Here is a 112,941-nt window from a genome sequence, read left to right as displayed (position 1 = left end):
TCAATGTCCGTTGGCGGCTGTAAAAACAAAAAGCCCGCACTTTCGTGCGGGCTTCTCGCTTTGAAACCTTGGTGCCCAGGAGAGGACTCGAACCTCCACAGTGTTGCCACCGCTAGGACCTGAACCTAGTGCGTCTACCAATTCCGCCACCTGGGCAATGTGAGCGGCGCATTTTACCGAAGGTTCACAAATTTGCAAGCACCTCCGGCGGGCACACGCGGCATCGCTGGCCGGACTGCGCTACGGCGATCCGGTGTGCCACGTGCAATCAGAACGACGGCACCATCGCGCCCTTGTACTGGGCCTTCATGAACTGGCGCACGTCTTCAGACTGGTACGCTGCCACCAGCTTCTTGACCCACGGCTTGTCCTTGTCCTGCGTGCGCACGACGATGATGTTGGCGTACGGGCTGTGGATGTCTTCCAGCGCGAGCGCGTCCTTGGTCGGCTGCAGGCCGGCGGCGAGCGCGTAGTTGGTGTTGATCACGGCGGCGCTGACATCGGGCAGGGCGCGGGCCAGCTGGGCGGCATCCAGTTCCACGAGCTTCAGCTTCTTCGGGTTCTCGGCCACGTCCAGCGGGGTGGCGTTGACACCGTTGGTGCCGGCGCCTGCCTTCAGCTTGATCACGCCTTGCGACTGGAGCAGCAGCAGCGCGCGGTTCTCATTGGACGGGTCGTTGGGCACGGCTACCTTGGCGCCTTGCGGCAGGTCCTTCGGCGACTTCAGGTTCTTCGCGTAGATACCCAGCGGCGAGATATAGGTGTAGCCCACGCTCTGCATCTTGTAGCCGCGCTGCTTCACCTGGCTGTCCAGGTAGGGCTGGTGCTGGAAGCTGTTGGCGTCCAGGTCGCCGGCATCCAGTGCGGCATTGGGCTGCACGTAGTCGTTGAACTCCACGACCTTGACGTTCAGGCCATTGCGCTTGGCCACTTTCTGGACGACTTGCCAGACCTCGGCGTCCGGGCCGCTGACGGTGCCAACGCGGATAGTCTGTTCCTGGGGCGACGCGCTGCCGGCGGCGATAAAACCAAGGGCGGACACTGCGACCGCCAGACGCTTGATGAGAGACGTGCTGCGCATAGGAGTTCTGGAGATATTCTGGTTATGTGGCGAGTGAGACTGTCGCCTGGGCAGGGATCGTCTGACCGGGGCGATGGCCACAGATTAACGCAATTGCGTCCAGATGGCGCAGCGGGAATGAATCTGGCGTCTATTTCTTTTTCATATGCTTATGAATCCAAATGACGCCAGATTGCCGGCATTAAATGCTTCTGCGTCACGGCTCAGTCTGCAAAGACTTCGCGCAATGTCCGCAAGGTGTCCTCCACAATCCTGTCACTCAGGCCGCCGGCCCGCCTGACCAGCCGGGACTTGTCCACGGTCCGGAGCTGGTCCAGCAGGATCAGGCCAGTCTTGCGCTGGAAGGTCACCGGGACGCGAAACGGTGCCGGCCTGCTGCCGGTGGTCATTGGCGCCACGGTGACGGTGCGCAGGTAGTCGTGCATTTCCGGCGGCGAGAGGATGACGCAGGGGCGTGTCTTCTCGATCTCGCTGCCGACGGTCGGGTCAAGCGCAACCAGCCAGACGTCGCCGCGCGCTACCACTTCAGCTCCGCGTCGTCGGTGTTGGGGAAGTCGCCCAATACCAGGGCGTCGTCACCGGCCGCGGCGATGGCCTGGCTGGCTTCCGCCCAGCCTTGCCGCGGTGCTTGCCTAGGGCGCCGGAGCACCAGCGCGTCATTCACGATTTCCATTTCCACTTCATTCTCCAGACCTAGCTGCGCCAGGATTGCCTTGGGGATCAGGACACCTTGTGAGTTGCCCATCTTGCGGATCGTCGCTTTCATTTCTTGCCCCTCATTGCGCGTCAGCACAATGTTATTACAACGCGAGCGTCAGGGAAACAGGCAAGCCCGATGCCGCATGGAAATGTGACATTTGGGCCAGGCCACGGATACGCGAATAGTCCGAAAACCGCTGGTGTCGCAGGTACGGCGGGCTCAGCCGGCTACGCCCCGTACCCCGCGCCCTTCCATTCGATAAAACACAAGCCATGCCCGAACGGGTCTGACAGCGTTGCCTGCCGCCCCCAGTCAAAGTCCTGCGGCCAGTCCTCGATCTCGGCGCCGGCTTCCAGCGCGCGTTCGATGGCCTGTTCCAGGTTGGCGACGACAAAGTCGAGGTGGACCGGGGTCCAGTGGCGGCGGTAGTCGCGCCGGGTGTCGGCGCGGGTGGTGGGGCGGGTGCCGGCGGGCTTGGCGAGCAGGTAGATCGGAGTATTGCCGCCCAGCATTTCGGCGACGGTGCCGTCGAACAGCTTGCGGTTCAGCGTCAGGCCAAGCCCCTGCGCGTAGAAGTCGATGCCGCGCGGCAGATCGTCGACATCGATATTGATCAGCAACTCCATGACAGCCTCCTGGCGGCGTTCCGTGTGAGAGCGGCCGCATTGTGCGCCGGGTCTCCTGACACCTGCTGTCAGGAGTGATGTTTCAGCCGGCCGCAGGCAGGTGTCAGGAACGGCGCGCTAGGCGCGCAGCATCTGCCGCACGACCGGGCGCAGCGCGTCGCCGAGTGCGAGGTGCGCGTCGGCATCCAGGTGCACGCCGTCGACCTCGCTGCTCTGGATCACGGTGCCGGCGTCGAACAGCGGACAGCCCAATTGCGTGCAGACCTCGGCCACGGCTTGCGGCAGGCCCGTCCACTTATGCTCGCCGCCGGCAAACTTGGGCGCCAGCGGGCCGCGCGGGGTGCGGATCGGGGGTGGGGTGACGACCAGCACCGGCGGCACCGGCATGCCAGGCTCGATCGGCGCGCTACGGATGGCCTGCACCAGAGTGGCGATGCCCTGGGCGGCGTGCCAGGCGTTGTGCGGGTGCATCGACTGGAAATCGTTGTTGCCCAGCATCAGGACCACCAGTGCCAGCGGCGAGTGGATTTCAATGCGCTGCGCCAGCCCCTGCAGGCCGTTGCGGCCGGGTTTGAAGGGATCGTCCCAGACCGTGCGGCGGCCGTTCAGGCAGTCTTCGATGATGCGCACCGGGGCGCCGCCTTCGGCGTTCAAGCCCAGCTCCAGCCGGCCGGGCCAGCGCACCGGGAACGGCAGGCGCCGGCGCGTGCCGGGCACGATGCCCCATGACAGCGAGTCGGCGTAGACAAGGATCTGCAGGGGATCGGTTTCGGCCAGCGGCGCAGCGCTCATGCGGGACTCCAGTTGGCGTGGATATTGGTCGATAAAGGGCAATGGCTCGTGTCAAGCCATGTTGCACCGCGCAGACAAAAAGGTCTCCCGAACACGCGGAGACTTCATAATATCGAATCATTGCAGACAGGGAGAATGAAGTTGCGTTTCGAGCACTTGGTTGAGATCAACGATCCGGGCAATCCTCAACTGGATCTGCTGACGCCTGACCAGCTGTGGCAAGGGCTGGTGCTGCGCGCCGAGTCGCCCGAACTCTTCGTGCTGGGGCTGGACCGCGCCGAGGTAGTCGGCCGCGGCGACAACTGGATCGATCGCGTGCTGCATTTTGGCGAGGCGTCGATCCAGGATCATGTGGTATTCGAGCCGCGCCGGCAGGTGCGCTATGAAACCGCGGCTACGGCCGAGCATGCCGGCGGCACGCTGACCATGGCGATCGAGACCCCGGGCCCGGGCGCGCTGCTGCTGCGCTTTGTCTACAACACCACCATGCCGGCGGTCGACGCCAGCGGCGATGACCGCTACGCCGAGATCGTCAAATCCGCCTACCACGAGGCCGATATCGACACCGTGCGCAAGATCCGCGAGATCGCTGACACCGGACGGCTGGGGTGAGCGAGGGCTCCGCCACGCCGGAGGGTTCCGGCCAGCGGCCGGGTCTGCCGACCCGGCTGGCGCTGCGTGAGCGCTACGGCGAGCGGCTGCGCTGGCTGGTGCTGGTGACGCTGATGCTGGGCACGATCTCGTCGATCGTCTCGTCCACCATCATCAACGTAGCGATTCCGGACCTGAGCCGGCACTTCGTGCTGGGGCAGGAGCGCGCGCAATGGGTGGCGGCCAGCTTCATGATCGCGATGACGTTGTCGATGCTGCTGACGCCCTGGCTGCTGAATCGCTACGGGCTGCGCCGCACCTTCCTGGGGGCCTCGCTGCTGCTGGGCGCGGGCGGGTTCTTCGGCGGCTTTTCACCGACCTACGGCGTGATGATCGCGATGCGCGTGGCCGAAGGCATCGCCGCGGGCATCATGCAGCCGCTGCCCAATATCCTGATCCTGCGCGTCTTCGAAGAGCGTGAGCAGGGCAAGGCGATCAGCATGTTCGGCTTTGGCGTGGTGCTGGCGCCGGCGCTGGGGCCCAGCCTGGGTGGTTTCCTGGTCGAGGCCTTCGGCTGGCGCTCGATCTTCTTCGTGGTGGTGCCGCTGACGCTGATTGGCGTGCTGATGGCGCGGCGCTTCATGGCGGTGGACTCGATCATGATGGGCGAGCGCCAGCCGCTGGACTGGCGCGGGCTGGGCCTGGCCGGCATTGCCACGGTCAGCCTGCTCAACGGCGTGGTCGAGATGCGCGACAGCGTGCCCGCAGGCCTGGCGCTGTCGGGCTTCGGCGTGCTGATGCTGGCGGCGTTCGTGCTATGGCAGCTGCGCGCGGCGCATCCGCTGATGAACCTGCGGCTCTACAGCTACCGGCAGTTCGCGGCCGGGGCGGTGGTGGCCTTTATCTACGGCGCGGGGCTGTTCGGCTCGACCTACCTGCTGCCGATCTATATGCAGATGGCGCTGGAATACACGCCGTCGCGCGCGGGCCTGGTGCTGTTCCCGGCGGGCGTGGTGCTGGCGCTGACGATTGCCGTATCGGGGCGCTTCACCCACAAGATCGCGCCGCATGTCCAGGTGTCGTTCGGGCTGGCGCTGCTGTCGCTGTCGTTCCTGCTGATGGCGCTGGGCTCGCGCGCCACGCCTTATCTGGTGCTGGTGGCACTGGCGGTGCTGGGGCGGATCGGGCTGGGCTGCATCCTGCCGTCGCTGACGCTGGGGGCAATGCGGGGGGTGGACTTCACGCTGATCGCGCAGGGCTCGAGCTGCATCAACTTCCTGCGCCAGCTGGGCGGCGCCATCGGCGTGAGCCTGGCCGGCGTGGGGCTGCAATGGCGGCTGGCGGAGCACGGCGCGGTGCTGGGCCAGGCCGGCGACGCCGCCGTGCAGGCGGCGCGCATCCGGGCCTTCGATGAAACCTTCCTGGCGGTGGGTGTCGTGATCGCCAGCGCGATGTTCGCGGCGTGGCGGATCCGGCCGCGGCCGGTGCCGGCGGCCTGAAGCCGCCGGGCCTGGCTGCGCCGGCTTAGCTGGCTGCGCCGCTGCGCAGTTCTTCCACCAGCGCGATGTACTGCTCCATCGCCTGTTCGCGCGCGGTGCCGCGCAGGGCTTCCCAGGCTTCAAACTTGTAGCGGCCGACAAAGTCGGTCATGCCGGGCTTGTCGCCGTGGGCATCGCCTTCGCTGCCTTGCTTGAACAGCGCGTACAGGCGCAGCAGGGACATGTTGCTGGGGCGCTCGCTCAATTGCTTGACGTCGATCTGGGCCTGGTCGAAGCGTGCCTGCAGGTCGCTCATGGGGTTCCTCCGTAGGTGCTGTCTGGATTGCGAAAGTTCAGGCCGATGATAGCCGCCCGGCGCCGCCGCGCCGTCCGTATAAAACCGAAGAAGCCCTCGATTCCGGGCGTCACCGGATACAATCGCGCCATGTCCTGGATTCTTGCTGTTGAAACTTCTACAGAGTGGTGCTCGGTCGCGCTCGGACGTGCGGTGCCGGGTGCCGGAGTCGAGTGCCTGGTGCGCCATGAGCACACTGGCGCACGCTCGTCGGCACGCGTGCTGCCGGCTGCCGGCGAACTGCTGGCCGAAGCCGGCATCGCGCTGGCGGACTGTGCTGCGATTGCCTTTGGCGCCGGCCCGGGCTCGTTCACCGGCCTGCGCACCGCCTGCGGCGTGGCACAGGGGCTGGCCTTCGGCGCCGGGCTGCCGGTGGTTCCGGTCAATACCCTGATGACCTGCGCCGAGCGCGCGCGGGCCGCCACCCCGGCGCTGCCGGACGATACCGCGGTGCTGGTGGCGCTGGACGCGCGCATGGATGAAGCCTATTCCGCTGCTTTCCGCTGGCATGCCAGCGCGCGGGAATGGGCGGAAGTTACGCCGATGCAGGTCAGCGCGCCGGAAACCGTGCCGCTGCCCGACGGCGAATTCTGGCTGGCCGGCAACGCAGCCACCGTCTTCGGCGAGCGGCTGGCGGGCCTGGCGCGCGCCGCGCGCGTGCTGCCGGAGGCGATGCCCCATGCGCAGCCGATGGTCGCGATTGCACTGCGCGCACTGGCGCGCGGCGAGGCCATCGACGCTGACCAGGCCATGCCGATCTACCTGCGCGACAAGGTCGCCCAGACCATCGCCGAACGCGAAGCCGTCGCTGCCGCCCGTGCCGCGGCCCAGGCCGGGAGCGCATCGTGAGTGCAGCCTATCCGCTCGATCACCGCAACGACTGGCCGGCCGTGCCCGCCATGCCGGCGCTGCCGGTCGGCTGGGCGCTGGGCCGCATGAGCGCGCTCGACCTGGAGGCCGTGGCAGGTATCGAGGCGCGTGCCTACAGCCATCCGTGGACCCGCGGCAATTTCGAGAACTCGGTCAAGTCCGGGCATCTCGGCCTGACGCTGCGCGACCCGGTGGGCTCGCTGGTGGCCTACGCCGTGCTGATGCCGGTGGTCGATGAAATGCACCTGCTCAATATCACCGTCGAGCCGCAGCGCCAGCGCCAGGGGCTGGGGCGGCTGATGCTGGCGGTGGTGCTGGCCACCGCGCACGCGCACCGCATCCATACCATGCTGCTGGAAGTGCGGCCGTCCAATACCGGGGCGATCGCGCTGTACCAGGCGGCGGGGTTTGCCGAGATCGGGCGCCGCAAGGGCTATTACCCGGCCCTGGGCAGCAAGCGCGAGGACGCGCTGGTGCTGCGCCGCAACTGGCCGGCGGAGGCCGCCGCCAATGAAGGCACGGAGGGCAGGGCATGAGCCGCCGCGCACAGTTCCTGGAAGTCCTGGGCATCCCGACCGAATGGGTGCCGCGCGAGCGCGCGGATGCGCAGGCAGACGCCGCGCCGGAGGCGGCCGTGGCGCAGGCAGCGATGGCTGTTGCCGAGGCGCCTGTGGCCGAGTTTGCCGCAGTGGTTGCGGAACCCGCCATGCCGGTGCCGGCGCCGGTGGCGCCGCCTGTCTCCCGGACACCGGTTGCGCCTGCCCTGGTCCCCGCCGGTCCGGAACCCGGCTCGGCGCAAGCGGGGCGCGAAGCTGCCATCGCCAGCATGGAATGGCCGGCGCTGGACGCCGCCGTGGCAAGCTGCACCGCCTGCGGCCTGTGCCAGAACCGCACCAATACCGTATTCGGGGTGGGCGACCGCCAGGCCGAATGGATGCTGGTGGGCGAAGCCCCCGGCGAGAACGAAGACCTGCAGGGCGAGCCCTTCGTCGGCCAGGCCGGCAAGCTGCTCGACAATATGCTCGGCTCGCTCGGGCTGGCGCGCGGGCACAATGTGTTTATCGCCAACGTGCTCAAGTGCCGCCCGCCCGGCAACCGCAACCCGGAGCCCGAAGAGGTGGCGCAGTGCGAGCCGTTCCTGCGCCGCCAGATCGCGCTGGTGAAGCCCAGGGTGATCGTCGTGCTGGGCCGCTTTGCGGCGCAGTCGCTGCTGCGCACTACCACGCCGATCGGCAAGCTGCGCGGCACCGTACATAGCTATGAAGGCATCCCCGTGGTGGTGACCTACCATCCGGCTTACCTGCTGCGCACCCTGACCGACAAGGCGCGCGCCTGGGAAGACCTGTGCCTGGCCAGGGAGGTTCATGACCGTGCGGGAGCTGGGGCCTGATCTCTCCCTGACCCGCGGCGGCGACGGCAACAGGCCGTCGGGCCCGCCGCTGTGGCGCCGCGCCGCGTCGGCGCGCACGCGCGACCTGGCCTGGACCACGCTCTCGCCGCCGTTGCTGGCGGCGGTGCCGGGCGCGGCCCCGGCACGCTGGCCTGCCGGCACACTGGCCGCCTGGCAGCACTGGCTGGAAGCCGCGGACCCCGCCACGCTGCCCGCCACCATCGACGAACTGGCCGACGGCCACGCCGCCCCCTCCGCCGACGACCCCGACCAGGACCCCGCCAGCCGCAGCCTGCGGCTGGGCCGCCATGCCGAGCGGCTGCTGCATTTCGCGCTGCGCCATATGCAGGGGCTGTCGCTGCTGGCTGCCAACGTGCCGGTGCGGCGCGCAGGGCGACAGGGTATCCGCACGCTGGGCGAGCTGGACTTTATCTGGCGCGAGCAGGCGTCGGGCGCGGTGGTCCACTGGGAGATGGCGGCCAAGTTCTACCTGATGGCGCCTGGCGTCAGCCAGGTGCCGCGGGCGCAGGATTTCGTCGGCCCGAACCTGGTCGACCGCCTTGGCGACAAGCTGGGCCACATCGTGCACCGCCAGCTCCCGCTGGGCTGCACCGCGGAGGCACAGGCCCTGCTGGGACATACGGTGGACCGCAGCGAGGTCTACCTGCTGGGGTGGCTGTTCTATCGCGATGGCCGGGTGCCGCCGGGGCTGGATGCGCTGGGCATCGCGCCAGACCATCTGCACGGCTGGTGGTCCACGCTCGACGGCTGGGCCGCCCGCGCAGCCGCGCGGCCTGGCTTGCGCTGGTGCCGCCTGCCGCGTACCGGGTGGTTATCGGGCGCGCTGGTGCCCGAAGCCGGCACGGAAGATGTCGGCGCACTGCATGCGATGCTGGCGCAGCGCTTTGCCGACCCGCGCCATGATCACGGCTGGCGGCGCGAATCGCCGGTGATGTTGTGTGAACTGGAGCCGGCCGGGCCAGAGGCGCCGGGCTGGTGGCGCGAATTCTCGCGCGGGTTCGTGGTGCCGCCGGGGTGGGAAGAGCGTGCGCTGGCACGGGCGGCGGAGCCGTCCAGGCCAGGGCAGCAGGCCGCGCCGGGCGACACGGCCTGAGCCACTCGCGCCGGCTGCAGGCAGATGGACGCGGGAGAGACCCTAGTGGTGCTTGTCCTCGCCGATCATCGCCAGCGAGTTGAAGGTGCGAACGTTGTACTTGTGCAGCTTGAGCACCAGCGCCATGGTCACGCAGATAAACAGGCCCAGCGCGATGATGACCACGCCGATCGGCACGTTCAGCTTGATCAGCAGCGCATACAGGCACAGCATCAGCAGCACCGAAACGTTCTCATTGAAGTTCTGCACCGCGATGGAGTGGCCGGCCGACAGCAGCACGTGCCCGCGGTGCTGCAGCAGCGCGTTCATCGGCACCACGAAGTAGCCCGACATGGCGCCCACCACCATCAGGAACACATAGGCGATGGCCATGTACAGCGGCATATGCATGCCCAGCACGTCCAGCGTGACATGGGGCATCGCATCCTTGGTGTAGAACGCCATGATCATCACGGTGGCGCCCATGGCCACGCCAAAGGGCAGCACCGACAGCGACTTGCGCAGCGGGATGCGCGCCGCGGCCAGGATCGCGCCCACGGCCACGCCCACGGCCACCACGGCCTGCAGCAGCGCGCCCTGGGACAGGTTCAGTCCCAGCGACTTCTCGGCCCACTTCAGCACGATGAACTGCAGCGTGGCGCCCACGCCCCAGAACAGCGTGGTCACCGCCAGCGAGATCTGGCCCAGCTTGTCGCGCCACAGCGCCACGAAGCAGTCGCCGAACTCTGCGATCAGCCTGATCGGGTTCTTTTCCTGCGCCGGATAGCGGGCGCCGGTATCGGGGATAAACAGGTTGAAGATCGAGGCGACCACGTAGAACAGCATGATCACCACCATCGCGGCTTCGGCCGGGGTGTCGATGCCGGTGTTGATGAGGGGGACGTCAAAGCGCAGCAGGAGGCTGGAGATATGCACCGAGATCAGCGCGCCACCCACCACGGTGCCCAGGATGATCGAACCCACCGTCAGCCCCTCGATCCAGCCATTGGCCATCACCAGTTTCTCTGGCGGCAGCAGTTCGGTCAGGATGCCGTACTTGGCCGGCGAGTACGCGGCCGCGCCGAATCCCACCACGCCATACGCCAGCAACGGGTGCAGCCCGAACATCATGATGGCGCAGCCGACCACCTTGATGGCGTTGGTGATGAGCATCACCCGCCCCTTGGGCATGGAGTCGGCAAAGGCGCCGACGAAGGCGGCGAGGACGACGTAGGAAAGGACGAAGAACAGCTTGAGCAGCGGGGTCATCCACTGCGGGGAATGCAATTCGGTGAGAAGGGCGATCGCGGCGATCAGTAAGGCGTTGTCGGCCAGCGAAGAAAAAAACTGCGCGGCCATGATGGTGTAAAAACCCTTCTTCATGCTGTCGACTTTTTCTCCATCGCGAACTCTGCTCAGGCTGGGCAGGCTAGCGCCCACCGGGGAGGCCATGGTTTGCAGGGAACCTTGTGCCGCGGCCGTGTCGAATTGTGTCTGAGGTGCTGCGCTGCGGCGTCTTGAGGCTTGCCTGACAGTCATTGACATAATGCTTCGCTTTTAGAACATGGCCGGAGCGTCCGGCTTTATATCACGAAAACATGACATTCCCGAACCCCGGCAAGGGCTCTTTTTGACAGCGGATTGCCGTGCCGATTCCCCAATGACCCCCGGCAACGGCATCCGAATGTGTTCAAATAACGACTGCGATCGCGACCAGCCGACCGGGTCTTCCCTGATCTGGTGCGTGGTCGAACCGATATGGTGACTGGGATACAAGGGCGTGCCAATTCCGCACATTCCCGCATGCCAGTCGCCGCAACATGCTGCTGTACACCGACAGGTGACGTTTGCGCCATCGATACTGAGACAGAGCCGTCCTTCCAGCGCCCGCGCCGGCCGCCCATCCCGCCGGCGCCGCCTGCTTGCTCGTCCGCTTCCTGAGATGTGACTCCCATGCCAAGACCCATCCACGCTGTCATCCATCAACCCGCCCTGGCCAACAATCTCGACATCATCCGCCGCAAGGCGCCGGATTCGCGCATCTGGGCGGTGGTCAAGGCCAATGCCTACGGCCACGGCATCCGCCGCGTCTTTGCTGCGCTGCGGGGTGCCGACGGCTTCGGCCTGCTGGACCTGAACGAGGCCGTGCTGCTGCGTGACCTTGGCTGGCAGGGCCCGATCCTGCTGCTGGAGGGCTTCTTCCAGCCGCAGGATGTTGCCGTCATCGAACAATACCGCCTGACCACCGCGATCCATTGCGACGAGCAGCTGCGCATGTTGGAAAGCGCACGCGCCAAGGGGCCGCTGGCCATCCAGCTCAAGCTCAACACCGGCATGAACCGGCTCGGCTTCCATCCGGCGGATTACCGTACCGCCTGGGAGCGCGCCCGTGCCATGCCCTGTGTAGGCAGTATCGTCCATATGACGCATTTTTCCGATGCGGATAGTGCCCGAGGCGTCGCCCACCAAATCGAGGCGTTCGATGCCGCCACGGCCAACCTGCCGGGCGAGGCCAGCCTGTCGAACTCGGCCGCGGTGCTGTGGCACCCGCAGGCGCACCGCGCCTGGGTGCGCCCCGGCATCATCCTGTACGGCGCCTCGCCGACCGGGCGCGATGCCGATATTGCCGGCACCGGCCTGCAGCCCGCCATGTCGCTGCACAGCGAACTGATCTCGGTGCAGGACCTGCAGCCGGGCGATACCGTCGGCTACGGCTCCTTGTTCACCGCCGAGCGGCCGATGCGCATCGGCGTGGTGGCGTGCGGCTATGCCGACGGCTACCCGCGCCACGCGTCGGGCTGGGGCGAGCAACGTGCGCCGGTGCTGGTCGATGGCGTGCGCACCGAACTGGTCGGGCGCGTGTCGATGGACATGCTGTGCGTGGACCTGACCCCGTGCCCGAAGGCCAAGGTCGGCAGCCCGGTCACGCTGTGGGGCCAGGGCCTGCCGATCGACGAGGTGGCGCAGGCCAGCGGCACGGTCGGCTACGAGCTGATGTGCGCGCTCGCGCCGCGCGTGCCGACCTCGGTGGCGACGATCACGGCTTCGGACAGCGCCGCGCCTGCCGTGGCCTGATCCGGGGCGTTGGTGCGGGCGCAGGCCCGCGCACTTACCATCTGCCGGCCGGGCCACTTGTGGGCCCGGCTCGTTTTTTCCTGCAAGGACATCCGTTGGCCAAGACCAAGACTGTCTATACGTGTACTGAATGCGGCGGCACCACGCCGCGCTGGGCCGGCCAGTGCCCGCATTGCCAGCAGTGGAACACGCTGGTTGAGACGGTGGCCGAGTCCGCCGCGAACAAGCGCTTCCAGCCGCTGGCCGCCTCGGCCACGGTGCGCAAGCTGTCGGAGATCGATGCCGCTGACGTGCCGCGCTTCTCCAGCGGCATCGATGAATTCGACCGCGTGCTGGGCGGCGGCCTGGTGTCGGGCGGGGTGGTGCTGATCGGCGGCGATCCCGGCATCGGCAAGTCCACGCTGCTGCTGCAGGCCCTGGCCAACCTTGCGGGCCAGCGCCGCGTGCTCTATGTCAGCGGCGAAGAATCCGGTGCGCAGATCGCGCTGCGCGCGCAGCGGCTGGGCGTGGAAAGCCCGTCGCTGGGGTTGCTTGCCGAAATCCAGCTGGAGAAGATCCAGGCCACGCTGGAAGTGGAAAAGCCCGAAGTCGCGGTAATCGACTCGATCCAGACGCTGTACTCCGAGGCGCTGACCTCCGCACCGGGCTCGGTCGCGCAGGTACGCGAATGCGCGGCGCAGCTGACGCGCATTGCCAAGAGCAGCGGCATCACCATCATCCTGGTCGGCCATGTGACCAAGGAAGGCAGCCTGGCGGGTCCGCGCGTGCTGGAGCATATCGTCGATACGGTGCTGTATTTCGAGGGCGATACCCACTCGTCGCACCGGCTGATCCGCGCCTTCAAGAACCGCTTCGGCGCGGTCAATGAGCTGGGCGTGTTTGCCATGACCGAGCGCGGCCTGCGCGGCATCAGCAATCCGTCGGCGCTGTTCCTGTCGCAGCACGAAGAGACCGTGCCGGGCTCGTGCGTGCTGGTGACGCAGGAGGGCACGCGTCCGCTGCTGGTTGAGATCCAGGCGCTGGTCGATACCGCCCATGTACCCAACCCGCGCCGGCTGGCGGTGGGCCTTGAGCAGAACCGGCTGGCGCTGCTGCTGGCGGTGCTGCACCGGCACGCGGGCATTGCCTGCTTTGACCAGGACGTGTTCCTGAACGCGGTGGGCGGGGTCAAGATCACCGAGCCCGCCGCCGACCTCGCGGTGCTGCTGTCGATCCATTCATCGATGCGCAACAAGCCGCTGCCGCGCGGCCTGGTGGTGTTCGGCGAAGTCGGCCTGGCCGGCGAGATCCGCCCCAGCCCGCGCGGGCAGGAGCGCCTGAAGGAAGCCGCCAAGCTGGGCTTTACGATCGCCGTGATTCCCAAGGCGAACGCGCCCAAACAGAAGATCGACGGGCTCGAAGTGATCGCGGTGGAACGCATCGAGCAGGCCATCGACCGCGTGCGCCATCTGGACTGAGTATGGACGACGGCATCGCCTTCGAGACCGAACGCCTGCGGCTGCGCCAGTGGCGCGAGGCGGACTATGCGCCGTTTGCCGCGCTCAATGCCGATGCGCAGGTGATGCGCTATTTCCCTGCGCCGCTGACGCGTGTTGAAAGCGATGCGATGGCCGACCACTGCCGCAGCCTGATCGCAGCGAAGGGATGGGGCGTCTGGGTAGCGGAGCGCAAGGCGGACGGTGTTTTCCTGGGGTTTGTCGGACTGCACGAGCCCACCGCGGCGCTGCCGTTCGCGCCTTGCGTGGAGATCGCCTGGCGCTTGGCGCGGCACGCTTGGGGCAGCGGCTACGCGACCGAGGCGGCACGCGGCGCGCTTGCCTGGGGCTTTGAGCGGCTGGGGCTGGATGAAATCGTGTCCTTCACGACACTCGCCAATTCACGCTCGCGGGCGGTCATGGAAAGGCTCGGCATGCGCGAGGATGCCGTGGGCTTTGAGCATCCCGCATTGCCGCCAGGGCATCCGTTGCGGCCCCATTGCCTGTACCGTTTGCCGCGCACGGCGTGGCAGGCAGCCGGCGGGTAGCACCCCTGCGTCAATCCGCCACAGGGCAGGGGGCTTGCGCTGCGTGTGACGCCAACTGCAGGCGCTGCAAAATAGGTAATAATGCGCAGCAATGCCGCGCCATCCACTGACGGCACCGATTATCGGAACACCTGATCGCCAACCATGCAAGCCAACTCCCGCGCCTACTTCCTGCTGATCGCCCTCGTTTCCTTCGGCCTGGTCGGCGTTGCGCTCTACCTGCAGTTTGAAAAGGGCTACCAGCCCTGTCCGCTCTGCGTGATGCAGCGCTTCGCCTTTATCGGCATCGGCATCTTCTCGCTGCTGGCCGCGGTGGCGCAGAACACGCGCTCGCTGTGGCAGGGCCTGGGCATGCTCTCCGGCATCGCCGGCATTGCGGTGGCGGTCTACCACGTGTCGCTGCTGCTCAATCCCAAGGCCAGTTGCGGCATCGACCCGCTGGAAAACTGGGTCAACGCGCTGCCGACTGCCAAGGCGCTGCCTCAGGTGTTCTACGCCGATGGCCTGTGCACCGCGCCGCTGCCGCCGGTGCTGGGGCTGTCGGTGCCGGCATGGTCGCTGATCTGGCTGTTTATCCTGACGCTGACACTGGCGGTGGGGTTGATCCGGCGCGAGAAGAATTTCCGCTGAGTCGGGAGCAAGCCATCGACATAAGAAACGGCGCCATTGGCGCCGTTTCTTGTTTGCGGTGGTGCGAGGGAGGGGACTCGAACCAGATTACGCAATCTGCTCGATCTGCTCCTGCAACTCCAGCCACTTCTCCTCAAGCGTCTCCAGCTCGCCATTGACCTCGCCCTGGCGCTTGAGCATCTCCATCAGCTTCGTCTTGTTGGCTTCGGCATAGCTGCTTTCATCGGCCATGAACTGGTCGATCTCCTCCTTGGCGGTTTGCAGCACCGCCATGCGCTTTTCCACCTTTTCCAGTTCCTTCGTCAACGGCTTGCGCAGTGCTGACAGCCGCTGGCGCTCGTCGGCCTCCGCGCGGCGCTGGTCCTTGCGGTTGACCGCCGCCGCGGCATCGCCGGCGTTCTCTGCCAGGTGCGCGGCGGTGGCGGCATTGCGCTTGGCCGCGGCCTGTTGCAGCAACCAGTCGCGGTAGTCGTCCAGGTCGCCGTCGAACGGCTTGATGGTGCCGTCGGCCACCAGCATGAACTGGTCGGCGGTGGCGCGCAGCAGGTGGCGGTCGTGCGAGACCAGGATCAGCGTGCCTTCGAACTGCGCCAGCGCCATGGTCAGCGCCTCGCGGGTATCGAGGTCCAGGTGGTTGGTCGGTTCGTCCAGCAGCAGCAGGTTGGGCTTCTGCCAGACGATCAGCGCCAGGGCCAGCCGCGCCTTCTCGCCGCCCGAGAAGGGCTCGATCGGCGCGGTGGCCATGTCGCCGCGGAAGTTGAAGCTGCCGAGGAAGTCGCGCAGCTCCTGCTCGCGGGTGTCGGGCGCCAGGCGTGCCAGGTGCTGCAGCGGCGAGTCGTGGTCGCGCAGTGTCTCCAGCTGGTGCTGGGCGAAGTAGCCGATCTGCAGGCCCTTGCCCAGGCGCAGCTTGCCCGTGAGCGGGTCCTGCGTGCCGGCCAGGGTCTTGACCAGCGTGGACTTGCCCTGGCCGTTGGCGCCCAAGAGGCCGATGCGCTGGCCGTTCTGGATCGACAGCGCCAGCTTGTGCAGGATGGTGACGGGCGGCTCGGCCTCGGCATATCCGCAGTCGACGCCGTCGAGCACCATCATCGGGTTGGGCGCGGCGTCGGGTTCGCGGAACTCGAAGGCGAAGCCGGCGGCCACGTGCACCGGCGCCAGCCGCTCCATCTTTTCCAGCGCCTTGACGCGGCTCTGTGCCTGGCGCGCCTTGGTCGCCTTGGCCTTGAAGCGCGTGATGAACGATTCCAGGTGCGCGATTTCCTTCTGCTGGCGCACGTAGGCGGACTGCTGCTGCGCCATCTGCTGCAGGCGCAGGGTCTCGAACAGCGTGTAGTTGCCGCCATAGCGGCGCAGTTGCTGGTTCTCGATATGCACGGTGACGTTGCAGATCGCGTCGAGGAATTCGCGGTCGTGCGAAATCATCACCAGCGTGCCGGGGTAGCGCGCCAGCCAGTCCTCCAGCCAGACGATGGCGTCCAGGTCCAGGTGGTTGGTCGGTTCGTCGAGCAGCAGCAGGTCGGACGGGCACATCAGCGCCTGCGCCAGGTTCAGGCGCATGCGCCATCCGCCGGAGAACGAGGCCACCGGCTGCGACACCTGCGCCAGCGTGAAGCCCAGGCCCAGCAGCAGGGCCTCGGCGCGCGCCGGGGCGGTGTAGCCGTCGGCGTCGGCAAAGGCGGCGTGGGCTTCGCCCTCGGCGCTGCCGTCGCCGCTGGCCTGTGCGGCGGCGATGGCGGCTTCGATCTCGCGCAAACGGGTGTCGCCATCGATCACGTAATCCACGGCGGTGCGGCTGACCGCAGGCGTTTCCTGCGCCACGTGCGCGACGCGCCACTGCGCCGGCACGATGACATCGCCCCCGTCCGGATGCAGTTCACCGCGCAGCAGCGCGAACAGCGTCGACTTGCCGCTGCCGTTGGCGCCGACAAGGCCCACGCGCTCGCCCGGGTTGAGCGTCACGCTGGTGTGGTCGAACAGCACCTTGGTGCCGCGCTGGAGGACTAGCTGGTCGATTCGGATCACGAGAGGGGGAAATGCCTGAGTGAAAAACAGAAAAAGCGCGGAGAAAGCGGGCAACCGCCGGGTCTGGTGCGCTGGCCGGCATTGTAGCGTTTCCGGTGCGCCGCACGCCGTGGCGGTGCAAAACAGCTCGGCAACGTGCACCGCCAATGTGCCTTCGTGCCTCGGCGATTCAGGGATTACCCTTGGTCTCGCAAAACTCTATTTTCTTGTTCGTGCGTTACGTGTAAATTCATTTTCACGAAAACGGCGCCCATCCGGTGACGTCCAGACCAACCGCTTCCACCATGCCAAAAGGCCATTCGATCTCAGACCGCATTGCGCGCAGCTTGCCGGCGCTGACGCCGGCGCACCGCCGCATGGCGGAATACGTGCTGGCCAATCTGTTCCGCGCGGCAACCATGCGCATCGACGAATTTGCCGCGGCGGTGGAGGTGTCGGTGGCCACGGCCAACCGCTTTGCGCGGGCGCTGGGGTTCGACGGTTATCCGCAGTTCCGGGCCGAGCTGGTGCGCGGCTTCGAAGCCACGCTGGCTCCGGTGGAGCGGCTGCGCAGCGAGCTGGAGCGGCCCGCGACCGCGGCCGAAGTCTTCGCCGCCTCGCTGGAAGATGCCGCGGCCAACGCGGAAGCCACGCGCCGCGGCATCGACCCGGAGGCCTGCGAGCGCGCGGTCTCGGCGATCCTGGCGGCGCAGCGTGTCTACGTGGCCGGTTTCGGCGCCAGCGGTTTCCTGGCGGGCCTGCTGCAGCACGGGCTGGAAATGCACTGCCGCATGGTGACCTCGGTGGCAGGCGCCGGCGGCGCCTCGCATGCGGCGCGGCAGTTGTTCAAGCAGCAGCCAAGCGACCTGCTGATCGTGATTGCCTTCCCGCGCTACGTCACGGACACCATCGAACTGGCCGAGCGGGCCAAGTCGCACGGCGGCCAGGTGCTGGCGCTGACCGACGGGCCGACCTCGCCGCTGGCGCCGCTGGCCGATATCGCGCTCTACGCGCAGGCCGGCAACCGGCTCTCGGCCAACTCCGATGCCACCGTGCTTGCGCTGATCGAGGCGCTGTGCGGCGCGGTGGCGCACCGGGCCGAGCGCCCGGTCAAGGCCGCTGCTGAAATGACTGAATTCCTGCTGCCGTGGCTGTACGGCGCGCCGGCCGCGGAGTCCGCCGGCCGTGCCGCGCCCGGCACCCCGCAGTCCACCGAACTCACGGCTGGCGCCAAGCGCGGCCGATCCTCCAACACCCGCAAGTCCTGAGCATCCACATGCAACCAGCAGTCATTGCCATCCACGGCGGCGCCGGCACCATCACCCGCGCGGCGATGGACGCCGCCCGCGAACGCGAATACATCGAAGCGCTGCAACACGTGCTGCAAGCCGGCCAGCGCGTCCTGGCCGAGGGCGGCAGCGCGCTCGATGCGGTCACCGAGGCGGTGCGCCTGCTGGAAGAATGCCCGCTGTTCAACGCCGGCAAGGGCGCCGTGCTGACCCATGCCGGCACCTATGAGCTTGATGCCGCGGTGATGGACGGTGCCACGCTGGAAGCCGGCGCCGTGGCCTGCGTCACGCGCCTGCGCAACCCGGTGCTGGCCGCGCGCGCCGTGCTGGACCACAGCGAGCACGTGCTCTTTGCCGGCGCCGGCGCCGAGGCATTTGCCGAAGCGCAGGGCCTGGAACTGGTGGCGCCGGACTATTACTTCACGCAGGCTCGCCACGATCAGTGGCAGCGCGCTCGCGGCACCGCAGGCATGGCGCTGCTGGACCACGACGCCGCCGCGCTGGCCGCGCAGGGCAAGGCCAGCGCGGCCGATCCGATCGATCCCGACAGCAAGTTCGGCACCGTCGGCGCGGTCGCATGCGACAGCCGCGGCAACCTGGCTGCTGCCACCTCCACCGGCGGCGTCACCAACAAGCGCGTGGGCCGCGTTGGCGATACGCCGGTGATCGGCGCGGGCTGCTATGCCGATGACGTCGCGGCCGTGTCGGCGACCGGCACCGGCGAAATGTTCATCCGCACCGTGGCCGCGTACGACGTGTCCGCGCAGATGCGCTACGCCGGCCTCTCGCTCGAGGATTCGGCCCGGCGCGTGGTGATGGAAAAACTGCGCGCCATCAACGGCCGCGGCGGCCTGATCGCGGTGGACCGCGCCGGCAACGTCACGCTGCCGTTCAACACCGAAGGCATGTATCGCGGTTTCGCCCGGGTGGGCGAGGCGGTGAACGTGTCGATCTACGGCTGACCTGCACCGCACCTGCAAGTCCGAGCATCAAGCAGCAATACAAGGAGTTCCAGTGGCCACTACCCCTGCGCAATCGCACGCTTCCGCATCCGGCACCGCTCTGCCGCCCGAGCGCGTCGTCTCGGTGAACGGGCTGACCGTGCGCTTTGCTACGTCCGAGCGCACCGTCGAGGCCGTGCGCAACCTGTCCTTCCATGTCGACCGCGGCGAGACGCTGGCGGTGGTGGGCGAGTCGGGCTCGGGCAAGTCGGTCACGTCGCTGGCGCTGATGCGCCTGGTCGAACATGGCGGCGGCAAGATCGTCTCTGGCAGCATGGCGCTGCGCCGGCGTGGCGGCGAGGTGCTCGACCTGGCGCGCGCGGATAACGCCACGCTGCGCAGCGTACGCGGTGCCGACGTGGCGATGATCTTCCAGGAGCCGATGACCTCGCTCAACCCGGTGTTCCCGGTGGGCGAGCAGATCGCCGAATCGATCCGGCTGCACCAGGGCAAGAGCCGCGCCGCGGCGCGCGCTGAAGCGCTGCGCATGCTGGAGCTGGTGCGCATCCCCGAGGCGCGCCGCGTGCTGGAGCGCTATCCGCACCAGCTCTCCGGCGGCATGCGCCAGCGCGTGATGATCGCCATGGCGCTGTCGTGCAAGCCGGCGCTGCTGATTGCCGACGAGCCCACCACGGCGCTGGACGTGACCATCCAGGCCGAGATCCTGCAGCTGATCCGCGGCCTGCAGGCCGAGATGCACATGGGCGTGGTCTTCATCACCCACGACATGGGTGTGGTGGCCGAGGTCGCCGACCGCGTGCTGGTGATGTACCGCGGCGAGAAGGTGGAAGAGGGCACTTCGGACGATGTGTTCCGTGCCCCCGCCCATCCGTACACGCGCGCGCTGCTGTCGGCGGTGCCGCGCCTTGGCGCCATGAGCGGCACCGACCTGCCGGCCAAGTTCCCGCTGCTGCAGCTGGACAGCGCCAACGCTGAGCCGGTCGCGCCGCAGGACACCGTTACCCCGGGCGTTGCTCCCATCCTGCGCGTGCAGGACCTGGTGACGCGCTTCGACGTGCCCGGCGGCCTGTTCGGCCGCGTTACGCGGCGCGTGCATGCGGTCGAGCAAGTCAGCTTCGACCTCTATCCCGGCGAGACGCTGGCGCTGGTGGGCGAGTCCGGCTGCGGCAAGTCCACCACGGGCCGCTCGCTGCTGCGCCTGGTGGAAAGCCAGAGCGGCACCATCGAGTTCGCCGGGCAGAACATCAGCAAGATGGAAGGGCCGGCGCTGCAGACCCTGCGCCGCAATATCCAGTTCATCTTCCAGGATCCGTTCGCCTCGCTCGATCCGCGCGTGCCGGTCGGCTATTCGATCATGGAGCCGCTGCTGGTGCACAAGGTGGCCAGCGGCAAGGAGGCCGAGCAGCGCGTGGCCTGGCTGCTCGACAAGGTGGGGCTGGACCCCTCGCACGCGGCGCGCTACCCGCACGAATTCTCCGGCGGCCAGCGCCAGCGCATCTGCATTGCGCGCGCGCTCGCGCTGAACCCCAAGGTGGTGGTGGCCGATGAATCGGTGTCCGCGCTGGACGTGTCGATCCAGGCGCAGATCGTCAACCTGATGCTGGACCTGCAGCGCGAGCTTGGCATCGCCTTCCTGTTTATCTCGCACGACATGGCGGTGGTGGAGCGCGTGAGCCATCGCGTGGCGGTGATGTACCTGGGCCAGATCGTCGAGATCGGGCCGCGCCGCGCGATCTTCGAAAACCCCCAGCACCCCTACACGAAGAAGCTGATGTCGGCGGTGCCGATTGCCGACCCGGCGCGGCGCCACCTGCGGCGCGAGCCGCTCAACGACGAGATCCCCAGCCCGATCCGCGTGGTCGGCGACGAACCGGTGGTGCAGCCGCTGGTCCAGGTCGCCGGCAGCGGGTCGCTCGGCCATTATGTCGCCCGGCATGCCGTCGGCGGCGCTTATTGAAGTCCTGGAAGTCAAGAAGTTACCAAGGAGATTCGACGATGTCTGCACGTATGGTTTCGCCCCGATGGATGGCCGGCGCCTTTGCCGCCGGCGCGCTGGGCATGCTGGCTTCGGCCCCTGTTTTCGCCGCCAAGGATGCCGTGATGGCGGTGAGTTCGACCTTCACCTCGCTGGATCCGTACGATTCGAACGACACGCTGTCGCAGGCGGTCGGGAAGAGCTTCTACCAGGGCCTGTTCGGCCTGGACAAGGACATGAAGCTGGTCAATGTGCTGGCAGACAGCTACGAGGTGAGCAAGGACGGCCTGACGTATACGATCAAGCTGAAGAAGGGCGTCAAGTTCCACGACGGCACCACCTTCGATGCCGCCGCCGTCAAGGCCAACCTGGACCGCGTCACCAACCCGGCCAACAAGCTCAAGCGCTACACGCTGTTCAACCGTGTCGCCAAGACCGACGTGGTCGATGCCAATACCGTCAAGGTCACGCTGAAGGAGCCGTTCTCGCCGTTCATCAACGTGCTGGCGCACCCGTCGGCGGTGATGATCTCGCCAGCCGCGCTGCAGAAGTACGGCAAGGACATTGCCTTCCACCCGGTGGGGACCGGCCCGTTCGAGTTCGTTGAATGGAAGCAGCCCGACCACCTGAAGGGCAAGAAGTTCGCCGGCTTCTGGAAGACCGGCTACCCGAAGATCGACACCATCACCTGGAAGCCGGTGGTGGACAACAACACGCGCGCCGCGATCATGCAGACCGGCGAGGCCGACTTCGCCTTCAGCATCCCGTTCGAGCAGGCCGCGGTGCTGAAGAACAGCCCCAAGGTGGATCTGATCGCGTCGCCGTCGATCATCCAGCGCTACCTGTCCATGAACACCATGGTCAAGCCGTTCAACGACCCCAAGGTGCGCCAGGCGATCAACTACGCCATCAACAAGGACGCGCTGGCCAAGGTCGCCTTTGCGGGCTACGCGGTGCCGGCCGAAGGCGTGGTGCCGCCGGGCGTGGACTACGCCGAGAAGCTGGGCCCGTGGCCGTATGACCCGGCCAAGGCGCGCGCGCTGCTGAAGGAAGCCGGCTACCCGAACGGCTTCGAGACCACTCTGTGGTCGGCCTACAACCACACCACCGCGCAGAAGGTGATCCAGTTCGTGCAGCAGCAGCTGCAGCAGGTCGGCATCAAGGCCTCGGTGCAGGCGCTCGAGGCCGGCCAGCGCGTGGAGAAGGTCGAGAGCGTGCCGAAGCCGGAAGATGCCGGCGTGCGCATCTACTACATCGGCTGGTCGTCGTCGACCGGTGAATCGGACTGGGCGCTGCGTCCGCTGCTGGCTTCCGAGTCGATGCCGCCCAAGCTGCTGAATACCGCGTACTACAAGAACGACCAGGTCGACGCCGATATCGCCGGCGCGCTGCGCACCACCGATCGTGGCGAAAAGGCGCGCCTGTACAAGGACGCCCAGGAACGCATCTGGAAGGATGCGCCGTGGGCCTTCCTGGTGACCGAGAAGGTGCTGTTCGCGCGGAGCAAGCGGCTGACCGGTGCCTATGTGATGCCGGACGGGTCGTTCAATTTCGACGAGATCGACATCAAGCAGTAATGGGTAGATGGTCGGGCGCCGGCAGTACCAAGGTGCCCGATCCACGCTATCCCATCCCAGAGCAGTAAGCAGTAAAGCAGTAAGCCGACAGACGGCCGCCTGCCCGCGACGCGGGGTTCGCAGGCGGGCGGCCCGCGGCCTTTCCTCTTGGTGTGTCATGCTGAATTACTTCCTAAAACGTGTGCTGGGCGTGATCCCCACGCTGCTGATCGTGGCAGTGCTGGTGTTCCTGTTCGTCCACCTGCTGCCGGGTGATCCGGCGCGGCTGGCGGCGGGCCCGGAGGCCGACTCGGCCACGGTCGAACTGGTGCGCAAGGACCTTGGGCTGGACCGGCCCATGCACGAGCAGTTCGTCAATTTCTTCTCCAACGCGGTCCGCGGCGAGTTCGGCCATTCGCTGCGTACCAAGCGCCCGGTAAGCGAGGAGATCGGCGACCGCTTCATGCCCACGCTGCTGCTGACGGTGACGTCGATGGCCTGGGCGGTGGTGTTCGGCATGGTGATCGGGATCGGCTCGGCCGTGTGGCGCAACCGCTGGCCGGACCGCTTCGGCATGACGCTGGCGGTGTCGGGGATTTCGTTTCCCGCCTTCGCGCTGGGCATGCTGCTGATGGAGGTGTTCTCGGTGCAACTGGGCTGGCTGCCATCGATCGGCGCCGACAGCTGGAAGCACTACGTGTTGCCGTCCATCACGCTGGGCGCGGCGGTGGCCGCGGTGATGGCGCGCTTTACCCGGGCCTCGTTCGTCGAGGTCTTGCAGGAAGACTTTATCCGCACCGCCCGTGCCAAGGGCGTGCGCGAGACGCTGGTGGTGACCAAGCACGGCCTGCGCAACGCTATGATCCCGGTGGTGACGATGATGGGCCTGCAGTTCGGCTTCCTGCTGGGCGGCTCGATCGTGGTCGAGAAGGTGTTCAACTGGCCGGGCCTGGGGCGCCTGCTGGTCGATGCCGTCGAGATGCGCGACTACCCGGTGATCCAGGCCGAGGTGCTGCTGTTCTCGCTCGAATTCATCCTGATCAACCTGGTGGTGGACATGCTCTACACCGTGATCAACCCAACCATCCGCTACAAGTGAGGCCGGCATGACTGAGCTTTCCACGCCCGCCGCAAGTGAAGCGGCACCCGCCACTGCCCCCGTGCCGGAGGCCGTGCGCACGCCCTGGACCGAGTTCTGGCGCAAATTCCGCAAGCAGCACCTGGCGCTGGGCGCCGGTGCCTTCGTGCTGGTGCTGGTGGTGATTGCCATCGTGGCGCCGCATATCGTGCCGTACGACCCGGAGAACTTCTTCGACTACGACGCGCTCAACGCCGGCCCGTCGGCCGCGCACTGGATGGGAGTCGATTCGCTCGGACGCGATATCTTCAGCCGCATCCTGGCCGGCGCGCGCATCTCGCTGGCGGCGGGCTTCCTGTCGGTGATCATCGGCGCGCTGATCGGCACCGTGCTGGGCCTGCTGGCGGGCTACTACGAAGGCTGGTGGGACCGCATCGTGATGCGCATTTCCGACGTGCTCTTCGCCTTCCCGGGCATCCTGCTGGCGATCGGCATCGTCGCGATCCTCGGCAACGGCATGACCAACGTGATCTTCGCCGTGGCCATCTTCAGCATCCCGGCGTTCGCGCGGCTGGTGCGCGGCAATACGCTGATGCTCAAGCGGCTGACCTACATCGAGGCTGCGCGCAGCATCGGCGCGTCGGACTGGACCATCCTGATGCGGCATATCCTGCCGGGCACGGTGTCGTCGATCGTGGTGTATTTCTCGATGCGCATCGGCACCTCGATCATCACCGCGGCCAGCCTGTCGTTCCTGGGGCTGGGCGCGCAGCCACCCACGCCCGAATGGGGTGCGATGCTCAACGAAGCCCGCGCCGACATGGTGACCGCGCCGCATGTGGCGATCTTCCCGAGCCTGGCGATCTTCCTGACCGTGCTGGCCTTCAACCTGCTGGGCGACGGCCTGCGCGACGCGCTCGACCCCAAGATCGACCGCCGTTGAACCTGAGCCGCTGAACATGACCGCATCGACAACGGGCGTGCCGCATGTCGGCAGCCTGCCGGCAGGTCCGCTGGACAGCATTGCCGACGTGGCCGGCGTGACCGTCGGCCATTGCACGCTGGCGGACGGCGCCGTGCAGACCGGCGTCACCGTGATCCGTCCGCATGGCGGCGATCCCTACCGCGACAAGGTGCCCGCAGCGGCTACCGTGCTCAACGGCTTTGGCAAGAGCATCGGGCTGGTGCAGGTGGACGAACTGGGCGTGCTGGAAACGCCGCTGGCGCTGACCAATACCTTTTCGGTCGGCGCGGTGGCGCAGGCGCAGATCCGTGCGGCGGTGGCGGCCAACCCGGAGATCGGCCGCGCGCTGCCGACCGTCAATCCACTGGTGTTCGAGTGCAATGACGGCTACCTGAACGATATCCAGCGCATGGCGGTGGAGGGCAGCCACTATGAGGCGGCCCTGGCCGGTGCCGGTGAGGACGTTGCGCAGGGCGCGGTCGGTGCCGGGCGCGGCATGTCGGCGTTCGGCGTCAAGGGCGGTATCGGCACCGCTTCACGCCTGGCCGGTGGCTATTGCGTGGGCGCGCTGGTGCTGGCCAATTTCGGCACGCCGGAATCGTTGACCGTGGCCGGCCGGCTGGCCGGTCCGGAACTGGTGCAGCGCCTGGCGCAGCCCGACACCGCGGCGCAACCGGAAAAAGGATCGATCATCATGATCCTCGCCACCGATGCCCCGCTGGACGCGCGCCAGTTGCGCCGGCTGTCGCTGCGCGCCGGCGCCGGGCTGGCGCGTACCGGCTCGGTGTTCGGGCATGGCTCAGGCGATATCGCACTCGCGTTTTCGACCGCGTATACCGTGCCCCATGACGCCGCGCGGCCGATGCCGGCCGTCGCCATGCTGCATGAAACCCTTCTCGACCCGCTGTTCCGCGCCGCGGCCGACAGCGTCGAGCAAGCCATCCTGCATGCCCTGTGGCATGCCGCACCGGTGCAGGGCCGCGACGGCCACGGCCGGCGCGCACTGCTGGACGTGATGCCCGAACTGGGCCGAACCGCCTGATGAAAATCCTAGTTTCCACTGATATCGAAGGCGTGGCTGGCGTCTTCCACGCCGAGCAGACGCGCCCCGGCAACGGCGAATACGAACGCGCCCGGGCCTGGATGACCGGCGAAGCCAATGCCGCGGTCGAAGGCGCCTTTGCCGGCGGGGCCACCGAGGTGCTGGTCAACGATTCGCACGGCGGCTTCCGCAACCTGCTGCCGGACCAGCTCGATCCGCGCGCGCGGGTGGTGCTGGGCAAGCCGCGCTACCTTGGCATGATGGCCGGCGTCGAGGCCGGTGTCGACGGCGTGCTGATGATCGGCTACCACGGCCGCGCCCAGAGCCGCGGCGTGCTGGCGCACACCATCAACAGCGGCGCCTTTGCGCGGGTCTGGCTCAATGGCAAGGAACTGGGCGAGGCGGGCCTCTACGCCGCGCTGGCCGGCGAGTTCGGCGCGCCGGTGCTGATGGCCAGCGGCGACGATGTCTTTGTGCAAGAAACCCATGCGCTGATGCCGTGGGTGCGCTACGTCGAGACCAAGTCCGCAGGCGGTTTCGGCAGCGGCACCTCGCTGTCGCCGGCGGCGGCGCGCGAGGCCATTGCCGCGGCGGCGGCAAGCGCGGTGCGCGAGCGCGCGCAGGCGCAATGCCTGCGTATCGCCGCACCGGTAACTTGCACCCTGCAGACCCTGACGCCCGCGCATGCAGACCTGTTCTGCCAGTGGCCGACGCTGGAGCGCCGCGACGGGGTGACGCTGTCCTTCCAGGCCGATTCGGTCCAGGCGGCGGTGCGCATGCTGAACTGCCTGTCGGCGATGTCGTTCATGCTGAAGTAGGGCAGGGCAGATTCGCCGGGGCGATCGCGCAGATCGGCGACAATGGCGGGTCTAGCAAACTAGGCATGACCCGCATCGCATGACCCAGGCACACGACGGGGGCTGGATCCCCGTACGCAAGGACTTCGTCGACCCCGCCACGCGCTGCCATGCGCGGGGCGCGAGCCGCCGCCACCATGGCTTTCCGGCCGGGCAGGCTTATATCCTGCGCGACGGCGCAGGGCATGAATATCCCTTTGGCGACGACTGCGCGCGTGCCGCGGTGCCGCATCCGGGCCTGCTGCGGCAGGTGCCGGACTACACCGAGCGCGATGTGGTGCCGCGCACGGCCTTGCCCGAGGTGGCGCCCCCGTCCCGCCGCCGTGACCCCGCCCAGGCGCAGGCCGCCGAGCGCGCCGCCGCGATCCGCTACCTGGTGCTGCGCATGGAGAAGGTGGCCGCGGTGCCGCGCGTGCAGCCGACAGTGCGCTTCCCGGCGCTCGAGGGCGTCTACGAGCAGTACCAGCGCACCGGCGACATCGGCATGGCGCAGGTGCGCCGCATCTTGGCGATCGAGCGCAGCCCGTCCACGCCGCCGCGGCTGCGCGCCACCAACCTGCTGGACGTCTATACCGCGCATATCAAGCTGGAATGGCTGATCGCGGGGTCCAACAGCGTCGACAACATCCGCTTCCTGCGCAGCCTGCACGACTGGCTGGCCCGTCACCTGGTGCTGACCACCGGCCAGCTGGCCGCGGCCGGGATCGAGATGCATCCGCAGGCGTTCACCGCGCCTGGCATCTGGGGTCCGGGGACGGAGCCCGCGCCGGCATCGCCCGGGTATGCATCCGGATCGCTGTTCTAGCGGCGGGTGGCAAGACCTGCGGATTTGGCGTCTAATGCCTGCATCGCATCCGCCGGTCACGCCATGAGCCATTTTTCTCGCAGCTACGCCGAAGCCCGCCAGAAGTTCCTTGACGCCGCGCGCGCGGCCGGGGCCGCGCTGGCGCAGTTCCCGCATCCCACCAAGCGCGGCAGTGCCGGCGAGGACCTCGCGATCGACGTGGCGCTGGCCGGCCCGGCCGACGCCAGCCGCTGCCTGATGGTGACCTCGGGCACGCATGGCGCCGAAGGCTTTGCCGGCTCCGGCGCACAGGTGACGATACTGCACGACGCCGCGCTGCTTGCCGATTGCGCCGCCGCCGACACCAGCCTGCTGCTGGTGCATGCGATCAATCCCTACGGTTTTTCCCACCTGCGCCGGGTCAACGAGGACAACGTCGACCTGAATCGCAATTTTATGGACTTCACGCAGCCGCTGCCGCACAACGAAGCCTACGCCGAGATCGCGCCGCTGCTGGTGCCAGCGCAATGGCCGCCGTCCGACACCGACCAGGCGCAGCTGATGAAGGCCGTGGCCGAGCGCGGCATGCCGTGGTACCAGGCCGCGGTCAGCCGCGGCCAGTACCAGGATCCGGGCGGCATGTTCTACGGCGGAGACAAGGCCACCTGGAGCAACTACACGCTGTGCCGCATCCTGGCGCGCTTCGGCGCCGGGCGCGAGGCACTGCGCTGGATCGACGTCCATACCGGGCTGGGCCCCTGGGGCTATGGCGAGCCCATCCACATGGGCCCGGACACGCCGCAATCGCTCACGCGCACGCGCGCGATCTGGGGCGAGCGGGTGACCTCGATCTACGATGGCTCGTCGACCTCGGCCAACCTCACCGGGCTGGCCTGGCACGCGGTGCTGCAGACCCTGCCCACGACGGACTATGCCGGCATCGCGCTTGAGTTCGGCACGCTGCCGGTGGGCGAGGTGCTGGAGGCGCTGCGCGGCGACCACTGGCTGCACCAGCACCCGGAAGCCGACGAAAACCAGCGCGCGCTGGTCCGCCAGGCGATGTGGCGTGCCTTCTATGGCGATGCCGACGACTGGCGCGAGGGCGTGGTGGCGCAGGTGACCGACGCAGTGCGGGACACCATTGCTTCCGTCTAGCCGGCAACGGCATCTGGCAGCAAGCGCCTTCTGGTAATGTCTCGATGTTGGCGGTAGAGTGCTGAGCCAGGCACTGCCGCCATGCCTTGGCCGGCACGTGCCGCAGCCGGGCCGCAGTCAGAAAATAACCAAGAACAAGACGGAAGAGGTCGGGGCGGGCCGGGGCGCATGATCCTGCGCGTCGCCGTGGCCTGGCGCACGGCGTCGCTTCCGGCATCAGCTCGGCAGGGAGGCCGGTGCGATGACCCTCTATGAACTGAAGCCCAGGTTCCAGGCCTGGTTGCGCCCCATGGTGCAAGACCTGGCGCAGCGCGGCGTGACTGCCAACCAGGTAACGCTGGCCGCCGCGGCCGGCTCCCTGGCGGTGGGCGTGCTGGCCACGCTGGGCATGCTGGTGGCCGAGTCCCCGGCGCTGTTCCTGCTGTTTCCCCTGTGGTTGTTCCTGCGCATGGCGCTCAACGCCGTCGACGGCATGCTTGCGCGCGAGCACGGCCAGCAGAGCGTATTGGGTGCCTACCTGAACGAGCTTGGCGACATTGCCTCGGACCTGGCGCTGATCCTGCCGCTGGCCGCGCTGCCGGGCTTCAGCCTGGGCCAGGTCGGCACCTTCGCGCTGCTGGCGGTGATCGTCGAGGCCGCCGGGCTGATCGGCCCGCTGGCCGGGGCCAGCCGGCGCTACGACGGCCCGCTGGGCAAGAGCGACCGCGCCTTCGCGGTCGGCGCGATCGCGCTGTGGGCCGGTGTTGGCCTGGGCTTTGGCGCGGCCGCCAGCTGGCTGTGGCTGGTACTGTCGCTGCTGTCGTTGTTCACGATTGCCAACCGGGTGCGCCGCGGTGTCGCCGAGGCCCAGTCCCGCACTGTGGAGTAGCGAGATGGACCGAGCGTCGCCCCGCCAGCCGCAAGAGCGGCAATTCGAGACCCACGACCGCCAGACGCTGTTCTATCGGCACTGGCCGGCCGTGGAGGGCCCGGCGCGCGGCGCCGTGGTGCTGTTCCATCGCGGCCATGAGCATTCCGGCCGGGTCGCCCACCTGGCCGACGAACTGAACCTGCCCGGCTACGAGATCTTTGCCTGGGATGCGCGCGGACACGGCCGTTCGCCCGGCGAGCGCGGCTACAGCCCCAGCCTGGCGGACTCGGTGCGCGATATCCAGACCTTCACCACCCATATCGCCGAGGTCCACGGCATCCCGCTGGAACGCACCGCGGTGATCGCGCAGAGCGTGGGCGCGGTGCTGGCCTCCACCTGGGTGCACGACTACGCGCCGCCGATCCGCGCGCTGGTGCTGGCCTCGCCGGCGTTTAAGGTCAAGCTCTACGTGCCCTTTGCGCGGCCGGGGCTGAAGCTGATGCAGCGCCTGCGCGGCAAGTTCTTCGTCAACAGCTACGTCAAGGCCAAATTCCTCACGCACGATCCCGAGCGGATCGCCAGCTACGACAGCGATCCGCTGATCACGCGCCCGATCGCGGTCAATATCCTGCTGGACCTGTACGAGACCGCGGAGCGCATCGTCGCCGATGCCGCGGCAATCACGGTGCCGACGCAGCTGCTGATCTCCGGCGCTGACTGGGTCGTGCATCGCGGGCCGCAGGACCGCTTCTATGAGCGCCTGGGTTCGCGCACCAAGGAGCGCATCGTGTTGGACGGCTTCTATCACGACACGCTCGGCGAGCGCGACCGCAAGCTGGCGGTCGATGCCGCGCGCCGCTTTATCCTGCGCGAATTCGACACGCCGTCGGCACCGCGCTCCTTGCTCGATGCCGACCAGATCGGCCCGTTCCGCGAGGAATCCGACCGCCTGGCGTCGGCGCCGGCCGGGTTGGCCGCCTGGTACTGGCGCGCGGCGCGGGCCAACCTGAAGCTGGGCGGGATGCTGTCGGACGGGGTGCGGCTGGGCCATGAGACCGGCTTCGACTCGGGCTCGACGCTCGACTATGTTTACCGCAACGCCCCCTCGGGCCGCGGCAAGCTGGGCCGGTTGGCCGACCAGCAGTACCTGGACGCGATAGGCTGGCGCGGCATCCGCCAGCGCAAGGTCCACGCCGAGGCCCTGATCGCCGACGCCGTGCGGCGGCTGCGGGCGGGCGGCATGCCGGTGCGGATCGTCGACATCGCCGCCGGGCACGGGCGCTATGTGCTTGAGGCCCTGGGCGCGCTGGATGGCGGCGGGGCCGCGGTCGAGTCGATCCTGTTGCGCGACTACAGCCCGCTGAACGTCGAGCAGGGCCGCGCCCTGATCGCCGCCAAGGGCCTGGCGGACGTGGCCCGCTTCGAGCAGGGCGATGCCTTCGACGGCGACAGCCTGGCGGCGCTGGCACCGGCGCCGACACTGGCGGTGGTTTCCGGCCTGTACGAACTGTTCCCCGACAACGCGATGGTGCGGCGCTCGCTCGATGGCCTGGCGCGCGCGGTGCCGCCCGGCGGCTACCTGGTCTACACCGGCCAGCCCTGGCATCCGCAGCTGGAATTCATCGCGCGCGCGCTCACCAGCCACCGCGCCGGCGCCGCCTGGGTGATGCGCCGCCGCTCGCAGGCCGAGATGGACGAACTGGTGCGGGCCGCGGGCTTCGACAAGGTGACCCAGCGCATCGACCCGTGGGGCATCTTCACCGTCAGCCTGGCGCGCAGGCGCGGCGCATGAGCACGGTGCCGACGGAGGCTGGCGCCGGGGCGCATCCGGAGCGGCCGGCGGGGCAGCGGCCTTGGGGACTGGCCTGCCTGTTGCTGGCGCTGGCCGGCGCGCTCTTTTTCTCCAGCTACGGCTTTGCCAACTGGCTGGCGAGCCAGCGTGCCAACGTGCCGGCGGTCTATTTCGAATGGGAGCGGGGGATCCCGTTCCTGCCGTGGACCATCCTGCCGTACTGGTCGATCGATTTGCTGTACGGCATCTCCTTCTTCCTGTGGCGCACGCGCGCGGCGCTGCTCACGCACGTCAAGCGGCTGGTGCTGGCGCAGCTGGTGTCGGTGGCATGCTTTATCGCCTTCCCGCTGCGCTTCAGCTTTGCCCGGCCCGAGGCCGACGGCCTGCCGGGCCAGCTGTTCACGCTGCTGGGCGGTTTCGACCTGCCGTTCAACCAGGCGCCGTCGCTGCATATCAGCCTGCTGGTGATCCTGTGGGTCGCTTTTGCGGCCCACCTGCGCGGCGGCTGGCGCTGGCTGCTGCACGGCTGGTTTGCGCTGATCGGGGTCTCGGTGCTGACCACCTGGCAGCACCACCTGATCGATGTGCCCGCCGGCGCGCTGGTGGGCTGGCTGTGCGTTTACCTGTTCCCGATGCAACTGCCCGCGGCCGCGGCCGGCGCGCCGGATGCGCGCACGCGCCAGCTGTCACGCCGCTACACCGTGTGCGCGCTGGTGGCGTTGCTGTGCGCGGTGCTGGCGGTGGGCGCGTCGGTGACGCTGGCGTTCCTGCTGCTGTGGGCCGCGCTGGCGCTGGCCTGCGTCGCCAGGATCTACGCGCTGGCCGCGCCGGCGTGGTTCCAGAAGGTCCGTGATGGGTCGATGGCGCCGGGCGCGCGCTGGGTGCTGGCGCCTTACCTGCTGGGCGCCTTCCTCAATTCGCGCTGGTGGACGCGGCGCGCGCCGCAGCCCAGTGCCATCGCAGACGGCATCTGGGTTGGCCGCTTCCCGACCCGCGCCGAACTGCGCGCGATCGGGGCGGATGCCGTGCTCGACCTGACGGCTGAACTGCCGCGCGCAGCCACCGGCCCGGCGCTTGCGTATTGTTGCGTGCCGGTGCTGGACCTGACCGTGCCGACGCCGGAGCAGTTGGACCAGGCCGTGGCTCAACTCGACGCCTGGCACCGGCAGGGCCGCCGCGTGCTGGTCAGCTGCGCGCTCGGCTATTCGCGCAGCGCGCTGGTCGCCGCCGCATGGCTGGCGCGCGGGCAGGGACTGCGCGACGCCGGCGCTGCGCTGGCGGCGTTGCGCCAGCATCGGCCGGCGGTGGTGCTCGGGCGCGAACATGCCGAGGCGCTGCAACGCTGCCTGGACCGTCCCGCCATGCCGGAGCCCGACGATGGACGCTGAGTTCACGCAACGCACGGATGCCTGGATCGCGCACGCCGTCACCGGCGCGCTGTCGGGCGCGGTGTGGATCGGCGGGGCCGGGCTGGCTTTCGCCGTCGCCACGGCATGGCTGGGGGTGGCCACGCCGGTCCCGCGCGCGCTGGCGGCCGCGTCGTTGCTGCTGGCGCTGCCCCAGCTCTGGCTGCTGCTGCGCGTTGCCATCGACCGCCGGCTGTTCGATGCGCTTGCGACCGCGCAGCAAGGCCAGCCCGACCTGGCCGGATTGGATGGCGCGCTGCTCGAACTGGGCTGGATGCCAGCGCAACGCGCCGGCCGCCCGTTGCCGGACCGCGCCCGCGGCGCGCTGCGGCTGGTGCGCGCGAGCGCCGCGCTGACGGTGTGCCAGCTGGCGCTGGCCTTGCTGACCCTGATCCTGAGGTAACCAACCATGTGGCTTGCCCGCGCGACCGCGCGCGCCATCATCGTCTTCGCCCGGCTGCTGACCGGGATGCGCGCCAACTGGCAGGGCTGCATCCCCGCCGCGCTGCAGCGCGTCTACTTTGCCAACCACAGCAGCCACGGCGACTTCGTACTGATCTGGGGCTGCCTGCCACCCGACCTGCGCACCGTCACGCGCCCGGTGGCCGGTGCCGATTACTGGGAGCGCTCGCCGCTGCGGCGCTTTATCGGCCGCGACGTATTCCACGCGCTGCTGATCGACCGCACCCGCAGCGAACTGGGCAGCGACCCGGTGGCGCTGATGCACGGCGCGCTGGCATCCGGCGACTCGCTGATCCTGTTTCCCGAAGGCACGCGCAATACCACCGACGCGCGCCTGCTGCCGTTCAAGAGCGGCATCTACCACCTCGCGCGGGCCTGCCCCGGGGTGGAGTTCGTGCCGGTGTGGATCGACAACCTCAACCGCGTGATGCCCAAGGGCGAAGTCGTGCCGGTGCCCCTGCTGTGCACCGTCACCTTTGGCCAGCCGGTGCTGCTGGCCGCCGAGGACAGCAAGGAAGCCTTCCTTGCGCGCTGCCGCGACGGCCTGCTCGCGCTTGCCCCGGAGCTGGAATGACCGCCATGCCCACTTTGCACTGGAGCCCCGAGACCTGGCTGCTGTTCGGCGGCCTGTTCGGCGTGCTGCTGCTGGCCTCCACGGTGACCGCGCTGCTGCGCTGGCGGGTGGCGGGCGGCGGCCAGCACGCGGTGATCGACAACCTGGCGCAGCGCGTCTGGGCCTGGTGGTGGATGATCGGCATCATGGGCGCGGCCTTTGCGCTGGGGCGCACCGCGGTGATCGTGCTGTTCTACCTGCTGTCGTTCTTCGCGCTGCGCGAGTTCGTCACCATCATCACCACGCGGCGCGGCGACCATCACGCCATCGTCGCCGCCTTCTTCGTGTTCCTGCCGCTGCAGTACGTGCTGGTCTATATCGGCTGGTACGGCATGTTCTCGATCCTGATCCCGGTCTATGCCTTCCTGATCCTGCCGATCCTTGCGGCGCTGTCGTCCGAGACCACGCGCTTCCTGGAGCGCTGCGCCGGGGTGCAGTGGGCGGTGATGGTGTGCGTGTTCTGCATCTCGCACGTGCCGGCGCTGCTGACGCTGCCGATCCCGGGCTTCGAAGGCCGCAACCTGCTGCTGATCGCCTTCCTGGTGATCGTGGTGCAGGGCAGCGACGTGCTGCAGTATGTGTGGGGCAAGCTGTGCGGCAGGCACAAGATCGCGCCGCTGCTGTCGCCATCCAAGACCGTCGAGGGGTTTGTCGGCGGCGTGGCCAGTGCCACCGCGCTGGGCGCGGCGCTGTGGTGGATCACGCCGTTCTCGCCGTGGCAGGCAGGCGCGATTGCGCTGGTGATTGCGCTGATGGGCTTCCTGGGCGGGCTGGTGATGTCGGCGATCAAGCGCGACCGCGGCATCAAGGACTGGGGCCATATGATCCAGGGCCACGGCGGCATGCTGGACCGGCTGGACTCGGTGGTGTTCGCCGCGCCGGTGTTCTTCCATATCACCCGCTACTGGTGGGTGCCCTGAGCACCCCGGCCCTTACAGCTCCATTTCCTCGCACCACGTCACCACCGCATCGCGGAAGTCTTGGCAGATCGGCGACAGGTAGCCATCGGCGCGCCACAGCACGGCCAGCTCATGCTGCCACGACATGCCCGGCGCCTCGATCGCGGCCAGCCCCTGGCCCTCGGCCTGGCGCAGCATGCGCGGCGGCATGATGCCGAGCAGATCCGAGTGCCGCAGCAGCTCGCCGAAGGCCACCGGCGACGCCGTGCTTTCCACTGCCACGCGCGGCGGCGGCAGCCCGACCGAGGTAAACCGTTCCTCCAGCCACTGGCGCAGGTAGAGCGAAGTGGCCGGCACCACCCAGCGCTCGCCGCTCAGGTCGGCCAGCGTGCGGAAGGCCTCGCGGCGCGGATGGCCGGTGCGGGACACGATCTGCATGGTCAGCGGACCGAGCGGCAGCCAGGCAATGTCCGGCGGCAGGCTGGTCGGGCGCGCGCCCAGGATCAGGTCGGCCTCGCCGTTCTGCAGCATCGCCATCAGGCGCGCGCTCAGGTGGGTCTCGATCGAAAATGTGGCCAGCGGCCGGCTCAGGAAGAAGCGGGCCAGCAGCGGCGACAGCAGCGACGGCAGCAGGTAGGGGATGGCGCCCAGGCGCACCGTGCCCGCGCGCGCCGCGCGCAGCTCGGCCAGTTCATTGCGCATGTCGCCCGCGGCCAGCGAGATCCGGCGCGCATGGGCGACCAGGGTGCGGCCCACGCTGGTCGGCACCAGCCCGCGCGGGGTGCGCTCGAACAAGGGCATGCCCGCTTCGCCTTCCAGCCGCGCCAGCGTCTTGGACAGGCCGGACTGGGTCATGCCGAGGGTGTCGGCGGCGCGGTGCAGGTTGCCTTGCTCGATGACAACCAGGAAAGCTTCAAGATCCTCGAATCGCATGGGGCGTGACGGCGCTGCAATGGCGCGGGGACGGTGCGAGCCATTGTAGCGCCGCCCATTGCCTTCGCCGTGTCAGCGGGGGAGGGGTAGGACAATGCGGCGCTGCGCCATGCCTGGCAGGACTTGACCCGCGCCGCGCGGGAATCACGCCGGGCGGGGTGCTGGCCTAGACTGCGTTGGCATCCCTCGCGCACCGCACTCCCGCGGGCACCACAGAAGGGAGCAAGGACAGGAGACACACCGATGCAACACCGTTCCGCACGGCTGCGCGCAGCCGTGGCCGCCATGCTGCTGGCGGCCATCCCGGCGGCAATCTGCGCCGCCGATCCCGCCTCTGCCGAGCCCTATCCTTCGCGCCCGCTGACCATCGTGGTGCCGTCGGTGGCGGGCAATGTGAACGATGCCGTGGCGCGGCTGATCGGGCAGGAGCTGACTAGGAGCTGGGGCCAGCCGGTCATTGTCGACAACAAGCCTGGCGCGGGCACCACCACGGGCACCAAGTACGTCGCCCGCGCGGCAAAGGATGGTTACACCGCGCTGTTGACCTTCACCGCGCACGTGCAGAATCCGTCGCTGTATCGGGGTATCGGCTATGACCCGATCGCGGACTTCACGCCGGTCAGCGAGGTGGCGATCTCGTCCACCATCCTGGCGGTGTCGCCGGACTTCCCGGCGCGCACGCTGCCGGAGGTGGTGGCATTGCTCAAGGCCAATCCCGGCAAGTATCCGTATGGGTCGTATGGCGCGGGCACGACGGGCCATATCCTGGGTGAGCTGCTCAAGCGCGAGGCCGGGCTGCAGATGGAACACGTCGCCTACAAGGGCGGCGCGCCGCTGGCCACCGACCTGGCGGCTGGCCATGTGAAGCTGGGCTTTATTGCCGTGGGCACGGCCATGCCGCTGCTGCAGGGCGGCAAGCTGGTGCCGGTGGCGATCGCCGGCGCGGAGCGTTCGGCGCTGTTGCCCAAGGTGGCGACCTTCCGGGAGGCCGGCTACAAGGGCTTCGAGCCCGATGCGTGGATGGGGCTGGTGTTCCCCGCCGGCGTGCCCAAGGCACGGGTCGATGCCTTGTCGCGCGAGGTCGCGCGCATCGTGCGCCTGCCGGAGATCGCGAAGAAGATGCAGGACCTGAACCTGGTGCCTGTCGGCGGCACGCCGGAAGCCTTCGCCACGGTGATGAAGAACGACCGCGACAAATGGAGCCGCATCATCAGCGATGTCGGCATCACGCTCGAATGACAGGAGTGCCGATGCAAGCAAACGATTACCTGGGGCTGGTCTGCTCCCGCTGGTGCCACTGGAGCGAGCTGGAACTGCAACGCATCCCGCGCCGCCCGCTGGCACCCGGCCAGGTGCGCATCCGCGTGCGGCATGCCGGGGTGGGCTTTGCGCTGAGCCTGTTTGTGTCTGGCAAGTACCAGCGCAAGCCGCCGCTGCCGTTCACGCCCGGCACCGAGGCCGCGGGCGAGATCATCGAGGTGGCGCCTGATGTCACGCGGCTGCACCCGGGCCAGCGCGTGGCCGCAGCGCTGGACTGGGGCGGCTTTGCCGAGGAAGTGGTGGCCATGGCCGACACGGTCTATCCGGTGCCTGACGGGCTGGAGCTGGCGCAGGCGGCCGCGCTGCCCGTCACCTATGGCACGGTCTGGGCGGCGCTGGCGTGGCGCGCCGCGCTGCATCCGGGAGAAACCATGCTGGTCCATGGCGCCAGCGGCGCGCTGGGCACGGCCGCGGTGCAGGTGGGCCGGCTGATGGGTGCGCGCGTGATCGCCACTGCCAGCACCGAGGCCAAGCGCGAGGCGGTGCTGCGCAACGGCGCCGCGCATGCGCTGCCGTCCGACGCGGCCACGCTGGCGGCAGCGGTCAAGGCGCTGTGCCCCGCGGGCGGGGCCGACGTGGTGTTCGATCCGGTCGGCGGCGATCTCTTCGACGCCTCGCTGCGCTGCGCGGAGCCGGGCGCGCGGTTGTTGTCGATCGGCTATGCCAGCGGGCGTATCCCGCAGGTGCCGGCCAACCTGCTGCTGGTGAAGAACCTGACCCTGATCGGCTTCAACTACGGCTACTACATCGGCTGGGGCCTGACCGACGAGCGCCGGCGCTTTGCGCAGAGGGTGCAGGCGATGGTGGCCGAGATCATGCAGGCGGCAGCCAGCGGCAAGCTGGCACCGCCCGTGCTGCAGCACTTCCCGCTGAGCGACTGGCTCAACGCCGTCGACACCACGATGTCGCGCCGCGCCATCGGCAAGGTCATGCTGGATATCTGAACGGAGAGCACGACATGCACCATGCACAAGCGGCAACGGAAGATGCCATGTTCGACGGCCTGACCGTGCTAGACCTGAGCCAGGGCATCGCCGGCCCGTACTGCGGCCTGATCCTGCGCCAGCAGGGTGCGCGCGTGATCAAGGTGGAGCCGCCTGGCGGCGACTGGTCGCGGCAGATGGGGCGCATCCGCGCCGGCCAGACCGCGATTGCGGTCGCCTGCAACGCGGGCAAGGAGAGCGTACTGCTGGACGCGCGCAGCGGCAGCGGCCGGGCCGCCATCGCCAGGCTGGCGCAGCAGGCCGACGTGGTGATCCAGAACTTCCGCCCCGGCGTGGCCGAGCGCATGGGCGTTGGCTACGAGGCACTGGCCGCGCGCAACCCGGCGCTGGTCTATGTCTCGATCTCGGGCTACGGCCATGCCGGCCCGATGGCGAACATGCCGGCGGTGGACACCACCATGCAGGCTTTCAGCGGCCTGATGCACCTGAACCGCGACAGCGCCGGCCAGCCGCGCCGCATTGCCTTCTACATGGTCGACCTGAGCACCGGGCTCTATGCGGCCCAGCATGCGTCGGCAGCGCTGTACAAGGCCGCCCGCAACGGCCGCGGCCGGCACGTGCGGCTGTCACTGCTGGAGACCAGTGCCGCGCTGCAGTCTTACCTGATGGTGGATGACGCCATGTTCCCCGATGCGGAGCTGGCCGTGGCCAATGCGCCCACCGGGCTGTTCGATGCGGCCGATGGCCGGCTGTACCTGAGCATGCTCAACGACGCAATGTTCGTGCGGCTGGCAACGCTGCTGGGTTTCGACGACTGGCTGGCCGATATCACGCTGCACACCAGCGCCGGCCGTTTGCCGCGCGCGGCGGAGCTGGTCCGGCGCGTGGCGCAGGCCATTGCGGCACAGCCGCTGGCGCACTGGGAGGCGCTGCTGACCGAGCACGATGTGCTGTTCGCGCGCGTGGGCCATGCACGGGACCTGCTGGAGAGCGCGCAATGCGCGCAGGCGGGCGTGTTCGGCCGGCTGCCGCTGGCAGGGATCGGCGAAGTGCCGTGGGCCAACCTGCCAGGCATGGCAGGATCGGAACGGCTGGCAGGCAATGCGCCGGCGCTGGGCCAGCATACCGAAGCGGTGCTGGCGGAGTTCGGCATCGGCAGCTGAAACCGGCGCCGGAAAAGAAAAACGGACGGTGCGCAATGCGTACCGTCCGTGTTCCGTTGTGCGTTGGTAGGCTCGATTGGACTCGAACCAACGACCCCCACCATGTCAAGGTGGTGCTCTAACCAGCTGAGCTACGAGCCTAGCGAAGGCGCGAATTATAGAGACGCCTTTTCGATTGCGCAAGCACCCCCGCGAACTTTTTGCGTGGATGCCTGCGCTTGTGCCGTGCGCGGCGCGTCAGGCGCCGGTGATGCGGTCGCGCAGTTCGCGCTTGAGCACCTTGCCGATGGCGCTGCGCGGCAGGCTCTCCACCTCATGTATCGCGGCCAGCCGCTGGGTCTTGCCCAGGTGCTGGTTGGCCCAGGCCAGCACGTCCTGCGCCGTGGCGCCGCCGCCGGCGCGCAGCGCGACGAAGGCCACCGGGGTCTCGCCCCAGCGCTCCGACGGCACGCCCACCACCGACACGTCTGCCACCGCCGGGTGTTCGCGCACCACCGCCTCGAGATCGCTCGGGTAGATGTTGAAGCCGCCCGAGATGATCATGTCCTTCTTGCGGTCCATCAGCACCAGGAAGCCGTCTTCGTCGAAGTGGCCGATATCGCCGGTGCGGATAAAGCGCTGGCCCTGCGCGTCATGCCATTCGGTCTCGGCCGTCTTCTCCGGCTGGTTGTGGTAGCCGTTCATCATCGCCGCCGAGCGGCCCACCACTTCGCCGGTGCTGCCGGGCGGCAGCTCGCGGCCCTCGTCGTCGATGATGCGCACATCGGCACCGGTGGCGGGGCGCCCCACGGTATGCAGCTTGTCGGGGAACTGGTCGGCGAACAGCAGGCAGCCGCCGCCGCCTTCGGTCATGCCGTACAGCTCGGTCAGCGCGCCCGGCCAGCGCCGCAGCACTTCGGCCTTCAGGGCGGGGCTGAACGGCGCGCTGGTGCAGAACTTCTGCTGGAAGGACGACAGGTCATGGCGGTCGAACTCCGGATGTGCCAGCAGCCGCTGGTACTGCACCGGCACCAGCATGGTGTGCGTGGCGCGATGCTGCTGTGCCAGCGCCAGGTACTGGCCCGCATCGAACTTGGTCATCAGGATCGCCGTGCCGCCCAGGCCGATGGTCGGGAAGAAGCTGGCCAGCGTGGTGTTGGAGTACAGCGGCGTCGACAGCAGCGTGATGGCATGCGTGCCGTAGCCGGTGGCGGCGCCGCGCGACACATGGGCCCAGCGCATGCCGTGCGACTGCACGATGCCCTTGGGGGTGCCGGTGGTGCCGGAGGAATAGATGATGTTGAGCGGCATCTCGGGGCGGATCCCGGGCTCGGTCACCGGCGTGCCGGCGGGTGCCAGCCAGGCCTGGTACGGCTGGCCTGCGTCGCTGCCGTCCAGCGTGACGATGGGCGTGGCGGCCAGCTGGCCGCGCACGGGCTGCAGCACGTCGGCCACGGTGGCATCCGCGAACAGGATGCGCGCGCCCGCGTCGGCAACCATGCCGGCCAGGCTGTCCGGCGTGGATGACGGCGCCAGCGGCGCCACGACCACGCCGGCGCGCACCGCGCCCAGGTACACCGCGGCGTATTCGATCGAGGACGACGCGCAGATGGCGATGGCTTCGCCGGGGCGCACGCCGTCGCGGGCCAGCGCCGCGGCGATGCGGTCCATGGCGGCATCTAGACCGGCATAGTCGAGCACGCGCTCGCCATGCATCAGGGCGCGCTGTGCGGGGCGCTGCGTGGCGTGCTCGCGCACGAGCACGGACATGGTGGTGAAGGGGCGTAGAAGCGGGGTCGGTTGGGTCATGTTCGGCAAGGAGATGCGGGTGCCAGCGTGGCGCACCCGAAGAGCGATGATGGATCGAAGCAGACTTACTGGATCTGTGCGCCGGACTCCTTCACCACCTTGCTCCAGCGGTTGATCTCGGCGTCGATATGGGTGCGCAGCGCGGCGGGCGTCGAGCCCACCGGCTCATAGCCGTTGGCGGCCAGCGTGGCCTTCAGTTCGGGCTGGCGCAGCACCGTGGCAATCTCGGTGCTGAGCCGGTCGATCACGGGCTGCGGCGTGCCGGCCGGTGCCAGCACCGCGTACCAGCCGGTGATGCTGATGCCCGGCACGCCGGCCTCGGCCAGCGTCGGCACCTCGGGCGCGACCGCGGCGCGCTGGCTGCCGGTCACGGCCAGTGCGCGCAGCTTGCCGCTCTTCACGTGCGGCAGGGTGGTGGAGATGCTGTCGAAGGTCAGCTGGACCTCGCCCGACAGCATTGCCGTCACCACCTGTGCGCTGCCCTTGTACGGAACGTGGGTCATCTTGATGCCCGCGACGGAATCGAACAGCTCCCCCGCCAGGTGGCCGGTATTGCCGTTGCCGGCCGAGGCGAAGGTCAGCTTGCCGGGCGCGGCCTTGGCCTCGGCAATCAGCTCCTTCACGTTGGTGGCCTGCAGCGAAGGGCTCCCAGCCAGGATCATCGGCAGGTTGGCCACTAGCGAGACCGGCGCGAAGTCCTTGCGTGTGTCATAGGGCAGCTTCGGGTACAGGCTGGCATTGATGGCATGGGCGGCCAGCACCATGATCAGGGTGTAGCCGTCGGGCTTGGCCCGCGCCAGCGCCTGGCTGGCGATGGTGCCGCCGGCGCCGGGCCGGTAGTCCAGCACCACGGGCTGGCCCAGGCGCTCCTGCAGTTTGGCGGCGACCGGGCGCGCCAGCAGGTCGGCGCTGCCGCCCGGCGGATAGGGAATCAGCAGCTGGATCGGGCGCGATGGCCAGGTTTCCGCGCTGGCGCCGGACGGCAAGGCGGCGGTGGTGACCATGGCGGCCGCGGCCAGCATGCCGGCCAGCCATGCGCGGCGCCCCCGAGCGGGGCGCCGGGATGCGATCAGGGATGCCATCAGTTGTCTCCTCGTTGTGTCGGCCGCGGGCGCAGCCGTTGTCCCTTGTCGCCAAGTCGGGCTGGGATGTTGGTGTCACAAACGGTAAAGGTGTAAGCCCGCCAGCGGAATTCTTAAATCGATAAGTCTGGCTTTTTGCTGGCGAAGCGGTACGGCGGCACCGGCGCGATTCGTTGTGTCTGTCCGGCTGCCCGCTACAGCAATAATCTTTGTGAATGAGGAGATTTTTGCGGTGGGTCGCGATCAGAGGCTTGAATCTTTGCAATCAGGGAGATTTCTTGATTTTCCCGCCTGAAGACACTAAAGTCTTTGCAATCAAGGAGATTTTTGTGCCAGTGACCCTCACCGAACCCGGCGATATCGGCGCCTTCGTGCGCGCTGCCCGCAAGGCGCAAGGCCTGCGCCAGGACGATGCCGCAGGCGCCATCGGCGTCAGCGAGAACTTCATGGTGCGCGTGGAGAACGGGGCCGAAGGCATCCAGTGGGGCAAGCTGTTCCAGGTGCTGGAAGGGCTTGGCCTGCGCGTGGTGGTCGACATGCCGGAGGCGGCGGCACCGCTGGTAGCGGCCGAGCTGGCCAAGCTCAGGCAGCGCCAGGCGCGTAGCCGCAACCGGCGCGCAGCGGTCAAGGGAGGCGACCAGCATGGCTGAGCGCGTACTGGTCGCCAGCATCAACGGCACGCCGGTGGGCGAGCTACATGAGGCCAGCGATGCCTGGTCGTTCCGCTATGACGCGGCGTGGCTGGGCAACCCGCACGCCTTCGCCCTGAGCCCGGCGCTGCCGCTGCAGCCGGAGGCGCTCGCCGATGGCAGCACGATGCGGCCGGTGCAGTGGTACTTCGACAACCTGCTGCCCGAGGACGGCCAGCGTGCGCTGCTGGCACGCGATGCCAGCATCCGCAACGAGGCCGATGCCTTTGCCCTGCTGGCGCACTATGGGGCGGAATCGGCGGGCTCGCTGACGCTGCTGCCGCCCGGCCGCGGGCCGGCCACCGCGCCGGCCCTGCGCCACTTGAGCGACGCCGCGCTTGACGCCCGCATCCACAGCCTGCCCAGCGTGCCGCTTACACATGGCGCGGTCAAGCGCATGTCGCTGGCCGGCGCCCAGCACAAGCTGGCGGTGGTGCTGCAGGACGGCGCGCTGTTCGAGCCCGGCGCGGATACGCCGTCCACGCATATCCTGAAGCCGACCCACCAGATGCAGGAGATCTATCCGCATTCGGTCATCAACGAGTGGTTCGTGATGTCGCTGGCCGTGCGGCTGAAGCTGGAGGTGCCGCCGGTGTACCGGCGCTATGTGCCGTCGCCGGTCTACCTGATCGACCGTTTCGATCGCCACCTCACGCAGCACGGGCAGTGGCAGCGGCTGCATGCGATCGATGCCTGCCAGCTGCTGAACCTGCCGCGCACCTTCAAGTACGACCAGGGCAGCGTCGAGCGGCTGGCGCAACTGGCAACGCTATGCCGCGCGCCAGCGGTGGCGCGTGCACGGCTGTTCGACTGGCTGGTGTTCAACATCCTGGTGGGCAATTCGGATGCGCACCTGAAGAACCTGAGCTTCCTGGTGTCCGATGCCGGCATCGCGTTGGCGCCGTTCTACGACCTGCTCAGCGAGGCGGCTTACGCCACCCGCACCTATGACAAGACCGGCTGGCCGCAGGCGCACCGCTTTGCCTGGCCGGTGCTGGGGGTGGAGTTCTACAGCGATTTCTCGCGCGCGCTGGTGTTGGAGGCAGGGCGCGCGCTGGGCCTAACCGGCGTGACCGCCGAGCGGCGGCTGGACGCCATGCTGCGCGGCATCGGGCTGGCCGCGCAGGCGCTCTATGAGCAGGCCGAGCAACAGAACGCGGCCATGGCGCGGGAGCGCCCGGCGCTCACCGGCGGGTTTGCCGGCGAACTGGCATGCCTGCGCGTGATCCGCTTCACCATCATCGCCGACATGGTGCGGGCGCTTTCCGCGGCCTGAGTCTGGCTAATGACTGGTGGGGTGCGGCTGGCTGAAGAAGTAGGGCACCAGTGCGGCGGCAATCAGCAGGCCCGCGGACAGGAAGATCGCCGCATAGGTGGAGGGCAGCGGCCAGCCACGCACATGGCCGGCATTGGCGATCAGCCCGTAGCCCCATGACGTCAGCGCCGATCCCAGGAACACAAAGGTGTTGAGCAGGCCCAGCCCGCGCCCGCGCCGCGACGGCGGGACCAGCCCGCGGCCCTGCGCCATCACCAGCGGGTGCAGCATGCCGATGGTCGACAGCAGCGCCATCATCGCCACGCCGTAGCCGATGCCGCTGTCCGGCCATAACGCCAGCAGGAACGAGCCCGACATGGCAAAGCACGACCAGCCGGCGATGGCGGTCTTGAGCGTGTTGCGGCGTACCAGCACCGGCAGCAGGAAGGCGGTCAGGAAGCCGGCCAGGCTCAGCAGCGCCAGCGCCACCCCGCGCGGCGCCGAGCCCAGGCCGAACACGTCGGCCAGGTAGGGGCCGCTCCAGGCATTGCGGAAGGCGGTGCCGGCGGACATTGCCACGCACAGCGGAATCAGCGTCCACAACGGCGCCAGCTTCAGCAGCTGCAGGCTTTCCGACAGCATCGCCGGCCACGACGCACTGCGGGCCTCGGCATGGCCCTGGTCGCGCACGAAGCGCCACACGCCATAGCAGGCCGCGACCATGCCCAGCGCCGATATCGCCATCGACGGGCGCCAGCCGATCAGCGAGATGGCCCAGCCCAGCGGCGCCGTGGCACACAGCGCGCCAATCATGCCCATGGCATTGGAGCGGCTGACCACGCGGGTGTAGTCGCGCTCGGACAGCTGCTCGGAGGCGAAATGCAGCAGGCCCATGAAGACCGGCGCGCACGCCAGCCCCAGCCCCACCTGCGCCAGCGTGGCCGCCGCGCCGTTGGGCGCCAGCACGAACAGGATCGACGACACGGCGCCCACCGCCAGCAGCAGCGCGGTCGGCCGCCCCACGCCGTAGCGGTCGAAGGCAACGCCCACGGGGATTTGCGCCACGGCAAAGGCCAGGAAGAACGACGAAGACAGTGCGCCAAAGCCCGCCGGCGACAGCCCGAAATCATGCTGCAGCTCGGGCGCCATCACCGCCAGGCAGGAGCGGAAGAACTGGCTGAGCGCAAAGGCGAACGTCAGCAGGGCGATACCGCGCGCGGCGTGCGCTGCCGGGGCATGGGCGGGCAGGGCGTCGGGCGAACCGGGGAGGCGGGCGTTGCTGGCGGTCACGGCTTCAGCGGCGGCCTGTTCGGGCCGCGTAGTCTCGGTACTGCGCGATCTCGGCCGCTACCAGCGGGCGCAGGGTTTGCCACTGCACCGGCTGCGGAGCGAGCACGCTGTTGTTGTTATCGGAGGAAATGCACAGGCGCACCTGCGCGAGTGGCCGGTTGCATCGGTGCGTACATGCAGGATGCGGGTCGACCGCAGCGGCTGCCAGGTGACAGGCGGCAGGAAGTCGGTCCTGCCGCTGCCACGCTCGGACGGTTCGGTGACAAGACCGAACGTGGTGCCTAGCAGTGAGTGTAGAGCGTGCGCGGTCAGCATGGTCGGCGCGTGGCCGGTGTTCGCCCAGATTGCACGGCAGGCGAGCAGGCCTGCCTGTCTACTCAGCCCGGCAGGGCGTCGTAGGTCAGCAGGAATACCTGCTCATCCCCCGCGCTGACCGGCAGCCAGACGATTTCCAGCTCGGGGAACGCAGCTTCCACGTTGGCGTGCTCGTTGCCGATCTCCACCACCAGCACGCCGCCCGGGTTCAGGCGCGCCTTGGCGCCGGCGATGATCCGCCGCACCACGTCCATGCCGTCGTCGCCGCCGGCCAGGGCGATGCGCGGCTCGGCCAGGTATTCCGGCGGCAGCGCCTGCATCGAGCCTTCGTTGACGTAGGGCGGGTTGGTCAGGATCACGTCGTAGGTGGCGCCATGCGGCAGCGGCGCGTACAGGTCGCCCTCATACAGCCGGATGCGGTCGTCCATCTTGTAGTCGGCCACGTTGCGGCGTGCCACGGCGAGCGCGTCGGGCGAGATGTCGACAGCGTCGACCTTCGCGTTCGGCCAGACGTGCGCGGCCACGATCGGCAGGCAGCCGGAACCGGTGCACAGCTCCAGCACCGGGCCGATGCTGTCGGTCTCGCCGACCCACGGCTCCAGCCCGTCCTGCAGCAGTTCGCCGATAAAGCTGCGCGGGACGATCACGCGTGAATCGACGTAGAAGCGCAGGCCGTGCATAAAGGCCTCGTGCGTGATGTAGGCGGCCGGCACGCGCTCATTGACGCGGCGGTCGATGACCTTGAGCACGGCATCGACTTCCTCGGGCAGCAGGCGCGCGTCCAGGAAGGGGTCGAGCGTGTCGAGCGGCAGGTTCAGCGTATGCAGCACCAGGTAGGCGGCTTCGTCATAGGCATTGGCGCTGCCGTGGCCGAAGGACAGGCGCGCGGCGGTAAAGCGCGAGACTGCGAGACGCAGCAGGTCGCGCACGGTGCGCAGGGGAGAGGGCGTTGCCATGTATGGGTGTCTTTCGGCGAAAAAAATCAGGCGACGAGACGTTCCAGCACGCCGCGGTAAACGTTCTTCAGCGGCTCGATGAAGCGCACTTCAACGTGCTCGTCGATCTTGTGGATGCTGGCGTTGGGCGGGCCGAACTCGATCACCTGCGGGCAGATCCTGGCGATAAAGCGCCCGTCCGAGGTGCCGCCGGTGGTCGACAGCTCGGTCTTGACGCCGGTCTCGGCCTCGATCGCCGACGACAGCGCGTCGGACAGCTCGCCGCGCGGGGTCAGGAAGGGCTCGCCGCCCAGGGTCCAGTCCAGCGCGTATTCGAGCTGGTGGCGGTCCAGGATCGCATGCACGCGCGCCTTCAGGCCTTCCGGCGTGCTGGCGGTCGAGAAGCGGAAATTGAAGTCGATGGTGACGTGGCCCGGGATCACGTTGGTGGCGCCGGTGCCGCCGTGGATGTTCGACATCTGCCAGCTGGTCGGCGGGAAGTACTCATTGCCCTGGTCCCAGACCTCGGCGGCCAGCTCGGCCAGCGCCGGCGCGGCTTCATGGATCGGGTTGCGGCCCAGGTGCGGGTAGGCGATATGGCACTGGATGCCCTTGACCGTGAGCTTGCCCGACAGCGAGCCGCGGCGGCCGTTCTTGACCATGTCGCCGAGCGTGTCGACCGAGGTCGGCTCGCCGATCACGCAGTAGTCCAGGCGCTCGCCGCGCGCGGACAGGGCCTCGACCACCTTGATGGTGCCGTCGTGCGCTGGGCCTTCCTCGTCGCTGGTGATCAGGAAGGCGATCGAGCCGGCATGCGCAGGGTGCGCCTTGACGAACTCTTCCACCGCCACCACGAATCCGGCGATCGAGGTCTTCATGTCGGCGGCACCGCGGCCGTACAGCTTGCCGTCGCGGTGCGTCGGTTCGAACGGGTCCGAATGCCACTGCTCCAGCGGGCCGGTCGGCACCACGTCGGTATGGCCGGCAAAGGCCAGCAGCTTGCCGTCCTTGCCCTGCGTGCCGCGCCTGACCGCCCACAGGTTGGTCACGCGGAAATCGTCGGGGCCGCTGACGAGCGCTTCGCAGTCAAAGCCGAGCGCCTTAAGGCGGGTTTCCAGGATGGCCTGGCAGCCTTCGTCGGCGGGCGTGACGGAGCGGCGGCGGATCAGGTCTTCGGTGAGGGCGAGGGTGGCGGCGAGGGTGGCGGTCATCGGACTACGGAAATGGAAATCAGAACTGGCCGGCGTACTGGTCGGCGGAGAAACCGACCATCACCTTGCCATCGTGGGCCAGCACCGGGCGCTTGATCAGCGACGGGCTTTGCTGCATCAGCGCGATCGCGCTGGCTTCCTGTTCGGCGCGGGCCTTGTCGGCGTCCGACAGCGCGCGCCAGGTGGTGCCCTTGCGGTTGAGCAGCGTCGCCAGCGGCACGTGCTTCAGCCAGCCGCGCAGCATGGCTTCATCCACGCCCTGCTTCTTGAAGTCGTGGAAGCTGTAGGCCACGCCGTTGTCATCCAGCCAGGTGCGGGCTTTCTTGACGGTATCGCAGTTGGGAATGCCGTAGAGCAGGACGGTCATGGCTAGTCTTGATGGATTGGATTCAGCGGAACAGCAGGTTCAGCGCGATCACCAGGCCGCCCAGGCCCAGCGCCACGCCGCCCATGGCCACCGCGGTCATCAGGCGCAGGCGGCGGTCCAGCCGGGCGGCTTCCTTGCGCAGTGCGTCGATGGTGATGGCATGTTGCTCGGCCAGCAGCTTGACGGCCTCGGCCTGCTGCACGGCAGCGGCTTCCAGCTCGGCGATACGGGCGGCGGGATCACGCGTGTCGGCCACTGCGCCTTCCGGCGTTCCATCCTTGCGCTTGTTCTTCTTCAGTTTCTCGATGGTCTTGTTGGCCTGCTCGAGAATGGTGGGCAGCAGGGAGAGCACGGTACTGACGGTGGTGGGATCCAGGGCCATGAGTCGCTTGCGGAGGGAAGGCATGTTCAGCCTGGCCAGGCGGGGTGACAACGGAAATACTGCCCCGGGGGGCGGGCCCCGGAGCGGCGCAGCCGTTGCGGGCTGCGCCAGGCGCGCTCAGTCGCCGCGCAGCAGGTCGTTCAGGCTGGTCTTGGCGCGGGTCTGCGCGTCGACCTTCTTCACGATCACGGCGCAGTACAGGCTGTACTTGCCATCCTTGGACGGCAGGTTGCCCGCCACCACCACCGAGCCCGCCGGCACGCGGCCATAGTGGATCTCGCCGGTTTCGCGGTCATAGATCTTGGTCGACTGGCCCAGGTACACGCCCATCGAGATCACCGAGTTCTCTTCGACGATCACGCCTTCAACCACTTCCGAGCGCGCACCGATAAAGCAGTTGTCTTCGATGATGACCGGGTTGGCCTGCAGCGGCTCCAGCACGCCGCCGATGCCCACGCCGCCCGACAGGTGGACGTTCTTGCCGATCTGCGCGCACGAACCGACGGTGGCCCAGGTGTCGACCATGGTGCCTTCATCGACGTAGGCGCCGATATTGACGTACGACGGCATCAGCACCGCGTTCTTGGCGATGAACGAACCGCGGCGGGCCACGGCAGGTGGCACCACGCGGAAGCCGGCCTTGGCGAAGTCGTCGGCGCTCCAGTTGGCGAACTTGGTCGGCACCTTGTCGTAGAACTGGGCAAAGCCGCCGGCGCTCATCGGCGCGTTGTCTTCCAGGCGGAACGACAGCAGCACGGCTTTCTTGACCCACTGGTTGACGATCCAGTCCTTGCCTTGCTTCTCGGCCACGCGCAGCGCGCCGGAATCCAGCTGGCTGATGACATTGGCGACGGCCTCGCGGATGTCGTTGGGGGCGGACTTGGGCGACAGGCTGGTGCGGTCTTCCCAGGCCTGGTCGATCAGGGCTTGCAGAGCTTGCGTCATATGCGTTTCTTCAGTGGTTATCGGATAAAGGCGCAGCGGTCAGGCTGCGCCGCGGTCATGGGTTGGCGCTCAGCCGAGCGCGCGGCAGAATTCCACGATCCGGCGCGCACCTTCCAGGCATTCCTCGGGCGTGGCCACCAGGGCCATGCGCACGCGGTTGGCGCCGGGGTTGATGCCGTCGGCTTCGCGCGCCAGGTAGCTGCCGGGCAGCACGGTCACGTTCTGCTCGGCCAGCAGGCGCGCGGCGAATTCGGTATCGGTGAGGCCGGTGCGCGAGACATCGGCCCACAGGTAGAAGCCGGCATCGGGCAGCGCCACGTCCAGCACCTCGGCCAGCATCGGCGTCACTTCGCTGAACTTGCGCACGTAGGCGGCGCGGTTCTCGCGCACATGCGATTCGTCGTTCCAGGCGGCGATGCTTGCGCTCTGCACCGCGGGGTTCATGGCGCCGCCGTGATAGGTACGGTATAGCAGGAATTTCTTCAGCAGCGCGGCATCGCCGGCGACGAAGCCCGAGCGCAGGCCCGGCACGTTGGAGCGCTTGGACAGGCTCGAGAACATCACCAGCCGGTCAAGGCCGCGGCCCAGCTTGTGCGCGGCTTCCAGCGCTCCCAGCGGGGCGCGGCCTTCGTCGAAATAGATCTCGGAGTAGCACTCGTCCGAGGCGATCACAAAGCCGTAGCGGTCCGACAGCGCAAACAGCTGCTTCCAGTCTTCCAGCGACAGCACCGCACCAGTCGGGTTGCCGGGCGTGCACACGAACAGCAGTTGCACCTTCTGCCAGACATCGTCGGCAATGCGGTCGAAGGCCGGGGCGAAGTTGCGCGCCGGGTCGCTGTTGGCGAACACTGGGGTGGCGCCGGCCAGCAGCGCCGCGCCTTCGTAGATCTGGTAGAACGGGTTGGGGCACAGCACCAGCGCGCCCGGACGGGTGCCGTCGACCACGGTCTGGGCAAAGGCGAACAGCGCCTCGCGCGAGCCGGTCACCGGCAGCACTTCAGTGGCGGCGTTGACCTTGGGCAGGCCGTAGCGGCGTTCCAGCCAGCTGGCGATGCACTGCCGTAGTGCATCGGAACCTGCCGTTGTGGGATAATTCGCCAGCCCCGCGAGCGACTCTGCCAGCGCTTGCTTGATGAACTCAGGCGTCGGATGCTTGGGTTCACCGATGCCAAAGCTGATGGCCGGCTTGTCGGCAGGCTTTACCTGCGCAAAGAGCACCCGCAGTTTCTCGAACGGGTAGGGCTGGAGCAGGTCGAGGCGCGGATTCACAGTGTCAGTCGGGGCCGGTTAAAACGACGCATTATAGAGGAACGGCGCGGGTTTCCGTGCGCCGGCCCGGCCCGCGCGGCCGGCCGCGAGCACGGATGGCGGGCATCACGCCCTGGTGATGCCGCCGGCGCCGTCCGGACGCTGCCTGCTGTCACCGGCCGGCGGCCCGGCTCGCCTCGCACGGATTCCCTTTATGAGCACAAATACTGTTGCGGCGCAGCATGCGCCGGCCGACCGCCATGCGGTCAAGGCATCGCTTTCCATCCTGATCGGCGCCTCGGTCTGGGGCATCGCCTGGTTCCCGTACCGCGTGCTGGCGGGCTGGGGCCTGGGCGGCATGCACGCCGCGGCGCTGGTCAGCTCGGTCGCGGCGGTGCTGTCGCTGCTGGCCTTCCGCCGGCACCTGGCCGGCCTGCGCCCGCACTGGCTGTTTGTCGCCATCGGGCTGGCGGCGGGCGTGACCAACGCCGGCTTCGTCTGGGGCAGCGTCAACGGCCATGTGATGCGTGTGCTGCTGCTGTTCTACCTGACCCCGGTCTGGACCGCGCTGTTTGCCCGGCTGTTCCTGGGCGAGCGGCTGTCGGCGGCAGGGCTGTCGCTGGTGGCGCTGGCCCTGTTCGGCGCCGGGCTGATGCTGTGGACGCCCGAGGTCGGCGTGCCGCTGCCAGGCTCCGCCGCGGAATGGTCGGGCCTGATCGGCGGCATGGGCTTTGCCGTCAACAATGTGCTGTCGCGCCGCGCCGGCCAGCGCTTCCCGGATATGGACGCACGCGTGCGCACGGTCGTGGTCTACCTGGGCTGCACGGTGGTGGGCGTGCCGGCCGCGCTGCTGCTGGATGGCCCGTCGGTGACCATCGTCCAGGGCGCGCAGGTGAGCGTGGGCATGCTGGTGCTGGGCCTGGCGGCGGTGCTGGTGGTCAGCAACTCGGTGGTGCAATACGGGCTGCAGCGGCTGCCGGCCAACCGCGTGTCGCTGCTGATGCTGTTCGAGATCGTGATCGCGGCGGTATCGGCGTGGTGGCTGGCGACCGAGGTGCTGAGCTGGAAGGAAGCGGCCGGCGGCCTGTGCATCGTGGCGGCCGGGGCCTTGTCGGGGCTGGTGCACCGCAGCCGCGCGCCGGCGCCGGCCGCAGCAGGTGCCGAGGCAGTGGCATGTAACTGAGCCCGGTGCGCGGGTCAGTGCAGCATGACCCGCGACACCACTGCCACCAGCGGCGCCCGCACTGCGCGCTCCACGCCGCGGTGCAGGTGCAGCGGCCGCAGCAGCATCTTCACGGTCATTTCGATGGGGATGTTGCGCCGGATCACGCCGGACACGCGCGCATTGAGCGCGCGCACCTCGGTTTCGGACACGGCCTCTACGCCGCGCTCCATGCGCAACACATTGCGCAACGCGATCGCGGCGTCCTCGTTCTTGATCTCCAGCAGCCGGCGCGCCAGCGCGCCCAGCACGCGCAGCCGGCCCAGCCGCTCGGATGCCGCAAAGCGGTTGAAGTACTGGTAGAAGTGCTTGTAGTGCCGCACCTCGTCGTTGGAGATGCGCCGCGTCAGGTCGCGCAGCACCGGTTCGTCGCTGGCCTGTTCCAGCGCGCGGTAATAGGCGGCGGTGCCGGTTTCCACCACGCAGCGGGCCGCCATTTCCAGGCCCTCGGTCGGTTCGAACTGGTCGATCGAGCAGGTCTTGCTGTACTCGTCGAAGAAGCGCGCATAGCCGCGCTCCCAGTCGAATTCCGGCCAGACATGCTCGACATAGCGCCGCAGCGCCAGCCCGTGCTGCAGTTCCTCGGCCTCCCAGTGCTCGGCAAGCCAGTCGGCCGCATCGGGCACACGGGCGTAATAGGTGGCAAGGTTGCCGGCATAGGTGTCGGACCCGCTCTCGATGAACGAGGCTGACACCAGCAGGTAGAACAGGTCGCGGTCGCCGCGTACGCGTTCCACGTCGATCGCCTGGTAGTTGATGTCGCTGACAGACCACGGCCGGGCGGCCGCTGACGGTTCACTCATGCTCTGTCCTCCTGGTTGGCCAAGGGCTGCGAGGGGCGTTCATGGGTGCGCGGCCCGGAGGGCATCCGAGGTCACGCCGACAGATCAGAGACTAGCATTTACCCTAATAAGTTTCCCAACGGTTGGCCGGCACGGATGGCTGACAGCGCCTGCGGCGCCTGTCAAAGTGCATGCGGAATCGCTTGTAAGGGGCGGAATAGCAAGGGAAATCGGCAATGGGATATGACGCCGGGGCGACTGCCAAACGGGCCGGCGAAGGCATCTGCGATGGTATGATTAGCCCCAATTCTCGGGCCCGAGGGGTATTTTGAGGTGCTGGCGTCACGCCGCGCCGGCTCCCGCGCAGCCCGGCTTTCTGAACAGTGCAATAGCCCCGATACCAGGCCGACCCCGGTTCCTATACCGGAGTGGCCGATACCACACGAGAAACCGTGCGACTATCCTCGATCAAGCTGGCGGGCTTCAAGTCATTTGTCGATCCCACCAATTTTCAAGTGCCCGGCCAACTGGTCGGCATCGTAGGTCCCAACGGCTGCGGCAAATCGAACATCATCGATGCGGTGCGCTGGGTGCTTGGTGAGTCACGTGCGTCAGAGCTGCGTGGCGAATCCATGCAGGACGTCATCTTCAACGGCTCCACCGCGCGCAAGCAGGCTGGCCGGGCGAGTGTCGAACTGGTGTTCGATAATGCCGAGGGCCGCGCTGCCGGCCAGTGGAGCCAGTACGCCGAAGTCGCGGTCAAGCGCGTGCTGACCCGCGACGGCACTTCGTCCTACTACATCAACAACCAGCCGGTGCGCCGGCGCGACATCCAGGACATCTTCCTGGGCACGGGCCTGGGCCCGCGCGCCTACGCCATCATCGGGCAGGGCATGATCTCGCGCATCATCGAGGCCAAGCCCGATGACATGCGCATCTTCCTGGAAGAGGCCGCGGGCGTGTCCAAGTACAAGGAACGCCGCCGCGAGACCGAAAACCGCCTGTCTGACACGCGCGAGAACCTGACCCGCGTCGAAGACATCCTGCGCGAACTCGGCAGCAACCTCGAAAAACTGGAAAGCCAGGCCGAGGTGGCGCAGCGCTTCAAGACGCTGCACGCCGACGGCGAAGAAAAGCAGCACCTGCTGTGGCTGCTGCGCAAGCGCGAGGCCCAGCAAGAGCAGGAACGCCACCAGCGCGCTATCGAGCAGGCCCAGATCGACCTGGAGGCGCAGACTGCGCAGTTGCGCCATGTCGAAGCCGAGCTCGAAACCATGCGCGCCGCGCATTACGGGGCGTCCGATGGCATGCACGCCGCGCAGGGCGCGCTGTATGAGGCCAATGCCGAAGTCAGCAAGCTCGAAGCCGAGATCCGCTACGTGGTGGAATCGCGCAATCGCGTGCAGGCCCAGATCGCCGCGCTGACCGGGCAGCGCGAGCAGTGGCAGGGCAAGGCCGAACAGGCCACCGACGAGCTGGCGCAGGCCGAAGAAAACCTGGCCGTGGCCGAAGGCCGCACGGTCGAGGCGCAGGAAGCTGTCGCCCACAAGAACGACGAACTGCCGACGCTGGAAGCGCAATGGCGCGACGCGCAGCAGCTGCTCAACGAGCAGCGCGCCGGCATCATGCAGGCCGAGCAGGCCCTGAAGCTCGAAGCCGCGCAGCAGCGCAGCGCCGACCAGATGTTGCAGCAACTGGAACAGCGCCGCGAACGCCTGTCGGCGGAAGAAAAGGGCCTGGACCGCCCCGACGAGACCCGCCTGGAGCAGGCCCGCGCCGAGCTGGCCGAGCAGGAAGCGCTGGTCGAGGAAGCCCAGGCCGTGCTGGCCGACGCGGAAGAGAGCGTGCCGCGCCTGGACGAGTCGCGCCGCGCCGCGCAGGCGTGCGTGCACAGCGAAGCCTCCGCCATTGCCACGCTGGAGGCGCGCCTGTCGGCGCTGCGCCAGCTGCAGGAGAACGTGCAGACCGACGGCAAGGTGCAGCCGTGGCTGGCCAAGCATGAGCTGGCCGAGCTGCCGCGCCTGTGGAAGAAGGTCCATATCGAGCCGGGCTGGGAAAACGCGCTCGAATCCGTGCTGCGCGAGAAGCTGGCCGCGCTGGAAGTGTCGAACCTGGACTGGGTCAAGGCCTTCCTGTCCGACGCGCCGCCGGCCAAGCTGGCGTTTTACTCGCCGCCGGCCGCCGCCCGCCCGCTGGAAACGCCTGTCGGCCTGCGCCCGCTGATGTCGCTGGTGCAGATCACCGAGCCGGGCATCCGCGCCGTGATGCAGGACTGGCTGGCCGATATCTATGTCGCCACCGACATGGCGCAGGCGCTGGCTGCGCGCAACACGCTGCCTGACGGTGCGTCGTTCGTCGTGGCCGAGGGCCACCTGGTGGGCCGCAACGCCATCCAGATCTACGCCGCCGATTCCGAGCAGGCCGGCATGCTGGCGCGCGAGCAGGAAATCGAAAACCTGCAGAAGCAGGCGCGCGCGCAGCTGCTGCTGTCCGACGAAGCCAAGACCCAGGCGGTGCGTGCCGAAGCGGCCTACACCCAGGCCAGCCAGGGGCTGGGCGATGCCCGCGCGCGCGCCGAGCAGGCCACCCGCCGCGTGCACGCGTTGCAGATGGACGTGCTCAAGCTGTCTCAGGCGATGGAGCGCTATTCCGCCCGCAGCGGCCAGATCCGCGAGGAACTGGACGAGATCCACGCACAGATCGAAGAGCAGCGCGCCATCCGCGCCGAATCCGAAGCCAGCTTCGAGCAGCACGACGCCGCGCTGGCAGAGATGCAGGCCACCCACGAAGACCAGCAGATGGCCTTCGAGGCGCTGGACAGCAAGCTCTCGGGCGCGCGCCACCAGCTGCGCGACTTCGAGCGCGCCGCGCAGGAAGCCCTCTTTGCCGAGCGCAACCTGGCGAGCCGCATCGACGAGCTGCGCCGCAATATCCAGGTGGCCGCCGACCAGGCCGAACGCATTGCCGAATCCCTGGAAAACGCCCGCGCCGAGCTTGAGACCATCAACGAGCAGACCGCCCATACCGGCCTGCAGGAAGCGCTGGAGCGCCGCGCCGAGAAGGAAGAAAAGCTCACCATCGCGCGCACCGAACTCGATGCGCTGTCGGCACAGCTGCGCCAGCACGACGAGCAGCGCCTGGCCGCCGAGCGCAGCCTGCAGCCGCTGCGCGACCGCATTACCGAGTTGCAGCTCAAGGAACAGGCCGCGCGCCTGAACCAGGAGCAGTTCAGCGAGCAGCTGACCGCGGCCGAGGTGGACGAGGCCGCGCTGGCCGACAAGCTGACCGGCGACCTGAAGCCGTCGTACCTGCAGGGCGAAGTCACGCGCATCAACAACGCCATCAACGCGCTCGGCCCGGTCAACATGGCCGCGCTCGACGAGCTGGCCGCGGCGCGCGAGCGCAAGACCTTTCTCGATGCGCAGTCGGCCGACCTGAACGACGCCATCAACACGCTGGAAGACGCGATCGCCAAGATCGACCAGGAAACCCGCGCGCTGTTGCAGGGCACCTTCGACCAGGTCAACCATCATTTCGGCGAGCTGTTCCCGTCGCTGTTCGGTGGCGGCCAGGCGCGCCTGATCATGACCGGCGAGGAGATCCTCGACGCCGGCGTGCAGGTGATGGCGCAGCCCCCGGGCAAGAAGAACTCGACCATCCACCTGCTGTCGGGCGGCGAGAAGGCGCTGACCGCGATCGCGCTGGTGTTTGCCATGTTCCAGCTCAACCCGGCACCGTTCTGCCTGCTGGACGAGGTGGACGCGCCGCTGGACGACGCCAACACCGAACGCTACGCCAATATGGTGGCGCGCATGTCGGACAAGACTCAATTCGTTTTCATCTCACATAACAAGATTGCCATGGAAATGGCTCATCAACTCATTGGCGTGACCATGCAGGAGCAGGGCGTTTCGCGTATCGTGGCCGTGGATATGGACGCGGCGGTTTCGATGGCGGAGGCAGCATGAAACTGAACATGGACCTGCAGACCGCACTGATCGTCGCGGGCCTGGTTTTCGTGGTACTGGTGTTCGGCTACAACCAGTGGCAGATCCGCAAGGCGCGCCGCCCGCGCGAGCTCAGCCCCGAAGACGACCTGCCGCCGATGCGCGAGCCGGTGGTCGGCCAGAGCACCGCGCCGGAAACCGCCGCGCGCCTGCACGAAGCCGCTGCCGAGCAGGCACCGCGGCGTGAGCCGACGCTTTCCCCGGCGCCGGCCACGGCCGGTGCCGCGGTGGCGACGGGCAACAACCACGCGGCTGCGGCGGCTGCGGCCGCAGCAAGCACCGCGGACGCCGACGATGTCGTCGCCGAGGAAGTGTCCGTCGCGGCCGCCGCGACGCATGCCGAGACCACCGAGGACGAGGCCGAAGCCGAGGCCACTCCGGCCCCGGTACCCGCGCCGGCTCCGGCTCCGGCTCCGGCTCCGCTTGCCGCCGTGCCCGATGGCCAGCCCACGCCGGCCCTGATCGATCCGCTGATCGACTGCATCGTGCCCCTGCACCTGGAGCGCAAGGCCTCCGGTGACCGCATCCTGCCCCTGACCGGCCGGCTGCGCCGCGCCGGCACCAAGCAGGTCCATATCGAGGGCCTGCGCACCGAAGCCAATGCATGGGAGCCGGTCACCGCCGGCCACCAGTACGAAGACCTGCAGGTCGGCGTGCAGCTGGCCAACCGCGGCGGCCCGCTCAACGCGCTGGAGTTCTCGGAATTCATCACCGCGGTAGAGTCGCTGGCCGAGTCGCTCGATGCCTCGGCCGACCTGCCGGACATGAGCGAGACCGTCGCCAATGCGCGCGAGCTGGATGGCTTTGCCGCCGGCTGCGACGTGCAGCTGGGCGTCAACGTGATTTCGGATGGCGCGCCGTGGTCGGCGGCGTACGTGCAGAACGTGGCCACGCAGGACGGGCTGGTGCTGTCGCGCGACGGCACCCGCTTTATCCGCTACCAGGCCAACGCCGAAGGCGTGCAGCGTCCGCTGTTCACGCTGCAGTTCGGCGACACCAACTTCCTGCGCGACGACCTGACCGTCAAGGCCGGCCGCCAGATCACGCTGCTGCTCGACGTGCCGGTGGCCGACCAGGCCGCCAAGCCGTTCAAGACCGTGTGCGAGTACGGCCACACGCTGGCCCAGCGCATGGGCGCGCAACTGGTCGACGACAATATGCGGCCGCTGACCGAGGCCTCGTTCGTCGCGATCTTCAGCCAGCTTGAAACGCTGTACAACAAGCTGGAAGCGCGCGGCATGCCGGCCGGTTCGTTGGTGGCGCAGCGCCTGTTCAGCATCTAGCCGGAGCCTGCCATGACCGCAACACACCGCGGCGCGCAGGCAGATGCCTCCGCGCCCGCCGGCCCCTTGCCGGCCGAAGCTGCCGCCAAGCGCGTGGCCTGGCTGCGCGACGAGCTGGATCGCCACAACTACCAGTACTACGTGCTGGACGCGCCGACCATTCCCGACGCCGAGTACGACGCGCTGTTCAGCGAGTTGCAGGCGCTGGAGCTTGAGCATCCCGAACTGCAGACGCCGGACTCGCCCACCCAGCGCGTGGGCGGCGAGCCGCTGTCGGCCTTCGACTCGGTGCGCCACCGCGTGCCGATGCTGTCGCTCAACAACGGCTTCGCCGACGACGACGTGCTGAACTTCGACCGCCGCTGCGCGCAGGGCCTGGGCCGCACCGCGCCCGCCGCCGGCGAGCAGGACCTGTTCAGCGCCGCCGACGCGGTCGAGTACGCCTGCGAGCTGAAGTTCGACGGCCTGGCCATGTCGCTGCGCTATGAGGACGGCCGCCTGGTGCAGGCCGCCACCCGCGGCGACGGAGAGACCGGCGAAGATGTCACGGTCAACGTGCGCACCATAAAGGCGATTCCGCTGAAGCTGCGAGGCCAGGCTCCCGCCGTGCTTGAAGTGCGGGGCGAAGTCTTCATGTACCGCGGCGACTTCGACAAGCTCAACGAACGCCAGGCCGAGGCCGGCGAGAAGACCTTCGTCAACCCGCGCAACGCCGCCGCGGGCAGCCTGCGCCAGCTCGATCCGCGCATCACCGCCAAGCGGCCGCTGTCGTTCTTCGCCTACGGCCTGGGCGAGCTGCAGGGCGTGGACCGTCCGCCCACCCACAGCGTGATGCTCGACGGCTTTGCCGCGCTGGGCCTGCCGGTGTGCAAGGACCGCGCGGTGGTGAAGGGCGCGCAGGGCCTGCTGGATTTCTACCGCGATATCGGCCAGCGCCGCGACGCGCTGCCGTATGACATCGACGGTGTGGTCTACAAGGTCAACGCACTGGCCGAGCAGGAGCGCCTGGGCTTTGTCTCGCGCGCGCCGCGCTTTGCGCTGGCGCACAAGTTCCCGGCGCAGGAGATGACCACCATCGTCGAGGACATCGAAGTGCAGGTCGGCCGCACCGGCGCAATCACGCCGGTGGCGCGGCTCAAGCCGGTGTTTGTCGGCGGAGTCACGGTGACCAACGCCACGCTGCACAACGAGGACGAGATCCGCCGCAAGGACGTGCATATCGGCGACACCGTGATCGTGCGCCGCGCCGGCGACGTGATCCCGGAAGTGGTCGGCGTGGTGACCGAGCGCCGCCCGGCTGACGCGCGCGCCTTCGTGATGCCGACCGCCTGTCCGGTGTGCGGCTCGCATATCGAGAAGCTCGAGGACGAAGCCATCGCGCGCTGCACCGGCGGCCTGATCTGCGCGGCGCAGCGCAAGCAGGCGCTGCTGCATTTCGCGCAGCGGCGCGCCATGGATATCGAAGGTCTGGGCGACAAACTGGTCGAGCAACTGGTCGACCAGGGCATCGTGCGCACGCCGGCGGATCTGTTCAAGCTGGGCGTGGCCAAGCTGGCCGCGCTGGAGCGCATGGCCGACAAGTCGGCGGCCAATCTGGTGGTGGCGATCGACGCGTCGCGCGAGACCACCATGAACCGCTTTATCTTCGCGCTGGGCATCCGTCATGTGGGCGAAGCCACCGCCAAGGACCTGGCCCGGCACTTCGGCAAGCTCGATGCGCTGATGGCAGCCGACGAAGCGGCTCTGCTGGAAGTGAACGACGTCGGCCCGGTGGTGGCGCAGTCGATCGCGCACTTCTTTGCCGAGCCGCACAACGTCGAGGTCATCGAACAACTGCGCGCCGCAGGCGTACACTGGGCGGAAAGCGAGCCGGTGGCCAAGGCCCCGGCGCCGCTGTCGGGCAAGACCTTCGTGCTGACCGGCACGCTGCCCACCATGTCGCGCGAGGACGCCAAGGAACTGCTGGAAGCCGCCGGCGCCAAGGTGGCGGGTTCGGTATCGAAGAAGACCGACTACGTGGTCGCGGGCGCCGAGGCAGGCAGCAAGCTCGACAAGGCCGAGGCGCTGGGCGTGCCGGTGCTGGACGAGGCCGGCATGCTGGCGCTGCTGGCAGAGGCCGGCGCCGCGCCGGCACAGGAATAACCGGGGAAACAACCATGATCCGCGAGATTCTCAAGATGGGCGATCCGCGCCTGCTGCAGGTGGCGCGGCCGGTGGAGCGCTTCAATACGCCGGAGCTGCGCACGCTGATCGAAGACATGTTCGACACCATGGACCACGCCAACGGCGCCGGCCTTGCCGCGCCGCAGATCGGCGTGGACCTGCAGGTGGTGATCTTCGGCTTCGACCGCAACCCGCGTTACCCGGACGCGCCCACCGTGCCCAAGACCGTGCTGATCAACCCGGTGCTGGAAATGGAGTCCGACGAGATGGAGGACGGCTGGGAAGGCTGCCTGTCTGTCCCCGGCCTGCGCGGCGTGGTGCCGCGCCATCTGCGGCTGAAGTACAGCGGCTACGACCTGATGGGTAACCGCATCGAGCGCGTGGCTGAAGGCTTCCATGCGCGGGTGGTGCAGCATGAGTGCGACCACTTGCAGGGGATCCTGTATCCGATGCGGATCAAGGATTTCAGGCAGTTTGGGTTTACAGAGGTGTTGTTTCCGGATCTGCCGCCGAATAGCGACGATTGACGAGCTGTGCCGCGCGGTATCGAACCCGCGCAAGGCGCAAAAAAACCGGTCCTTGGGGACCGGTTTTTTTGGGTCGGCAAATTCTGGAATCAGAACTTCTCAAACTGCCCCAGGAACCGCCATTTACCCGGCGGCAGATCCCCCAGCACCACGCGTCCCATGCGCACGCGCTTGAGGCCCACCACTTGCAGCCCAACCTGCTCGCACATCCGACGGATCTGGCGCTTGCGGCCTTCGCGCAGCACGAAGCGCAGCTGCTCCTCGTTCTGCCAGCTCACCTTGGCTGGCTTGAGCGGCACGCCATCCAGCGACAGCCCGTGGCGCAGCAGCTCGAGATCATCGGCCGGGAATTCCGCGCTGATATTGCGCTCGACCACGCCCTGCGGCGAGTGCCACACCACACGCACCAGGTATTCCTTCTCGACGGTCGAATCCTCGCCGATCAGCGCGCGCGCGACGCGGCCGTCCTGCGTCAGCACCAGCAGACCGGTTGAGTCGATATCGAGGCGGCCCGCCGGGGCCAGGCTCTTGCGTTGCCACGGGGCGAAGCGCTTGCGCGTGGGGTCGCCTTCCCACTGGTTCTCGGGGGTGAACAGCACCGCGGCCGGCTCGTAGCCGTCTTCGGCCTGGCCGGAGACGTAGCCCACCGGCTTGTTCAGCAGCACCGTGACGCGCTCGCCTTGTTCGGAGCGCGCTTCCTGCATGATCTCGATCTCGGCGTCGGGGCGGATGCGGCTGCCCAGTGCGGTCACGGGCTTGCCGTCTACCAGCACCCAGCCGTGCGGGATCCATTCGTCGGCTTCGCGGCGCGAGCACAGGCCCAGTTCGGACATGCGCTTGGACAGGCGCACCAGGCCGTCGTCGTGGCTGGACTCGGCGCGGGCGGGCTTTTCCTGGCGCGCGGCCGGTGCCTGCTGGCGTGCCGGGCCGGCGGTGCGGATGCGGTCGGCGGCGTCGCTGAAGCGGCGTGCCGGCGCGGTGCCTTCACGGCGGCGCTCGCCCGACGGCGCGGGGCGCGGGCGCTGGTCGTCATCGCCATAACGGCGCGGGCGCGAGTCGGTGCCTTCGAAGCGGCGGGGACGGTTCTCGTCATCGCCATAACGGCGCGGGCGCGAATCGGTGCCTTCGAAGCGGCGAGGGCGGCTCTCGTCATCGCCAACGCGGCGCGGATGCGATTCGGCGCCTTCGAAACGGCGGGGACGGTTGTTGTCCTCGCCAGCACGGCGCGGCGGACGCGAATCACCGCCCTCGAAACGGCGCGGCGGGCGCGCTTCGCCGCCTACGAAACGGCGCGGTCGTGCCTCGCCGCGATCGTCGCCAGTGCGGCGCGGGCGGTTGTCGTCGTCGCCAAAACGGCGCGGCGGGCGCGCTTCGCCGCCTTCGAAACGGCGCGGACGTGCCTCGCCGCGATCGTCGCCCGTGCGGCGCGGGCGGTTGTCGTCGTCGCCAAAGCGGCGCGGCGGGCGCGCTTCACCGCCTTCGAAGCGGCGTGGACGTGCCTCACCCCGATCATCGCCCGTGCGGCGCGGGCGGTTGTCGTCGTCGCCGAAGCGCCGCGGCGGGCGCGCTTCGCTGCCTTCGAAACGGCGCGGACGTGCCTCACCCCGGTCGTCGCCATAACGGCGGGGGCGGCTTTCGTCATCGCCGAAGCGGCGCGGACGCGCCTCGCCACCTTCCGGGCGGCGCGGGCGTGCCTGGCGTTCGCCGTCAGCAGGACGCGGCGCGCGGGGTTTGCGCGGCTGGGCTGCGCCGGCCTGCGGTTCGCCCTGGGCCGGACGGCCGCCGGTCTTGCCGCCGGCGCGCTCCTGGGCGCGCTTGATGCCTTCGGAGACGGCTTGCACGCGCTTGCGGTTCAGGTCGGACACCCGCACGGGGCGGGTGCCGGTCTTGCGCGCGGCCGTGCCGGTGTCGCTGGCGGCCTTGATACCTAGCGTCTTGCGCTTCGGCGAATTGCTGTCGGTCATATGTTGATGCTGCCCGCCCGCCTCAGATGGCGAGGGCGGCGAGCAAGTCCTGTTCAAGCTGAATCTGCAATCGGTTGTCGGCAGCCAGGCGGCTGCCGTCGACCAGGAACACGTCTTCGACGCGTTCGCCCAGGGTGTTGATGCGTGCCGTGTGGACGGATACGCGATGCCGTGCCAGTACGCGGGCGATGGCGTACAGCAGGCCGGTGCGGTCGTTGGCGGACAGCGACAGCAGGTAATACTGGCCACGCTCGTCCGGGCGCAGGTCCACGCGCGGCTTGATCGGGAAGCTGCGCGACTGGCGCGACAGCCGCCCCTGCGTGGGTTCGGGCAGTGCGCCTTGCAGGCGCAGCCGCTCGCACAGTTCGTGCTCGACCAGCGCGATGATGTCGCGGTAGTTGCCGCCGTCGCCGGCCATGCCGGGGTCGGTGACCTGGAACGTGTCCAGCGCGTAGCCGTGGCGCGTGGTGTGGATCTTGGCGTCCTGGATCGAGAACGCCTTGCGCTCGAAGTAGCCGCAGATGCGCGCGAACAGGTCGGGCTGGTCCTTGACGTAGACCGCCACCTGCAGGCCTTCGCCGGCGGGGGAGACGCGTGCCTTGACCACCGGCGTGGGGCTGTCCACCTTGTTGTACAGGTGGCGCGTGAGCCAGGCGATATCGTGCGAATCGTGGCGCAGGAAGAAGGCCACGTCGAGCTGCGCCCACAGAGACTTGCCCAGCGCCGGGTCGAAGGCCTTCAGGCGCAGTTCGGAGATAGTGTCCTCCTTGCGCTGCGACCACAGTGAATGCGAATCCACGCGCGCGCCGCCCAGCACGCGCAGCGTGATGTGGTACAGGTCTTCCAGCAGCTTGCCCTTCCACGCGTTCCATACCTTGGGGCTGGTGCCGCGGATGTCGGCCACGGTCAGCAGGTAGAGCGCGGTCAGGTAGCGTTCGCTGCCGACCACGCGGGCAAAGGCGTGGATCACGTCGGGATCGGTCAGGTCCTGCTTCTGCGCCACGTGGCTCATGGTCAGGTGGTGCTCGACCAGCCAGCAGATCAGGTCGGCGTCTTCGCGCGCAATGCCGTGCTGCTTGCAGAAGCGGCGCGCATCCACGGTGCCAAGCTTTGAGTGGTCGCCGCCGCGGCCCTTGGCGATGTCGTGGAACAGCGCTGCCACGCACAGCACCCACGGCTTGTCGAAGCTGGCCATCAGCTGGCTGCAGAACGGAAACTCGTGGGTGTGCTCGACAATGGCGAAGCGGCGCATGTTGCGCACCACCATCAGGATGTGCTGGTCCACGGTATAGACGTGGAACAGGTCGTGCTGCATCTGGCCGACGATGCGGCGGAAGTTGATCAGGTAGCGGCCCAGTACGCTGGTCTGGTTCATCAGGCGCAGCGCGTGGGTGATGCCCTGCGGCTCCTGCATGATGGCCAGGAACAGGCGGCGGTTTTCCGGATCGTTGCGCCAGCCCGCGTTCATCACGGTGCGCGCGTTGTACAGCCCGCGCAGCGTGCGCGGCGACAGGCCCTTCACGCCGGGCGTGCGCTGGTACAGCAGGAAAGTTTCCAGGATCGCGTGCGGGTCGCGTTCATAGACGTCGTCGCTGGTGATCTCCAGCATGCCCTGGCGCTCGACAAACCGTTCGTTGAGCACGCGCGTCACCTGAGACTCGCTCGGGAACAGCATCGCCTCGATGTTCAGCAGCAGCACGCTGTTGAGCTGCGTGACCGCCTTGGCCGCCCAGTAGTAGCGGCGCATCAGCTGTTCGCTGGCGCGCTTGTTGGTGGTCTGGCGATAGCCGAAGGACTCCGCCAGCGCGGTCTGCAGGTCGAATACCAGCACGTCCTGGCGCCGGCCAGCCACCAGGTGCAGGCGCGCGCGGATGGTCTTGAGCAGGCGCTCGTTGCGCGCCAGCTCCTGCGCTTCGCGCTGCGTCAGCAGGCCGCGCTCGAACAGTTCTTTCCAGCTGTCGCCCAGGCCCGCCGCCTTGGTCATCCACAGGATCACCTGCAGGTCGCGCAGGCCGCCCGGGCTTTCCTTGCAGTTGGGCTCGAGCGCGTAGGGCGTGTCCTGGTATTTGGCGTGGCGCTGGCGCATTTCCAGCAGCTTGGCCTGGAAGAACGCTGCCGCGTCCAGGTCGGAGAGGTAGCGCGTGCGCATCGACTCGAACAGCTTGCGGCTGCCGGTCAGCAGCCGCGCCTCCAGCAGCGAGGTCTGGATGGTGACGTCCTGCCGCGACTCGCGGATGCAATCGTCCACGGTGCGCACCGAAGAGCCGATCTCCAGCCCAAGGTCCCAGCACAGGCCGATAAAACGCTCCAGGCGCCCGGTGGTGTCCTGGTCGGGCTCGGCGGGCAGCAACAGCAGCACGTCGACGTCGGAGTAGGGCAGCAGCTCGCCGCGGCCGTAGCCGCCCACCGCCACCAGCGCTGCGCCCGCGGGCATCTCCAGGCCGCGCCAGGCTTCCACCAGCGCGGCGTCGACAGCGCGGCGCAGCCGCGTGATCAGCGTGCCGACGTTGGCGCTGAGGTTGAAGTCGGCAAACAGCGCCTGCTTGTCGGCTTTGAGCTTGTCGCGCACGCGCGCGGCAAGCAGCAGTTCCGGCGTGGTGTCCATGGAGATGGCGGGCTCGGGGAGCGGGTTGGTGGGCACGGCTGGAAAAAGAAAGGCGCCCGGTCAGGCGCCCCTGGCTTCGGTGCGGCCTCAGGCCGCGACGGAATCGGTGATAAAGGCCGGCGGTGCCGGGCTCCCGGCCGATACCGTAAGGACCTCGTAGCCGGTTTCCGTGACCAGCACGGTGTGCTCCCACTGCGCCGACAGGCTGCGGTCGCGGGTCTTGACCGTCCACTGGTCGGGCATGGTGCGGATATCGCGCTTGCCGGCGTTGATCATCGGCTCAATGGTAAAGATCATGCCGGCCTTGATCTCGGCGCCGGTGCCCGGGCGGCCGTAGTGCAGGATCTGCGGGTCTTCGTGGAAGTTCTTGCCGATGCCGTGGCCGCAGTACTCGCGCACCACGCTGTAGCCGGCGGCTTCGGCGTGTACCTGGATGGCGTGGCCGATGTCGCCCAGGCGGGCGCCGTGGCGAACCTGCGCGATACCCTTCCACATGCATTCATAGGTCACCTGCGACAGGCGCTTGGCCAGGATCGAGCCCTCGCCGACGATGAACATGCGGCTGTTGTCGCCGTAGTAGCCTTCCTTGGTGATGACCGTGATGTCCAGGTTGATCGCGTCACCGTTCTTGAGCACGCGATCGCCCGGAATGCCATGGCAGATCACGTCGTTGACCGAGGTGCAGATCGCGCCGGGGAAGGGCGGATAGCCGGGGGGAGCATAGTTCAGGCACGCCGACACGGTGCCCTGCACTTCACGCATGTAGGCGTGGCACAGGCGGTCGATTTCGCCGGTGGTGATACCTGGCTGGACGAAGGGCGTGATGTAGTCGAGGACCTCGGACCCAAGGCGGCAAGCCACGCGCATCTGGGCGATGTCTTCGGCGGTGTTCAGGTGAATGCTCATGCTGCGTCGCCAAAAAAGTGATGGCGAGGCCACTGGCCGCGCCGAAATCGAAAGGTCAATGTAGGATTATCGCACCATCGGGGCCAGATCGCAGCCTGAGCGCGGCCGTCGCGGGCTGAGTCCGTAGGGCGCCAGGGCACCGGGCGGCTTGAGCGGGCCGCACTTTTGTTGCTACAATAGCAGGCTGACTTGGTTGCGGCGCAGCATTGCGTGCGCCAGGCCGGAATTTTGCAGGATATTCCTGTTGCTGTTTGAAATCGCTGGCCCGCCTATCCGGGGTGTTCCTTTTCAGGAATGTCGGGGCGGGCTTCAGACCTAACCCTTTGGAGATTTACATGTCCGTTACCATGCGCGAAATGCTGGAAGCCGGTTGCCACTTCGGCCACCAGACCCGCTTCTGGAACCCGAAGATGGCCCCCTTCATCTTCGGCCATCGCAACAAGATCCACATCATCAACCTCGAAAAGACGTTGCCGATGTTCCAGGACGCAATGAAGTACGTGCGTCAGCTGGCAGCCAATCGCGGCACCATCCTTTTCGTGGGTACCAAGCGCCAGTCGCGCGAAATCCTGGCTGAAGAAGCTGGCCGTGCCGGCATGCCCTATGTCGACGCCCGCTGGCTCGGCGGCATGCTGACCAACTTCAAGACGGTCAAGATCTCGATCAAGCGCCTGAAGGACATGGAAGCCGCCAAGGAAGCCGGCGCGCTGGACACCATGAGCAAGAAGGAAGCGCTGATGTTCGAGCGCGAGATGCTGAAGCTGGAAAAGTCGATCGGCGGCATCAAGGACATGGGCGGCGTGCCAGACGCGATCTTCGTGGTGGACGTCGGCTACCACAAGATTGCCGTGACCGAGGCCAACAAGCTGGGCGTGCCGGTGATCGGCGTGGTTGATACCAACCACTCGCCGGAAGGCATCGACTACGTGATCCCGGGTAACGACGACTCGAGCAAGGCCGTGGCCCTGTACGTGCGCGGCGTGGCCGACGCGATCCTGGAAGGCCGTGCCAACGCTGTGCAGGAAGTGGTTGAAGCCGCTCGCGGCGGCGACGACGAATTCGTCGAAGTGCAGGAAGGCTGATTGCCCGCCGCCTGATTGCCGGAAAGGAACCCGCTAGCGCGCATCGTCACCGCACGACAGACAAGCAACGCTTGCCGCCCGTCACCACGGGCTGCGCGCAAGGCGAAAGCCGGGGTACGCCGGCAGCCGGGCAAGAAGGGCAATAAAAAGGGGGCACATCTGGCGCCCCCTTTTTTTGAATTTGAATTGTTGTCACCCGCCGCAGGCAGTATCTGCCGCGGGTGTGCTGTAGACCCACCGACCGGGTGCCGCAGGCGACTGCCGGCAGCCGGCGTGAACCATTCAAGGAGTGACAAATGGCGGCAATTACCGCAAGCATGGTTGCAGAACTGCGCGCGAAGACCGACGCGCCGATGATGGAATGCAAGAAGGCCCTGACCGAGGCCGACGGCGACCTGGACAAGGCCGAAGAGCTGCTGCGCGTCAAGCTGGGCAACAAGGCCAGCAAGGCCGCGTCGCGCGTGACCGCTGAAGGCGTGGTCGCATCGTTCATCGACGGCACCACCGGCGTGCTGGTCGAACTGAACTGCGAGACCGATTTCGTCTCCAAGAATGACGACTTCCTGGCTTTCTCGGCCAAGGTTGCCGAACTGATCGCCAAGCAGAACCCGGCCGACGTGGCCGCCCTGTCGGCGCTGGAAATCGACGGCGTGAGCGTTGAAGCCACCCGCACCGCCCTGATCGGCAAGATCGGCGAGAACCTGACGATCCGCCGCTTTGCCCGCTACGCCAACGGCGGCAAGCTGGTGTCGTACCTGCACGGCACCCGCATCGGCGTGATGGTCGAGTTCGATGGCGACGAAGCCGCCGCCAAGGACGTGGCCATGCACGTGGCCGCGATGAAGCCGGTGTCGCTGTCGGCCGAGCAGGTCCCTGCCGAGCTGATCGCCAAGGAGCGCAGCATTGCCGAGCAGAAGGCTGCCGAGTCGGGCAAGCCGGCCGAAATCGTCGCCAAGATGGTCGAGGGTTCGGTGCAGAAGTACCTGAAGGAAGTCTCGCTGTTCAACCAGCCGTTCGTGAAGAACGACAAGCAGACGGTTGAGCAGATGCTGAAGGCCGCCAACACGACCGTGAAGGGTTTCACCCTGTTCGTGGTGGGCGAAGGCATCGAGAAGAAGCAGGACGACTTCGCCGCTGAAGTGGCCGCCCAGGTGGCCGCTGCCCAGAAGGGCTGATGTCCGGGGCGCCGCGGACTGCCCGTTCGGGCTGGTCCGGGCGCCTATAATGCCGCAGGGGCGCCGTAAGGTGCCCCTCTGCATAAGTAGTGCGACGCTGCGCATGCCGCGTTGCACCGCAGCAGCCAGTTTCCGTGGTGGTCCGGCAGTCCGGGGCACCCCGAAAACCGGCTTTCTTCCGCCGGCGGCACGAGGATCCGTGCCGCCGGCGCCAAAACATACGTCTCAAGATCGTCTCAACCGAGCGATTTGCTCCTGTCCGAGGGTGAACATGCCAGCCTACAAGCGCGTCCTTCTGAAACTGTCCGGTGAAGCCCTGATGGGCGAAGATGCCTTCGGCATCAACCGCTCCACCATCGAGGCGATGGTGAACGACATTGCCGAGATCGTGAAGCTCGGCGTGCAGGTCGCGGTGGTCATCGGCGGCGGCAACATCTTCCGCGGCGTCGCCGGCGGCGCCGCCGGCATGGACCGCGCCACCGCGGACTACATGGGCATGCTGGCCACCATGATGAACGCACTGGCGCTGCAGGACGCGATGCGCCACGCCAATATCGAAGGCCGCGTGCAGTCCGCGCTGCGCATGGACCAGGTGGTCGAGCCCTATATCCGCCCGCGCGCGATCCGCCAGCTGGAAGAGGGCAAGGTGGTGATCTTCGCCGCCGGCACCGGCAACCCGTTCTTCACCACCGACACCGCCGCCGCGCTGCGCGGCTCCGAGATCGGGGCGGAGATCGTGCTCAAGGCCACCAAGGTGGACGGCGTGTACACCGCCGACCCGAAGAAGGACCCCAGCGCCACGCGCTACACCACCATCACCTTCGACGAGGCCATCTCCCGCAACCTGCAGGTGATGGACGCCACCGCCTTTGCGCTGTGCCGTGACCAGAAGCTGCCGATCAAGGTGTTCTCGATCGTCAAGCCGGGCGCGCTCAAGCGGGTGATCCTGGGCGAGGACGAGGGTACCCTGGTGCACGTGTGAGTCGGGCGCCGGATGCCGCGCTGCAACGCTGGTATCCGGCCGGGCAAAGAGTAGAATGATTCATTTTCGATCCCCGCCAGGGGGATCATGGTTGGCTGATTTCCGGAGGTAAAAATGAGCGTCGCCGACACAAAGAAGAGCGTCGAGCAAAAAATGCAGAAGTCGATCGAAGCCTTCAAGGCCGATCTGGCGAAGATCCGCACCGGCCGTGCCCACACCGGCCTGCTCGACCATGTTCAGGTGGACTACTACGGCTCGATGGTTCCCATCAGCCAGGTCGCGGCAATCGGCCTGGCCGATGCGCGTACCATCACGGTGCAGCCCTGGGAAAAGAAGATGGTGGGCGCGGTCGAGAAGGCCATCCGCGACTGCGACCTGGGCCTGAACCCGGCCACCATGGGTGAAGTGATCCGCGTGCCGATGCCCGCACTGACCGAAGAGCGCCGCAAGGAGCTGACCAAGGTCGTCAAGAGCGAGGCCGAGGGCGCCAAGATTGCCGTGCGCAACCTGCGCCGCGATGCCAACGAGCAGTTCAAGAAGCTGGTCAAGGACAAGACCATTTCCGAGGACGACGAGCGCCGCGGCCAGGACGAAGTGCAGAAGCTGACCGACAAGTACGTGGCCGAGATCGACAAGATGGTCGCCGAGAAAGAGAAGGAGATCATGACGGTCTGACCCCGTCCCGGCATGGCCGGGGCAGTCAACGACAGTCTGCCATCATGCAGCACATCAGTTCAACGCTCGACGTACCCGATACCTCCTACGTCCCCCGCCACGTTGCCATCATCATGGACGGCAACGGCCGCTGGGCGACCCAGCGGCACCTGCCACGCGTTGCCGGGCATACCCGGGGGCTGGACGCGGTGCGTGCGGTGGTGGAAGCCAGCGCCGCCCGCGGCGTGCAGTTCCTGACGCTGTTCGCCTTCAGTTCTGAGAACTGGCGGCGCCCGGCGGATGAGGTCTCGTTCCTGATGCGGCTGTTCATGATGGCCCTGCGGCGCGAAGTGGTGAAGATGCACGCCAACAACATCCGGTTGCGGGTGGTGGGCGACCTGGACCGCTTCAGCCCCCGCATCCAGCAGATGATCCGCGATGCCGAGGCGCGCACGGCCGGCAACACCGGCCTGACCGTGACCATCGCCGCCAACTACGGCGGCCGCTGGGACCTGCTGCAGGCCATGCGCAAGATGCTGGCGCGCTCGCCCATGCTCGACCCGGCCTCGATCGACGAATCGGTGCTGGCGCCGCACCTGGCGATGGCCTATGCGCCGGAGCCGGATCTCTTCATCCGCACCGGCGGCGAACAGCGCATCAGCAATTTCCTGCTGTGGCAGTTGGCGTATTCCGAGCTGTATTTCACCGACGTTTTCTGGCCGGATTTCGACGCCGCGGAACTGGACAAGGCCTTCGCCTCGTACCGCCAGCGCGAACGCCGTTTCGGCCGCACCAGCGCACAGCTGGTCGCCCCGGGACTATCGGGTACCGCCTGACCCTGGCAACTCCAACCTCTCACGGGACTGCAGCGCATGCTCCTCACCCGCGTCATCACCGCCCTGTGCCTGTTGCTGCTGATCCTGCCAATCCTGTTCCTGGCGCCGCCCGCGGCACTGGCCGGGCTGGTGGCCGTGATCGTGCTGCTGGCCGGCTGGGAATTCGGCCGCCTGATCGGGCTGCGCGGGCCGTGGCCCTATGTCTATGCGCTGGCGTGCCTGATCGCGGCCATTGCCTGGCATGACCTGCCGCTGCGCCACGCCATCACCTGGCTGCTTGAAGCCGCGGTGGTCTGCTGGGGCGTCGCGGTGGTGCTGCTGGCGCGCGGCGTGCGCACCGCGACGCCGTCGTTTACCGCCCTGGGCGCGGTGCTGGGGCTGGTGATGCTGCCCGCGTTCGCCCATGCCACCATGATCCTGCGCGGCGCCGGCATCGGCGTGCTGCTGACCGCGGCCGTGCTGGTGTGGGCGGCCGATATCGGCGCGTATTTCACCGGCAAGGCCATCGGCCGGCGCAAGCTGGCGCCTGGCATCAGCCCGGGCAAGTCCTGGGAGGGCGCCATCGGCGGCTGGCTGCTGGCGCTGGTGATCGGCCTGGCGCTCGCCGCCACCCATGCCTTTGCACCGACGTGGTTCTCCGCGATGGGAGATCGTGGCGGCCTGGCCTATGTGGCGGTGCTGACCACGCTGCTGGTCGCGGCGAGCGTGGTCGGCGATCTGTTCGAATCGCTGCTCAAGCGCCAGGTTGGCAAGAAGGACAGCAGCCGGCTGCTGCCCGGACATGGTGGCGTGCTGGACCGGATCGACGCCTTGCTGCCAGTGTTCCCGCTGGCGGCCCTGATGCTGATTTTTCTCTGAAGCCGTCTGCTATGCATCGCATTACCATCCTGGGCGCCACCGGCTCCATTGGCGAAAGCACGCTCGACGTCATCAGGCGCCATGCCGACCGCTATGCGGTGCATGCGCTGACCGCCCACCGGCAGGTGCGCAAGCTGGCTGAGCAGTGCATTGAATTCCGCCCGGCCCGCGCCGTGGTGGGGACCGCAGAGGCAGCGCGCGAACTGGAAACGCTGCTGCGCGAGGCCGGCGTGAAGACCGAGGTCAGCCACGGCGAAGCCGCGCTGGAATCCGTGGCCGCCGATGCGCAGACCGATGCGGTGATGGCCGCCATCGTCGGCGCCGCCGGCCTGCGCCCGACGCTGGCGGCAGCACGTGCCGGCAAGCGCGTGCTGCTGGCCAACAAGGAAGCGCTGGTGATGTCGGGCCGCATCTTCATGGATGCGGTGCGCGAGCACGGCGCCACGCTGCTGCCGATCGACAGCGAGCACAACGCCATCTTCCAGTGCCTGCCGGCCGACGATCCGCGCTACGGCCGGGGCGTCGCCAAGGTGCTGCTGACCGCGTCGGGCGGGCCGTTCCGCACGCGCGACCCGGCCACGCTGCACGATATTTCCCCCGACCAGGCCTGCGCCCATCCCAACTGGGTCATGGGCCGCAAGATCTCGGTCGACTCCGCCACCATGATGAACAAGGGCCTCGAGGTCATCGAGGCGCACTGGCTGTTCGGTGCCCCCGCCGAGCGCATCGAGGTACTGATCCATCCGCAGAGCATCGTGCATTCGATGGTGGCCTACACCGATGGCTCGGTGCTGGCGCAGCTGGGCAACCCGGACATGCGCACGCCGATCGCCTATGGCCTGGCATATCCGGAACGGATCGACGCGGGCGTGACGCCGCTCGACCTGACGGTGGCCGGAGGCTTGCACTTCGAGAAGCCGGACCTGGTGCGCTTCCCGTGCCTGGGCCTGGCTTTCGATGCACTGCGCGCTGGCGGGGTGGCGCCAGCGGCACTCAATGCGGCCAACGAGGTGGCGGTCGAGGCATTCCTGGGCGGCAAAGTGCGCTTCACGGACATTGCCGGCATCGTCCGGCAGGTGCTGGAGGCGGCACCTCAAGGGCCTGCCGATACGCTCGAAGCGGTGCTGTCAGCCGACGCGCTGGCGCGCGAGGCGGCACGCGCCAGCGTGGCCGCCCTGGCTGCGAACCGCTGATGCGGCGGGGCGGCTTGCCGCATCTGCGACAATAGCGGCTGCGGCGGCCCCGGGTCCCCCGGGGGCCGGCGCGCCCGTCCAGCCATCGTTACCGACGTCCCGACTCCATGCAAACCGTACTCGCTTTCATCGTTGCCTTGTGCGTGCTCATCTATGTGCACGAAATGGGGCACTACCTCGCCGCGCGCGCCTGCGGCGTGAAGGTGCTGCGTTTCTCGATCGGCTTCGGGCGGCCCTTGGTGCGCTGGATTTCGAAGAGCCGCGACCGGACTGAATGGACGGTGGCGGCGATCCCGCTGGGCGGCTACGTCAAGATGCTGGACGAGCGCGAGGTCGACCCCGAGCACGATACGCCGATCGACCCGGCCGACCTGCCGCGGGCTTTCAACCGCCAGCCGGTCGGCAAGCGCTTCGTGATCGTGGCGGCCGGCCCGCTGGCCAATTTTGCGCTGGCAATCGTGCTGTATTTTGCGCTCTTTGCCGGCGGCATGCGCGAACCCGTGCCGGTGGTGGCCGCGCCCGCGGCCGGCACCATGGCGGCGCAGGCCGGCATGCGCGAAGGCGACCGGGTGCTGTCGCTGACCGCCAATGGCCATACCGAAGCGGTGCGCTCCTGGAATGACCTGCGCATGGCCGTATTCGCCGAGGGCTTTGGCGATACGCGCGCCGTGCTGCGCGTACGGGGCGCCGACGGGACAGAGCGCGACGTCACGCTGCCGCGCCTGCCCAATACCGGCGGCAATCCCGAACAGGATCCGCTGGCCACGCTAGGCCTGAACCTGAAAGGCGGGCCGGTGACGATTACCGAGGTGCTGCCGGACTCGGCCGCCGAGCGCGCCGGACTGAAACAGGGCGACCGCATCGTTGCCTGGCAGGGCAGCCCGCTCACGCAGGCCAGCGCGCTGATCAAGGCGGTGCGCAGCCAGCCCGGCCAGACCGTGACACTGGGCATCGAGCGCGACGGCAAGCGCCTGGACGTGCCGGTGACGCTCGACACCGCCGTGGCGCGTGATGGCGCCAAGGACGCGAGCGGCGCCACCCCGGCGCCGGCGGGCAAGCTCGGCGCGGCGCTCAGCCAGGCCGTGCAGATGGAAACCGTGCGCTACCGGCCGGACCAGGCACTGGCGCGCGCGGCCGGCCAGGTCTGGGACACCAGCGCGCTCTCGCTCAAGCTGCTGGGCAAGATGCTAGTGGGGCAGGCTTCGCTGCAGAACCTGAGCGGTCCGCTGACCGTGGCGGACTACGCGGGGCGTGCCGCAAACCTTGGCCTGCAGGCCTTTGTCAGCTTCCTGGCATTGGTCAGCGTAAGCCTTGGAGTACTCAATTTGTTACCCATTCCGGTTCTGGATGGGGGGCATTTGCTGTATTATTGCGTGGAATTTTTGACTGGCCGGCCCGTCCCAGACCACTGGCAGGCAATGCTGCAGAAGGTTGGCATCGCCTGCATCTTGCTCCTGACTTCGCTCGCTTTGTTCAATGACGTCAGCCGAATGTTTCTGGCGAACGGCTAGAAACGTGTGTCGGCAAGGGGGCGGTGGTGTCGTCGGGCACCGTCGCCAGGGACGCCATTTGCCAGGCGCAGTCCAATAAGGCATCGGAGCGCAATCCTGGATGGAATCAAAGAGGGGATCAACATTGATCAGACATAAGCGCATTTCGCTGGGCTTGCTGGCGAGTGCCGTTATTGCAGCCTGGAGCCCGGCGGGCTGGGCTGCCGATCCGTTCGTCGTCAAGGACATCCGCGTTGAGGGCCTGCAACGCGTCGAGCCGGGTACCGTTTTCGGCTACCTGCCGGTGCGCGTCGGTGAAACCTTCACCGACGACAAGGGCGCCGACGCCATCCGTGCCCTCTACAATACCGGCTTCTTCAAGGACGTGCAGATCCGCGCCGAGGAAGGCGTGCTGGTGGTCCAGGTCGAAGAGCGGCCGGCGATCTCGCAGCTCGAATTCGTCGGCATCAAGGAATTCGACAAGGACACGATGCGCCGTTCGCTGCGTGCCGTTGGCGTAGCCGAAGCCCGTTACTACGACAAGGCACTGATCGACAAGGCCGAGCAGGAGCTCAAGCGCCAGTACGTCGCGCGCGGTTACTATGCGGCCGACGTGCAGACCACGATCACGCCGGTGGACCGCAACCGCGTCTCGGTCGTGTTCAACGTCGAAGAGGGCCCGGTCGCCAAGATCCGCCAGATCAATATCGTCGGCAACAAGGCTTTCAAGGAAGGCGCGCTGCGCGACGAGATGCAGCTGTCCACGCCGAACTGGCTGTCCTGGTACACCAAGAACGACCTGTATTCCAAGCAGAAGCTGACCGCCGACCTGGAAGCGCTGCGCTCGTTCTACCTGAACCGCGGCTACCTGGAGTTCGCGATCGAATCGACCCAGGTGTCGATCACGCCGGACAAGAAGGACATCTTCCTGACGCTGAACATCAAGGAAGGCGACCAGTACAAGGTGTCCGACGTGCGCCTGGCGGGCGAGCTGCTCGGCAAGCAGGAGGAAATGGAAAAACTGCTGCAGCTGAAGAAGGGCGATATTTTCTCGTCCGAGAAGCTGACGCAGAGCACCAAGGCCATCACCGACCTGCTGGGCACGTACGGCTACGCGTTCACCACCATCAACCCGCAGCCGCAGATCGACAAGGAAAAGCGTGAAGTCGCGCTGACCCTGATGGTCGACCCGGGCCGCCGCGTCTACGTGCGCCGCGTCAACGTGGTGGGCAACAGCAAGACCCGCGACGAAGTGGTGCGCCGCGAGATGCGCCAGATGGAAAGCTCGTGGTTCGACAGCGAGAAGCTCACGCAGTCGCAAGCCCGTATCAACCGTACCGGCTACTTTACCGACACCAACATCACCACCGAAGACGTGCCGGGCGCGCCCGACCAGGTCGATGTGAACGTCAACGTGACTGAAAAGCCGACCGGCCAGATCAGCCTGGGCGTGGGCTTCTCGTCCACCGACAAGCTGGTGCTGCAGGCCGGCCTGCGCCAGGACAACGTGTTCGGCTCCGGCACCAGCCTGGGCCTGGACGTGAACACCGCCAAGTCGTTCCGGACCATCGCGCTGACGCAGTACGACCCGTATTTCACGGTGGACGGCATCAGCCGCTCGACCGACATCTACTACCGTACTTCGCGCCCGCTGTACTACACCGGTGACCAGGACTACAAGATCGTGTCCGCTGGCGGCGGCTTCAAGTTCGGCGTGCCGTTCTCGGAAGTCGATACGGTGTTCTTCGGCATCGGCTACGAACGGACCCAGGTGTATACGTCGGTCAACACGCCGACCCAGTACACCGACTGGCTGAACAAGATCGGCAAGCAGAGCGGCGACGGCATCAACAACTTCCCGTTCACCATCGGCTGGGCACGTGACCGCCGCGACAGCGCGCTGGTGCCAACCAAGGGCCCGTACACCCAGGCCAACCTGGAAGTCGGCCTGCCGGGCGGCGATACGCAGTACTACCGCGCCAGCGTGCAGCAGCAGTACTTCTATCCGATCTCGAAGTCCTTCACGCTGGCACTGAACGGCGAAGTCGCTTATGGCCACGGCTATGGCAACACCCCTTTCCCGGTGTTCAAGTACTTCTACGCTGGTGGTATCGGCTCGGTGCGCGGCTACCAGACCAGCACGCTGGGCCCGAAGGACCAGAACGGCAACCCGGTGGGCGGTGCCTCGAAGATGATCGGCAACGTCGAGTTCATCTTCCCACTGCCGGGCTCGGGCGTGGACCGCACGCTGCGCCTGTTCACGTTCTTTGACTTCGGTAATGTCTACCAGGAAGGCCAGCCGCTGAGCTTCAGCGAGCTGAAGTACTCGACCGGCTTTGGCATGTCGTGGTTGTCGCCGATTGGCCCGCTGAAGATCAGCATGGGCTTCCCGCTCAAGCGCGACACCAATGACAAGGTCCAGCGCTTCCAGTTCCAGATCGGCACGGCATTCTGATTCTGATAAAGGATCTGTTTCAAATGATTACAACATCCAAACTGGTCAAATCCCTGGGCGCCGCCGCGCTCGCCACGGCTGCCATCTGCGCCGCGGTGCCGGCCTCGGCCCAGGAGGCGCGCATTGCCGCCGTGAACTCCGAACGCATCCTGCGCGACTCCCAGCCGGCCAAGGCTGCGCAGGTCAAGCTGGAGCAGGAATTCTCCAAGCGCGACCGCGAGCTGCAGGACATGGCCCAGAAGATCAAGGGCATGGCCGACAAGCTCGACAAGGACACGGCCGTGCTGGCCGACTCCGACCGCCAGCGCCGCCAGCGCGAAGTGGCTGACATGGACCGCGAGTTCCAGCGCAAGCAGCGCGAGTTCCGCGAGGACCTGAACCAGCGCCGCAATGAAGAACTGGCACAGGTGCTGGAGCGCGCCAACCGCGTGATCCGCCAGCTGGCCGAGCAGCGCAAGTACGACCTGATCGTGCAGGAAGCGGTGTACGTGAACCCGCGCATCGACATCACCGACGACGTGATGAAGGCGCTGAACGCCGGCGCCCGCTAAGGCGCACCGGTTCTCACGTTCTTTCGTCTTTCGTTTTTTAGGAAGTACCGCCATGCAGACACCCACACTGGGTCAGCTCGCCACCGAGAACGGCGCGCAGGTTGTGGGTGACCCCGACCTGGCGATCGTCGGCCTGGCTCCCCTGGACCAGGCCGGACCGGGCGAGCTCTCGTTCCTGTCCAATCCGCTCTACCTGCAGCAGGCGCTGGATTCGCAGGCCGGCGCCGTGATTGTCTCGGCAGCCGACCTCGAGCGCGTTCGCGCCGAGGGCAGGGCGGACGGCCGCAACTGGCTGGTGGCGCGCAATCCCTACGTATGCTTTGCCCGCGTGGCGCAGCGTTTCGACCGCGCCGCCAACACCGATACCCGCACCGGCATCGATCCGCGCGCGACCGTGGCGCCCGACGCGGTGGTGCCGGCTTCGTGCTACATCGGCCCCAACGTGGTCATCGAGCGCGGCGCGCGCCTGGGCGAGCGGGTGCGCATCCTGGCCAACGGCTATGTCGGCGCGCAGGTAGAGATCGGCGACGATTCGCTGCTCTATGCCAATGTTTCGGTCTACCACCATTGCGTGGTCGGCGCCCGCGCAATCCTGCACAGCGGCGTGGTGATCGGCGCGGACGGCTTTGGCTTCGCGCCGGACATCAGCGCAACCGGCGTGGAATACGTAAAGATCCCGCAAACGGGACGCGCGGTGCTGGGCAATGACGTGGAGGTCGGCGCCAATACGGCAATCGACCGCGGCGCCATGGCCGACACCGTGATCGAGGACGGCTGCAAGATCGACAACCAGGTCCAGATCGCGCATAACGTGCGTGTCGGGGCCCATACGGTGATCGCAGGCTGCGCCGCGGTATCGGGCAGCACGCGCATCGGGCGCTTCTGCGTGATCGGCGGGGCCGCCAATTTTTCCGGCCACCTGAATATTGCCGACCGCACCACGGTGTCGGGCGGCACCTCGATCACCAAATCCATTACCAAGCCCGGGGGGCATTTCACCAGCGTCTTCCCGTTCCTGCCGCACGGCGAGTGGGAACGCAATGCAGCCATCGTGCGCGGCCTGACCAGGCTGCGCGAACGGGTGGTGGCGCTGGAACGCCGCCTGCGCGGCCAGGCCGCCGGGTCCCAACCCTCACAAGACTAAGAGAAATCATCATGACCGCAGCCGACATCGACATTCGCAAGATCCTCAAGCTGCTGCCGCATCGATATCCGATGCTGCTGGTCGACCGCGTGCTGGAGTTCGATCCGCAGAAGCGCATCAAGACGCTGAAGAACGTCACCATGAACGAGCCGTTCTTCCAGGGCCATTTCCCGGGCCATCCGGTGATGCCTGGCGTGATGATCCTGGAAGCGCTGGCGCAGTCGGCCGGCCTGCTGACCTTCGGCGCCGACATGGAGCGCAAGGAAGACGCGCTGTACTACTTTGTCGGCATCGACGGGGCCCGCTTCAAGCAGGTGGTGTACCCGGGCGACCAGTTGCACATGAACGTGACAGTCGAACGCTATATCCGCGGCATCTGGAAGTTCAAGGCGTTCGCCACGGTGGACGACAAGGTGGCCTGCGAGGCCGAGCTGATGTGCACCGTGAAGCAGGCCGAGTGAGGCCGAGCACGGCCCGCGGCACCGCCGCAGGCCGTCCGCCGCGCCCCGATTGACGGGTGCGAGCGGCCCGGACGGGAACCTTTGCCCCGTGCATGGGCCCATCCTTCACCAGACACACCAGAGGACAGACGTATGACGCAAATCCATCCCACCGCACTGGTTGACCCGAAGGCAGAGCTGGCATCCGACGTGACCGTCGGCCCGTTCTCCATCGTTGGCGCCAATGTGCGGATCGGCAGCGGCACCCGGATCGGCTCGCATACGACGGTCGAGGGTTACACCACGATCGGCGAGGGCAACACGATCGGCCCTTACGCATCGGTCGGCGGCGTGCCGCAGGACATGAAGTACCGCAACGAGCCGACCCGGCTCGAGATCGGCGACCGCAACACCATCCGCGAATTCACCACGATCCACACCGGCACGGTGCAGGACCGCGGCTTGACCAGTCTCGGCAACGACAACTGGATCATGGCCTACGTGCATATCGCGCATGACTGCACGGTCGGCAACCACACGGTGTTTTCCAGCAACGCGCAGATTGCCGGCCACGTTGAAGTGGGCGACTGGGCGATCCTGGGCGGCATGAGCGGCGTACACCAGTACGTGCGCATCGGCGCCCATGCGATGCTGGGTGGCGCCTCGGCGCTGGTGCAGGACGTGCCGCCGTTCGTGATCGCCGCCAGTGACAAGAGCGGCAACAAGGCCACGCCGCACGGTGTCAACGTCGAGGGGCTGCGCCGCCGCGGCTTCGACGCCGGCCAGATCGCCGCGCTGCGCCAGGCCTACAAGCTGCTTTACAAGTCCGACCTCAGCTTCGACGAGGCGCGCAACGAGATCGTGGCCTTGCTGGGCCAGGCTGATGCAGGCACTGCGGCGCCGCTGCAGGCGTTTGTCGACTTCCTTGCCGCCACCCAGCGCGGCATCGTACGCTGAGGCCGGACCGCAATGGTCGACGCCGCAATTCGGGGTGGCTTGCCCACGGGCAACGGTAGCGCCGCGGACCAGCGCGGCACCATCGCCATGGTGGCCGGCGAGGCCTCAGGCGACCTGCTGGCATCGTTGATGATGGGCGGGCTGCAGTCCCGCCTGGGCGATACGGTCGAGTACGCCGGCATCGGCGGCAAGCGCATGATGGCGCAGGGCTTCACCTCGCGCTGGCCGATGGAAACATTGTCGGTCAACGGCTATGTCGAGGTCCTGGGCTCGCTGCGCGAGATCCTGGCCACGCGGCGCGCGGTGCGCGACTGGCTGCTGGCCAATCCGCCGCAGTGCTTTATCGGGGTTGACGCCCCGGACTTCAATTTCGGCCTGGAAGTGCCGCTGCGCCGTGCCGGCATCCCTGTGGTGCATTTTGTCAGCCCGTCGATCTGGGCCTGGCGCGGCGGGCGCATCCGCACCATCGCGCGCGCGGTGGACCACATCCTGTGCCTGTTCCCGTTCGAGCCCGAGATCTACGCCAAGGCCGGCATTCCCGCCACCTACGTGGGCCATCCGCTGGCCGATGTGATCCCGATGGTGCCTGACGTCGCCGGGGCGCGCGCCGAGCTCGGCCTGCCCGCCGGGCACCGGGTGGTGGCGGTGCTGCCGGGCAGCCGCCAGTCCGAGGTGCGCAACCTTGGCGCCACCTTCTTTGCGGCGATGGCGCAAATGCAGCGCATGGACCCGAACCTGGCGTTCGTGCTGCCGGCGGCGAGCGCGCCGCTGCGCGCCATTATCGAAGCGCTGCACGCGCAGTATCCCGAACTGCGCCTGACCATCGTCGACGGCAAGTCGCACCAGGCGATGGAAGCTGCCGACGTGGTGCTGCTGGCCAGCGGCACCGCCACGCTGGAAGCGGCGCTGTACAAGAAGCCCATGGTGATCTCGTACAAGGTGCCCTGGCTGACCGCGCAGATCATGAAGCGGCAGGGTTACCTGCCGTACGTGGGATTGCCTAATATCCTTTCAGGGCGCTTCGTCGTGCCGGAACTGCTGCAGGACGATGCCACGCCCGAGGCGCTGGCCCGCGAAACGCTGCTGCAGCTCAACGACGAGGGCAACACCGCCTTCCTCTACGAGCATTTCACCCGCATGCACGAGACGCTCAAGTGCAATACCGCGCAACTGGCCGCCGATGTGGTGGTGGACCTGATGCACAGCCGGGGGACCGTCTGATGGCGCGCCGCGATGCTGAATCGCCGCAGATGGGGCTGGATCTTGCCCCGGCCGCTGCCGCCGTGCAGCGCCTGTGCGGCGTCGATGAAGCGGGCAGGGGACCGCTGGCCGGGCCGGTCTATGCCGCCGCCGTGGTGCTGGATCCGAAGCGTCCGATCCGCGGCCTGGCTGACTCCAAGATCCTGACCGCCGCCAAGCGCGAACAACTCTACGACAAGATCTGCGAACGCGCGCTCGGCTGGCATATCGCCTTCGCCACGGTCGAGGAGATCGACACACTCAACATCCTGCACGCCAGCATGCTGGCAATGCAGCGCGCCGTGCAGGGACTGGCCGCCAGCGGCATCGTGCCGGACCTGGTCCAGGTCGACGGCAACCGCTGCCCGCGGGTGCCGTTCCCGGTGGAAGCCATCGTCAAGGGCGATGCGCTGGTCAGGGCGATCTCGGCCGCGTCGATCCTGGCCAAGGTGGCGCGCGACCGCGAACTGATGTTGCTGCACGAGCGCTATCCGCAATACGGCTTCGATTCGCACGTCGGCTATGGCACGCCGCAGCACCTGGCCGCGCTGGCTGAGTTCGGCGCCACGCCGCACCACCGCCGTTCGTTTGCGCCCGTGCGCGAGGCGCTGGAACAGCGGCCCATGTTCACCGGCATGACCGCAGTGGCCGAAGTGACTGAGGTCACCGCCTCGGTTTCGGTCACGGTCGTGCAGTGAAGCGCACCTACCTCATCCCCGCATCGTGAAGCACGTCACCTCGCGCGACAACGCGCTGTTCAAGCATTTGAAGGCCTTGGCCACTTCCACGCACCAGCGCCGCAAGGCCGGGCAGTCGCTGCTCGACGGCGTGCACCTGGCGCAAGCCTACGTCGCCGCACGCGGCCAGCCCGTCACCTGCTTGGTGTCAGAGCGCCACTATGACCACGCCGAGGTGGCGCCAGTGCTGGCGCTGATCGAGGCCGAGCGCGTGGTTGTGCTGGCCGATGCACTGTTCACGCAGATCAGCGGCGTGGTCAATGGCATCGACCTGATGCTGGTGATCGAGACGCCGGTCGGCCACCTGCCGGCGCGCATCGAACAAGACTGCATCATCCTGGACGGGGTGCAGGATGCCGGCAATGTCGGGTCGATCCTGCGCAGCGCCGCTGCCGCCGGCATCCAGCATGCCTTCCTTGCCACCGGCTGTGCCTTTGCCTGGTCGGTCAAGACGCTGCGTGCCGGCATGGGTGCCAACTTTCACCTGAATATCGTCGAGCACTGCACGCTTGAGTCGCTGGCGCCACGCCTTGCGGTGCCGCTGCTGGCGACTTCGTCGCATGCCGATGCCGCGGTATTCGACACCGATCTGCGCGGGCCGGTGGCCTGGGTGGTCGGCAATGAGGGGGCAGGGGTCAGCGACGGCTGGATGGCTCACGTCACGCGCAAGGTGGGCATCCCGCAACCGGGCGGGCTGGAATCGCTGAATGTGGCGGCGGCGACCGCGATCTGCCTGTTCGAGGCAGTGCGCCAGCGGCGTGCCGCCTGAGGCTGCGCCGGCAGCGCAAGAAGAAAGCGGCCTGAACGGCCGCTTTTTGCTTTAGTAGTTGTCGCGATCGACCTTGATCTCCTGCAGGATCGTGGTCGCGATCTCTTCAATCGATTTGTGCGTGGAAGAGAGCCATTTGATGCCTTCGCGCCGCATCATCGCCTCGGCCTCGTTGACCTCATAGCGGCAGTTTTCCAGCGCTGCATACTTGCTGCCGGGGCGGCGCTCGTTGCGGATCTCGGTCAGGCGCTGCGGATCGATCGACAAGCCGAAGATCTTCGGCTTGAACGCGTACAACGCCGACGGCAGCCGGCCGCGCTCGAAATCGTCGGGAATCAGCGGGTAATTGGCTGCCTTCAGCCCGTATTGCATGGCCAGGTAGAGGCTGGTCGGGGTCTTGCCGCTGCGCGACACGCCCACCAGGATCACATCGGCTTCTTCCAGGTTCTTGTGTGACTGGCCGTCATCATGCGCCAGCGAGAAGTTGATCGCCTCGATCCGGTTCTTGTAGGCCTCGGTGTCCGCATTCTGGTGGAAGCGGCCGATGGCATGGGTGGACTTCAGGCCCAGTTCCTTCTCAAGCGGCTCAATGAAAGTCTGGAACATGTCCAGGATCATCGCCTTGGCGCGGCGCAGTGCCTTATTCGCTTCCTGGTTGACCAGCGTGGTGAAGACAATGGGCGGCACGCCTTCGTTGTGGAATGCCTCATTGATCTTGCCGACGGCGATATGTGCCTTTTCGGGGGTATCGACGAAGGGCATGCGCACCTTGCGGAAGCGCATCTCGAACTGGGCCAGGATCGAGTGACTGAACGTCTCCGCCGTGATGCCGGTGCCATCCGAGACGATGAACACGGTGCGGACCGCAGGGCGTTCGCTGGCCTGGGGTGCGTGAGCGGAGGGGGATTCAGGCTGCGTTCCAGGCTGGGACCCGGGTGTCGCCGTTCCGGGCGCTTCTGGCAGGGACATGGGGATGGCGCACATGGGGATGGCGCGTTAATAAATAGATTCAATCTTCCGCAGAAAAGTGCGGCGCAGCACGGTAGAATAGCGGCGATCTTTTCGCTAAGCAATTCTGCGGGGTGCACGCGCGTGCAACAAACAGCCTCGGAATTGTCGACAATGTGCGCTACGCGATGAGAGCCGTAGCGCCAGGTCCGCAGCGCCAGTTCGGGGTTGCTTAGCCAAGCGATCATTGGTCCGGGAACAGAACATCAACAACATACCGGCCATGCGCAACAAGTTTTCTACTTTGTTTTGAGGCTCTCATGACTAACCAGGCAGATAACGGCGCCTATGTGCTGCCGTTCGAGCAGTTGCGCATGGCTGACGTGGAAATCGTCGGCGGCAAGAATTCGTCGCTGGGCGAGATGATCTCCCAGCTGGCGGAAGCCGGCGTCCGGGTTCCCGGCGGCTTTGCCACCACCGCGCTCGCCTTCCGCGACTTCCTTGCCCACAACAACCTGACCGAGCGCATTTCCCAGCGCCTGAAGACTCTGAACGTCGACGACGTCAAGGCTCTGGCCGAGGCCGGTGCCGAGATCCGCGAGTGGGTCGCCTCCGCGCCGTTCCAGCCGCGCCTGGAGCAGGAAATCCGTGAATCCTACGCCCGCGTGGCCGAGCGCGAAGGCGCCGAGGCCTCGTTCGCCGTGCGTTCGTCGGCCACCGCCGAAGACCTGCCCGACGCCTCGTTCGCCGGCCAGCAAGAGTCCTACCTGAACGTCAGCGGCATCGACGACGTGCTCGACAAGATCAAGCACGTGTTCGCCTCGCTGTACAACGACCGTGCCATTTCCTACCGCGTGCACAAGGGCTTTGCCCATGATGTGGTGGCGCTGTCGGCCGGCATCCAGCGCATGGTGCGTTCGGACCTGGCTTCTTCGGGCGTGATGTTCACCATCGACACCGAATCCGGCTTCCCCGACGTGGTCTTCATCACCTCCAGCTACGGCCTGGGCGAAACCGTGGTGCAGGGCGCGGTCAACCCGGACGAGTTCTACGTCTTCAAGCCGACGCTGCAGGCCGGCAAGTACCCGATCATCCGCCGCTCGATCGGCTCCAAGCTGATCAAGATGGAATTCACCAAGCCGGGCGAAGCCGGCCGCGTCAAGACCGTCGACGTGCCCACCGAACTGCGCAACCGCTACTCGATCACCGACGACGACGTGACCGAGCTGGCCAGGTACGCGATGATCATCGAGAAGCACTATGGCCGTCCGATGGACATCGAGTGGGGCAAGGACGGCAAGGACGGCAAGATCTACATCCTGCAGGCGCGCCCGGAAACGGTGAAGAGCCAGTCCGCCGGCAAGGCCGAGCTGCGCTTCAAGCTCAAGGGCACCGCGCCGGTGCTGACCAGCGGCCGCGCCATCGGCCAGAAGATCGGCACCGGCCCGGTGCGCGTGATCAACGACCCGTCCGAGATGGAGCGCGTGCAGCCCGGCGACGTGCTGGTGGCCGACATGACCGACCCGAACTGGGAGCCGGTGATGAAGCGTGCCTCGGCCATCGTCACCAACCGTGGCGGCCGTACCTGCCACGCGGCCATCATCGCGCGTGAACTGGGCGTGCCGGCCGTGGTCGGCTGCGGCGACGCCACCGACGTGCTGAAGGACGGCACGCTGGTGACGGTGTCGTGCGCCGAAGGCGACGAAGGCCGCATCTACGACGGCCTGCTGGAAACCGAAGTGACCGAAGTCCAGCGTGGCGACATGCCGGAAATCGATGTCAAGCTGATGATGAACGTGGGCAACCCGCAGCTGGCGTTCGACTTCGCGCAGATCCCGAACTGCGGCGTCGGCCTGGCCCGCCTGGAATTCATCATCAACAACAACATCGGTGTCCACCCGAAGGCCATCCTTGACTACCCGCAAGTCGATGCCGACCTGAAGAAGGCCGTGGAAAGCGTGGCCCGCGGCCATGCCAGCCCGCGCGCGTTCTACGTCGACAAGCTGGCCGAGGGCATCGCCACCATCGGCGCGGCCTTCTACCCGAAGCCCGTGATCGTGCGCCTGTCGGACTTCAAGTCCAACGAGTACAAGAAGCTGATCGGCGGTTCGCGCTATGAGCCGGACGAAGAAAACCCGATGCTGGGCTTCCGCGGCGCCTCGCGCTACATCGCCGACGACTTCGCCGAAGCGTTCGAGATGGAATGCAAGGCCATGAAGCGCGTGCGCGACGAAATGGGCCTGACCAACGTCGAGATCATGGTGCCGTTCGTGCGTACGCTGGGCCAGGCTGCCAAGGTCATCGAGCTGCTGGCCAAGCACGGCCTGAAGCGCGGCGAGAACGGCCTGCGCATCATCATGATGTGTGAAGTGCCGTCCAACGCGATCCTGGCCGAAGAGTTCCTTCAGTACTTCGACGGCTTCTCGATCGGTTCGAACGACCTGACGCAGCTGACGCTGGGCCTGGACCGCGATTCGGGCATGGAACTGCTGGCCAAGGACTTCGACGAACGCGATCCGGCAGTGCGGTTCATGCTGTCGCGCGCCATCGAGGCGTGCATCCGCCTGAACAAGTATGTCGGCATCTGCGGCCAGGGTCCTTCGGACCATCCGGACTTTGCCGAGTGGCTGGCCAAGGAAGGCATCAAGTCGATCTCGCTGAATCCGGACTCGGTGGTCGAGACCTGGCAGAAGCTGGCTTCCTGAAGCATTTGACGTCACAATAACCATATTGCCGGCGCCTTCTGGCAGCCGGCAGGCACCGGCCCTGCGTCAGGTGTTGCTACTGCCCCGCAGACGCTGAAAGGCGCTGCGGGGTTTTTACTTTTCGGGATCTCTCTGGACGAACGGGGGCTTGGATGGCGTACTACATCTGGTTCGTGGCTGCGGTCGCGCTGGTGATCATCGAGCTGAACACCGGCACCTTTTACCTGCTGATGGTGGCGGTGGGGCTGGCTGCCGGCGGCGTGGGAGCCCTGCTGGGGTTGTCGCCGGCCGCGCAGACGCTGGTGGCCGCGCTGGTCGCGGCGGTGCTGATCGCCGGGCTGCGCCGTACCCGCTTTGGCAAGCTGCGGCGCGGCAACGCCGCTGCCGATCCCAACGTCAATCTCGATATCGGCGAGGAGCTCGACGTGCCCGGCTGGGACGCCAACGGGCGCGCCCGCGTGCCGTACCGCGGCGCTGACTGGACCGTGGAGCTGGCGCCCGATTGTGCCGCCGCGCCAGGCCGCTACCGCATCGTCGCGGTGCGCGGCAGCACCCTGGTCGTGTCTCCCCGCTGAAACCCTGTCTTATTGCGCGGCGCGGCAATTGCTGCGCCGCGATCCGCCTGCCGCCGCCTGGCGGCTCCGTACTGCTGTCTTCTGTCTGGAGGGTCGTTACATGCTCGCATTTCAGCTTGGTTTGTTGCCGCTGATCATCCTCATTGCCGTCATCGTGCTGATTGCCAAGGGCATCAAGATCGTGCCGCAGCAGCATGCCTGGGTGCTCGAGCGCCTCGGCCGCTACCATGCGACGCTGACGCCGGGGTTGTCGATCGTGGTGCCGTTCGTCGACCGCGTCGCGTACAAGCACGTGCTCAAGGAAATCCCGCTGGACGTGCCCAGCCAGGTCTGCATCACCAGGGACAACACGCAGCTGCAGGTCGATGGCGTGCTGTACTTCCAGGTCACGGACCCGATGAAGGCATCGTATGGATCGAGCAATTTCGTGGTCGCGATCACGCAGCTGTCGCAGACCACGCTGCGCTCGGTGATCGGCAAGCTGGAGCTCGACAAGACCTTCGAGGAGCGCGAGTTCATCAACCACAGCGTGGTCAACGCGCTGGATGAGGCTGCCGCCAACTGGGGCGTCAAGGTGCTGCGCTACGAGATCAAGGACCTGACCCCGCCCAAGGAGATCCTGCACGCGATGCAGGCGCAGATCACCGCCGAGCGCGAAAAGCGCGCGCTGATCGCCGCGTCGGAAGGCAAGCGCCAGGAGCAGATCAACCTGGCCACGGGCGCGCGCGAGGCGGCGATCCAGAAGTCAGAGGGCGAGCGGCAGGCCGCCATCAACAGGGCGCAGGGCGAGGCGAGCGCGATCCTGGCGGTGGCCGAGGCCAATGCGCAGGCGATCCAGAAGATCGGCAATGCAATCCGCACCGAAGGTGGCATGGATGCGGTCAACCTGAAGGTGGCCGAGGAATACGTGGCTGCGTTCGGCAACCTGGCCAAGCAGGGCAATACGCTGATCGTGCCAGGCAATCTGGGCGAGATGAGCAGCATGATCGCGTCCGCCCTGCAGATCGTGAAGGGGCAGCAGAAGGCTGCCTGAAGGGACTGACGGACACGCCGCGGCAGCGCGGCGCCGGGGCTCAGTCCTTGGCGTCGCCCTTCATGATGCGGGCCTTCTCGCGCTGCCAGTCGCGCTGCTTCTCGGTCTCGCGCTTGTCGAACTGCTTCTTGCCCTTGGCCAGGCCGATCTCGCATTTGACGCGGCCGCGCGTGTAGTGCAGGTTCAGCGGGACCAGCGTGTAGCCGCGCTGCTCGACCTTGCCGATCAGCTTCTTGATCTCGTCGGCCTTGAGCAGCAGCTTGCGGGTGCGCACCGGGTCGGGATTGACGTGGGTGGAGGCGCTTTGCAGCGGGCTGATATGGGCGCCGATCAGGAACATCTCGGCGTCGCGCACCACCACGTAGCCTTCCTTGATCTGCACGCGGTTGGCGCGGATCGCCTTGACTTCCCAGCCTTCCAGCACGATCCCGGCCTCATATCGCTCTTCGATGAAGTAGTCGAAAAAGGCCTTTTTGTTGTCTGCGATGGTCATGCGTGCGGGTGGGGGAACAATGAGTGGAATCCGGTCGGATCGCTGCAGTGCCGCATGGCGAGGTGCCGCCATGCGCCAGCGTCGGCTAAAATTGGCATTTTAGCAAACCAGCCCCGGTACCGGTTCATGCTGCCGCGCGTTGCGCACGGCATGGCCGGAAGCCAGATTGCCCACTACATGGCAGACGTCCATAAATCCGTGCTGCTCGGCTACTCCGCCGCGCAGATGTACGACCTGGTCACGCGCGTGGAGGACTATCCCAAGTTCCTTCCATGGTGCGGTGGCGTGGAGGTGTTCGAGCAGACCGATACTATGCTCGACGCCAAGATCCATATCCACTTCAAAGGGATCCAGCAGTTCTTCCACACCCGCAATACGCAGGAACGCCCCACCCGCATCGACATGACCTTTGCCGACGGGCCGTTCAAGACCTTCAACGGCGCGTGGCGCTTTACGCCACTGCGCGAAGACGCCTGCAAGATCGAATTCCACCTGCACTATGAGTTTTCCAGCCTGCTGCTGGAAAAAATCATCGGCCCGGTCTTCAGCATGATTGCCAATACCTTTGTCGACGCCTTCGTCAAGCGGGCCGAGGTGGTATATGTCGCCAACTGACGCTGGCGCGGGGACGGTGCATATCGCGGTCTGCTATGCGCGGCCCGATACCGTCTTCCTGAAGGAGATCGACGTGCAGGCCGGCACCACGATTGCCGCGGCGATCGTCGGCTCCGGGCTGCAGCAGGCCTGTCCGGAGGTGGACCCGTCGACCATGCGGGTGGGCATCTTCGGCAAGCTCAAGACGCCGGAGACGGTGGTGCGCGAAGGCGACCGCGTGGAGGTTTACCGGCCCTTGACCGCCGATCCCAAGCAGGCACGCCGCAAGCGGGTGCAGAAGCAGCGCGCGGGCGGCACGCGCGAAGGCCAGAAGTGGTTGCGCGGCAGCGGTTGAGCCGAGCCTGCCACGCATGCAAACGGGGCCGATGCGCCCCGTTTTTCTTTGACTTCAGCTGCAGTTCTTTTCGAGGCTGGCGTTGGTCTTGAGCATTTCGGCCTGGCGCTGGTCGCTGTTCAGGTGCTGCAGCGAGCCGTCCGGACCCGCCACCGCGGCGCGCATGCCTTGCTGCAGGCCGTTGGCGTAGCTGCGCAGCTGGGCGCAGCGGGCCTCGCGCTCAGCCGCCTCGCTTTCCCTGCGGGCCTCTACGGTGGCGGCTTTCAGGCTGGCCTCGCGGCGCTTCTGGAAGGCTTCTTCGGGCGTCGGCGCCGGGGCCGCGGCGGGCTTGGCCGCGGCTTTGGCCGGAGCGGGGGCAGCAGGGGCGGGCGCCGTGGCATTGGCGGCCTCCACCGGCTGGAACTCGCCGGCAAAGCGGCCCGGCGCACGCAGCACCTTGGCTGCCGCCGCCGACGGCGGCACGTCGCTGTAGACCATGCGGCCGTTGGCGTCGCGCCATTGCCAGTAGGCAAGGGCCTGGACGGGAACGGCGAGAGTGGCGGCGGCAAGCAGGCACAGCGCGGACGATCGTTTCATGGCGAGGCGTCTTAAAGTGACTCGGAAGTAACTGGTGCGGCTGGAATCGTGCTGGGCCGCCGGCTGCGCGCATGGCGATGTCGCGGCAGGACAGCCGCGGCGATGGCTTGGCGCCCGCCTGGTATCAGGTGCGTAGCGCCGGTTTGACCCTGGTAAAGCTGTTGTTCGTGGCGTGTGTGATCCCCGCGCCATCGTTCGCTAGTCTACGCAGACTTGTCGGTGGCGTGCAAGCGCACCGACCAGGCCACGCCGACCATCAGCAGCACAATGGCGGCGATTTCCAGCGGCCGCGGCCAGCGGTGATCGAAGACAAAGCCGTAGGCCAGCGCGAACAGCGTCTCGAACACGATCATCTGGCCCGACAGCGTCAGCGGCAGGCGCCGGCTGGCAATATTCCACAGGTTGTTGCCGATCAGCGACGCGCCCAACGCCACCGCGGCATTGACCATCCAGAACCACTGCCAGTCACGGCCGCTGTCGCCCGCGGTCAGCGTGTCGCCCGCCAGCAGCCAGCCGATCACGGCGAGCACCGCCGACACCGCGCCGGTCGACAACCCGTACAGCGCCGACCATTCATTACCGCTGTATTGCGGGTTGCGCTGCAGGTAGCGTGCGTTATCGACCGCGTAGAGCGTCCAGCAGACCAGCGCGCCGGCTGCGCAGCAAACGCCGGCCAGTTTCTGCCAGACTGGCCGGACTGCCGCACCGGCCGCCGCCGCGTGGGCGCTCTGGCCGCCGCCGAACAGGTCAATGTTGATGCATGCGATGCCGGCCACCACCACCAGCAGCGGCCACATCAGCCGCGACAGTGGCACGGCGCCGTGGTCGCGCCGGCCCATGATGGTGACCGAGATCGGCAGGATGCCGATGATCAGGGAGGTGGGGCCCACCCCGGCGAGCTGCACGCCGAAGGCCAGCAGCACGTAGTAGAGCAGGTTGCCGGTGAAGGCCTGGCGCAGCAGCGCCACGCAGTCCGCCCGGGTCAGCTTGCGCGCGATGCGCTTCATCAGCGGCAGCGCGGCCACGAAGGCGACCAGCCCATAGGCCAGGTAGCGGCCGATGGCCAGCTCCCACGGCGAGAACACGGGCAGCAGCTTGGGGGCGATAAAGACCATGCCCCAGAAGGCGCCTGCCAGCAGCCCGCACAATACGCCGATTCCCATGCTTCGGTTCGCCCGAGTAAAAACCGACGAGCATAGCAGACCGCTTGCAGGAAAGCCCGCAGGAAAGCCCGTTGCAGTGCATCAGCAAAGCGCGCATTCCTGTATAATTCGGTTTTGCGCCTAGAGGATTTGCTATGCGTCTTGTCCAGAAAGCACTCACATTCGATGACGTGCTGCTCGTACCGGCCTATTCGGCCGTCCTTCCCCGGGATGTCTCCCTCCGCACCAGCCTGACCCGCTCCATTGAACTGAACATCCCGCTGGTATCCGCGGCGATGGACACAGTGACGGAAGCCCGCCTGGCGATTTCCATGGCGCAGGCCGGCGGTATCGGCATCGTCCACAAGAACCTGAAGCCCGCCGACCAGGCCCGCGAAGTTGCGCGCGTCAAGCGCTATGAGTCGGGCGTGCTGCGTGATCCGATCACCATTTCGCCGGACATGAAGGTCCGCGATGTGATCGCGCTGTCGCAGCAACATGGCATTTCCGGCTTCCCGGTGCTGGAAGGCAAGGCCGTGGTCGGCATCATCACCAACCGCGACCTGCGCTTCGAGGAAGAGCTCGACGCCCCGGTGCGCGCCAAGATGACGCCCCGCGAAAAGCTGGTGACCGTGGCCGAAGGCGCGACGCTGGAAGAAGCCAAGCGCCTGATGAACCGCCACCGCCTTGAGCGCGTGCTGGTGGTTAACCAGGCCTTCGAGCTGCGCGGCCTGATCACGGTGAAGGACATCCAGAAGGCCGTGGACAATCCGCTGGCCAGCAAGGACGACCACGGCCAGCTGCGCGTAGGCGCCGCGGTCGGCGTGGGCCCGGACAACGACGAGCGCGTCGAACTGCTGGTCAAGGCCGGCGTCGACGTGATTGTGGTGGATACGGCGCACGGTCATAGCCAGGGCGTGCTGGACCGCGTCCGCTGGGTCAAGCAGAACTTCCCGCAGGTGCAGGTGGTTGGCGGCAATATCGCCACCGGCGATGCCGCGCGTGCGCTGGTCGAGCATGGCGCCGACGGCGTCAAGGTCGGCATCGGCCCGGGTTCGATCTGCACCACGCGTATCGTTGCCGGCGTGGGCGTGCCCCAGATCACGGCGGTTTCCAACGTGGCCGAAGCCCTCAAGGGCACCGGCGTGCCGCTGATCGCTGACGGCGGCGTGCGCTACTCCGGCGATGTGGCCAAGGCCCTGGCGGCCGGCGCCCACACCGTGATGATGGGCGGCATGTTCTCGGGTACCGAGGAAGCACCGGGCGAAACGTTCCTGTTCCAGGGCCGTTCGTTCAAGAGCTACCGCGGCATGGGTTCGGTGGGTGCGATGAAGGATGGCGCGGCAGACCGCTACTTCCAGGAAGACAACACCGCCAACGTCGACAAGCTGGTCCCCGAAGGCATTGAGGGCCGCGTGCCTTATAAGGGCTCGGTGATGGCGATCATCCACCAGCTGACCGGCGGCGTGCGTGCCTCGATGGGCTATTGCGGCGGCAAGTCGATTGCCGACTGGCACGAGAGCGCCCAGTTCGTCCAGATCACGGCAGCCGGCATGCGTGAATCGCACGTGCACGACGTGCAGATCACCAAGGAAGCGCCGAACTACCATATCGACTGACGCGCAGCGGCTGCGCCCGTCGCCTCGCGGCGGTGCGCGGCCGCAAGATCGTCGGGGCGAGGGCGCATTGCCGCGGGCGGCGCCTTCGCCTGACCGGAATGCCATCCGGCCCGGCCGCTCGCCACGCCGGTGTTGCCTGAAGGTGGGCCACACCAGCCGGCCGCACCATCGGCCAGGCCCATGACGAGGAGCGCCAATGAAGGTATTGCTGCGAGCCGTGCTGTTTTTTGATGCCCTGGTGGATTTGATGCTGGGCATCCTGCTGTTGATGTCCCCGTTCACCACGCTGTATGCGGCGCTGCAGTTGCCGCAGCCGCAACCCGCCCTGTTCGGGCAGCTGCTGGGCGTGGCACTGGTCGGCCTGGCCGTGCTGCTGTGGCAGGCAACATTCAACGGCCAGCTGACAGTGCCAGTGGCGCGCACGGCCGGCTATGTGAACCTGGCCAGCGCAGTGCTGATCATTGCCTGGATGGTGTTCATGGAACTGCCGCTGGTCGGCGCGGGCAAGATCTGGCTGCCGGTGATGGCAGTGGTGCTGGCGTTTTTCGCGCTGGTGCAGATTCCCGCTTCCAGGCGCGTGCGCAACCGCGAAAGGCAGCTGAAGGCCGAGCGCGCACTGCAGGAACAGGAAAACAAGAAGGAAGTCCGCAAGGAACCCGGCGTCGCCCCCGCGGCGCGCCCAACGAATACCCCAGAATTCCGGCGCGAGCCGGTCATCACGCCGCCGCCGGGCTATGGCCCCGGCACGGAAGTCGTGGCCGAGCCCATCCCGGAAGACACGCCATCGGCCCATCATGCACGACAAAATCCTCATTCTTGATTTCGGCTCGCAGGTCACGCAGCTGATCGCCCGCCGCGTCCGCGAGGCGCACGTCTATTGCGAGATCCACCCGAACGACGTCTCCGACGACTTCGTCCGCGAGTTCGCCCCCAAGGCCATCATCCTGTCGGGCAGCCACGCCAGTACCTATGAAGACCACCAGCTGCGCGCGCCGCAGGCCGTGTGGGACCTGGGCGTGCCGGTGCTGGGCATCTGCTACGGCATGCAGACTATGGCCGTGCAGCTGGGCGGCAAGGTCGAGTGGAGCGATCACCGCGAATTCGGCTACGCCGAGGTGCGCGCCCATGGCCACACCAACCTGCTCAAGGACATCGAGGATTTCCGCACGCCGGAAGGCCATGGCATGCTCAAGGTCTGGATGAGCCACGGCGACAAGGTTGCCGGCCTGCCGCCGGGCTTCAAGCTGATGGCCTCCACCCCCAGTTGCCCGATCGCCGGCATGGCCGACGAGGCGCGCGGCTACTACGCGGTGCAGTTCCACCCCGAGGTCACGCATACCGCCAAGGGCCGTCAGATGCTGGAGCGCTTCGTGCTCGGCATCGCTGGCTGCAAGCCTGACTGGGTCATGCACGACCATATCGCGGAAGCCGTCGCCAAGATCCGCGAGCAGGTCGGCGATGAAGAAGTCATCCTGGGCCTGTCCGGCGGCGTCGACTCGTCGGTGGCCGCGGCGCTGATCCACCGCGCCATCGGCGATCAGCTCACCTGCGTGTTCGTCGACCACGGCCTGCTGCGCCTGGACGAAGGCAAGATGGTGATGGACATGTTCGCCGGCCGCCTGCACGCCAAGGTCGTGCATATCGATGCTTCCGATCAGTTCCTCGGCCACCTGGCCGGCGTGACCGATCCCGAGCAGAAGCGCAAGATCATTGGCCGCGAGTTCGTTGAAGTGTTCCAGGCCGAGGCCAAGAAGCTGACCAACGCCAAGTGGCTGGCGCAGGGCACGATCTATCCGGACGTGGTGGAGTCGGGCGGCACCAAGACCAAGAAGGCCACCACCATCAAGAGCCACCACAACGTCGGCGGCCTGCCGGAGACGCTGGGCCTGAAGCTGCTGGAGCCGCTGCGCGACCTGTTCAAGGACGAAGTGCGCGAGCTGGGCGTGGCTCTGGGCCTGCCGCCGGAAATGGTCTACCGCCACCCGTTTCCGGGCCCGGGCCTGGGCGTGCGCATCCTGGGCGAGGTCAAGCGCGACTACGCCGACCTGCTGCGCCGCGCCGATGCCATCTTCATCGAAGAATTGCGCAAGACCATCGCCACCGAACAGGACGCCGCCGCGGGTCTGTGCGAGCCGGACCAGGTCGGCAAGAGCTGGTACGACCTGACTAGCCAGGCCTTCGCCGTGTTCCTGCCGGTCAAGTCCGTGGGCGTGATGGGCGACGGCCGCACCTACGACTACGTCGTCGCGCTGCGCGCGGTGCAGACCACCGACTTCATGACCGCGCACTGGGCACATCTGCCGTATGCGCTGCTGGGCCGTTGCTCGAACCGGATCATTAACGAAGTACGTGGCCTGAACCGGGTTGTGTATGACGTGTCGGGGAAACCGCCGGCGACGATTGAGTGGGAGTGAGGGGCAGGGATTTCGTCATCTTGCTGCTACGGCAATACCGGCCGTGACAGTAGCGATCAATCTCGGAAGCCAGGTTTCATGCGTGTTCGCGGGAATATGTAGGTCTCGTGGAAAGAGTAGGCGTCCGGCCAGCCCCTCCACAGACCTGCTATCCCGAACGCCGGCTCGACCGGCAGGTTGGGGCTAGTCGCGCCCAGACGCGGCAATGCGGAACACACCCAGCTCATCCGGCGCGCACTGCGCGATCAGCCCGGTTTCCCACGCCAGGTAGGCGCGGGCTGCGTCCCGGTTGCCCTCGTGGCGGTCGTGCACGAAGAACAGGTAATCGATGCGCGCTTTGGCTGGCAGCGGCTCGAGCGCAGCCGCTTGCGGCAGCCCGGCTGATTGCCAGGTGGCATAGCCATTGTCGGTGTGGTACACGTGCCGATAGCCCGCCTCAAGCAGATCCCCGCCCGCAAGTATTGCCATGTCTGGCTCGCTGGCGATCAGAACCACAGGATCGGCATGCGCTACGCCAAGCGCCCGCAGTTGTTGCAGCAGCCGCGGCCGGATCGACCAGACCGCGCCAGATGCATGACCGCGCTCAGATGCCGAGCTCTCGCGCAGGTCGATGATAGCTAGGCACTGGGCTGCGATGTGCAGCGCTTGCAGCAGGTCGGCGTTGAGCACGGGCAGGGCGGTAGTGACCTCCACCTTTGGTCGCGCGCGAACCTGCAGCGAGGCCTCCACGCCATCGGCAAGCACGGCGGTCTCATAGCCAAGCTGGTGCAACCAGCTGGCAACCACCGGCGCGCGCACGCCGTCGTCGTCGAACACAATGACGCGGCTGCCGCGCACCCCGATATAGCGATCCGTTGCCTGCACCAGCTGTCCGCCGGGCGCATGCACCGCGCCATCGATCGTACGCCGGGCAAATTCGTCGGCGGAACGGATATCGAAGAGGTAGGTGGTGCGGTGCGCATCATGCAGCCATTGCTGTGCCTGCGCGGTCGACAGCGAGGGCAGGCCAAAGCGCTCTGCAGCAGCCTGACGGAGCGCTCGCGCGCCGCGGCGAGCACCGGCGCCGAAGGCACGGCGACAGTGAAGCGGTCGCTGCCATGCTCCAGCGCATGGCCTGCCAGATACCAGCCCTGCGTGCCGTTCTCCAGCGCCAGTACCGGATTGGGCAGGCCCAGGTTCAGCAGCGTCTGGGCGCCGATGATGCTGCGCGTGCGCCCGGCGCAATGCACCACCACGGGCGTGTTCGGATTGGGCAGCAGCGCGGGCAGCCGCAGCGCAAGGTCGCCGTTGGGGCAGCTCAGCGCGCCCGGGACGGTCATCTTGCGGTGTTCTTCCTCGGAGCGGCCATCCACCAGCACGAAGCTCTCTCCGGCGGCACGGCGCGCTACAAGGTCGTCGGCGCTCAGGCGGGGCGTGTGCTGGATGTGCTCGACCAGCTCGCCAAACGTCTTGGAGGGTACGTTGACTCCCTTGAACAAGGTATAGCCGGCGGCAGCCCAGGCGGGTGCGCCGCCGTCGAGCACTGTCACGTTCAGGTAGCCAAGATCGGCGAGGCGCCGCGCTGCGTGCGACGCCACGGGATTTTCCACGTCGCCATCGTCGAACAGCACGATGCGTTCCGCACGGCGCGGTGCCAGCTGGCCGACTTCAAGCTCAAGGCGGCTGTAGGGCAGGGGCACGGCGAAGAACGGATGGCCTTCGCCGTACTGGCCGTGCTCGCGAACGTCGAACAGGGCTAGCGGCTGCCCGTCGTTGAGCCAGCCGCGCAGCGTGGCGGCGTCGATGGCATGGGTCATGTCAGTCATTTGGGTTCCAGCGGTTATCAGCGCAGCGCGATGCCCGATGCGGCGATCACCGAGGCGTAACGGGGCAGGTCGCGCGCCAGCGTTGCATCCAGCTCCTGCGCCGACGAGGCGACTACGACATAGCCAGCGTCTTCCAACTGGCCGCGGGTGGCGGGTGCGTGCAGCACCGCCGCGACATCGCGGCTGATGCGCTCGACCACAGCAGCCGGAGTTGCCGCATGCGCGAGCAGTCCTTGCCAACTCTCCACGGCAAAGCCCGTGGCGCCGGCTTCGGCAAGCTTGGGAACCTGCGGCAGTGCTTTGGAGCGATAAGGTGTCGTGACCGCGAGCGCGGATAAGCTTGCCGGCGCGTACATAGTCGGTCACCGCTGCCAGCGTGATCAGCGTGGCGTCGATATGGCCGCCGAGCAGGTCCACGGTAGCCGGCGCACCGCCGGCATACGGGATGTAGTTGACCTTTAAGCCAAGCTGGCGCGACAGCATTTCATGCGCGATGTGGGCGATGCCGCCATTGCCGGGCAGCCCGAGCACTGACCAGAAACCGAACCAATCCGATTGACAACGGAAGTCATATCAGTATCAGTGCGGCGCTGTTGGAAGCGCCAAGGGAGGCGTTCGCCTTGTGGGCGCCGCTGCAATGCTGTTTGCCGCAATGTGGGCGGCCAATCCGGCAAACGCTCAACCGGGGCGGACGCCCACTAAACCGATTCGGCTGGTCGTGCAGTATGCGCCAGGCGGGGGAACGGATGTACTCGCCCGCCTTGTCGTGGCACGCATTGGTATCAACCCATCGTGGTGGAGAACCGGCGGGGTCCCAACGGCGTGATTGGTGCCAATGTCACTCATGCATCGCCGCCGGATGGATACACGTTGCTGTTTGCGGCCGCCGACTCTATTTCAGTCGCACCGTATATTCACAAGAAGGTCGTCCAGTTTCAGCCCAATGGCTTCCGGCCCCGTTGCTCCCGTAGCCAAGATGGGCTTCGTTCTGGGGAGTCGTCCGGATGCCGAGACCAGGACTGTCCAGGACATCGTCGCGAAGGCAAAAACCAGCTCACTTTCCTGTGGTCATTGGGGACCGGGGAGCATGGCGCAAATGGGCATGGAATTGCTCAAGACCAAGGCGCACATCAACAAAATGCTCGAAGTGCCGTTCGGCGGCGCGGCACCCGTCATGACGGCTGTCATGGGTGGCATTCATTCCCACACCTTTGGTGGTCGCCAACAAGGCCAAACTGTGGCTCTATGCACTGGGATCTCCTGAGCGCTTCCCGTCAATCAAGGAGGTTCCTACGCTCACCGAAAGTGGCTATGCAATCGACGCTGACACCTGGTTTGGCGTGCTCGCTCCGCCAAATACGCCGCAAGTGGTTGTTGATGTCATCCAGGCGCAGGTGACTCGCGCCACGTCCCAGCCAGAGTTCCGTGCGCGCCTCGCCGACATGGCTTATACGCCAATCACGATTAACCCCAAGAAGTTCGGTGAATTTGTCCAGGCTGAGGATCAACGATGGGGCGCGGCTGTCAAGGCGGCAAGGATACGGATTGAGGAGTAGCGGGTGTGCGCTGAACGCCATCTGGCATACGCGATGCTATGCCGCCGGCTAGCGCCCCGCCGCATAGCAGCCGCGTATGCTGCGCTGAGCCATACGTGCGGGCGATATCCGTGTGCAAAGGCCATGGCTTGGCATGCTCGCGCGCCCTACGGCTTACTGTTCCAGCCGATCCGGTGCCGCTCCTGCGTGGCTTCATGTCATCGGACAAACGACTTCCCATGCAAGTCCAGCGGCACCGGCTGGGTCAGCGTCTCGGGGCGCAGGATGCGGTCAAGTTCCTCTTTCGACAGCAGGCCCTTACGCAAGACGATTTCATAGACGCTGCCGCCTGTTGCGTGCGCTTCCTGCGCAACGGCGGTTGCGTTGGCATAGCCGATGTAGGGGTTGAGCGCCGTCACGATGCCGATCGAGTTCTCGACAGTGGCGCGCAGCCGGTCGGCATTCGCGGTGATGCCTTTGACGCAGCGCTCGGCGAGCGTCAGGCAGCCGTTGCGCAGATGGCTGACGCTCTTGAACAGGCTGTGCGCGATGATCGGCTCGAACGCATTGAGCTGGAGCTGGCCGGCCTCGGCCGCAAAGCTGACGGTGACGTCATTGCCGATGACTTCGAAGGCGATCTGATTCACGACTTCGGGGATCACCGGATTAACCTTGCCGGGCATGATGCTGGAGCCGGCCTGCATCGGCGGCAGGTTGATCTCCCCCAGGCCAGCGCGCGGGCCGCTGGATAGCAGCCGCAAATCGTTACATGTCTTCGATAGCTTCACGGCAACGCGCTTCAACACACCGGAGAGCTGCACGAACGAGCCGCAGTCCTGCGTGGCCTCGATCAGATTGGGTGCGGTTTCCAGCGGAATGCCTGTGATCTCGCGCAGGCGCCGCAGCACCACGGGCGCATACGACGGATGCGCGGTGATGCCGGTGCCGATTGCGGTGGCCCCAAGGTTGATCTCGCAGATCAGCATCGCGGCTTCGCGCAGGCGCGCCTCGTCTTCTCCGAGCATCACGGCGTAGGTGCTGAATTCCTGGCCGAGCGTCATCGGCACGGCATCCTGCAGCTGAGTGCGGCCCATCTTGATGATGTGAGCGAACTCGTCGGCCTTCGCCTCGAAGGCCCGTCGCAGCACCGCCATGGCGTCGACAAGACCGGCGATACCGAACCACGTAGCGACCTTCAGCGCGCTCGGGTAGACATCGTTGGTGCTCTGGCCGATGTTGACGTGCTCGTTCGGGTGCAGGTGCTGGTACTCGCCCTTCTGATGGCCGAGCAGTTCGAGCGCGCGGTTGGCGATCACCTCATTGGCGTTCATGTTGGTCGAGGTGCCGGCGCCGCCCTGAATGACATCGACGACAAACTGGTCGTGCAGCTTCCCGGCAATCAACTCCTGGCAGGCGCCGACGATCGCGTCGCAGCGCGCCTTGTCGAGCAGGCCCAGCTCATGGTTGGCCTGCGCCGCGGCCTGCTTGATCGCAGCCAGCGCCTTGATCAGCTCTGGGTAGATGGAGATCGGGGTGCCTGTGATAGGGAAATTCTCGACGGCGCGCAACGTATGTACGCCGTAGTAGGCCTGGACAGGGACTTCACGGTCACCCAGGAGGTCATGTTCGGTTCTGAAGAGTCCGGCAGTCATGGTTACGCTCCTCGCGTAAGTTGGTTTTAGCACTGCTGCCGGAGTCTAGGGAATCGGCCGCACCTGCAACACGTTCGATGCCAAGATTTCATGGGGTGTCGCGGCGCAGTGCATGATTATGCAGAAATGGCATGACCGGGGTTCGATTCTGCCGGTAGCCTGCGAAGCTGCCAGGGCAATCTGATAGCAAGTTTCGTAAGCGGCGTATTCTTCGTGATGATTTCGTAGCGGCCCTGAACGGGTGCTCTATACTGCCCCCATTGCGTCTTCTCCGCCTCTGCTGCCATGGCTTCGTTACCGCTGCCTCCCGACTACGCCGATTGGCTCACTTCGCTAAAATCTCGCATCGGGCGCGCCCAGCAACGCGCGGCGGTGGCGGTCAACCAAGCCTTGGTCGCGCTGTACTGGGATATTGGCAAGGAAATTCTTGAGCGGCAGGCGAGACAGGGCTGGGGTGCCAAAGTATAGAGCGTTTGGCGCAGGATTTGCGGCAAGCATTTCCCCAAATGAGCGGACTGTCGCGCTCCAACCTGATGGCAATGCGCGCCTTCGCCGAGGCGTGGCCGGATGCAGCAATTGTCCAACAGCTTGTTGGACAATTGCCTTGGGGGCACAACCAGGTGCTGCTGCAAAAGCTCAAATCGGAGGAGCAGCGGCAGTGGTACGCGCGGCAGGCACTCGCGCACGGCTGGTCCCGCGCGGTACTACTGGCGCAGATTGACACCCGCCTGATCGACCGGGCGGCGCAGGCGCCAAACAACTTTGCCGCCCAACTGCCTTCGCCGCAGTCTGATTTGGCGCGGGCCACACTCAAGGATCCTTACGTCTTCGATTTTTTGAGCTTGCGTGCCGACGCGACGGAGCGGGACTTGGAGGCAGCGCCGGTGGAACACATAACTCGTTTCCTACTCGAGCTCGGGGCCGGCTTCGCCTATGTCGGCCGACAGGTTCACCTCGAAGTGGGTGGCGATGACTTCTACCTTGATTTGCTGTTCTATCACCTCAAGCTCCGCTGCTATATCGTCATTGAACTGAAGACAGGTGCCTTTAAGCCCGAGTATGCAGGTCAGATCAGTTTCTACCTGTCGGCGGTTGATGCCCTGATGAAAACCGAGGCCGACCATCCCACCATCGGGCTGCTGTTGTGCCAGGAGCATAACCGGCTGGTGGTCGAGTACGCGCTGCGCGGCATGGGGAATCCGATAGGCGTAGCCCAGTACCAGTTCGTTGCGGAACTCCCCATTGAACTTCAAGAGAGCCTGCCGAGCGTCGAAACGCTGACGCAAGAACTAGGGCTGGACGTTCGGCTGGAGGAGGGCGACTCAGTATGAGAACGGCCCAGCCTTGCGGTTGGGGAAAACGGTCACCGCAATCGAGACGCTGGTAAGACCAGCGTGAGTGAACCTATTGGTCGGCGGAGCGCGGACAGGGCGCTGGACTTCCTGTATCGTTTGAGCTGATTGACAATGGTGTCGCCAGAGTCGTCGCCCCGCAAATCGTTCCATCTCCCGTGCCAGCAAATGCTCTGCGCGCTTGACGGTAAAAGCGACGGTAAGGCCCCAAGTTGATCACAGCCAATCCCTTTACCTACGCGGGTTTAAGGGGCCTATTGATGATGGAGTGGGAGTGACGTTGTAGTTCGCTTTTCATCAAGCATATAGGGCGCCCTCGAGGCGCCTTGTCTCTTGGCTCCGCGCTTCGCGTTGCCGCGGCGGGGCTGGGCGGTGGTGTCGACTCCCCCTCCGTCCCCGCTTCAGTCCCTCGGGCCTGTGTTGATTGCATTGCGATACGCAAACAACGCCGGCGCACCACCGGTATGCAGGAACAACACCGGGCCAGCCGAAGCAAAACGCCCGCGCGCGACGCCATCGAGCAAGCCAGCCATCGCCTTCCCCGTATAGACGGGATCGAGCAACACACCTTCGGTACCTGCCAGGATGCGGATGGCCTCCAGCCCCGCCTGGTTGGGCTCACCATAGCGAGGTGCGAAGTACTCGTCCCACAGCTCGACCTTCAGCCCTGCCGGCACCTCGACATCGAGCAGTGCGGCAGTCCCTTCAATCAGCCCAGCCACCTTCGGAACTTGCGCGGCGACGCTGCGCGACACGGTAACACCGACGACCGGTGTATCCGGCATCGCGTGTGCGAGCGCCAACGCAAGCCCGCCATGGGTTCCGGCACTGCCGGACGCCAGCACGACCGCCGAGAACGCAAGACCCATCGCCTCGGCTTGCTGCGCCAGCTCCAGCCCGGCACGTACATACCCCAATGCCCCCAGCGGATTGGACCCGCCGATCGGGATGACATACGGCTTGTGCCCCTCGCCACGCAGCCGTTCCGCAAGGGCCTGCAACTGTGCGTCGGCGTTGTCGAGACTGGTAACCGGCTCGGCCTGTGCGTCGAACAAATCGAGCAGCAGGCGGTTGCCGCTGTGCAGGTAGTCGCCGTCTGCCGTGCCGGTCGGGTTTTCCAGCAACGCGCTGCAGCGTAGCCCAAGACGGGCCGCCAGCGCGGCCGTCTGCCGGACATGATTCGACTGTATGGCTCCGGCCGTTACCAGCGTATCGGCGCCCTGGCGCAAGGCGTCAGCCGCCAGGAACTCAAGCTTGCGCAGTTTGTTTCCGCCAAACGCAAGTGGTGTGGTGTCATCCCGCTTGACGTAGATATCGCGCCCGACCATCCCGGACAGGCGGTCAAGCTTTTGCAGGGGCGTGGCCGCGCCGACCAGATCGAGGCGGGAGAAAGCGGCAAGGCGATCCGAGATCTTCATGATTTCAACTTTGGGGGAGGTGGACCAGGACGGGGCGGCGGCGGTCGTTGTCAGCGGGGACCTTGATCGCCCCCGACCGCCCCCGCCTTCATGCAAGCGGGTGTGAGTCAATGCAGGATCTTTGCGAGGAATTCCTTAGCGCGGGCCGATTTCGGGTCGCCGAAGAAGGCGTCCTTGCCGGCATCCTCGACGATGGCGCCGCCATCCATGAAAATTACGCGGCTGGCGACCTTCTTCGCGAACCCCATTTCATGGGTGACGCAGATCATCGTCATGCCCTCGCGCGCCAGTTCGACCATGACGTCCAGCACCTCATTGATCATTTCGGGATCGAGCGCCGATGTCGGTTCGTCGAACAGCATGGCGATCGGATCCATCGACAGCGCGCGTGCAATGGCAACGCGCTGTTGCTGCCCGCCCGAAAGCTGCCCGGGGTATTTCCGCGCATGCGCTTTCAGGCCGACGCGCTCGAGCAGGCGCATGCCGTTCTCCTGTGCTTCCTCATTGCGGCGTTTCAACACTTTGACCTGGGCCAGAGACAGGTTGTCGAGAATGGACAGATGCGGGAACAGCTCGAAATGCTGAAACACCATGCCAACCCGCGCACGCAACTGGGCGAGCTTGATCTTCGGATCGCCGACCATCACCCCGTCCACACTGATCCGGCCCTGCTGAAACGGCTCGAGGCCGTTGACGGTTTTGATCAGCGTGGATTTTCCTGATCCGGAAGGGCCGCAGATGACCACGACCTCGCCTTTTTCTACCTGGGTGCTGCACGCATCAAGCACCTTGAACTGACCGTACCACTTCGATACGCCTTCGAGCGCGATCATCGTTTTGTCTCCTACTTGCAGATTGCTTTCTTCGGGTTTCCGACCCGTTGGATCAACGCGTCACAGGCAGTGTCAGACGCGCCTCGAGGCGACGCTGTGCCCATGACAATCCGGTGCTGAACAGCCAGTAGATCGCTGCTACCGACAGATACAAGGGAAGCGGCTGGAACGTTGATGCGATGATTTCCTGGGACGACCTGAGCAACTCGGTCACGGTGATGACTGACACCAGCGACGTATCCTTGATCAGGCTGATGAGCGTGTTGCCGAGGCTTGGCATGGCGAGCCGCAAGGCCTGCGGGCAGACGATGTAACGCAGCGTCTGCAGATGGCTCAGCCCGAGGCTATGCGCGGCGCTCCATTGCCCTCTGCCGATACCGAGAATCGCGCCGCGCATGCTTTCCGACAGGTACGCGCCGGCATTGGCCGTGAGGGTAAGAATGCCGGCGCTGGTGGGGTCCAGGGAAATGCCGAGGTCTGGCAGGCCATAGTAGACGACGAACATCTGCACCAGCAGCGGCGTGCCGCGCATGACACTGACATAGGTGCGGGCAATGCCGCCGAGGATCGGACTTGTGCTGATACCCATGATGGCGACCACGATCCCGACCAGCAGGCCGAACACCATCGACGCCAGGGCAAATTTCACGGTGATCACCGCTCCGTGCAGGAGTACCGGCGATGCATGAATAACTAGATCAAGAGATTCCATGATTCGATCCGTAGAAGTGGCCGCGTGGCCGGCCAGGCCGATGCCTGCAGCGATGGCAGGAGCCGGCCGGCGTGGCAGCGATTACTGGGCGACGGGTCTGCTGGCGTCGGTACCCAACCACTGGATGGACAGCTTGCGCAACGTGCCCTCCTGCTGCAACGCGTTCAGTGCGTCGTCAATGGCCTTGGCAAACTTGGGATTGCCCTTGCGGAACGGGATGCCCATCTCAAGCTTCGTGCCTGCAAGCAGCGCGCCCGTGCGTAGCGGCATCTTGGAGTTCTTGATCAGGTATGGCAGCATCAGGCGGTCATTGAGGGCGGCATCGATGCGCCCGGCAGCCAGGTCACGCAGGTTTTCCGACGTACCCGGATAGGTCTGCACCAGGATACCCGGCACGGATTTCGCCAGTTCGGCATAGTTGCTGCCCAGCGTGACGCCGACGGATTTTCCCTTCAGCTCCTCAAGCGAATTGAACTCGCGCTTGTCATTGTTGCGCTGAAGTACCTGGACCGCGGAATAGACGTATGGCTGGGTAAAATCCAGAGCCTGGCGGCGCGCCGGCGTGATGCCCACCTGGTTGACGATGACGTCGAACTTGCCGGCTTGCAGGCCGGCAATGATGCCACTCCACTCGGTGGTGACGAACTGGACCTTGAGCCCCATCTTGTCGGCCACGGCTTTGGCTACGGCCACGTCAAAGCCGTCGAGCTGACCGTCGCCATTGCGATAGCCAAAGGGTGGGTAAGTGCCCTCCATGCCGACTTTCAGGACACCGCTGACTTTGACCGAATCCAGCAGATCTTCAGCGTGCACGGCGGGCGCCGTGAGATTCAGGAGGGTCGCGATGCACGCGCTTTGCAACAGCAACTTCAGGGATTTCATGTCTTGTCTCCAATGTAGGAATAGGTATTTTTTTTTGAAGGGCAACGCTACTGCACGGCAAGTCTGCGGAACGCGGCTTCCAGATCGGCGATCAGATCCTCCTTGGCCTCAAGGCCCACGTGCAATCGAAATGCCTGGCCGGCATACGGCCAGGCGGCTGCGGGGCGCTCCTCCCTGGGATCGAAGGGCATCACCAGACTCTCGAATCCGCCCCAGGAAAAGCCCAGGCGGAACAGCTTCAGGTCGTCGATGAAGGCACGGAACGCCTCACGCCCATATCCGGGCTTGAGTACGACGCTGAACAATCCTGAAGCCCCCGTGAAATCCCGACGCCAAAGGGCGTGGCCCGGCGCACCAGTGAGCCCGGGGTGCAACACCTGGGCCACCTCCGGGCGGCCCGCGAGCCAATCGGCAATTGCCAGTCCGCTACGCTGATGCCGCTCAAGGCGCACGGCCATCGTGCGCAAGCCCCGCTGCGCGAGATAGACGTCGTCCGGGCCCGCGTGCTGGCCAGTGGCGAAGACATAGTCGCGCACGGTGCTCCATGACTCACGGTTGGTCGTGATCACACCCATCAAGGCGTCCGAATGCCCAACGATGTATTTCGTCCCCGCATGCACGGAGACGTCCACGCCGTGTTCAAATGGCTTGAAGAACAAGGGCGTGGCCCACGTGTTGTCGATGACGACGACCGCGCCATGCCGGTGTGCGACCTTCGCAATGGCAGGAATGTCCTGCATTTCGAACGTCTGCGAACCCGGTGACTCTGCGAACACGAGCGTCGTGGTCGGACGGAACAAGGCCGCGATGTCGGACCCAAGCGTGGGGTCGTAGAACGTCGCTGACACGTTGCAGCGGGCCAGTACCGTTTCGACGTAGTGGCGCGTCGGACCATAGACGCTGTCGCTCACCAGGATGTGATCGCCGGCTTTGACGAATGCCATGATGGCGCTCGTACACGCCGCCAGGCCGGACGACACCAACAGCGAACGGTGCCCGCCTTCGAGCCGCGCCAGGGCGTTCTGCAAGGCGAAAGTGGTCGGCGTGCCTTTGCGGCCGTACCACATGACATCCGTGTCGGCGCCCGACATGGCACGCCCGCGCGCTTCCATGTCGTCGAGATTGCGAAACGTCACGGTCGACGCATGGAAAACCGGCGGATTGACGACGCCGCCGAAATCGTCCGGATCGATCACGCCGTGCGAGAGGTAGGTATCGGGGGACATCCGGATTACCCTCGCATGGCGCTGTTGACCATGTCACCCAGTCGCTCCAGTCCCATGCGGAGATTGGGCTCGGGCGGGCCGAACGAGAAGCGCACCCAGCTTGCGTCGATGTACTCGGTCGCGCGCCGGTTGCCCGGATTGACGTCGAAGAACCTGCCGGGCACGGTCATGACCTTGCGCTTGAGACCCTCCGTAAAGAAGGTGTCCGCGGTGTTCAGCGGCGCGGGCAGCCGATGTACGCGGCCCCAGAGATAGAACGTGCCGTTGCCAGGGCATGGGATCTCGACACCCATGTTGGTCAGCGCGTCCAGCATGATGCGGCGCTTCCTGGCGAACATCTTCCGCAATGCGGACGTTTCCTGATCCGCGCGGTCGTGTTGCAGCGCTTGCACGGCAAGCCGTTGCACGATCGTCGGCGGGCCGCCGTCGATGGCGCTTGCGGCACGGCTGATCATGTCGATCACCTCGGTCGGCCCCACCACCCAGCCGACGCGCAGTCCGGGGTAACGATGATTCTTCGTCAAGCCGTCGACGATGACGACCGGGTCCGTTTCCACGTCCTCGACGAACTCGGCGGCAGATACCGGCTTGTCAGCGGGGGCATGGCCATCTTCGAACACGAAGTGAGAATAGAACTCGTCGAGCAGCATCCAGCAGCCCGTGTTGCGCGCCGCCGCCACATACTGTGCCAGTGCTTCACCACGTACCACGGCCCCGGTGGGGTTGTTGGGATTGCTCCACAGCAGCGCGTCCAGCTCTTCCCTTGCGATCAGTTCCTCGAGCGCCTGCGCCGGGATGGCAAAGCCGTCTTCGGGCCCCACGGGCAGCGTGACCGGCGTGAAGCGATGGCGGTGGTAAGCGATCAGATCTTCGTAGGCGGTGTAGTCGGGCACGACGTGGCCCAGACGAATTTCGCCCAGGGTGGCGAGCAGGCGCGACAGCGCAAGCCGCCCGCCGGACGCAATCGCGACATTGTCCTTCGTGTACTGCGATGCCTTGCCGCGACGATAGCGACGGTTGTAATCGTCCGCGACCGCCTGACGCAGCGCATCGATGCCGCCGACCGGCCCGTAGGCGCAATCGGCCACGTCGAACTGCAGTGAGGCCAGCCGTTCCGGCGCGCCTGCCATGGGCCCGATTTCAGGCTGCCCCTGGCCGAGGTTGCACCAGTCGGGATGACCGTTGCGGAAGCCGAGCTTGACGGCTTCGTGAACGACGTGAATCACGCCCATATAGGGGACCTGGCGTAGCAGGGAAGACGCTAGTGAGCTTGTCATGTTGTTGTCGAAGGGGGGGCTTGTTTATCGGTGACGCGACGCCACGCGGTTGCGATGGGTGACCATGCGCTCATGCAGCCGAGAGATCGTGTTGCTGCCTGTGGCGACGAAGAGAAAAGGCAGCATGCCGTGCACGAGCGCCGCCATCGATGCGAACAGCATCGACGCGCCAAATGAAAACGACGACGACATATGCTGCAGATAGCTCTCGCCAACCGATGCCGGGTGCTCTTGGAAGAGCCGGAATATTGTTCTCATGGTGGGGGCGTAATCCGGTATTGCGCATCGTCCGATCCTGGATTGGAAAGCCGGCTTCGCGCTGTTTGTGAGAGAAATCATAGTGTTCGATCTCTGCAAAAGGCTTCCAAAGGTACCCACCATCTCGCTTCTAATTAGAAAAATTTTCTACTGGGATAGTGCAATGTAGAAATTCAGGCTCCGGCGTACTTTCCAGGTATCGCTGCGCATCGAGCGCGGCCATGCAGCCCGTGCCGGCGCTGGTGATCGCCTGCCGATAGATGTGGTCCTGCACGTCGCCTGCCGCGAACACGCCCGGCACACTCGTACCCGTGGCGTTGCCCGAGAGGCCGCCGTTGGTGACGATGTAGCCATTCGTCATCTCGAGCTGGCCTCTGAAGAGATCGGTGTTCGGCTTGTGGCCGATGGCGATGAAAACGCCTTGCAGTGCGAGTTCGGTGGTCTCGCCGGTTTGCGCATGCCTGATGCGCAGGCCGGTCACGCCGGCCTCGTCGCCATTCACTTCGTCGAGCACGTGGTTCCATTTGATCTCGACAACACCTTGCTTCGCCTTCTCGAGCAGACGGTCGACCAGGATCGGCTCGGCGCGGAACTTGTCGCGGCGGTGGATCACCGTGACCTTTTTCGCGATGCCAGCCAGATACAGCGCTTCCTCGACCGCCGTATTGCCGCCGCCAACCACGGCTACATGCTGCTGCTGGTAGAAGAAGCCGTCGCAGGTCGCGCAAGCGGACACGCCGCGGCCCATGAAGGATTCCTCGGACGGCAGACCGAGATACTGTGCGGACGCGCCTGTCGCGATGATCAGCGCGTCGCAGGTGTACTCGCCGGATTCTCCGATCAGGCGAATCGGCTTCCCGTCGAGCTTTGCCGTGTGGATGTGGTCGAACAGGATCTCGGTGTTGAAGCGCTCCGCGTGGTCGAGAAAGCGCTGCATCAGCTCTGGGCCCTGCACCCCCGTTGCATCCGCCGGCCAGTTTTCGACATCGGTCGTGGTCATCAACTGGCCGCCTTGCGCCAGGCCCGTGACGAGCACCGGCGACAAGTTGGCGCGCGCTGCATAGACGGCGGCGGTATAGCCGGCAGGGCCGGAACCGAGAATCAGGACCTTGGCGTGCTTGGGCGAAGACATTGGAGAATCCATAGCTTATTCAAGAGACTTCAGGCGATTGCCGGAAGCGATTACTGAGCAGGTTCGAAGTCGAGGCCCGCCACGCATGGGCACCGCCAAAGTTGCGGCAGGCGATGCCGCCAATCGCAATGGTTGCGATCGGCGCGCGGGGCTGCATGGAAGGCCTCTTCACGCATGAGCCGGGTTGGCCTGTGGTCAGGAGGCGGGATGCGCCACACCGTACTGCGACGACAGGTATCGACGGATATGGTCGGGCGAATCGATAAAACGCGTCTGGCCGCTCACGTGAATCTCCACACCGTCATCGACCGGCGCGCGCCCGTCGCCGAGCACCAGGACGGGGGCGGACTGGTTCGCCTCGCCGATCAGTTCGACAATTGCCATGCGAGGGCGGGGCGCATCGATGTATTCGACATCCACTTCATTGCGCAACTGCGGGAAGAAGCCGAGCAGGCCTTCAACGGCAACGGAATCTCCACAATAGAACGGACCTTCCGAGCCTGAAAAAAAGCCGGGGCGAAGCATGAATAGTTTGTCTTTCACTTTCACTCTCTCTGCGGGTTGAAATTGCTGGCGGACGCGCGTCGCTTGCCGTATCGCGAACCACCGACCACAGGATAAGCAGTGCAAATAGACCCCACCAGTGGCACGAACGACAATTTGCGTAAGGATCGTGCCAACTTGATGCGAGTGGCGGCGAGCAGGATCGCAGCACACGCAACAGACATGGGGGAGGGTCTTGCTAGACGCAGAGCAGATGGGGCAAAATCAATCGCTGGTGGCATCAATGCCCATTTCCGTCCATATCGTGCCAAAGACCAAATCACAGTCGTCTGTCAATGCAGGACTGGTTGCCGTCGTCGTGTATGACGGCCTGAGCCTCTTTGAGTATGGCTGCGCCGTTGAAGTGTTCGGTCTGCCAAGACCTGAAATGGGCGACAGCTGGTACCGCTTCACGACCTGTTCCGCCGAATCGGGGAGGTTGCGCGGCTCGGGTGGCATCCAGGTACACGCTGACGGTGGCCTCGAACTCCTGGCCAAAGCGAAGACCATCATCATTCCGGGGTGGCGCGGTATCGAAGCGGACGTCCCGCCGGAACTTTGCCGCGCGTTGAGGAAGGCGAACAAACGCGGGGCGCGCGTCATGTCAATCTGCACGGGCGCCTTTGTCCTGGCGGCAGCGGGGCTGCTCGACGGAAAGCGTGTGACTACGCACTGGCGCCATGCCGCAGCACTCGCGGCGCGATATCCGGACGTCCACGTGGAAGCGGACGTGCTCTACGTCGATGCCGGCGATGTCCTCACGTCTGCCGGCAGTGCGGCGGGAATCGACTTGTGCCTCCACCTGATTCGCCGGGACCTTGGCCCGCGCGCAGCCAATCAGGTCGCGCGCCGACTGGTCATGCCACCCCACCGCGAAGGCGGGCAGGCCCAATATATCGACGAGCCGGTCTCAAAGCGTAGCGGCTCTTCGCTGGCACCCTTGGTGGACGCGGTGCGCGCCACATTGGACGAGGGCTGGTCGATTGTCAGAATGGCAAGGCAAACGGCGATGAGTGCCCGAACCTTTCAGCGGCACTTTGTCAGTACGATGGGGATGCCGCCAGGGGAATGGCTGCTTACCGAGCGCCTGGGCCGGGCCAGGACGTTGCTTGAAGAGACCGATTTGTCCGTGGATGAAATCGCGGTGCAAGTCGGCTTTGGTGCTGCAGCCACATTGCGCAATCATTTCCGGACTCGGCTTGGAACCAGCCCGGGTTACTACAGGCGACGGTTCAGCGCATCCGAGGCACACTGATTACCCACGCGGCTTCGGACGACCTGTTGATGATGGAGTGGGAGTGAAATCGGGTCCTTCGGGGACTATCGGCCACGATAGAATAGCTGGTGTGACGTGCGGCTGACGACATGGGTGCGGCCTCGCTTGCCCGAACCCACGTATTTGTTGCCTGAAACGAGTACTAGCTCGCCTGGTTCGCTGACAGCGTGCTTCTTGCGCCACGGTTGCCGACGGCCCTGGAAATGAACTCCCCGATCTGCGCTACCTTGCCGGCATCGATCCCGGTTTCGACGCCCAGGTTCTGCATCATCCGGAGAAGCGCTTCGGTAGCGACATTTCCGGTGGCGCCCTTGGCATAAGGGCAACCGCCAAGCCCGGCCACGGACGAATGGAAGATGCGAATGCCCACCTCAAGGCTGGCCCGGACATTGGAGAGGGCGTGGCCATAGGTGTCGTGGAAGTGTCCCGACAGCCGCTCTAATGGAAACTCCGTCGAAGCCGCTCGCATGACTTCCTGAACCTTGTCAGGTGTACCCACGCCGATCGTATCGGCAATATCGATCTCGTCGCAGCCCAGCTCGCGCATGCGCCGCACCAGATCAACAACCGCTCCGACCGGCACGTCCCGTTGATAGGGACAGCCCAGCGAGCAAGACACGCTGGCACGCAGGCGTATACCTCTCTCCTTCGCTGCAGCCGCGACAGGCTCAAAGCGGGCCATCGACTCGGCGATCGAGCAATTGATGTTCTTCTGCGAGAACGCTTCACTGGCAGCGCCGAAGATGACGACCTCATCGGCGCCGGCAGCCAGTGCCGCGTCCAGGCCCTTGATGTTGGGGGTGAGTGCGGAGTAAAGCGTGCCAGGGCGCCGTCTGATACGCGCCATCACTTCCGCGCCGTCGGCCATCTGGGGCACCCACTTCGGCGACACAAATGATGCTGCCTCGATATTGGTGAAGCCTGCGTCGGTCAGCTGGTCGATCAATGCGACCTTGATCTCGGTCGGCACTAACGCCTTCTCGTTCTGCAGGCCATCGCGTGGACCGACTTCCACGATCTTGACTTTGTCTGGTTGCATTGCCGGAAATCTCCCCACGATATCAGGCTTCAAACGCGAGGAGCTGCGACCCTTCAGCCACTTGCTCGCCAACCCCATAGAGCACTTCACTGACCACACCATCAGCCGGCGCGCTGATGGTGTGCTCCATCTTCATTGCCTCCATCACCAGCAGCGGGGCCCCGCGCGTCACGATGCTGCCCGCCTCGACCATCACGGCAATGACCTTGCCGGGCATCGGCGCGGTCAGCTTGCCGTCTTCGCTTTCAGCCTCGCCAGCGTGCGCCAGGGGGTCGAGCCAGGTCAGGCTTACGTGACGACCGGCATGGAAGGCATGAAACACCTCGCCGTCGGCATGCACTTGGCCGTGCGCGTGGCGCGTACCGAGGTCGACGCGGATCTCATCTCCCTGGCAGTTGCAGGCGAAGGACACAACCTGGTTTGCGTAGATCAGCGTGCTGCCGCGTGCATCGGTGTTCAGCGTCACCTCCAGCACCTGCTCGCCATAGCCGAAGCGCAGCGTGCGCGACACGCCGCCGTTCAGCCGCCACGCGCCGCCATGGGTCCACGGCGAATGCTGGTCGGCGGCGTCGATGCGGCGCTCGCGCGTCTCGCGGTCGAGCAGCGCGGCCACCGCCAGCGCAATGACTTCCAGGCCGACCGGGGCGGCAGGCGGGAACAGCGTGGCTTCGTTGCGCTCGATCAGCCCGGTATCGAGATCGGCGGTGCGGAACGCCTGCGACGACACCAGCCGCTGCAGGAAGGCCACGTTGGTCGACAGCCCCACCACGTGATACGACGCCAGCGCCTGGCGCATGCGCGCCAGCGCCTCGTCGCGGTCCTTGCCCCAGACGATCAGCTTGGCGATCATCGGGTCGTAGAACGGGCTGATGGTGTCGCCTTCGCGCACGCCGGCGTCGATTCGGATGCCGGCCGGGCCATGCACATCACCACCGCGCATGAACTGCACCGCCGGCGGCGTGCGCAGGTAGCGCAGCGTGCCGGTGGACGGCAGGAACTGTTTGTCGGGGTTCTCGGCGTAGATGCGTGCTTCCAGCGCATGGCCGTCGATGCGCAGCTGCTCCTGCGTCAACGGCAGCGGCTCGCCGGCGGCGACGCGCAGCTGCCATTCGACTAGGTCCTGCCCGGTGATCATTTCGGTGACGGGGTGCTCCACCTGCAGGCGCGTGTTCATCTCCATGAAGTAGAACGAGCCGTCCTGGTTGGCGATGAACTCGACCGTGCCGGCGCCGACATAGCCGACCGCCTTGGCCGCGGCCACCGCCGCTTC

At 66.7% G+C, this 112,941-nt stretch carries 101 protein-coding genes, 2 tRNA genes and 4 pseudogenes; 65 read left to right on the top strand and 42 right to left on the bottom strand.

Features of this window, described 5'->3' with window-relative positions:
- Positions 1-69: 69 nt before the first annotated feature.
- From AC1Q7H_RS21335 to AC1Q7H_RS21310, 6 genes are all read right to left on the bottom strand, one after another.
- Positions 70-156: transfer RNA gene (locus tag AC1Q7H_RS21335), tRNA-Leu, on the bottom strand.
- A 112-nt stretch (positions 157-268) separates the two neighbouring features.
- Positions 269-1,081 carry a MetQ/NlpA family ABC transporter substrate-binding protein gene (locus tag AC1Q7H_RS21330; RefSeq protein ID WP_013957018.1) on the bottom strand — a complete coding sequence of 271 codons (813 nt, stop codon included), beginning with the start codon at positions 1,079-1,081 and terminating at the stop codon, positions 269-271.
- A 203-nt stretch (positions 1,082-1,284) separates the two neighbouring features.
- Positions 1,285-1,605, bottom strand: a complete 321-nt coding sequence (locus tag AC1Q7H_RS21325) for a type II toxin-antitoxin system PemK/MazF family toxin (protein WP_013957017.1) — start codon at positions 1,603-1,605, stop codon at positions 1,285-1,287.
- A complete protein-coding gene (locus AC1Q7H_RS21320) occupies positions 1,599-1,847 on the bottom strand; it encodes an AbrB/MazE/SpoVT family DNA-binding domain-containing protein (RefSeq protein WP_013957016.1) in 249 nt (82 codons plus the stop codon). Before AC1Q7H_RS21320 ends, AC1Q7H_RS21325 begins: the two co-directional genes overlap by 7 nt.
- A 161-nt stretch (positions 1,848-2,008) precedes the next feature.
- Positions 2,009-2,407 carry a VOC family protein gene (locus tag AC1Q7H_RS21315; protein WP_013957015.1) on the bottom strand — a complete coding sequence of 133 codons (399 nt, stop codon included), beginning with the start codon at positions 2,405-2,407 and terminating at the stop codon, positions 2,009-2,011.
- 117 nt (positions 2,408-2,524) lie between these two features.
- A complete protein-coding gene (locus AC1Q7H_RS21310; protein WP_013957014.1) occupies positions 2,525-3,199 on the bottom strand; it encodes an SGNH/GDSL hydrolase family protein in 675 nt (224 codons plus the stop codon).
- Between the two features lie 135 nt (positions 3,200-3,334).
- On the opposite strand from AC1Q7H_RS21310, the gene AC1Q7H_RS21305 reads away from it, so the two are divergent.
- Both AC1Q7H_RS21305 and AC1Q7H_RS21300 read left to right on the top strand, forming a co-directional pair.
- Positions 3,335-3,811, top strand: a complete 477-nt coding sequence (locus AC1Q7H_RS21305) for an SRPBCC family protein (RefSeq protein WP_211979796.1) — start codon at positions 3,335-3,337, stop codon at positions 3,809-3,811.
- Positions 3,808-5,289: a DHA2 family efflux MFS transporter permease subunit gene (locus AC1Q7H_RS21300; protein WP_013957012.1), complete on the top strand. Its 1,482-nt coding sequence runs from the start codon at positions 3,808-3,810 to the stop codon at positions 5,287-5,289. The genes AC1Q7H_RS21305 and AC1Q7H_RS21300 overlap by 4 nt, the downstream gene beginning before the upstream one ends.
- A gap of 25 nt (positions 5,290-5,314) precedes the next feature.
- Here the strand turns inward: AC1Q7H_RS21300 and AC1Q7H_RS21295 are convergent, their stop codons facing one another.
- Complete coding sequence (locus tag AC1Q7H_RS21295) at positions 5,315-5,584, bottom strand: acyl-CoA-binding protein (RefSeq protein WP_011615505.1); 270 nt, start codon at positions 5,582-5,584, stop codon at positions 5,315-5,317.
- A gap of 129 nt (positions 5,585-5,713) precedes the next feature.
- On the opposite strand from AC1Q7H_RS21295, the gene tsaB reads away from it, so the two are divergent.
- From tsaB to AC1Q7H_RS21275, 4 genes are read left to right on the top strand one after another with little or no spacing between them, the layout of a single operon-like run.
- Positions 5,714-6,472 (top strand): tRNA (adenosine(37)-N6)-threonylcarbamoyltransferase complex dimerization subunit type 1 TsaB, encoded by a 759-nt coding sequence (tsaB, locus tag AC1Q7H_RS21290; RefSeq protein ID WP_211979795.1) that lies wholly within the window; start codon positions 5,714-5,716, stop codon positions 6,470-6,472.
- Positions 6,469-7,029 (top strand): ribosomal protein S18-alanine N-acetyltransferase, encoded by a 561-nt coding sequence (gene rimI, locus AC1Q7H_RS21285; RefSeq protein WP_211979794.1) that lies wholly within the window; start codon positions 6,469-6,471, stop codon positions 7,027-7,029. Before tsaB ends, rimI begins: the two co-directional genes overlap by 4 nt.
- Positions 7,026-7,883, top strand: coding sequence for a uracil-DNA glycosylase (locus AC1Q7H_RS21280; RefSeq protein WP_492381690.1), 858 nt, complete (start codon positions 7,026-7,028; stop codon positions 7,881-7,883). The genes rimI and AC1Q7H_RS21280 overlap by 4 nt, the downstream gene beginning before the upstream one ends.
- Positions 7,858-8,997 carry a DUF1853 family protein gene (locus tag AC1Q7H_RS21275; protein ID WP_013957007.1) on the top strand — a complete coding sequence of 380 codons (1,140 nt, stop codon included), beginning with the start codon at positions 7,858-7,860 and terminating at the stop codon, positions 8,995-8,997. Before AC1Q7H_RS21280 ends, AC1Q7H_RS21275 begins: the two co-directional genes overlap by 26 nt.
- Positions 8,998-9,039: 42 nt before the next feature.
- Here AC1Q7H_RS21275 and lplT read toward each other — a convergent pair whose 3' ends face one another.
- On the bottom strand, positions 9,040-10,359 hold the full coding sequence (gene lplT / locus AC1Q7H_RS21270) for a lysophospholipid transporter LplT (protein ID WP_041227955.1): 1,320 nt from the start codon (positions 10,357-10,359) through the stop codon (positions 9,040-9,042).
- A gap of 570 nt (positions 10,360-10,929) precedes the next feature.
- On the opposite strand from lplT, the gene alr reads away from it, so the two are divergent.
- The 4 genes from alr to AC1Q7H_RS21250 all read left to right on the top strand — a co-directional run bounded on the left by alr (position 10,930) and on the right by AC1Q7H_RS21250 (position 14,704).
- Positions 10,930-12,051 carry an alanine racemase gene (gene alr, locus AC1Q7H_RS21265; protein ID WP_114130991.1) on the top strand — a complete coding sequence of 374 codons (1,122 nt, stop codon included), beginning with the start codon at positions 10,930-10,932 and terminating at the stop codon, positions 12,049-12,051.
- A gap of 95 nt (positions 12,052-12,146) precedes the next feature.
- Entirely contained in the window at positions 12,147-13,508 is a 1,362-nt protein-coding gene (radA, locus tag AC1Q7H_RS21260) for a DNA repair protein RadA (protein WP_010810633.1), read from the top strand.
- A 2-nt stretch (positions 13,509-13,510) separates the two neighbouring features.
- Positions 13,511-14,074 (top strand): GNAT family N-acetyltransferase, encoded by a 564-nt coding sequence (locus tag AC1Q7H_RS21255; protein ID WP_211979792.1) that lies wholly within the window; start codon positions 13,511-13,513, stop codon positions 14,072-14,074.
- Between the two features lie 144 nt (positions 14,075-14,218).
- A complete protein-coding gene (locus AC1Q7H_RS21250; protein WP_010810635.1) occupies positions 14,219-14,704 on the top strand; it encodes a disulfide bond formation protein B in 486 nt (161 codons plus the stop codon).
- 87 nt (positions 14,705-14,791) lie between these two features.
- Here the strand turns inward: AC1Q7H_RS21250 and AC1Q7H_RS21245 are convergent, their stop codons facing one another.
- Positions 14,792-16,726, bottom strand: a complete 1,935-nt coding sequence (locus tag AC1Q7H_RS21245) for an ATP-binding cassette domain-containing protein (protein ID WP_013957002.1) — start codon at positions 16,724-16,726, stop codon at positions 14,792-14,794.
- Between the two features lie 284 nt (positions 16,727-17,010).
- Here AC1Q7H_RS21245 and AC1Q7H_RS21240 point away from each other — a divergent pair, with 284 nt between their 5' ends.
- From AC1Q7H_RS21240 to AC1Q7H_RS21165, 16 genes are all read left to right on the top strand, one after another.
- Positions 17,011-17,973 (top strand): MurR/RpiR family transcriptional regulator, encoded by a 963-nt coding sequence (locus AC1Q7H_RS21240; RefSeq protein ID WP_013957001.1) that lies wholly within the window; start codon positions 17,011-17,013, stop codon positions 17,971-17,973.
- A gap of 8 nt (positions 17,974-17,981) precedes the next feature.
- Positions 17,982-18,956 carry an isoaspartyl peptidase/L-asparaginase family protein gene (locus AC1Q7H_RS21235; RefSeq protein ID WP_013957000.1) on the top strand — a complete coding sequence of 325 codons (975 nt, stop codon included), beginning with the start codon at positions 17,982-17,984 and terminating at the stop codon, positions 18,954-18,956.
- A gap of 52 nt (positions 18,957-19,008) precedes the next feature.
- A complete protein-coding gene (locus tag AC1Q7H_RS21230) occupies positions 19,009-20,913 on the top strand; it encodes a dipeptide ABC transporter ATP-binding protein (protein WP_249221177.1) in 1,905 nt (634 codons plus the stop codon).
- A gap of 38 nt (positions 20,914-20,951) precedes the next feature.
- A complete protein-coding gene (gene gsiB, locus AC1Q7H_RS21225) occupies positions 20,952-22,508 on the top strand; it encodes a glutathione ABC transporter substrate-binding protein GsiB (protein WP_013956998.1) in 1,557 nt (518 codons plus the stop codon).
- A 157-nt stretch (positions 22,509-22,665) separates the two neighbouring features.
- On the top strand, positions 22,666-23,586 hold the full coding sequence (gsiC, locus tag AC1Q7H_RS21220; RefSeq protein ID WP_013956997.1) for a glutathione ABC transporter permease GsiC: 921 nt from the start codon (positions 22,666-22,668) through the stop codon (positions 23,584-23,586).
- A gap of 7 nt (positions 23,587-23,593) precedes the next feature.
- Positions 23,594-24,508: a glutathione ABC transporter permease GsiD gene (gsiD, locus tag AC1Q7H_RS21215; protein ID WP_013956996.1), complete on the top strand. Its 915-nt coding sequence runs from the start codon at positions 23,594-23,596 to the stop codon at positions 24,506-24,508.
- A gap of 16 nt (positions 24,509-24,524) precedes the next feature.
- Positions 24,525-25,571 (top strand): DmpA family aminopeptidase, encoded by a 1,047-nt coding sequence (locus AC1Q7H_RS21210; RefSeq protein WP_153954610.1) that lies wholly within the window; start codon positions 24,525-24,527, stop codon positions 25,569-25,571.
- Positions 25,571-26,389 carry a M55 family metallopeptidase gene (locus tag AC1Q7H_RS21205; RefSeq protein ID WP_114130982.1) on the top strand — a complete coding sequence of 273 codons (819 nt, stop codon included), beginning with the start codon at positions 25,571-25,573 and terminating at the stop codon, positions 26,387-26,389. The genes AC1Q7H_RS21210 and AC1Q7H_RS21205 overlap by 1 nt, the downstream gene beginning before the upstream one ends.
- 79 nt (positions 26,390-26,468) lie before the next feature.
- Entirely contained in the window at positions 26,469-27,233 is a 765-nt protein-coding gene (locus AC1Q7H_RS21200) for a hypothetical protein (protein WP_153954608.1), read from the top strand.
- Positions 27,234-27,296: 63 nt separating this feature from the next.
- Positions 27,297-28,367: a M14 family metallopeptidase gene (locus tag AC1Q7H_RS21195; protein WP_211979791.1), complete on the top strand. Its 1,071-nt coding sequence runs from the start codon at positions 27,297-27,299 to the stop codon at positions 28,365-28,367.
- A 241-nt stretch (positions 28,368-28,608) separates the two neighbouring features.
- A complete protein-coding gene (locus tag AC1Q7H_RS21190) occupies positions 28,609-29,235 on the top strand; it encodes a CDP-alcohol phosphatidyltransferase family protein (RefSeq protein WP_013956991.1) in 627 nt (208 codons plus the stop codon).
- A 4-nt stretch (positions 29,236-29,239) separates the two neighbouring features.
- Entirely contained in the window at positions 29,240-31,009 is a 1,770-nt protein-coding gene (locus AC1Q7H_RS21185; RefSeq protein WP_153954606.1) for a bifunctional alpha/beta hydrolase/class I SAM-dependent methyltransferase, read from the top strand.
- Positions 31,006-32,397: a phosphatase PAP2/dual specificity phosphatase family protein gene (locus tag AC1Q7H_RS21180; RefSeq protein WP_211979790.1), complete on the top strand. Its 1,392-nt coding sequence runs from the start codon at positions 31,006-31,008 to the stop codon at positions 32,395-32,397. Before AC1Q7H_RS21185 ends, AC1Q7H_RS21180 begins: the two co-directional genes overlap by 4 nt.
- Positions 32,387-32,818, top strand: a complete 432-nt coding sequence (locus AC1Q7H_RS21175) for a hypothetical protein (protein ID WP_013956988.1) — start codon at positions 32,387-32,389, stop codon at positions 32,816-32,818. Before AC1Q7H_RS21180 ends, AC1Q7H_RS21175 begins: the two co-directional genes overlap by 11 nt.
- Before the next feature lie 6 nt (positions 32,819-32,824).
- Positions 32,825-33,451: a lysophospholipid acyltransferase family protein gene (locus AC1Q7H_RS21170; RefSeq protein WP_211979789.1), complete on the top strand. Its 627-nt coding sequence runs from the start codon at positions 32,825-32,827 to the stop codon at positions 33,449-33,451.
- Positions 33,448-34,410: a phosphatidate cytidylyltransferase gene (locus tag AC1Q7H_RS21165; protein WP_153954602.1), complete on the top strand. Its 963-nt coding sequence runs from the start codon at positions 33,448-33,450 to the stop codon at positions 34,408-34,410. The genes AC1Q7H_RS21170 and AC1Q7H_RS21165 overlap by 4 nt, the downstream gene beginning before the upstream one ends.
- 12 nt (positions 34,411-34,422) lie before the next feature.
- On the opposite strand, the gene AC1Q7H_RS21160 is transcribed toward AC1Q7H_RS21165, so the two are convergent.
- Positions 34,423-35,322 (bottom strand): LysR family transcriptional regulator, encoded by a 900-nt coding sequence (locus AC1Q7H_RS21160; RefSeq protein ID WP_492381689.1) that lies wholly within the window; start codon positions 35,320-35,322, stop codon positions 34,423-34,425.
- A gap of 243 nt (positions 35,323-35,565) precedes the next feature.
- Between AC1Q7H_RS21160 and AC1Q7H_RS21155 the strand changes: the two genes are divergently transcribed.
- Genes AC1Q7H_RS21155 through AC1Q7H_RS21145 form a run of 3 tightly spaced genes read left to right on the top strand, consistent with a single transcriptional unit; the run spans position 35,566 to position 38,749 of the window.
- Positions 35,566-36,561, top strand: a complete 996-nt coding sequence (locus AC1Q7H_RS21155) for a Bug family tripartite tricarboxylate transporter substrate binding protein (RefSeq protein WP_153954600.1) — start codon at positions 35,566-35,568, stop codon at positions 36,559-36,561.
- 11 nt (positions 36,562-36,572) lie between these two features.
- Positions 36,573-37,586 carry an NADPH:quinone oxidoreductase family protein gene (locus AC1Q7H_RS21150; protein ID WP_492378495.1) on the top strand — a complete coding sequence of 338 codons (1,014 nt, stop codon included), beginning with the start codon at positions 36,573-36,575 and terminating at the stop codon, positions 37,584-37,586.
- Positions 37,587-37,600: 14 nt separating this feature from the next.
- Positions 37,601-38,749, top strand: coding sequence for a CaiB/BaiF CoA transferase family protein (locus AC1Q7H_RS21145; protein ID WP_153954598.1), 1,149 nt, complete (start codon positions 37,601-37,603; stop codon positions 38,747-38,749).
- Between the two features lie 64 nt (positions 38,750-38,813).
- On the opposite strand, the gene AC1Q7H_RS21140 is transcribed toward AC1Q7H_RS21145, so the two are convergent.
- The 3 genes from AC1Q7H_RS21140 to AC1Q7H_RS21130 all read right to left on the bottom strand — a co-directional run bounded on the left by AC1Q7H_RS21140 (position 38,814) and on the right by AC1Q7H_RS21130 (position 41,619).
- Positions 38,814-38,890 (bottom strand) — tRNA-Val (locus AC1Q7H_RS21140).
- Between the two features lie 96 nt (positions 38,891-38,986).
- Complete coding sequence (locus tag AC1Q7H_RS21135; protein ID WP_013956981.1) at positions 38,987-40,537, bottom strand: class I adenylate-forming enzyme family protein; 1,551 nt, start codon at positions 40,535-40,537, stop codon at positions 38,987-38,989.
- Between the two features lie 65 nt (positions 40,538-40,602).
- Complete coding sequence (locus AC1Q7H_RS21130) at positions 40,603-41,619, bottom strand: tripartite tricarboxylate transporter substrate binding protein (RefSeq protein ID WP_492381688.1); 1,017 nt, start codon at positions 41,617-41,619, stop codon at positions 40,603-40,605.
- 329 nt (positions 41,620-41,948) lie between these two features.
- Here AC1Q7H_RS21130 and AC1Q7H_RS21125 point away from each other — a divergent pair, with 329 nt between their 5' ends.
- Entirely contained in the window at positions 41,949-42,269 is a 321-nt protein-coding gene (locus AC1Q7H_RS21125) for a helix-turn-helix domain-containing protein (protein ID WP_013956979.1), read from the top strand.
- Positions 42,262-43,584 (top strand): HipA domain-containing protein, encoded by a 1,323-nt coding sequence (locus AC1Q7H_RS21120; protein WP_013956978.1) that lies wholly within the window; start codon positions 42,262-42,264, stop codon positions 43,582-43,584. Before AC1Q7H_RS21125 ends, AC1Q7H_RS21120 begins: the two co-directional genes overlap by 8 nt.
- Before the next feature lie 6 nt (positions 43,585-43,590).
- Here the strand turns inward: AC1Q7H_RS21120 and AC1Q7H_RS21115 are convergent, their stop codons facing one another.
- From AC1Q7H_RS21115 to dapC, 7 genes are all read right to left on the bottom strand, one after another.
- Positions 43,591-44,853 (bottom strand): MFS transporter, encoded by a 1,263-nt coding sequence (locus AC1Q7H_RS21115; protein ID WP_013956977.1) that lies wholly within the window; start codon positions 44,851-44,853, stop codon positions 43,591-43,593.
- A gap of 377 nt (positions 44,854-45,230) precedes the next feature.
- On the bottom strand, positions 45,231-46,124 hold the full coding sequence (gene prmB / locus AC1Q7H_RS21110) for a 50S ribosomal protein L3 N(5)-glutamine methyltransferase (protein WP_492378494.1): 894 nt from the start codon (positions 46,122-46,124) through the stop codon (positions 45,231-45,233).
- A gap of 26 nt (positions 46,125-46,150) precedes the next feature.
- Complete coding sequence (gene dapE, locus AC1Q7H_RS21105) at positions 46,151-47,314, bottom strand: succinyl-diaminopimelate desuccinylase (protein WP_013956974.1); 1,164 nt, start codon at positions 47,312-47,314, stop codon at positions 46,151-46,153.
- 19 nt (positions 47,315-47,333) lie between these two features.
- The gene (locus AC1Q7H_RS21100; RefSeq protein ID WP_013956973.1) at positions 47,334-47,681 is read right to left on the bottom strand and encodes an ArsC family reductase; all 348 of its coding nucleotides are present in this window, start codon (positions 47,679-47,681) and stop codon (positions 47,334-47,336) included.
- A 22-nt stretch (positions 47,682-47,703) separates the two neighbouring features.
- Positions 47,704-48,087 carry a hypothetical protein gene (locus tag AC1Q7H_RS21095; protein ID WP_011615476.1) on the bottom strand — a complete coding sequence of 128 codons (384 nt, stop codon included), beginning with the start codon at positions 48,085-48,087 and terminating at the stop codon, positions 47,704-47,706.
- Between the two features lie 93 nt (positions 48,088-48,180).
- The gene (gene dapD / locus AC1Q7H_RS21090; protein ID WP_013956972.1) at positions 48,181-49,008 is read right to left on the bottom strand and encodes a 2,3,4,5-tetrahydropyridine-2,6-dicarboxylate N-succinyltransferase; all 828 of its coding nucleotides are present in this window, start codon (positions 49,006-49,008) and stop codon (positions 48,181-48,183) included.
- 69 nt (positions 49,009-49,077) lie between these two features.
- Complete coding sequence (gene dapC / locus AC1Q7H_RS21085; protein WP_013956971.1) at positions 49,078-50,277, bottom strand: succinyldiaminopimelate transaminase; 1,200 nt, start codon at positions 50,275-50,277, stop codon at positions 49,078-49,080.
- 193 nt (positions 50,278-50,470) lie between these two features.
- On the opposite strand from dapC, the gene AC1Q7H_RS21080 reads away from it, so the two are divergent.
- A complete protein-coding gene (locus AC1Q7H_RS21080) occupies positions 50,471-51,439 on the top strand; it encodes a DMT family transporter (RefSeq protein WP_013956970.1) in 969 nt (322 codons plus the stop codon).
- A gap of 14 nt (positions 51,440-51,453) precedes the next feature.
- Here the strand turns inward: AC1Q7H_RS21080 and AC1Q7H_RS21075 are convergent, their stop codons facing one another.
- A complete protein-coding gene (locus tag AC1Q7H_RS21075; RefSeq protein WP_013956969.1) occupies positions 51,454-52,281 on the bottom strand; it encodes a ferritin-like domain-containing protein in 828 nt (275 codons plus the stop codon).
- A 431-nt stretch (positions 52,282-52,712) separates the two neighbouring features.
- Here AC1Q7H_RS21075 and smc point away from each other — a divergent pair, with 431 nt between their 5' ends.
- Genes smc through def form a run of 4 tightly spaced genes read left to right on the top strand, consistent with a single transcriptional unit; the run spans position 52,713 to position 60,240 of the window.
- Positions 52,713-56,228: a chromosome segregation protein SMC gene (gene smc, locus AC1Q7H_RS21070; RefSeq protein WP_041227949.1), complete on the top strand. Its 3,516-nt coding sequence runs from the start codon at positions 52,713-52,715 to the stop codon at positions 56,226-56,228.
- The gene (locus AC1Q7H_RS21065) at positions 56,225-57,550 is read left to right on the top strand and encodes a cell division protein ZipA C-terminal FtsZ-binding domain-containing protein (RefSeq protein ID WP_492381687.1); all 1,326 of its coding nucleotides are present in this window, start codon (positions 56,225-56,227) and stop codon (positions 57,548-57,550) included. Before smc ends, AC1Q7H_RS21065 begins: the two co-directional genes overlap by 4 nt.
- Before the next feature lie 12 nt (positions 57,551-57,562).
- The gene (ligA, locus tag AC1Q7H_RS21060; RefSeq protein ID WP_492378492.1) at positions 57,563-59,692 is read left to right on the top strand and encodes an NAD-dependent DNA ligase LigA; all 2,130 of its coding nucleotides are present in this window, start codon (positions 57,563-57,565) and stop codon (positions 59,690-59,692) included.
- A 14-nt stretch (positions 59,693-59,706) separates the two neighbouring features.
- A complete protein-coding gene (def, locus tag AC1Q7H_RS21055; RefSeq protein ID WP_013956965.1) occupies positions 59,707-60,240 on the top strand; it encodes a peptide deformylase in 534 nt (177 codons plus the stop codon).
- Positions 60,241-60,329: 89 nt separating this feature from the next.
- On the opposite strand, the gene AC1Q7H_RS21050 is transcribed toward def, so the two are convergent.
- From AC1Q7H_RS21050 to map, 3 genes are all read right to left on the bottom strand, one after another.
- Positions 60,330-62,204, bottom strand: a complete 1,875-nt coding sequence (locus AC1Q7H_RS21050; protein ID WP_492381686.1) for a pseudouridine synthase — start codon at positions 62,202-62,204, stop codon at positions 60,330-60,332.
- A gap of 22 nt (positions 62,205-62,226) precedes the next feature.
- A complete protein-coding gene (locus AC1Q7H_RS21045; RefSeq protein ID WP_041227946.1) occupies positions 62,227-64,809 on the bottom strand; it encodes a [protein-PII] uridylyltransferase in 2,583 nt (860 codons plus the stop codon).
- An 87-nt stretch (positions 64,810-64,896) separates the two neighbouring features.
- Entirely contained in the window at positions 64,897-65,715 is an 819-nt protein-coding gene (gene map, locus AC1Q7H_RS21040; RefSeq protein ID WP_013956962.1) for a type I methionyl aminopeptidase, read from the bottom strand.
- 335 nt (positions 65,716-66,050) lie between these two features.
- On the opposite strand from map, the gene rpsB reads away from it, so the two are divergent.
- The 16 genes from rpsB (at position 66,051) to AC1Q7H_RS20960 (ending at position 82,277) form a co-directional block, all read left to right on the top strand.
- Positions 66,051-66,797, top strand: coding sequence for a 30S ribosomal protein S2 (rpsB, locus tag AC1Q7H_RS21035; protein ID WP_013956961.1), 747 nt, complete (start codon positions 66,051-66,053; stop codon positions 66,795-66,797).
- Positions 66,798-67,093: 296 nt separating this feature from the next.
- Entirely contained in the window at positions 67,094-67,972 is an 879-nt protein-coding gene (tsf, locus tag AC1Q7H_RS21030; RefSeq protein WP_013956960.1) for a translation elongation factor Ts, read from the top strand.
- A gap of 271 nt (positions 67,973-68,243) precedes the next feature.
- Positions 68,244-68,954, top strand: a complete 711-nt coding sequence (gene pyrH / locus AC1Q7H_RS21025) for a UMP kinase (RefSeq protein ID WP_013956959.1) — start codon at positions 68,244-68,246, stop codon at positions 68,952-68,954.
- Between the two features lie 114 nt (positions 68,955-69,068).
- The gene (gene frr, locus AC1Q7H_RS21020; RefSeq protein WP_013956958.1) at positions 69,069-69,629 is read left to right on the top strand and encodes a ribosome recycling factor; all 561 of its coding nucleotides are present in this window, start codon (positions 69,069-69,071) and stop codon (positions 69,627-69,629) included.
- Positions 69,630-69,673: 44 nt separating this feature from the next.
- On the top strand, positions 69,674-70,444 hold the full coding sequence (uppS, locus tag AC1Q7H_RS21015; RefSeq protein WP_013956957.1) for an undecaprenyl pyrophosphate synthase: 771 nt from the start codon (positions 69,674-69,676) through the stop codon (positions 70,442-70,444).
- A 36-nt stretch (positions 70,445-70,480) separates the two neighbouring features.
- A complete protein-coding gene (locus tag AC1Q7H_RS21010) occupies positions 70,481-71,302 on the top strand; it encodes a phosphatidate cytidylyltransferase (RefSeq protein ID WP_013956956.1) in 822 nt (273 codons plus the stop codon).
- A gap of 11 nt (positions 71,303-71,313) precedes the next feature.
- Positions 71,314-72,495 (top strand): 1-deoxy-D-xylulose-5-phosphate reductoisomerase, encoded by a 1,182-nt coding sequence (gene ispC, locus AC1Q7H_RS21005; protein ID WP_013956955.1) that lies wholly within the window; start codon positions 71,314-71,316, stop codon positions 72,493-72,495.
- Between the two features lie 107 nt (positions 72,496-72,602).
- Entirely contained in the window at positions 72,603-74,006 is a 1,404-nt protein-coding gene (gene rseP, locus AC1Q7H_RS21000; RefSeq protein ID WP_492381685.1) for an RIP metalloprotease RseP, read from the top strand.
- A 100-nt stretch (positions 74,007-74,106) separates the two neighbouring features.
- A complete protein-coding gene (gene bamA / locus AC1Q7H_RS20995; RefSeq protein ID WP_013956953.1) occupies positions 74,107-76,440 on the top strand; it encodes an outer membrane protein assembly factor BamA in 2,334 nt (777 codons plus the stop codon).
- 23 nt (positions 76,441-76,463) lie between these two features.
- Positions 76,464-76,991 carry an OmpH/Skp family outer membrane protein gene (locus AC1Q7H_RS20990; protein WP_013956952.1) on the top strand — a complete coding sequence of 176 codons (528 nt, stop codon included), beginning with the start codon at positions 76,464-76,466 and terminating at the stop codon, positions 76,989-76,991.
- A gap of 52 nt (positions 76,992-77,043) precedes the next feature.
- Positions 77,044-78,135: a UDP-3-O-(3-hydroxymyristoyl)glucosamine N-acyltransferase gene (gene lpxD, locus AC1Q7H_RS20985; RefSeq protein WP_153956064.1), complete on the top strand. Its 1,092-nt coding sequence runs from the start codon at positions 77,044-77,046 to the stop codon at positions 78,133-78,135.
- Positions 78,136-78,146: 11 nt separating this feature from the next.
- The gene (gene fabZ, locus AC1Q7H_RS20980) at positions 78,147-78,596 is read left to right on the top strand and encodes a 3-hydroxyacyl-ACP dehydratase FabZ (RefSeq protein ID WP_013956950.1); all 450 of its coding nucleotides are present in this window, start codon (positions 78,147-78,149) and stop codon (positions 78,594-78,596) included.
- Positions 78,597-78,728: 132 nt separating this feature from the next.
- A complete protein-coding gene (lpxA, locus tag AC1Q7H_RS20975) occupies positions 78,729-79,532 on the top strand; it encodes an acyl-ACP--UDP-N-acetylglucosamine O-acyltransferase (RefSeq protein ID WP_013956949.1) in 804 nt (267 codons plus the stop codon).
- 12 nt (positions 79,533-79,544) lie between these two features.
- Positions 79,545-80,753, top strand: a complete 1,209-nt coding sequence (gene lpxB / locus AC1Q7H_RS20970; RefSeq protein WP_013956948.1) for a lipid-A-disaccharide synthase — start codon at positions 79,545-79,547, stop codon at positions 80,751-80,753.
- The gene (rnhB, locus tag AC1Q7H_RS20965) at positions 80,753-81,469 is read left to right on the top strand and encodes a ribonuclease HII (protein WP_013956947.1); all 717 of its coding nucleotides are present in this window, start codon (positions 80,753-80,755) and stop codon (positions 81,467-81,469) included. Before lpxB ends, rnhB begins: the two co-directional genes overlap by 1 nt.
- A gap of 25 nt (positions 81,470-81,494) precedes the next feature.
- The gene (locus tag AC1Q7H_RS20960) at positions 81,495-82,277 is read left to right on the top strand and encodes a TrmH family RNA methyltransferase (protein ID WP_013956946.1); all 783 of its coding nucleotides are present in this window, start codon (positions 81,495-81,497) and stop codon (positions 82,275-82,277) included.
- 51 nt (positions 82,278-82,328) lie between these two features.
- Here the strand turns inward: AC1Q7H_RS20960 and ppsR are convergent, their stop codons facing one another.
- On the bottom strand, positions 82,329-83,132 hold the full coding sequence (ppsR, locus tag AC1Q7H_RS20955; protein ID WP_010809585.1) for a posphoenolpyruvate synthetase regulatory kinase/phosphorylase PpsR: 804 nt from the start codon (positions 83,130-83,132) through the stop codon (positions 82,329-82,331).
- Between the two features lie 413 nt (positions 83,133-83,545).
- Between ppsR and ppsA the strand changes: the two genes are divergently transcribed.
- The 3 genes from ppsA to AC1Q7H_RS20940 all read left to right on the top strand — a co-directional run bounded on the left by ppsA (position 83,546) and on the right by AC1Q7H_RS20940 (position 87,538).
- Positions 83,546-85,930: a phosphoenolpyruvate synthase gene (ppsA, locus tag AC1Q7H_RS20950; protein ID WP_153956063.1), complete on the top strand. Its 2,385-nt coding sequence runs from the start codon at positions 83,546-83,548 to the stop codon at positions 85,928-85,930.
- Between the two features lie 152 nt (positions 85,931-86,082).
- On the top strand, positions 86,083-86,505 hold the full coding sequence (locus AC1Q7H_RS20945; protein ID WP_013956944.1) for an NfeD family protein: 423 nt from the start codon (positions 86,083-86,085) through the stop codon (positions 86,503-86,505).
- Positions 86,506-86,605: 100 nt separating this feature from the next.
- Positions 86,606-87,538, top strand: coding sequence for an SPFH domain-containing protein (locus AC1Q7H_RS20940; protein WP_013956943.1), 933 nt, complete (start codon positions 86,606-86,608; stop codon positions 87,536-87,538).
- Positions 87,539-87,578: 40 nt separating this feature from the next.
- Here AC1Q7H_RS20940 and smpB read toward each other — a convergent pair whose 3' ends face one another.
- Entirely contained in the window at positions 87,579-88,031 is a 453-nt protein-coding gene (gene smpB / locus AC1Q7H_RS20935; RefSeq protein WP_013956942.1) for an SsrA-binding protein SmpB, read from the bottom strand.
- Positions 88,032-88,208: 177 nt separating this feature from the next.
- Between smpB and AC1Q7H_RS20930 the strand changes: the two genes are divergently transcribed.
- Together AC1Q7H_RS20930 and AC1Q7H_RS20925 are read left to right on the top strand one after the other, a co-directional pair.
- Positions 88,209-88,646 carry a type II toxin-antitoxin system RatA family toxin gene (locus AC1Q7H_RS20930; RefSeq protein ID WP_010809580.1) on the top strand — a complete coding sequence of 146 codons (438 nt, stop codon included), beginning with the start codon at positions 88,209-88,211 and terminating at the stop codon, positions 88,644-88,646.
- Positions 88,633-88,980 carry an RnfH family protein gene (locus AC1Q7H_RS20925; RefSeq protein WP_492381684.1) on the top strand — a complete coding sequence of 116 codons (348 nt, stop codon included), beginning with the start codon at positions 88,633-88,635 and terminating at the stop codon, positions 88,978-88,980. The genes AC1Q7H_RS20930 and AC1Q7H_RS20925 overlap by 14 nt, the downstream gene beginning before the upstream one ends.
- Positions 88,981-89,034: 54 nt before the next feature.
- Here the strand turns inward: AC1Q7H_RS20925 and AC1Q7H_RS20920 are convergent, their stop codons facing one another.
- Positions 89,035-89,556 (bottom strand): DUF4124 domain-containing protein, encoded by a 522-nt coding sequence (locus AC1Q7H_RS20920; RefSeq protein WP_013956939.1) that lies wholly within the window; start codon positions 89,554-89,556, stop codon positions 89,035-89,037.
- Between the two features lie 203 nt (positions 89,557-89,759).
- Positions 89,760-90,719 (bottom strand): DMT family transporter, encoded by a 960-nt coding sequence (locus AC1Q7H_RS20915; protein ID WP_013956938.1) that lies wholly within the window; start codon positions 90,717-90,719, stop codon positions 89,760-89,762.
- A gap of 134 nt (positions 90,720-90,853) precedes the next feature.
- Between AC1Q7H_RS20915 and guaB the strand changes: the two genes are divergently transcribed.
- The 3 genes from guaB (at position 90,854) to guaA (ending at position 94,731) form a co-directional block, all read left to right on the top strand.
- Positions 90,854-92,317 carry an IMP dehydrogenase gene (gene guaB / locus AC1Q7H_RS20910; RefSeq protein ID WP_013956937.1) on the top strand — a complete coding sequence of 488 codons (1,464 nt, stop codon included), beginning with the start codon at positions 90,854-90,856 and terminating at the stop codon, positions 92,315-92,317.
- A gap of 196 nt (positions 92,318-92,513) precedes the next feature.
- A complete protein-coding gene (locus AC1Q7H_RS20905) occupies positions 92,514-93,137 on the top strand; it encodes a hypothetical protein (RefSeq protein WP_013956936.1) in 624 nt (207 codons plus the stop codon).
- Positions 93,112-94,731: a glutamine-hydrolyzing GMP synthase gene (gene guaA / locus AC1Q7H_RS20900; RefSeq protein WP_153956061.1), complete on the top strand. Its 1,620-nt coding sequence runs from the start codon at positions 93,112-93,114 to the stop codon at positions 94,729-94,731. Before AC1Q7H_RS20905 ends, guaA begins: the two co-directional genes overlap by 26 nt.
- A gap of 183 nt (positions 94,732-94,914) precedes the next feature.
- Here guaA and AC1Q7H_RS20895 read toward each other — a convergent pair.
- Positions 94,915-96,536, bottom strand: a pseudogene (locus tag AC1Q7H_RS20895) (rhodanese-like domain-containing protein).
- Between the two features lie 17 nt (positions 96,537-96,553).
- A pseudogene (locus tag AC1Q7H_RS20890) lies at positions 96,554-97,064 on the bottom strand (tripartite tricarboxylate transporter substrate-binding protein); the annotation flags it as partial.
- Between the two features lie 264 nt (positions 97,065-97,328).
- Between AC1Q7H_RS20890 and AC1Q7H_RS20885 the strand changes: the two are divergent.
- The 3 genes and pseudogenes from AC1Q7H_RS20885 to AC1Q7H_RS20875 form a co-directional block, all read left to right on the top strand.
- Positions 97,329-97,451 (top strand): annotated as a pseudogene (locus tag AC1Q7H_RS20885) (Bug family tripartite tricarboxylate transporter substrate binding protein); the annotation flags it as partial.
- Positions 97,396-97,800, top strand: a complete 405-nt coding sequence (locus tag AC1Q7H_RS20880; protein ID WP_371827422.1) for a tripartite tricarboxylate transporter substrate-binding protein — start codon at positions 97,396-97,398, stop codon at positions 97,798-97,800. The pseudogene AC1Q7H_RS20885 and the gene AC1Q7H_RS20880, both read left to right, overlap by 56 nt.
- The gene (locus tag AC1Q7H_RS20875; protein WP_228772658.1) at positions 97,727-98,092 is read left to right on the top strand and encodes a Bug family tripartite tricarboxylate transporter substrate binding protein; all 366 of its coding nucleotides are present in this window, start codon (positions 97,727-97,729) and stop codon (positions 98,090-98,092) included. The genes AC1Q7H_RS20880 and AC1Q7H_RS20875 overlap by 74 nt, the downstream gene beginning before the upstream one ends.
- A gap of 197 nt (positions 98,093-98,289) precedes the next feature.
- Here AC1Q7H_RS20875 and aspA read toward each other — a convergent pair whose 3' ends face one another.
- The gene (aspA, locus tag AC1Q7H_RS20870; protein ID WP_013956928.1) at positions 98,290-99,723 is read right to left on the bottom strand and encodes an aspartate ammonia-lyase; all 1,434 of its coding nucleotides are present in this window, start codon (positions 99,721-99,723) and stop codon (positions 98,290-98,292) included.
- 285 nt (positions 99,724-100,008) lie between these two features.
- On the opposite strand from aspA, the pseudogene AC1Q7H_RS20865 reads away from it, so the two are divergent.
- A pseudogene (locus AC1Q7H_RS20865) lies at positions 100,009-101,054 on the top strand (PDDEXK nuclease domain-containing protein).
- Between the two features lie 422 nt (positions 101,055-101,476).
- On the opposite strand, the gene AC1Q7H_RS20860 reads toward AC1Q7H_RS20865, so the two are convergent.
- From AC1Q7H_RS20860 to AC1Q7H_RS20820, 9 genes are all read right to left on the bottom strand, one after another.
- Positions 101,477-102,493 carry a D-cysteine desulfhydrase gene (locus tag AC1Q7H_RS20860; protein ID WP_153956058.1) on the bottom strand — a complete coding sequence of 339 codons (1,017 nt, stop codon included), beginning with the start codon at positions 102,491-102,493 and terminating at the stop codon, positions 101,477-101,479.
- A 107-nt stretch (positions 102,494-102,600) separates the two neighbouring features.
- The gene (locus tag AC1Q7H_RS20855; RefSeq protein WP_013956924.1) at positions 102,601-103,326 is read right to left on the bottom strand and encodes an amino acid ABC transporter ATP-binding protein; all 726 of its coding nucleotides are present in this window, start codon (positions 103,324-103,326) and stop codon (positions 102,601-102,603) included.
- 52 nt (positions 103,327-103,378) lie between these two features.
- Positions 103,379-104,038 (bottom strand): amino acid ABC transporter permease, encoded by a 660-nt coding sequence (locus tag AC1Q7H_RS20850; protein WP_492381683.1) that lies wholly within the window; start codon positions 104,036-104,038, stop codon positions 103,379-103,381.
- 81 nt (positions 104,039-104,119) lie between these two features.
- Entirely contained in the window at positions 104,120-104,920 is an 801-nt protein-coding gene (locus tag AC1Q7H_RS20845; RefSeq protein WP_013956922.1) for a transporter substrate-binding domain-containing protein, read from the bottom strand.
- A gap of 47 nt (positions 104,921-104,967) precedes the next feature.
- Positions 104,968-106,146, bottom strand: a complete 1,179-nt coding sequence (metC, locus tag AC1Q7H_RS20840) for a cystathionine beta-lyase (protein WP_013956921.1) — start codon at positions 106,144-106,146, stop codon at positions 104,968-104,970.
- A 5-nt stretch (positions 106,147-106,151) separates the two neighbouring features.
- Positions 106,152-107,378: a pyridoxal phosphate-dependent aminotransferase gene (locus tag AC1Q7H_RS20835; protein ID WP_211979780.1), complete on the bottom strand. Its 1,227-nt coding sequence runs from the start codon at positions 107,376-107,378 to the stop codon at positions 106,152-106,154.
- Positions 107,379-107,447: 69 nt separating this feature from the next.
- Positions 107,448-107,681, bottom strand: a complete 234-nt coding sequence (locus tag AC1Q7H_RS20830; protein ID WP_013956919.1) for a DUF6356 family protein — start codon at positions 107,679-107,681, stop codon at positions 107,448-107,450.
- 130 nt (positions 107,682-107,811) lie between these two features.
- A complete protein-coding gene (trxB, locus tag AC1Q7H_RS20825; protein ID WP_211979779.1) occupies positions 107,812-108,813 on the bottom strand; it encodes a thioredoxin-disulfide reductase in 1,002 nt (333 codons plus the stop codon).
- A gap of 195 nt (positions 108,814-109,008) precedes the next feature.
- On the bottom strand, positions 109,009-109,356 hold the full coding sequence (locus AC1Q7H_RS20820; RefSeq protein ID WP_211982265.1) for a DUF3088 domain-containing protein: 348 nt from the start codon (positions 109,354-109,356) through the stop codon (positions 109,009-109,011).
- A gap of 244 nt (positions 109,357-109,600) precedes the next feature.
- On the opposite strand from AC1Q7H_RS20820, the gene ftrA reads away from it, so the two are divergent.
- Positions 109,601-110,611 carry a transcriptional regulator FtrA gene (gene ftrA, locus AC1Q7H_RS20815; RefSeq protein WP_492381696.1) on the top strand — a complete coding sequence of 337 codons (1,011 nt, stop codon included), beginning with the start codon at positions 109,601-109,603 and terminating at the stop codon, positions 110,609-110,611.
- A gap of 163 nt (positions 110,612-110,774) precedes the next feature.
- Here the strand turns inward: ftrA and AC1Q7H_RS20810 are convergent, their stop codons facing one another.
- Together AC1Q7H_RS20810 and AC1Q7H_RS20805 are read right to left on the bottom strand one after the other, a co-directional pair.
- Positions 110,775-111,671, bottom strand: a complete 897-nt coding sequence (locus AC1Q7H_RS20810) for a hydroxymethylglutaryl-CoA lyase (protein WP_153956055.1) — start codon at positions 111,669-111,671, stop codon at positions 110,775-110,777.
- 22 nt (positions 111,672-111,693) lie between these two features.
- Positions 111,694-112,941, bottom strand: a 1,248-nt coding sequence (locus tag AC1Q7H_RS20805) for an ATP-binding protein (protein ID WP_492381682.1), incomplete at its 5' end; no start/stop codon positions are given.

This window comes from Cupriavidus sp. GW823-FHT06D04 (genome assembly GCF_058795055.1).
The sequence above is the reverse complement of the archived record's forward strand: the minus strand, read 5'-3'. Positions and strand labels throughout refer to the sequence as shown.

Bases quoted from the DNA above. Each gene is read 5' to 3' on its own strand.
- AC1Q7H_RS21330 (WP_013957018.1), bottom strand. From the start codon at position 1,081: ATGCGCAGCACGTCTCTCATCAAGCGTCTGGCGGTCGCAGTGTCCGCC.
- AC1Q7H_RS21320 (WP_013957016.1), bottom strand. From the start codon at position 1,847: ATGAAAGCGACGATCCGCAAGATGGGCAACTCACAAGGTGTCCTGATC.
- AC1Q7H_RS21315 (WP_013957015.1), bottom strand. From the start codon at position 2,407: ATGGAGTTGCTGATCAATATCGATGTCGACGATCTGCCGCGCGGCATC.
- AC1Q7H_RS21310 (WP_013957014.1), bottom strand. From the start codon at position 3,199: ATGAGCGCTGCGCCGCTGGCCGAAACCGATCCCCTGCAGATCCTTGTC.
- AC1Q7H_RS21305 (WP_211979796.1), top strand. From the start codon at position 3,335: ATGAAGTTGCGTTTCGAGCACTTGGTTGAGATCAACGATCCGGGCAAT.
- AC1Q7H_RS21295 (WP_011615505.1), bottom strand. From the start codon at position 5,584: ATGAGCGACCTGCAGGCACGCTTCGACCAGGCCCAGATCGACGTCAAG.
- tsaB (WP_211979795.1), top strand. From the start codon at position 5,714: ATGTCCTGGATTCTTGCTGTTGAAACTTCTACAGAGTGGTGCTCGGTC.
- AC1Q7H_RS21280 (WP_492381690.1), top strand. From the start codon at position 7,026: ATGAGCCGCCGCGCACAGTTCCTGGAAGTCCTGGGCATCCCGACCGAA.
- AC1Q7H_RS21275 (WP_013957007.1), top strand. From the start codon at position 7,858: ATGACCGTGCGGGAGCTGGGGCCTGATCTCTCCCTGACCCGCGGCGGC.
- lplT (WP_041227955.1), bottom strand. From the start codon at position 10,359: ATGAAGAAGGGTTTTTACACCATCATGGCCGCGCAGTTTTTTTCTTCG.
- alr (WP_114130991.1), top strand. From the start codon at position 10,930: ATGCCAAGACCCATCCACGCTGTCATCCATCAACCCGCCCTGGCCAAC.
- AC1Q7H_RS21255 (WP_211979792.1), top strand. From the start codon at position 13,511: ATGGACGACGGCATCGCCTTCGAGACCGAACGCCTGCGGCTGCGCCAG.
- AC1Q7H_RS21250 (WP_010810635.1), top strand. From the start codon at position 14,219: ATGCAAGCCAACTCCCGCGCCTACTTCCTGCTGATCGCCCTCGTTTCC.
- AC1Q7H_RS21240 (WP_013957001.1), top strand. From the start codon at position 17,011: ATGCCAAAAGGCCATTCGATCTCAGACCGCATTGCGCGCAGCTTGCCG.
- AC1Q7H_RS21235 (WP_013957000.1), top strand. From the start codon at position 17,982: ATGCAACCAGCAGTCATTGCCATCCACGGCGGCGCCGGCACCATCACC.
- gsiB (WP_013956998.1), top strand. From the start codon at position 20,952: ATGTCTGCACGTATGGTTTCGCCCCGATGGATGGCCGGCGCCTTTGCC.
- gsiC (WP_013956997.1), top strand. From the start codon at position 22,666: ATGCTGAATTACTTCCTAAAACGTGTGCTGGGCGTGATCCCCACGCTG.
- gsiD (WP_013956996.1), top strand. From the start codon at position 23,594: ATGACTGAGCTTTCCACGCCCGCCGCAAGTGAAGCGGCACCCGCCACT.
- AC1Q7H_RS21210 (WP_153954610.1), top strand. From the start codon at position 24,525: ATGACCGCATCGACAACGGGCGTGCCGCATGTCGGCAGCCTGCCGGCA.
- AC1Q7H_RS21205 (WP_114130982.1), top strand. From the start codon at position 25,571: ATGAAAATCCTAGTTTCCACTGATATCGAAGGCGTGGCTGGCGTCTTC.
- AC1Q7H_RS21200 (WP_153954608.1), top strand. From the start codon at position 26,469: ATGACCCAGGCACACGACGGGGGCTGGATCCCCGTACGCAAGGACTTC.
- AC1Q7H_RS21195 (WP_211979791.1), top strand. From the start codon at position 27,297: ATGAGCCATTTTTCTCGCAGCTACGCCGAAGCCCGCCAGAAGTTCCTT.
- AC1Q7H_RS21190 (WP_013956991.1), top strand. From the start codon at position 28,609: ATGACCCTCTATGAACTGAAGCCCAGGTTCCAGGCCTGGTTGCGCCCC.
- AC1Q7H_RS21185 (WP_153954606.1), top strand. From the start codon at position 29,240: ATGGACCGAGCGTCGCCCCGCCAGCCGCAAGAGCGGCAATTCGAGACC.
- AC1Q7H_RS21180 (WP_211979790.1), top strand. From the start codon at position 31,006: ATGAGCACGGTGCCGACGGAGGCTGGCGCCGGGGCGCATCCGGAGCGG.
- AC1Q7H_RS21175 (WP_013956988.1), top strand. From the start codon at position 32,387: ATGGACGCTGAGTTCACGCAACGCACGGATGCCTGGATCGCGCACGCC.
- AC1Q7H_RS21170 (WP_211979789.1), top strand. From the start codon at position 32,825: ATGTGGCTTGCCCGCGCGACCGCGCGCGCCATCATCGTCTTCGCCCGG.
- AC1Q7H_RS21165 (WP_153954602.1), top strand. From the start codon at position 33,448: ATGACCGCCATGCCCACTTTGCACTGGAGCCCCGAGACCTGGCTGCTG.
- AC1Q7H_RS21160 (WP_492381689.1), bottom strand. From the start codon at position 35,322: ATGCGATTCGAGGATCTTGAAGCTTTCCTGGTTGTCATCGAGCAAGGC.
- AC1Q7H_RS21155 (WP_153954600.1), top strand. From the start codon at position 35,566: ATGCAACACCGTTCCGCACGGCTGCGCGCAGCCGTGGCCGCCATGCTG.
- AC1Q7H_RS21150 (WP_492378495.1), top strand. From the start codon at position 36,573: ATGCAAGCAAACGATTACCTGGGGCTGGTCTGCTCCCGCTGGTGCCAC.
- AC1Q7H_RS21145 (WP_153954598.1), top strand. From the start codon at position 37,601: ATGCACCATGCACAAGCGGCAACGGAAGATGCCATGTTCGACGGCCTG.
- AC1Q7H_RS21135 (WP_013956981.1), bottom strand. From the start codon at position 40,537: ATGACCCAACCGACCCCGCTTCTACGCCCCTTCACCACCATGTCCGTG.
- AC1Q7H_RS21130 (WP_492381688.1), bottom strand. From the start codon at position 41,619: ATGGCATCCCTGATCGCATCCCGGCGCCCCGCTCGGGGGCGCCGCGCA.
- AC1Q7H_RS21120 (WP_013956978.1), top strand. From the start codon at position 42,262: ATGGCTGAGCGCGTACTGGTCGCCAGCATCAACGGCACGCCGGTGGGC.
- prmB (WP_492378494.1), bottom strand. From the start codon at position 46,124: ATGGCAACGCCCTCTCCCCTGCGCACCGTGCGCGACCTGCTGCGTCTC.
- dapE (WP_013956974.1), bottom strand. From the start codon at position 47,314: ATGACCGCCACCCTCGCCGCCACCCTCGCCCTCACCGAAGACCTGATC.
- AC1Q7H_RS21100 (WP_013956973.1), bottom strand. From the start codon at position 47,681: ATGACCGTCCTGCTCTACGGCATTCCCAACTGCGATACCGTCAAGAAA.
- AC1Q7H_RS21095 (WP_011615476.1), bottom strand. From the start codon at position 48,087: ATGCCTTCCCTCCGCAAGCGACTCATGGCCCTGGATCCCACCACCGTC.
- dapD (WP_013956972.1), bottom strand. From the start codon at position 49,008: ATGACGCAAGCTCTGCAAGCCCTGATCGACCAGGCCTGGGAAGACCGC.
- AC1Q7H_RS21080 (WP_013956970.1), top strand. From the start codon at position 50,471: ATGAGCACAAATACTGTTGCGGCGCAGCATGCGCCGGCCGACCGCCAT.
- AC1Q7H_RS21075 (WP_013956969.1), bottom strand. From the start codon at position 52,281: ATGAGTGAACCGTCAGCGGCCGCCCGGCCGTGGTCTGTCAGCGACATC.
- AC1Q7H_RS21065 (WP_492381687.1), top strand. From the start codon at position 56,225: ATGAAACTGAACATGGACCTGCAGACCGCACTGATCGTCGCGGGCCTG.
- ligA (WP_492378492.1), top strand. From the start codon at position 57,563: ATGACCGCAACACACCGCGGCGCGCAGGCAGATGCCTCCGCGCCCGCC.
- def (WP_013956965.1), top strand. From the start codon at position 59,707: ATGATCCGCGAGATTCTCAAGATGGGCGATCCGCGCCTGCTGCAGGTG.
- AC1Q7H_RS21050 (WP_492381686.1), bottom strand. From the start codon at position 62,204: ATGACCGACAGCAATTCGCCGAAGCGCAAGACGCTAGGTATCAAGGCC.
- AC1Q7H_RS21045 (WP_041227946.1), bottom strand. From the start codon at position 64,809: ATGGACACCACGCCGGAACTGCTGCTTGCCGCGCGCGTGCGCGACAAG.
- map (WP_013956962.1), bottom strand. From the start codon at position 65,715: ATGAGCATTCACCTGAACACCGCCGAAGACATCGCCCAGATGCGCGTG.
- rpsB (WP_013956961.1), top strand. From the start codon at position 66,051: ATGTCCGTTACCATGCGCGAAATGCTGGAAGCCGGTTGCCACTTCGGC.
- tsf (WP_013956960.1), top strand. From the start codon at position 67,094: ATGGCGGCAATTACCGCAAGCATGGTTGCAGAACTGCGCGCGAAGACC.
- pyrH (WP_013956959.1), top strand. From the start codon at position 68,244: ATGCCAGCCTACAAGCGCGTCCTTCTGAAACTGTCCGGTGAAGCCCTG.
- frr (WP_013956958.1), top strand. From the start codon at position 69,069: ATGAGCGTCGCCGACACAAAGAAGAGCGTCGAGCAAAAAATGCAGAAG.
- uppS (WP_013956957.1), top strand. From the start codon at position 69,674: ATGCAGCACATCAGTTCAACGCTCGACGTACCCGATACCTCCTACGTC.
- AC1Q7H_RS21010 (WP_013956956.1), top strand. From the start codon at position 70,481: ATGCTCCTCACCCGCGTCATCACCGCCCTGTGCCTGTTGCTGCTGATC.
- ispC (WP_013956955.1), top strand. From the start codon at position 71,314: ATGCATCGCATTACCATCCTGGGCGCCACCGGCTCCATTGGCGAAAGC.
- rseP (WP_492381685.1), top strand. From the start codon at position 72,603: ATGCAAACCGTACTCGCTTTCATCGTTGCCTTGTGCGTGCTCATCTAT.
- bamA (WP_013956953.1), top strand. From the start codon at position 74,107: ATGGAATCAAAGAGGGGATCAACATTGATCAGACATAAGCGCATTTCG.
- AC1Q7H_RS20990 (WP_013956952.1), top strand. From the start codon at position 76,464: ATGATTACAACATCCAAACTGGTCAAATCCCTGGGCGCCGCCGCGCTC.
- lpxD (WP_153956064.1), top strand. From the start codon at position 77,044: ATGCAGACACCCACACTGGGTCAGCTCGCCACCGAGAACGGCGCGCAG.
- fabZ (WP_013956950.1), top strand. From the start codon at position 78,147: ATGACCGCAGCCGACATCGACATTCGCAAGATCCTCAAGCTGCTGCCG.
- lpxA (WP_013956949.1), top strand. From the start codon at position 78,729: ATGACGCAAATCCATCCCACCGCACTGGTTGACCCGAAGGCAGAGCTG.
- lpxB (WP_013956948.1), top strand. From the start codon at position 79,545: ATGGTCGACGCCGCAATTCGGGGTGGCTTGCCCACGGGCAACGGTAGC.
- rnhB (WP_013956947.1), top strand. From the start codon at position 80,753: ATGGCGCGCCGCGATGCTGAATCGCCGCAGATGGGGCTGGATCTTGCC.
- ppsA (WP_153956063.1), top strand. From the start codon at position 83,546: ATGACTAACCAGGCAGATAACGGCGCCTATGTGCTGCCGTTCGAGCAG.
- AC1Q7H_RS20945 (WP_013956944.1), top strand. From the start codon at position 86,083: ATGGCGTACTACATCTGGTTCGTGGCTGCGGTCGCGCTGGTGATCATC.
- AC1Q7H_RS20940 (WP_013956943.1), top strand. From the start codon at position 86,606: ATGCTCGCATTTCAGCTTGGTTTGTTGCCGCTGATCATCCTCATTGCC.
- smpB (WP_013956942.1), bottom strand. From the start codon at position 88,031: ATGACCATCGCAGACAACAAAAAGGCCTTTTTCGACTACTTCATCGAA.
- AC1Q7H_RS20930 (WP_010809580.1), top strand. From the start codon at position 88,209: ATGGCAGACGTCCATAAATCCGTGCTGCTCGGCTACTCCGCCGCGCAG.
- AC1Q7H_RS20925 (WP_492381684.1), top strand. From the start codon at position 88,633: ATGTCGCCAACTGACGCTGGCGCGGGGACGGTGCATATCGCGGTCTGC.
- AC1Q7H_RS20920 (WP_013956939.1), bottom strand. From the start codon at position 89,556: ATGAAACGATCGTCCGCGCTGTGCCTGCTTGCCGCCGCCACTCTCGCC.
- AC1Q7H_RS20915 (WP_013956938.1), bottom strand. From the start codon at position 90,719: ATGGGAATCGGCGTATTGTGCGGGCTGCTGGCAGGCGCCTTCTGGGGC.
- guaB (WP_013956937.1), top strand. From the start codon at position 90,854: ATGCGTCTTGTCCAGAAAGCACTCACATTCGATGACGTGCTGCTCGTA.
- AC1Q7H_RS20905 (WP_013956936.1), top strand. From the start codon at position 92,514: ATGAAGGTATTGCTGCGAGCCGTGCTGTTTTTTGATGCCCTGGTGGAT.
- guaA (WP_153956061.1), top strand. From the start codon at position 93,112: ATGCACGACAAAATCCTCATTCTTGATTTCGGCTCGCAGGTCACGCAG.
- AC1Q7H_RS20880 (WP_371827422.1), top strand. From the start codon at position 97,396: ATGGATACACGTTGCTGTTTGCGGCCGCCGACTCTATTTCAGTCGCAC.
- aspA (WP_013956928.1), bottom strand. From the start codon at position 99,723: ATGACTGCCGGACTCTTCAGAACCGAACATGACCTCCTGGGTGACCGT.
- AC1Q7H_RS20860 (WP_153956058.1), bottom strand. From the start codon at position 102,493: ATGAAGATCTCGGATCGCCTTGCCGCTTTCTCCCGCCTCGATCTGGTC.
- AC1Q7H_RS20855 (WP_013956924.1), bottom strand. From the start codon at position 103,326: ATGATCGCGCTCGAAGGCGTATCGAAGTGGTACGGTCAGTTCAAGGTG.
- AC1Q7H_RS20850 (WP_492381683.1), bottom strand. From the start codon at position 104,038: ATGGAATCTCTTGATCTAGTTATTCATGCATCGCCGGTACTCCTGCAC.
- AC1Q7H_RS20845 (WP_013956922.1), bottom strand. From the start codon at position 104,920: ATGAAATCCCTGAAGTTGCTGTTGCAAAGCGCGTGCATCGCGACCCTC.
- metC (WP_013956921.1), bottom strand. From the start codon at position 106,146: ATGTCCCCCGATACCTACCTCTCGCACGGCGTGATCGATCCGGACGAT.
- AC1Q7H_RS20835 (WP_211979780.1), bottom strand. From the start codon at position 107,378: ATGGGCGTGATTCACGTCGTTCACGAAGCCGTCAAGCTCGGCTTCCGC.
- AC1Q7H_RS20830 (WP_013956919.1), bottom strand. From the start codon at position 107,681: ATGAGAACAATATTCCGGCTCTTCCAAGAGCACCCGGCATCGGTTGGC.
- trxB (WP_211979779.1), bottom strand. From the start codon at position 108,813: ATGTCTTCGCCCAAGCACGCCAAGGTCCTGATTCTCGGTTCCGGCCCT.
- ftrA (WP_492381696.1), top strand. From the start codon at position 109,601: ATGCCCATTTCCGTCCATATCGTGCCAAAGACCAAATCACAGTCGTCT.
- AC1Q7H_RS20810 (WP_153956055.1), bottom strand. From the start codon at position 111,671: ATGCAACCAGACAAAGTCAAGATCGTGGAAGTCGGTCCACGCGATGGC.